The following is a 114,281-nucleotide window of genomic DNA, read 5'->3' on the forward strand; positions in this document are numbered from 1 at the left end:
CATCCCGTTGTTGTCGGGACGGGCGCTAATGTAAGGAAAAGCTGAACTGCCGTCAACTCACTTTTTCAGTAATTTAGCGCGTTTAGACAAACTTCAGGCAACATGATTCTTAAATGTGCTGAAAGCGTCTTTTTTATCAGCAACACCCTTGTGCAATAAATTTGTTATGCTGACACTCCAGTTAAAAAGCAAAATAAATCAGCGCAATAAAAGGCAGGAATCACTATGGATATACTCTTTTATCACCCTACTTTTGATACGGCTTACTGGATCAAGGCGCTCACGGCGGCGATCCCCGGCGCACGCGTTCGCGAGTGGAAGCGGGGTGATAACGAACATGCAGACTATGCGCTGGTCTGGCATCCGCCGGTAGAAATGCTTCAGGGACGTAACCTGAAGGCCGTTTTTGCCCTGGGTGCCGGGGTGGATTCCATCCTGAGCAAACTGAAGGCGCACCCTGAAATGCTGCCGGAAGCCACACCTCTGTTCCGCCTGGAAGATACCGGAATGGGCCAGCAAATGCAGGAATACGCCGTGAGCCAGGTGCTGCACTGGTTCCGCCGCTTTGATGATTATCAGGCGTTTAAACAGCAAGCCCACTGGGAGCCGCTGCCGGAGTATCAGCGCGAGGATTTCACCATCGGCATTCTCGGTGCCGGTGTGCTGGGATCCAGAGTGGCTGAAGCCCTCGCCCCGTGGGGGTTCCCGCTACGCTGCTGGAGCCGCAGCCGCAAGGATTATCCCGGCGTAGCGAGCTTTGCCGGAACCGATGAGCTCCCGGCTTTCCTGAAAGGCACACGAGTGCTCATCAATCTGCTGCCAAACACGACGGAAACGGCAGGAATCATCAATGAAGCCTTGCTCAACCAGTTAGCTGATGAGAGCTACCTGATGAACCTGGCGCGCGGAGTGCATCTGGTCGAGCCGGATCTGCTGAAGGCGCTGGACAGCGGCAAGCTAAAAGGTGCCATGCTGGATGTCTACAGCCGTGAGCCGCTGCCGACGGAGAGCCCGCTGTGGGCACATCCGCGTGTAGCGATGACCCCGCACGTGGCGGCCGTGACGCGCCCGGCTGAAGCGGTGGCCTATATATCCCATACCATCAGCGAACTGGAAAAAGGCAACGCGGTCACCGGCCAGGTCGACAGACAGCGTGGTTACTGAGAGAAACCCGGCGTTTGCCGGGTTTTTGCTAATATTCGCTGCTGATAACTGCTATCCTTTGGAAAAACCGCAGAGGAGAGAGAGATGTATCCCGTTGACCTGCATATGCACACCGTCGCCAGTACCCACGCGTATAGCAACCTCCATGATTATATCGCCCAGGCGAAGCTCAAAGGCATCACGCTTTTTGCGATCACCGATCATGGCCCGGATATGGCGGATGCGCCGCACTACTGGCATTTTGTGAATATGCGGATCTGGCCACGTCTGGTGGACGGCATCGGAATACTGCGCGGCATTGAGGCAAACATCAAAAACATCAACGGTGAAATCGACTGCACCGGCCCGATGCTGACCTCGCTTGATCTTATCCTTGCTGGTTTCCATGAACCGGTTTTTGCGCCTCAGGATAAAGAGACCAACACCGCGGCGATGATTGCCACCATTGCCAGCGGCAATGTGCATATTATCAGCCACCCGGGCAACCCGAAGTACCCGATTGATATTCAGGCTGTCGCACAGGCGGCAGCAAAACACCGCGTGGCGCTGGAAATTAACAACTCCTCCTTTGTTCACTCGCGTAAGGGCAGTGAAGCTAACTGTCGCGAAGTGGCGGCCGCCGTCCGTGATGCGGGTGGCATGGTGGCACTGGGTTCAGATTCCCATACCGCGTTCACGCTGGGTGATTTTAGCGAGTGCCTGAAAGTGCTGAATGACGTTGACTTCCCGGAAGCGCAAATCCTGAACGTCACCCCACGCCGCATGCTCGATTTCCTCGAGTCGCGCGGAATGGAGCCGATTGCCGAATTTGCCGATCTTTAATTGTGTAATGGAATAAAAAAATGAATGAGTTTTCCATCCTCTGCCGCGTGCTGGGTACGCTGTATTACCGTCAGCCACAAGACCCGCTGCTGGTTCCGCTCTTTACATTGATTCGTGAAGGGAAACTGGCGCAGAACTGGCCGCTGGAACAGGATGATTTACTGGAGCGTCTGCAAAAAAGCTGCGACATGCAGCAGATTGCGACGGATTATAATGCCCTGTTCGTGGGGGATGAGTGCCGCGTTTCGCCATACCGTTCTGCCTGGCAGGAAGGGGCAACGGAAGCGGAGGTCCGTGCTTTTCTCTCCACGCGTGGGATGCCGCTGACCGATACCCCTGCGGACCATATCGGTACGCTGCTGCTGGCCGCGTCCTGGATCGAGGACAACGCGGGGGATGATGAGAACGAAGCCATCGAAACCTTGTTCGAAACGTACCTGTTGCCGTGGGTCGGGACTTTCCTGGGTAAAGTCGAAGCGCATGCAACCTCGCCATTCTGGAGAGCGCTGGCACCGCTGACCCGCGATGCCATCGCGGCAATGTGGGATGAGCTGGAAGAAGAGAACGAAGAGTGATGCTCGTCACATAAATTCTGCAACTCTACATTTCAATTTGCACGTAATGTGCGGATGATCTCATTTCCATGGTGCGCTTCTGCTAAGATGCGCGCCATGAACATATTACTTTGTATCGCATTAACGACAGGCATTCTCTCCGGGCTGTGGGGGTGGGTGGCCGTGTCTCTCGGATTGCTCAGCTGGGCCGGGTTCCTCGGCTGTACGGCCTATTTCGCCTGCCCGCAGGGGGGCATAAAAGGGCTCTTTATCTCAGGTTGCACGCTGATGAGCGGTGTTATCTGGGCGTTGGTGATCATGAAAGGCAGCGCGCTGGCACCGCATCTGGAGCTGCTGGGGTATATCATGACGGGTGTTGTCGCCTTCCTGATGTGCATCCAGGCTAAGCATCTGCTGCTTTCGTTCGTGCCGGGCACCTTTATGGGAGCGTGCGCGACGTTTGCAGGGCAGGGCGACTGGAAGCTGGTGGTCCCTTCGCTGCTGCTGGGGTTGCTGTTTGGCTATGCCATGAAAAACAGCGGACTTTGGCTGGCATCGAGGCGGGAAAAAGCGCAAAACGTCGCGACGGTGAGTGAATAAAAAAAGGCGAGATAATCATCTCGCCTTTTTTATTCGCTTCCTGTCAGGATTCCGGAGGCACTGACATATCGCGGTATTTCACCAGTATCGGGTTCTGGACGTCCGCTATATTTTGCAGATCCCACAATCCGCGATCGATACCGTCGTTGATTAAGAAGATTACGCCGGTTTCAATAGCTGACATCAGGCACATCATGACCGGTTCGTTAGAGGTGTAACCAATTTCACCTTCCAGCAAACGCTGGTAATCGATGAAGCGGAATACCCCTGCCTGCACTTCATAGGACAGGATGGTTTTGCTGGTATTCACCGAAGAGAGCACTTCACCCGTACTGACGTTGACCACACGCAGGTTAACGGCGATTTGGTCGAGCTGATACTGGGTATCCGCGCCGATACCGAAGTAACGCGCACCCGCACCACCCGATTTAACGTTACTTTCGTAACCAATAATCGATCCTTCAATCATGACGTTTGCCGCCGCCAGCGATTGCAGAGGCATACGGTTATTGTCCGCGACGGTGCCATTTTCCTGTGCGGCACGGATAATTTTGCGTTCATTTAACAGGTTCTGTAGCCCCTGGCGTTCCAGAGGAATAAACCAGTGTGAATCCTTGAGCGCGGTTACCAGCATCGCGGTGGCGCTTTGCGGCACAGCCGTGGAGAAGTTACTTGCCGGGTAAGGCTTGAACTGTCCGGTTTCATCCTGAATATTATATACGGAGACAAATATTTTCCCCGTCGGAGAAGGTAAATGCGTTAAATCACGATAACTCTGGGCCCGAGGCATTAAAGTGGGTTTTGCAGCTTCTTTAGGGGGAGCAGTTAAACAACCGCTCAATAAGCACACTGCAACAAATATCAGGAAGCGCTGCATGATCGTTGTCCTTATTTAGCTGTTGTTTAGAAGTCAGTTGAATTAGTTTGTAGACCGGAAACCTGAATGGTTGAGGTTTTACCGGTTTTACGATCGGTCACGTTCAACTGGAGCTGTCCATCCCTGTTCGCGATGTCGACAATAAAGTCGTTGGTCACCATTCGGCCGGGTTTGCCGGTATTGATGTTGGTCAGCAACCCGCCCAAAATCTGCGACTGGATAGCCTGCGTGAAGTTGTCCAGTGCGGACGGGGTATCCACGCCAAGATCCTTAAAGCTGGGATCTTTATAAGAGTTTTGCGCCTGAGCTTCATTCAACATGAACGCGCCGTTGTTAGGGTTACCCCCAAAGTTAGGGTTCCGGAACTGGAATGTCATGTTCCCGGCCCAGCTTAAGGGTGTTATTAGCATTATCGAAACAACTGCATATGCAATACGCATGACAGCCTCCGCATATCGGTTCGCTAGAACTCGTCTTTTGCTAAATCGCGGGTGCTTAATAGGGCTTTATCTATTTGCAGGCGATTAATAGCGTCTTCTGATTGGGCCAGCGCTAAGGCGACGTTTTTATCGAAGTCTATTTTCGTGGGGAATAAAAACGTTTGATAGATAACGGTCTGGTTCGCCGTTATTGTTATCCAACTTCCCCATCGTGCACTGGGCCGCTCGTTGATTGTTATATTTCCGGTGTAGGTACTGTCCCATTTATCACTGAAGGCGCGATAAAAATTGTGCCCGACAGAGGAAACAGTGTGGTCTGTTAACAATCCGGGAACTTCGACCTCGACGGCCTGAAGGTTCCCTGCAGCGAGGAGAAAGCCCGCTGCGGCAATCCAACTCACGGTGCGTTTCATGTTATTAACGCCTGAGGTTATCGTTTGCCCACGAAACAGCCTGAGTTCGGTTTTTAACAGCTATCTTCTTGAAAAGATTATAAAGGTGCGTCTTTACTGTATTTTCGCTGATAAATAACGAACGGGCGATTTCAATATTTGAAGCACCAATGCGTAATTTGTTCAGGATCTCTTTCTCACGGTGTGTGAGCAGTGCGGACTCTGAGCTGTTATAGCGATAATTGCCGGAATGCGTGATGAGATAGCTGGCAAGTTTTTGCGAAAAATAACATTCTCCGCGCAAAATACCCTGCAAGCCCTCTACCACCCGATCTTCTTCTTCAGTGACGTAGAACACGCCATTGATATGCGGCCAGCTTTCTATATCTCTGAAAGGATATTCATCAGGCGTATTCAACAATAGCACGCGGATATTGTTGTTTTTCCTGCTTAAAACATCCTGCCAGTAATGGATGAGCTTTTTATCAGCTTCCATCATATCAAACAGAATAATGCTGCCAGGGGCAATATCATCAAAAGAACGTTGAATATTATGCAATTTCCCGTTCAGTGATAACGATTGCTTTAAATGTTGTAATAACGCTGTCGCTTGCAAAGAAGGTTTTGTGATCAACAGTAATGTATGACCATGTAAACTATGGACTTCATTAAACATGATGAAACCCCGCTTTTTTTTGGCACCTGGCAGCTGTCCTCCTGATTAAAAGAGGACTCCAGAAGTACTGACAGATGTTGCACTGCTGTGTGTAGAATCAAACCATAACCTCCACAGGGAGGTAAATATAAAACCAATTTCGTACATCTAATTTCAATCTAGCTTTTACGAAGTTTAAAGCAAGTGTTAAACGTGTAACAGAATGTAAAAATCAATATTAATTTGTTAAATTGGAGTGTGTGGAATGATGCGATTTGATACAAAAGTTGTACATGTGAATATGGCTGCACAGATTTTAAAAATCATACAAATATTTTTATCTCATTGAATTTAGTCGTTATCTTTTATTTTTTAAATGCTGAGTCCAGGTATGAGTGACGGGATGTTTCTAATCCTTTAAATGAATGACTTTCCGACTTAAGAAAACACGTGTCGTGTCACGCACTATGACAAAATGTTCTTTTGCCGTTGCGTTTAATCAATGCGGGGGGCAGTGTGGAGAGCCTTCCTGCCGTTGTTCAATCGCCTCTATAAAGGGAGTGAATAAAAAAATAAGCTGGCCTGTTTAAAGTGTTTTTTGCCGGAAATTACAACTTTGTGGTGATCTGATAAATAAAAATAAGCCGCGCGGGTGAGATATTTAAAATGTTTCAGCGGACATACTCTTCACCGTAACGACGCGTTAACACAAAACGAGTCGCTTTAACAAATATCCATGTTACATGGTTATGAAATGATTTAATAACCAGGTCCAGGGTGACAACATGAAAAACACATCGTTATTTATGATGTTTACATTACTGGGTGCGCCTGGATTTGTAACCGCAGCAAATTCAGATTTAGCCAGGGCTGAATATAACTTTGCGGTTAATGAATTAAGCCTTTCATCATTAAATCAGGCAGCCATTATTGGTCAGCGGGGCGTATCAAATGACGCTCAGGTTCGCCAGGACGGTTCAAAATTACTGTCCATTGTTTCCCAGGAAGGGGGAGGTAACAGGGCGCGGGTTGATCAATCAGGGACTTATAATTTTGCGTATATCGCTCAGAGCGGCTTCGCGAATGATGCTGATATTACGCAAGACGGATATGGTAATAGTGCGAAAATTATCCAGAAAGGGTCGGGTAATAGAGCAAGCATCACGCAGTACGGTACACAGAAAACCGCAGTTGTAGTGCAAAAACAGTCGCAAATGGCCATTCGCGTTATTCAACGTTAGTTATTCGCGGCGACTTAAATCAATCCGATGGGGGTTTTACCATGAAATTTATCAAAGTGGCAGCTCTTGCAGCAATCGTAGTTTCTGGTAGTGCTATGGCTGGTCTTATTGATCAAGGTGGCTGGGGTCACGGACACGGTCATGGTCACGGCGGTTATGGCCCAAATTCAACCCTGAATATTTACCAGAGCGGTGGCGGTAACTCAGCGGTCGCCTTGCAGACTAATGCCAGAAATTCAACTCTGTCTATTAGCCAGAGTGGTGGCGGTAATGGCGCGGATGTTGGACAAGGCTCTGACGATAGCACCATTTCCCTGACCCAGAATGGTTTTGCCAACAGCGCAACGCTTGATCAGTGGAACAGTCACGACTCAACAATGAATGTTAGCCAGTACGGTGGATTTAACGGCGCGCTTGTTGATCAGACTGCCTCTAATTCTACCGTCAATGTTACCCAGATTGGTTTAGGTAACCACGCATCAGCTTATCAGTATTAATACTGAAATCTGTGCTACAAAAAAACAGGGCGTGCGCCCTGTTTTTTTTCGGGAGTTCATCATGAATACCTTAATTCTTCTTGCCGCGCTTTCCAGCCAGATAACCTTTAAAACGTCTTTGCAGGACAATATGACCACCATTATTCCGCAGGTGATGCTGACGGAGTCGTGTGATTGTCAGGTTCAGGTTATCGCCGTGCGGGAAGGGCAGGGGGGCCAGAGTACTTCCCGGCAGCAAAATACACTTTTTATACCCGCTAATCAGACGATTGATTTAACGCGGTTGAGTTTAAATATTAACGCAGGAGACACGGTCAACATTATGGTCACCGTTTCTGATGGTAAATCGATTCATCTATCGCAGCAGTGGTCTCCCGCGGGGAGCGCGCTTTAATTATTTATAAAATCAATGCGTTGTGAATGTGGCGGGGCTGTGCCGTTGAGCTATGCTGATATCAGGAACCTGGCCGTTATGTTCCGTAACGTGAAACTTCGTTTGCCCTAACGAAGCGCGTTTGCCCCTCAAGGACGATTTTCATTGAGGAGTATATATAATGCACAACGCTTTCGCTCAACTCGCGACAGGTCTGGGCCTGATCGTCTCTGCTTTTAGTCTTCCGGCTTATTCGACCACTATTGTTGATGGCGGTGTCATTCATTTTCGCGGGGCCATCGTGGCAGACCCCTGTGAAGTTACAGCGCAGCAGCGTCAATTTGCCATGTCATGTCCGGATAATAACCGGATGCAAACCCGGATGGTCAGCTATGAAGAGGCGCTTAATGGCAAGGTGGCCGATTCGAATCTGGCGACACTCCATATGAAATACCTTAACCCTGAAAAAACGCTCGCCGTTGTTGAAATCCAGTATCGCTAATGCCTGCTATTTCGCCTTACCGCGAAAGAGGATTTTTTCTGATAGTTTTTTCTCCCGGACGCCTCTGCGATACACTTAAGAAAAAGGCGGGTTGCAGAGGGGCTTTATGAAACCGCAAATAGACGTTATTCATGGCGATATCACGACAATGCATGTCGATGTCATCGTCAATGCGGCCAATCCCTCCCTGATGGGGGGAGGCGGTGTGGACGGGGCTATCCACCGGGCTGCCGGACCGCAGTTACTGGAAGCCTGTAAAATCGTGCGGCAGCAGCAGGGCGAATGTCCTCCCGGCCATGCGGTCATCACCCTCGCGGGCAATCTGCCTGCCAGAGCGGTGATTCACGCGGTTGGGCCTGTCTGGCACGGTGGTGACCAGCACGAAGCGAGTATTCTGGAAGAGGCTTACCGAAACTGCCTGCGGCTGGCCGCCGACAATGGCTATAAAACCATGGCGTTCCCGGCCATCAGTACCGGTGTGTATGGCTATCCGAAAGCTGCCGCTGCGACTATCGCCGTCGAAACCGTTTATCGTTATCTGTCGCTTAAGCCGATGCCTGAGAAAGTTTTCTTTGTCTGTTTCGATGAAGAAACCACGCACCTGTATCAACGGTTGCTGACCCAGCGCGGGCAGGAACTGGACACCTGAAACACACGCGGCGCACTCAGTGCGCCGCGTGTGTTTATGCCGCTTTCGTCTGCGGTTTTCCGGAAAAGAGGAAACGCAGGAGCGGGATCCGCAGGTGGATTTCGTAGAGCACAATCGCAATCCCCACCACAAAGACCAGCCCGGTAAAGAAGCCCAGCGTGTTGGACGCGATATGCGGTGTGATATAAGCCCCGAAGAACAGCGTTAAGGGGTGATGCACCAGATAGATAAACAGTGACGCGTTGACAAAGTAGGTTACGCGGCTGGACTTGAAGTTCAGCAAACGGTGTCCCAGCGCGAAGACCACGTTTACCATCCACAGGCCCAGCAGCATAGTGATGACGCTCTCCGTCTCATACATCCAGGCGTCGCCGCTACCGTAGCGCTGGTTCAGCAGATAGGCCACGAACGCCAGGGCGGACCCCAGCGCACACCACGGTGATGGGGTGGTAAACAGCAATTTAAGTTTCGGATGAATAAAGGCAAGTGCGCCGATTAAAAAGAACGGTATGTAGAACAGCGATTGCATCACCACAAAATTAAATAACCCGTCACTCAGAATTGGCGGATAGACGATAAACAGGGTACGTCTTACCGCGGCATAGGCGATCCCCAACAGCAAAAAGAGCACGGACAGTTTGCCCATGGTCAGGTTGGCGAAAAAGGTCTCGGCTTTATGACTCAAATGATGGCGCAGGCGGCTGAAAATCACCAGACTGACCGTTGTGAGTACCACCAGGACCAGCAGGAACCACAGGTGAGAGACCAGCTCCCAGACCAGCGTATTGTACTTCTCATAAAGTGACAGATTCGGCCAGTTCTCCGCCTTGCCTTTGACGTATTGCAACATGATGAACTGCGGCAGCGTCAGCAGCGGGATGGCGGTCAGCATGGGTATCCCCACGCGCTCCACGCGCACTTTCCACCAGCGCTTGAGCGGATATCGCAGAAACAGCATGTAAGAGAAATAGCCGGAAATGACAAAAAACACCTGCATACGGAAGGCGTGAATAAAGTCATTAAACAGCGTCAGCCACCATGAGGGCATCGTGCTATTAACATGCCAGGTGTGGCTGGAGTAAATCAGTGAAATGTGAAAAGGGATCCCCAATAGCATCAGCCATGCCCGGATCGAGTCGAGGAAATATTCACGTTCTGTAGGTGTTGTGCTCATATAACGTTGTGCATTCTCAGACTTTTCGTCTTATCCCTAAGACTCATAATGGTTACATTCGAAGCCAACCCTACACCAAGACCGACACCCTGTCTCCAGGATAAGCACGCAAAGTGAATAGAGGGTTCTTTCATTGCTTAATCCATGAGCCAGCAGCTGAACAAAGCAGTGATAATGTTGTCGGATTGCCTGAGTTTCCATTAAAATGGATCGGATCGATATAAGCACACAAAGGGGGAAGTGCTTACTTATTATGAAACATAAACCACAGATGATGAAAATGCGTTGGTTAGGTGCTGCAGTAGTGTTATCACTGTATACCTCATCGGCACTGGCCTTTAACATCGACGATGTCGCAAAACAGGCAAAATCGATGGCAGGCAAGAGCTACGAAGCGCCGAAAAGTAACTTGCCCTCCGTTTTCCGCGACATGAAGTATGCGGACTATCAGCAGATCCAGTTCAATCACGACAAAGCGTACTGGAGCAATATTAAAACCCCGTTCAAGCTTGAATTTTATCATCAGGGTATGTACTTCGACACGCCTGTTGCCATCAATGAAGTGACGGCGACAGCGGTACGTAAGATCAAATACAGCCCGGATTACTTCAATTTTGGCAATGTGCAACACGACAAAGATACGGTGAAAGACCTGGGCTTCGCAGGCTTCAAGGTGCTTTACCCGATCAACAGCAAAGATAAAAACGACGAAATCGTCAGCATGCTTGGCGCCAGCTATTTCCGCGTGATTGGCGCGGGGCAGGTGTACGGGCTTTCTGCGCGTGGCCTGGCCATTGATACCGCGCTGCCATCAGGTGAAGAATTCCCGCGTTTCCGTGAGTTCTGGATTGAACGTCCAAAACCAACGGACAAACGTCTGACCATCTATGCGCTGCTGGATTCCCCACGTGCAACCGGGGCTTATCGCTTTGTGATTATGCCGGGCCGTGACACGGTGGTTGACGTTCAGTCTAAAGTTTACCTGCGCGATAAAGTGGGCAAACTGGGCGTTGCGCCGCTGACCAGTATGTTCCTGTTTGGGCCGAACCAGCCGTCGCCGGCAACCAACTTCCGCCCGGAACTGCACGACTCCAACGGTCTGTCTATTCATGCCGGTAACGGTGAGTGGATTTGGCGTCCGCTGAACAACCCGAAACATCTGGCCGTGAGCAGCTACGCGATGGAAAATCCGCAAGGTTTTGGCCTGCTGCAGCGTGGTCGTCAGTTCTCCCGCTTTGAAGATTTGGACGATCGCTACGATCAGCGTCCAAGCGCCTGGGTCACGCCAAACGGTGACTGGGGTAAAGGTAAGGTTGAGCTGGTTGAGATTCCAACCAACGACGAAACCAACGATAACATCGTGGCTTACTGGACGCCGGATCAACTGCCGGAAGCCGGTAAAGAGATGAACTTCAAGTACACCATCACCTTCAGCCGCGACGAAGATAAGCTGCATGCGCCGGATAACGCGTATGTGATGCAGACTCGCCGTTCAACGGGTGATGTGAAGCAGTCTAATCTTATCCGCCAACCTGACGGTACCGTGGCCTTCGTCGTGGACTTCACAGGCCAGGATATGAAGAAACTGTCGCCGGATACCGCCGTTGCCGCTCAGGCCAGTATCGGTGATAACGGTGAAATCGTTGAGAATACCGTGCGTTACAACCCGGTAACGAAAGGCTGGCGTCTGACCCTGCGCGTGAAAGTGAAAGATCCGAAACAGACCACTGAAATGCGTGCTGCGCTGGTCAGTAACGATCAGCCGCTGAGTGAAACCTGGAGCTATCAGCTACCTGCCAATGAATAATACATCTGAATATATTGATGCCATGCCGCTGACGGATATTGAGAAAGCGGCACTGCCTGAGAGCAACATTCGCGCGGTTCACGCCGCGCTGGATGGTGAACATCGTCAGTTTTCCCGTGATGATGATACGCCGCTGGGGTCAGTAAAGGCGCGTCTGGAGCAGGCATGGCCAGACTCGCTGGCAGAAGGGCAGTTGATTAAAGACGACGAAGGACGCGATCAGCTTCAGGCAATGCCGAAGGCGACCCGTTCCTCGATGTTCCCTGATCCCTGGCGCACCAACCCGGTTGGCCGCTTCTGGGATCGCCTGCGCGGGCGTGATGTCACGCCGCGCTATCTGTCACGCCTGACGAAAGAAGAGCAGGCGTCCGAACAGAAATGGCGTACCGTGGGGACTATCCGTCGCTATATCCTGCTGCTGCTGACGCTGGCACAGACGGTCGTCGCGACCTGGTATATGAAAACCATCCTGCCTTACCAGGGCTGGGCGTTTATCAACCCGACGGACATGATGGGCCAGGATCTCTGGGTCTCCTTCATGCAGCTGCTGCCGTACATCCTGCAGAGCGGCATCCTCCTGCTGTTCGCCGTCCTCTTCTGCTGGGTATCGGCCGGTTTCTGGACCGCGCTGATGGGGTTCCTGCAGCTGCTGATGGGGCGTGACAAATACAGCATTTCGGCGTCAACGGTCGGGGATGAACCCCTCAATCCTGAGCACCGTACTGCGCTGATTATGCCTATCTGTAACGAAGACGTTGACCGCGTGTTTGCGGGCCTGCGTGCTACCTGGGAGTCCGTAAAGGCGACCGGCAACGCGGAGCATTTCGACGTTTACATCCTGAGCGACAGCTACAACCCGGATATCTGCGTGGCAGAACAAAAAGCGTGGATGGAGCTGATTGCGGAAGTGCAGGGCGAAGGTCAAATCTTCTACCGTCGTCGCCGTCGTCGTGTGAAGCGTAAAAGCGGCAACATCGATGACTTCTGCCGTCGCTGGGGTAACCAGTACAGCTACATGGTGGTGCTGGATGCGGACTCCGTCATGAGCGGTGACTGCCTGAGCGGGCTGGTGCGTCTGATGGAAGCCAACCCGAACGCGGGTATCATTCAGTCTTCGCCAAAAGCGTCCGGTATGGACACGCTGTATGCGCGCTGTCAGCAGTTTGCGACGCGTGTTTACGGGCCGTTGTTCACGGCAGGTCTGCACTTCTGGCAGCTGGGTGAATCCCACTACTGGGGCCACAACGCCATTATCCGCGTGAAGCCGTTCATCGAACACTGTGCGCTGGCGCCGCTGCCGGGTGAGGGATCGTTTGCCGGCTCTATCCTGTCGCACGACTTCGTGGAAGCGGCGCTGATGCGTCGTGCTGGCTGGGGCGTCTGGATTGCCTACGACCTGCCGGGATCCTACGAAGAGCTGCCGCCGAACCTGCTGGACGAGCTCAAGCGTGACCGCCGCTGGTGTCATGGTAACCTGATGAACTTCCGTCTGTTCCTGGTTAAAGGGATGCACCCGGTTCACCGTGCGGTGTTCCTGACGGGCGTGATGTCTTATCTCTCGGCACCGCTGTGGTTCATGTTCCTTGCGCTGTCGACTGCGCTGCAGGTCGTTCATGCCCTGACGGAGCCGCAATACTTCCTGCAACCGCGCCAGCTGTTCCCGGTGTGGCCGCAGTGGCGTCCGGAGCTGGCGATTGCGCTGTTTGCCTCCACCATGGTGCTGCTATTCCTGCCTAAGCTGCTCAGTATCATTCTGATCTGGTGCAAAGGCTCGAAAGAGTACGGCGGTTTCTTCCGCGTGACCCTTTCACTGCTGCTGGAAGTGCTGTTCTCCGTGCTGCTGGCACCGGTGCGTATGCTGTTCCACACCGTATTTGTGGTCAGCGCGTTCCTGGGCTGGGAAGTGGTCTGGAATTCACCGCAGCGTGATGACGACTCCACGCCGTGGAGTGAAGCCTTTATGCGTCACGGTTCTCAGTTGCTGCTGGGGCTGGTATGGGCGGCCGGGATGGCCTGGCTGGATCTGCGCTTCCTGTTCTGGCTGGCGCCGATCGTCTTCTCGCTGATCCTGTCGCCGTTTGTGTCCGTCATCTCCAGCCGTGCAACGGTGGGGCTGCGTACTAAACGCTGGAAACTGTTCCTGATCCCGGAAGAGTATTCCCCGCCGCAGGTGCTGGTGGATACCGACACCTATCTGGAGCAGAACCGCAACCGCTCGCTGGATGACGGCTTCATGCACGCTGTGTTTAACCCGTCATTCAACGCCCTGGCCACGGCAATGGCGACCGCGCGTCACCGCGCCAGCAAGGTGCTGGAGATTGCCCGCGATCGTCACGTTGAGCAAGCGCTGAACGAGACCCCGGAAAAACTCAACCGCGACCGTCGTCTGGTGCTGTTGAGCGACCCGGTCACGATGGCGCGTCTTCACTATCGGGTGTGGTCTGCTCCGGAGAGATACTCTTCGTGGGTAAACTACTATAAAGAACTGAAACTGAACCCGCTGGCGTTGAAGGCGAAGTAAGTTGTTAACCAGGGCGGGTAAGCGAAGCGTCGCCCGCCAGATAAAATACCGGCTTAATCGCCGGTATTTTTTTAGAGGTAATCCATGAGAATCATCATCGTCGTCATGATGGCATGCCTGCTTAGTGGCTGCGGCAGTATCATCAGCCGCACCATTCCAGGGCAAGGTCACGGCAATCAGTATTACCCAGGCGTTAAATGGGATCTTCGTGATTCCGCATGGCGCTACCTCACCGTGCTCGATCTGCCGTTTTCGCTGATTTTCGACACGCTGTTGCTGCCCATCGATGCCAGCCACGGCCCTTATGAGTAGCGTAAATTAACGCTCGTCCCATTCGTCAGCCGCGGTTTGTCCTTCTTCCGTATCCAGCGGCGGTTCGAGCTGAAATTCGCCCTCATCCCATTCATGCAGGGTGTTTTCTTCCAGCCATTCCTGCCGTAACTCGATTTCATCGTAGTCGCCATCAAAGACGGCCTGCGCACCTTCACCGCTCAGGACCGGCAAACATTCCCCTTCTTCACCTTCATCGGCAAAAAATTCGGCCTGCCACATAATATCCCCATCCTGCAGAACGTATTTTTGGATATTAAGTTGTTGCACGTCAGCATCTTCTTCCTCAACGCCGGGATTGTCGGCGAGGAACTCTTCGCGAGCGGCATCAATAGCTTCTTCCAGTGTGGCGTACATGGTCATTGGTGTCTCCCTGTTTTCCTGAAGGTTTAAGGGAAAGAATAGCTGAATATCAGATTCTGCAAGTATGAATGCAAAAATAAGCTGTCAGGCGTTCGTCTTATTCTGTTGCGGGCCGTAACGCACGGGATAAACTGAACCATGAATAGATCGCATTAAACAGCACCACGCCTGCCGTGACGATAAAGACGGCGCGAAAACCGAAGCTGGCGGAGATCCCTGCCCCGAGCAGCGGTCCGGTGACGTTACCGATGTCGCGGAAGGACTGGTTATAGCTGAATATCCGCCCGGCAATCTGGTTTGTGGAGTTGTAGACCAGCAGGGTCTGGACGGCAGGCAGCAACGCCCCGTCGGCGGCACCCAGCAAAAAGCGCAGCACGCCCAGCTGCCAGGGGGATTGCACCATCGACATGGGGATAAGCAGCAGCACGGAAATCACCAGCGCACAGATCAGGATTTTCTCCGGACCGACGAGGTCCCCGAGTTTCCCTAACCGCGGGGCGCTAAGCAGCGCTGCCACGCCGGGCACGGAGGCAATCAGTCCACTGATAAAGGCGATGTTACTGACGTTACCCGCGAGATCGCGGACGTACAGCGTCAGAATCGGGGCGATTGAACCGGTTGCCACCTGAATAATCAGGGTCGTCACGAACAGGCTCAGCACCAGTCTGGGGTTTTTAAGCGAGGCCAGCACGTCTCTGGCGTGAAGCATCTCTTTTTTGGCGACGGGTGTGAAATTTTCACGGATACAGAGCAGGGTGACAACAAAGCACAGGAACAGCACGCTGGCGGTGATAAAGAACACCGGTCGCAGGCCGTAGCTATCGGCCAGTAACCCACCGGCCAGAGGCCCCAGCAGGGCACCACTCACGCCGCCGGTTGAGAGCGTTCCCAGCGCCCAGCCGCTCTTATGGCGAGGAATTTGCGTGGCGATGAGAGCATTCGCGTTAGGAATAAATCCGCCCAGCAAACCCAGCAATGCGCGCAGGATCAGGAACTGCCAGACGTTTTGCGCCACGCCCATCAGCGCCATGATCATCGCCATCCCCAGCGCTGAACGGAGCAGCATAATTTTACGTCCCTTGCGGTCGGCAAGGCCGCCCCAGAAGGGCGAGGCAATCGCGGAAAAGAGAAACGTGATGCTGAACACCAGGCCAGACCACATATTCAGCGCACTGTGACCCGTCACGCCCAGCTGTTCGACGTAGAGCGGGAGGAAAGGCATGACCAGGCTAAACGCCGCGCCAGTGAGAAAACAGCCAAGCCACGCAACCGCGAGGTTACGTTTCCAGTTTATGGGGGCATCTGAGGGTGACATAACAATCCGCATAGTGAGGTGCAGAGCACCTGAGGCATAAAGTAATAAGCCTGCTAATTATGCGCCTGAGTTATGATAGCCGCAATGAAGGTGAGCTTTTAAAGCTAAAACAGCAGGCGGCCCTGAGAGCCGCATGATGAATTAATAGCGGGACGGTGTCCCTTTTGGCCGCGTTTTAAAGCGGCGGTGCAGCCACATATACTGCTCTGGCGCGAGCAGGATGCACTTCTCGACAATGCCGTTCATCCAGCGGGCGGTTGTCTCGGCGTCATCCAGCGGCGGCGCAAGTTCCGGCTCCAGCATAATCAGCTCGTAGCCTGAACCATCCGGCTTACGGCGGGGAACAAAGGGCACGATGGCGGCTTTGGACATGCGCGCCAGCATCCACGTACCGGTCGTTGTAGCGGCCTCTTCAACGGCGAAGAAGGGAACAAATACGCTGGATTGCGGACCATAGTCGTGGTCGGGGGCATACCAGACCACTTCACCGGATTTCAGCGCGCGGATCATGCCCTTCAGATCCTTACGGTCGATCATGCTTTTATTGGAGCGCATGCGCCCGTTGGTCTGGATTAAATCGATGACCGGGTTATCATTAGGACGATAAACGCCAATGCCGGGTGCCTGCATGCCAAACATCCGCGCGCCGATCTCCAGCGTCAAAAAATGTACGCCAATCAGCAGAACGCCCGTCTGGCTGGACTGAAGCGTATGCACAGGCTCCATGCCGGTTCCCGTCACTTCGCTCCAGCGAGCCATGCGTTTATCCGGCCAGAACCACGCCATACCGGTTTCCATCAGCCCCATCCCGACGGATTCGAAATTCTTCGTGACCAGCTGGTGACGCTCTGCTTCACTCATCTGCGGGAAGCACAGCTCAAGGTTGCGGTACGCAATCCTGGCGCGGCGCTTCATCACCTTTTGTGCGAGACGGCCCAGAGCGTTACCCAACCGGAAAATAACAGGGTAGGGAAGCTGTACCAGTAGCCATAAAAAGCCGATGCCAAGCCAGGTCAACCAATAGCGGGGATGCAAAAGGGCGGCAGTAAATTTTGGTAACTGGGTCATGTCTTTCCTGTGTTTAAACGTCCTGTTCCGCTAGTGTCTCACTTTTTGAGACGTAGCCAAAATATCTGCTTTCGAAACGTGCACGAATTCAGCAATTGTTAACCCTGATTAATCAGGGAGTGTGAAATGTAGCGTAAATTGTGTGGATGTAAATTGGTTTTGTTTGCTATATGATGCCGACCGATTTTTTCATTCTCTCTGACGAACCCAGGACTGTACACCATGCCAGTGTTACACAACCGCGTATCGAATGAGATGTTAAAAGCGCGTATGTTGGCTGAAACCGAACCGCGCACGACCATCTCCTTCTACAAATACTTCACGATCAACGATCCGCAGGCGACCCGCGATGCGCTTTATCAGGCATTCACGGCGCTGAACGTCTTCGGACGCGTCTATCTTGCCCGCGAAGGTATCAACGCGCAGATTAGCGTACCGGAAAGCAAAGTGAGCGCTTTCCGCGAGTGTCTTTATCAGTTTGATCCGGCCCTTGACGGCTTACGTCTGAATATTGCGCTGGACGATGACGGGAAATCCTTCTGGGTGCTGCGCATGAAAGTGCGCGAACGCATCGTGGCGGATGGCATTGACGATCCTGAGTTTAACCCGGCCGATGTCGGTGAATATCTGAAGGCTGCAGAAGTGAATGCCATGCTGGACGATCCGGATGCCGTATTCATTGATATGCGTAACCACTATGAGTATGAGGTGGGGCATTTCGAGAACGCCATGGAAATCCCCGCCGATACCTTCCGCGAGCAACTGCCCAAAGCGGTTGAGATGATGCAGGAACATAAAGATAAAAAGATCGTGATGTACTGCACCGGCGGTATCCGCTGCGAGAAAGCCAGCGCGTGGATGAAGCACAATGGCTTCAATAAGGTCTGGCACATTGAAGGCGGCATTATCGAGTACGCCCGTCGCGCCCGTGAGCAGGGTTTACCGGTACGTTTTATCGGCAAAAACTTTGTCTTTGACGAACGTATGGGGGAACGTATTTCTGAGGACGTGATTGCCCATTGCCATCAGTGCGGCGCACCGTGCGATACCCATACCAACTGCAAAAACGACGGATGTCATCTGCTGTTCATCCAGTGCCCGGCCTGCGCCGAGAAGTTTAACGGCTGCTGTAGCGAACTGTGCAGTGAAGAGAGCATGCTGCCGGAAGAAGAGCAGCGCCGTCGTCGAGCAGGTCGTGAAAACGGCAATAAGATTTTCAATAAATCCCGTGGCCGTCTGAATACCAAACTGGGGATCCCAGACCCGGAATAATGATAACGCCCGGCAGCGTAAAAACCTGCCGGGCGTATTTATCACGATTTCTGCTGAACCCCTTCAACGGAAATAATCAGCTCCACGTCCTGAGAGGCCGGGCCCAAATCCGTTGTGATATTAAAATCTTTCAGGTGGATTTTCCCCGCCGCTTCAAAGCCCGCGCGTTTACCGCCCCACGGATCGTCTCCCTGACCCAGTAATTTTGCTTCAAGGGTGACAGGTTTCGTGACGCCATTGAGCGTCAGGTTGCCGGTAATATCCAGCTTATCGCCCGCTTTCTTTACTTCCGTCGACGTAAAGGTTGCCTGCGGGAATTTCGAGACATTCAGGAATTCAGCACTACGCAAATGTTTATCGCGCTCTGCATGATTCGTGTCGACGCTGTTGGTATTAATCGTCACATTGACTTTATCGGCGGCAGGGTTTTTATCGTCAAACGTGAACGTGCCGTCAAAATCTTTAAAGGTTCCGTACAGCCAGCTATATCCCAGATGCTGAATACGGAAATTGACGAAAGCATGCTGGCCCTCTTTATCAATTTTATAATCAGCCGCCACGGCGGAACCGGCGGTCAATAACAGAGAACCCAGTGCGATACCCAGCAGGTGTTTTTTCATTTTATGCTCCAGAGTCAATGGACGAGCGTCCAAGCATGCGCTTGAGCGTATCGTCTTTATCAATAAAGTGGTGTTTGAGGGCGGCAAGCCCGTGCAGTACAGACAGGATCACCACGCTCCAGGCAAGCCAGAGATGAATGACCCCAGCTGTGTCTGCCTGAGATCCGGCATCGCTGATCGTTGCCGGAACATCAAAAAGACCAAAGACGCTAATCGGCTTACCGTCCGCTGTCGAGATCAGGTAGCCGCTAATCAGGATGGCGAAGAGCAGCGCGTAGAGCGCAATATGTGCCGCGACGGCACTTACGCGGGTCATTTTACCGTGGCTTTTCGGCGCCGAGGGCGGCGGGGAAATATGTCGCCAGACCACGCGAAAGACCAGCCCCAGCATCAGCAGAACGCCAATGCTTTTATGTAACTCCGGCGCCTGGTGATACCAGCCATCGTAATAGCTGAGCGTGACCATCCAGAGGCCAAGACCAAACATACCGTAGACGGCAAGAGCAAATATCCAGTGCAAAGCTATGGATATTATTCCGTAGCGTCGGGAGGAGTTACGCAATTGCATCAGAATGTCCATTTTCAAATTAACCGAAGAGTAAAAATGAACGGGGTGGCATAATATTGCAACTGAAAAAATGGTATATTGATTTTTATTTTTCTTATTTCAGCGATTTTGACAAGAAACACTAAAGTTAATTCAATTGCTTCGTGCAAGTAGAAATAATGATTTTCAAAAAAGATAAATTAATGTCAATTACTGTCAGTGCGGGCTTTCAATAAAATACAATGTACACGAAATCGATAATAGCCAGCAGCGCCCACAATAAGAGGTAGAGCATAAAATGCTCGCGAATATTATTGATGAGGAAGTTAACAATCCTGCGCATATCGCTCCGCAATACAGTGTGAATTAAACGGGCCCCGGGAAGTCCGAAGCCCGCGAGGGATTATCCGTTAAAACGCGAGAGTGAGAAGGGCGTCAGATCAAACTGCGGCGTGATACCCTGGGCAAACTGCGCGGCAATTTCCCCCAACACGGAGGCAAACTTAAATCCGTGACCGCTCAGCCCGGTGATAAGCAGGGTGTTGTCATGGCCTGGCAACGTATCAATGATAAAGTCTTCATCCGGCGTGTTGTCATAGGTACAGGCTGCGCCATACAGCAAGCCGCCGACACCGGGAAGGATGTTACGCAGGAACGAGAAGGCTTCTGAACCATCCTGCGGGAAGGCGCCGAAGGGTTTGCGCTCTTCAGGGGAGGCGATCGGCTGGCCTCCGTTGTGTTTACCGATTTTCAGCGCGTCTTTCTCGGAAGGGAAACCGTAGAACTGGTCGCCATTCGGCAGTTCACCGGTAAAGGCCGGGAATTTATTCTGTGCGCTGAAACGACCATCTGACTGGAACCAGGAGAAGACCTTACGCACCGGCTGAATGGGCAGGTCTGGCATCAGACGGGTGACCCAGGTTCCCGCGCTGACCAGCAGGCGGGACGCGGAATATTCGCCGTCGAGGGTCTTCACGGTGACGCCGTCAGCGTCATGGGTGATGGCGTCCACCGGGCAGTTAAACAGCTGCCCACAACCCGCTTTCGCGGCAAGATCGATCCAGGTTTTGATCGCGGTTTCGCAATGCAATACCCCGGAATTGGCTTCAAAGAGACCAATATAATCGTCCGGGACGGTAATTTCAGGCCAGCGCGCGGTAACGGCCGCCGCGTCCAGCTTCTCAACGTCAAGATTAAAGGCTTTCGCGCTGCGTTCGACATTAGCGAGAAATTCCGAACGGGCCGGACCAAGGTTGATAACCCCGGTACGCTCGAAAATGCGATCTTCGGTCTGTTTCGCCAGTTCATCCCACAGCGTCTGGGCGCGAAGCACCAGAGGAACATAGCGTTCGCCTTCCCCGTAGGCATGGCGCATGAGGCGGGTGTCTCCATGATGGCTACCCTCCGCATGAGGCGGAAGATGGGCATCAATCATCAGAACGTTCAGACCCGCCTGCGTCGCGTAATAACCGGCGGCCGAACCTACGGAGCCGCTACCAATAATGATTAGGTCGTATCTCATATCTTTCTCGTAAACTGATGTTTTGTTAGCAGAGTAATTAACAACGCGGGGTTAGACAAGGGAGAAATAAATAAGGCACCGCGAGGGTGCCTGTTGAGTGAAAAGTGGGCATACGGTTAGTGCCGTTTATACTCATTTTCCTGATAGTCGCCAGATTCTATTTTGGCAATACCTGCCTCCAGAATAGAAATAAACTGACGAGCGACGTCTGTTGTTAGCCACAGCGTCTGTCCAACTTCCGCTTCTTCACGGTTGAGTTGATTCGGGGTCTGGTAGTGCAAACGCAGCATCAGCGCATCGTAGCTATCTACGGTACTGATATCCCAGCCAACAAGTGGGTGGGTCTGGATGACTTCACTATTCTTTTCCATTATAACCCCCTTAATGCGTGTTAGAAGACAACGGCTCTGAGGTTCAATGCATGTTTTTCTGAAAGCATCTTCAGTATACCAAGTAATAAGGGTTCCAACGGGAAAAATAAACAGGTGGCAACACATTTTTCTGCTTTTTAGGATTGTTCGAACAATAAAACACCATCTCGTTCACGATTTTTAAAGAAGATGCCGAATTAATTTGAACTTCCAGAATGTTCAGACGAAAAAAAGCCGGGGCGACCCGGCAAAAAACACAATGAGGGAGCAGTGTTAATCTGTGATGAACCAGTCGTCGGCGCTTTCCCACGTTTCCTGCAGGATTTCGCTGATGCGATCTTTATCTTCTTTCGCGCCGCCAATGACGGAGAGATTGTTCGCTGAGGCGTAACGCACCGTTACGGCACCCGCGTTGTCGGGAAAGGTATTATTAATACGACGGGACAATTCGCCTGCCAGTGCATCAAGCGCGCCGGCAGGCAGAACAGTCGTTTTGGCTATGGTGACTTCAATACGCATAAAGGCCCCCTGTGTAATATACTGTTTATTTATACAGGTATATTCTCGGTTTGACAACAAGGGGCATTGATTTTTTAACGTTTTACCGTCCAGTTTACGGTTTCACCCGCCAGGAATGGAATCAGCGTGTCATCCGTCAGCGCGATGGACTCCTCAACGTGGCGCGTTTTACGCTCCAGTTCGATGAAGGTCTCGTTCACCGGCAGGCCATAGAAACGCGGGCCGTTGAGAGAGCAGAACGCTTCGAAATGCTCCAGCGCGTTCATCTCTTCAAACACGGTCGCGTAGCTGGCAAGCGCAGTTGGCGCGTTGAAACAGCCTGCGCAACCGCAGCTTGCCTCTTTACGATGGCGGGCGTGAGGGGCGGAATCGGTGCCCAGGAACGCACGAGAGAACCCGCTGGCTACCAGCTCGCGCAGCGCCTGCTGGTGGATGTTGCGCTTAAGAATAGGCAGGCAGTACAGGTGAGGGCGCACCCCGCCGACCAGCATGTGGTTGCGGTTAAACATCAGGTGCTGTGGCGTAATGGTCGCAGCGATAAGTTCGTTGCCGTCACGCACGTACTCTGCTGCGTCTTTGGTGGTGATATGCTCGAAGACCACTTTCAGCGCCGGCAGGCGCTGGCGCAGAGGCTCCATGACGGTCTCAATAAAACGGGCTTCACGGTCGAAGATGTCAATCTCGGCATGCGTCACTTCCCCATGAACCAGCAGCGGCATGCCCAGTTTCTGCATGCGTTCCAGCACCGGCATGATGGCATCAATACTGGTGACCCCGTGGCTGGAGTTGGTGGTGGCATTCGCCGGGTAGAGTTTCGCCGCCGTAAATACGCCTTCGTTGAACCCGCGCTCCACTTCGTTCGGATCCAGGGAATCGGTCAGATAGCAGGTCATCAGCGGGGTAAAATCATGTCCCGCGGGAACGGCATCAAGGATGCGCTGGCGGTAGGCCATCGCCGCATCGACGGTGGTGACTGGTGGCACCAGGTTAGGCATGACAATCGCGCGGCCATAAATTTCGCTGGTATAAGGCACGACGGTTTTCAGCATATCGCCATCACGCAGATGGATATGCCAGTCGTCAGGGCGGCGGATTTTAAGAACCTGGGGTTGTGCAGTCATGGAAGCTCCGGCTTGTCAGGGATCAGTCATAAGGATGGCTGTTTTTGCCGGACACAAATCATAAGCGGAAACGTTTTCCTTTGCACACTTTTCCGTAAAAAAAAGGGCGCCGCGGCGCCCCTTCAGGTTAATCGGTGAAAGGAATAATAATTTCTCCTGGTTTCACCTCTATGCCTTTAGCATATTTTTTCGCCAGGGCTTCCCCTTTGCTTTTGTCTTCACTTAAGACGTACGCGGGCTGCTGGTTAAAGTAATTACGCAGTGACTGATTCAGATAAGGCATCAGGGTTTGCAGAACCGGCGCCATCTTGTCCGGGGAAACCTTCGCATCGACGACTTCCATCTCCTGCAGGAAAATCGCCCCTTTCTCCTTGTTGAAAACGGGCAGTGCCTTCAGCTTGAGCTTGATGTTGGCTTTCTGATTGCCAAAAAGGGATGACATATCGAGGTCTGCATCCCCTGACAGGGTGACTTTGTTTGGCTCTTCACGTCCGATCTGACTGGTCAGATTCGAGAGCACGATATGCGCGTCCGCAAGCCCCGGCACACCAATGTCTTTAGAAAAATTATTATGTTTTTCCAGCGCCTGATTAATTTCCTGTTCACTGACGGTATATTGCGTGAGCTGGTTACAGCCAACCAGCAGACCGCTGACAATGAATGCAGCAGCAAAGACAATCTTCTTCATAGTGTTCCTCAACGAAAAATCGGCGCTTCTGTCCTGTTACGCCAGTATGTCAGTGTGAAATGGCAGAAACCAGCAGAAAAAACTGAGAAATGGGGCGGGAAGGACTCCCGCCCGAGGGAAAGGCTACGCGCCGGGTTCGAGCATGCCGCTCGCGCTGCGTTTCTGGCTGAACTGCCACCACAGGGCAAGGAGCGTCATAAAGCCCACCACGCCGAGCATCATCCAGGGAAGTTCAGGTTGCTGTAACGCTTTGCCGGCATCAAACAGCCAGCCGCCGCCGGTGTATCCCAACGCGCCGCCAAGGGCCAGTCCCAGGCGGCTGAACCCCATATAGCTGCCGCGTGCGCGCGCATCCGCGAGCGAGGCGCTCAGCGTTTCACGGGCAGGTTCGGCGATGATGGAGCCGATATAGAACGTGCAAATCAGCGTAAACAACTGCTGAAGCGAGTTCACCAGGCCAATAGGCATCATGCTCAGCGTCATCAGGAAAAGCCCGGCCATCAGGCGATGTTCCAGACGAAAACGCCGTTCGCTCCAGCGGGCAATGGGATAGAGCAGCGTCAGAGAAAGCGCGGCTTCAATGGCGTACATCCATTTAACGGCAGCAGGGGTGCCCGCAATGTCGTTCACCATGATCGGCAGCATCAGCATCACCTGCACGGCAAGCATGTAATACCCCGTCAGGGTCAACACATAGGTGACAAAGCGTTTGTCATGCAGGACGCGCCCCAGCCCTTCCCGGACCGGCGCTTTGACCGTCGACAGCTTCCACGCTGGCAGGAACAGGCCATTAAACAGCGCGCACAGAACAAAGAGCACCGCACCCGCCGCGCAGACCAGACGGAAGTCATACTGCAGAAGCCAGCTTCCCAGCAGTGCGCCGACAACCGCTCCGGCACTGTCCTGCATCATCAGAATTGAGAAAAAACGACCGCGGTGCTGCGGACGAATGAGCTTCACCACCAACGCGGTGCGCGGCGGATCGAACAGGGTCCCCCCGATACCGGAGAGGAAGCAGGAGAACCAGAGCAGCCAGGGCTCGTGGGCGATGGCCATCGTGGCAAAGCCTGCCGCGCGGAGCAGCATGCCTGTCACGATCATTGGTTTAGCGCCAAAACGGTCAGCGATGGCACCGCCAAATACGCCGAGACCTTGCTGCACAAACTGGCGTAACCCCAGCGCGATGCCGACCATCAGCGCTGCCCAGCCCATTTGATCGACGAAGCGAATCGAGATGAGGGGGAATACGACAAAAAAGCCGAGCACGACGAGCATGTTATCGACCAGCAGGAAATATTTACCCAGGCTCCTGGCCTGTGATACGCGGGACATTTTCCCTCCAGGGAAAATAAGATGGTGAGCACGCTAACATTCTGCGGTGTCGCTGCGTTTTTGCCCACCCCTGGGCGTGACAATATTTTTTTATCAAAAGCGCGCTTTGATAGAGAGTTCTCATCGAAAAAGAGGAAAAGGAGGCAAAATGGTATGTCACTGTTTTCACAGACGGCAGCGGCGCAGGTATAGTAAAGCTAATGGGTAAGCAGAAGTGACGGGAAGGAGTGGTATCGATGTTTGGCTATCGCAGTAATGTGCCAAAAGTGCGTCTGACAACGGACAGGCTGGTCGTTCGTCTGGTGCATGAGCGTGATGCCTGGCGTCTGGCGGATTATTACGCCGAGAATCGCCAGTTTTTAAAACCCTGGGAACCCGTTCGGGATGAGAGTCATTGTTACCCTTCCGGCTGGCAGGCGCGCCTCAGCATGATCACCGAATTTCACAAGCAGGGCAGCGCGTTTTATTTCGCCCTGCTGGATCCTGAAGAGAAAGAGATTATCGGGATCGCCAATTTTTCAAACGTGGTGCGGGGATCGTTCCACGCCTGTTACCTTGGCTACTCCATTGGCCAGAAATGGCAGGGGCAGGGGCTGATGTACGAGGCGCTGACGGTGGCTATCCGCTATATGCAACGCACGCAACATATCCATCGCATTATGGCGAACTACATGCCGCATAATCAGCGCAGCGGGAATTTGCTGGCGCGGTTAGGGTTCGAGAAAGAAGGCTATGCCAAAGACTATCTGTTGATAGACGGAGAGTGGCGCGACCACGTTCTGACGGCATTAACCACCCGGGACTGGACTGCAGGTCGTTAAGGAGAAAAGATGAAGTATCAGCTAAACGCTACAGAAGCGCGCGTGATTGGGTGCTTGCTCGAAAAACAGGTCACCACCCCGGAGCAGTATCCGCTCTCCGTCAACGCCGTAACCATGGCTTGCAACCAGAAGACGAACCGCGAGCCGGTCATGAACCTCAGCGAGCATGAGGTTCAGGACGTGCTGGATGCGCTGGTAAAACGCCATTATCTGCGCACCGTCAGCGGTTTTGGTAATCGCGTGACCAAATACGAACAGCGCTTTTGTAACTCTGAATTTGGCGACCTGAAGCTGAGCAGTGCGGAAGTGGCGGTCATCACCACGCTGCTGCTGCGCGGGGCGCAAACGCCGGGTGAACTGCGCACGCGTGCCTCCCGTATGCATGAGTTCGCGGATATGCAGGAAGTTGAACAGGTCCTGGAAGGGCTGGCCTCACGTGAAGATGGCCCTTACGTGGTGCGTCTGGCACGCGAGCCGGGTAAACGTGAAAGCCGCTATATGCACCTCTTCAGTGGTGAAATTGATATTTCAGATAAATCGATTACCCCCGATATCACTGTGGGTGACGACGATTTGGTGGCCCGCGTGGCGGCGCTGGAAGACGAGGTCGCAGGACTGAAACAGCGTCTGGATGCACTACTGGCACATCTGGGAGATTAACGGTGAAAAAATTACGTATAGGCGTGGTGGGGTTGGGCGGTATCGCGCAAAAGGCCTGGCTTCCGGTATTAGGCGCGGGGACGGACTGGACTCTGCAAGGGGCGTGGTCACCCAGCCGGGAAAAGGCAGAACGTATCTGCGAAACCTGGCGCATGCCGTATGCAAACTCTCTTTTGGATCTGGCCCGCGAGTGCGATGCGGTCTTTGTTCACACCTCAACGGCAACCCATTATCAGGTCGTGAGTGAGCTCCTTAATGCAGGCGTCCATGTCTGCGTGGATAAACCGCTCGCTGAAAATGTGCAGGACGCCGAACGGCTGATTGAGCTGGCAGCGCGTAAAAACCTGACGCTGATGGTCGGTTTCAACCGCCGTTTCGCCCCGCTTTACCAGCAATTAAAGGCGCAGTCCGGCAGCTTCGCTTCGCTGCGCATGGATAAACACCGCACCGACAGCATTGGGCCAAACGATTTGCGCTTTACGCTGCTGGATGACTATCTGCACGTGGTGGACACGGCGCTGTGGCTCGCCGGTAGCCAGGCGCAACTGCAAAGTGGGACGCTCCTGACGAATGAACAGGGTGAGATGGTCTATGCCGAGCATCATTTCGCGATTGAGCATCTACAGATAACGACCAGCATGCACCGTCGTGCGGGCAGCCAGCGCGAGAGCGTTCAGGCCGTCACCGACGGCGCACTGTACGACGTTACCGACATGCGTGAATGGCGGGAAGAGAAGGGCCGCGGCGTGGTGATGCAGCCGGTACCGGGCTGGCAGAGTACCCTTGAACAGCGCGGTTTCGCCGGTTGTGCCCGCCACTTTATCACCTGCGTGCAAAATCAGACGGTTCCTGAAACCGCCGGCGAACAGGCCATTATGGCGCAGCGCATTGTGGAACGGCTGTGGCGCGAAGCCATGAGTGAATAACTCGCGGTAACATCTGCGGATAGTAATTCGTTGAAATCCGGTTAGACTAAGCGCCGCTTGTTGGCTTTGCCGGGTGGCGCTTACGCTTACCTGGCCTACACATCCGTATGGTTCTGGAAATTCACGTTAATGAACTTATTAAAATCGCTGGCAGCCGTCAGCTCGATGACCATGTTCTCACGCGTACTCGGTTTTGCACGTGATGCGATTGTAGCAAGGGTCTTTGGTGCAGGGATGGCAACGGACGCCTTTTTCGTCGCGTTTAAATTGCCGAACCTGCTGCGTCGTATTTTTGCTGAAGGCGCATTTTCCCAGGCGTTCGTTCCCATCCTGGCGGAATATAAAAGCAAACAGGGTGAAGACGCGACGCGCGTATTTGTGTCGTATGTCTCCGGACTGCTGACGCTGGCCCTCGCCGTGGTGACCGTGCTCGGGATGCTGGCCGCGCCCTGGGTAATAATGGTGACCGCGCCCGGTTTTGCCGACACGGCCGATAAATTTGCCCTGACCACGCAGCTTCTGCGTATTACCTTCCCCTATATTTTATTGATCTCGCTGGCCTCGCTGGTGGGGGCGATCCTGAACACCTGGAACCGCTTCTCCGTTCCGGCGTTTGCGCCGACGTTTCTAAACGTCAGCATGATCGGTTTTGCCCTGTTCGCCGCGCCGCATTTCAACCCGCCGGTGCTGGCGCTGGCGTGGGCGGTTACCGTGGGTGGCGTGCTGCAGCTGGCGTATCAGCTGCCGCATCTGAAAAAAATTGGCATGCTGGTGCTGCCGCGCATCAATCTTAAAGATGCCGGGGCGATGCGCGTCATTAAGCAGATGGGGCCCGCCATTCTTGGCGTCTCCGTCAGCCAGATCTCGCTTATCATCAACACCATTTTTGCCTCTTTCCTGGTCTCCGGCTCGGTTTCCTGGATGTACTACGCGGACCGGCTGATGGAGTTTCCGTCCGGAGTGCTGGGCGTGGCGCTGGGGACAATTCTTCTGCCGTCGCTGTCGAAGAGTTTTGCCAGCGGTAATCATGATGAATACTGCCGCCTGATGGACTGGGGGTTACGTCTCTGTTTCCTGCTGGCCCTGCCAAGCGCAGTGGCGCTGGGTATTCTGGCCAAACCGCTCACGGTGTCGCTCTTCCAGTACGGGAAATTCAGCGCGTTTGACGCCGCCATGACCCAGCGGGCACTGATTGCCTATTCGGTCGGATTGATGGGGCTTATCGTCGTCAAGGTACTGGCGCCGGGCTTCTATTCGCGTCAGGACATCAAAACGCCGGTGAAAATTGCCATCGTGACGCTGATCATGACGCAGCTGATGAACCTGGCGTTTATTGGTCCCCTGAAGCATGCAGGTCTGTCATTATCGATTGGTCTGGCAGCCTGTCTGAATGCCGGGTTGTTGTACTGGCAGCTGCGCAAGCAGGATATTTTCACGCCGCAGCCGGGCTGGGCGAGTTTCCTTGTGCGTCTGATCGTTGCGGTACTGGTGATGTCTGCTGCGTTACTGGGCATGATGTCCATCATGCCGGAGTGGTCCCTGGGCACCATGCCTTACCGTCTGATGCGGCTGATGGCCGTGGTTGGCGTTGGGGTGGTGGCTTACTTTGCCACGCTCGCCGTGTTGGGTTTCAAAGTGAAAGAGTTTGCCCGCCGTACGGCATAAACGCCAAAAGGGGAGTTCACCTTAGGGTGCTCCCCATTGCATGATTTGTCGCTTATGCTTCAAATCGAAATCTTTTTAACACCCGCAATACGCGCCGTCGCCGTCTGGCCATCCGCACCGTACAATCCGGTCTCTTTATGCGGTTTCAGCACCTCAAGCGCCTGCTGGTTACGCTCAATCTGACCTTCCAGCAGCCAGCCGTTATGCTGATTAAGATCGCGCAGATGCTGGGTTTTTTCTGTAATGGTCTGCCAGCGCTCAACAATATCGTCATTGGCGCTGCGCTTAGGATCTTGCTCAGCGCGGCGTTGTTGCTCCAGATAATCCAGCGTCGCCAGAAGCGAACTTTTATCTTCAGTAATACGCTGCAACGCGCTGCCGTTGATGTGACCGGAAGAGAGATGCTGTTGCTCAGCGTCCATTACCGTTTTCAGGTCGTTCAGGACAACCGTCATTTGATCCAGTATTTCTGACAGTCGACTCATACGGTTAGTTACTCTGTAAGAAACTCTGTGCTTCCTGAATCAGGGCATCAGCGATTTTGCTGGTATCCATTTTCAGTTCACCGTTACGAATAGCCGTTTTCAGCGCTTCAACACGTTCCATATTGATGTCGTTGCTGCCTGGCTGCATCAGTTTTGCCTGTGCATCGCTCAGGGTTACGCTGGTGCTGTTGGAGGTCGACGGTTTTTCCAGACGCGTTTTCTGAGGGGACGCGTCATTCGTTTCGCGAGGTTGTACAGCGCTTACCGGCTTCAGGGCTGATGTACGATCAATGCTCATAGTGTTGTCCTCATCGAGGGTTCGCGGCGTTTGCGCCTGACATCATCATTAGTTGAATATTTATCGGCACGCGCAGCGAAATCTTTAAAAAGATTATAGGTTAATCAGAATATTCCCATCAGAATCGACGGTTCCGCTAACCACCTGGCCTGAGGACATTCTGACGCGGGCGTTTTGCGCTACCGCGGCATTGTTCAACGCTTTGCCTTCGCTGTTGATACGAAAGCCATCTCCGTTGGCCACGACCATGACCTGTTGACCGGCTTTGACCCGCCATGCCTGACGCAGCATCGAGATCTGTATCGGCTGACCCGGGGCGACGTCGCGCAGGCTGACGGCGTCCTGTGCCTGGTTAATATCCAGCATGGTTCGTGGCGGCAGTTGATCCAGACGGCCACGTTTCAGCGTCACGCTGTTTGTTTGCAGTACGCTGCCGCGCGCAATGGGCACGGCGGCAACAACATAATTGCCCGTCGCCTGAACTGCAACCTGTAAATAGCGTTTTTCGTTGGCGCAACGTGCCAGTACGTTCACATTTCCCCACAGCTTTGTGAACCCCACCACGCTGAATGACGGCTGGTCACACGTCGGGTACAGATTCGGTGGCGTGCGCACGCTGACGGTGACGTCATCACTAAAGCCTGCCAGTTTTTCCGCAAAAAAAGCCGTGAGCCGATCCTGCAGACCGTCAGCTTGCACCAGGGGGCTTAAGAGCAAGAGAGTCGCCACCAGACCACGTTTTAACGTTTGCATCGTCAGTTCCACCGTTTCCAGAGTTGAACAAATTCTACCTGCAGTGGTTTTGCATCAACGGAATAAATAGCGACGCATTTTGCGCTTATTCCGTCGATAGGGGAGACCGGGTGAGATTTAAGCTGTGAACTGAAATTTTGCCATCAGCGGAGGAGACATGCTCGATAAACTCGACGCCGCGTTACGTTTTCAGCAGGAAGCGCTCAATTTACGCGCCCAGCGGCAGGAGATTTTAGCCGCCAACATCGCTAACGCCGATACCCCAGGGTATCAGGCGCGCGATATTGATTTTTCCAGTGAACTCAAAAAGGTGATGGAGCGTGGACGTGCCGAAGGAACGGGTGTTGCACTCGCCATGACTTCCTCTCGCCATATTCCTGCTCAGGCGATGACCGCGCCAACGACCGATTTACTTTATCGCATCCCCGATCAGCCTTCACTCGACGGTAACACCGTGGATATGGACCGGGAGCGCACGCAGTTTGCCGATAACAGCCTGAAATACCAGACGGGCCTGACCGTACTCGGCGGACAAATCAAAGGCATGATGAACGTCCTGCAGGGGGGTAACTGATAGATGGCGTTGCTGAATATTTTTGATATCGCCGGTTCGGCATTAACCGCTCAGTCCAAACGTCTGAACGTGGCCGCCAGTAACCTGGCGAATGCGGACAGCGTAACCGGACCTGACGGACAGCCTTATCGTGCCAAACAGGTTGTCTTTCAGGTCGATGCTGCGCCAGGCGCGGCGACGGGCGGCGTGAAGGTTGCTGATGTGGTCGAGAGCCAGGCCCCGGACAGGCTGGTATATGAGCCAGGTAACCCGCTCGCGGATGCCAACGGATACGTGAAAATGCCCAACGTGGATGTGGTGGGTGAGATGGTGAACTCCATGTCAGCTTCCCGTAGCTACCAGGCCAACGTCGAAGTGCTTAATACCGTGAAGAGCATGATGCTCAAAACACTCACTCTCGGCCAGTAAAGGAGACATGCATGTCCATCGCCGTAAATGTGAATGATCCTACGAACTCGGGTGTCAGTAACACCAAAAGTTCGACAGGTTCTAACTCCCTGACGGGGAGTAACGCCGCCGATCTTCAGGGCAGCTTTCTGACGCTGCTGGTGGCTCAGCTGAAGAACCAGGATCCCACTAACCCAATGCAGAACAACGAACTGACCACGCAGCTTGCGCAGATCAGTACCGTGAGCGGCATTGAGAAACTCAACACCACCCTTGGTTCCGTCTCCGGACAGATTAACAGCGCCCAGTCTCTGCAGGCGGCAAGCCTGATTGGTCATGGGGTGATGATCCCGGGAACCACGATCCTGGCGGGCACCAGCACCACCGATGGCAACGCCACAACGACGACCACGCCGTTTGGCGTTGAGCTGCAGCAGCCGGCTGACAAGGTGACCGCGACGATCACCGACGCAACCGGTGCCGTGGTTCGCACCATCGACATTGGTGAACTGAAGGCGGGCGTTCACACCTTTACCTGGGATGGCACCCTCACCGACGGCACCAAAGCGCCAAACGGTTCCTACAAAGTGGCAATCAGCGCCAGCAAAGGGACAACCCAGCTGGTGGCGCAGCCGCTGCAGTTCGCGCTGGTCCAGGGCGTGATTAAGGGAAGCGACGGCAACAAACTGGATTTGGGTACCTCTGGTACCACCACACTCGACGAAGTTCGGCAGATTATCTAAGCCTTAACACTTATCAGGAGTAAGTCATGGCCTTTTCTCAAGCGGTCAGCGGCCTGAATGCTGCGGCCACCAACCTGGATGTCATTGGCAACAACATCGCCAACTCCGCGACCTATGGTTTTAAATCCGGTTCTGCTTCCTTTGCAGATATGTTTGCCGGTTCTAAAGTAGGCCTGGGCGTTAAAGTGGCGGGCATCACTCAGGACTTTACCGACGGTACTACCACCAACACCGGTCGTGGTCTGGACGTTGCTATCAGCCAAAACGGTTTCTTCCGTATGGTTGATTCCAACGGTTCGGTGTTCTACAGCCGTAACGGTCAGTTCAAGCTGGACGAAAACCGTACGCTGGTCAACATGCAGGGCATGCAGGTGACAGGCTACCCGGCAGCGGGTACCCCACCGACGATTCAGACAGGTGCGAACCCTCAGGCTATCACCATTCCGAATACGCTGATGTCGGCGAAAGCCACCACCACCGCCTCACAGCAGATCAACCTCAACTCCACCGATCCTGTGCAAACTGCCCCGTTCGATGCGACCAACCCGGATACCTATAACAAAAAAGGGACCGTGACCGTCTTCGACAGCCAGGGTAACGCCCATAACATGTATGTCTACTACGTGAAGACAGCCAACAATAAATGGGATCTTTACACGCAGGACGGCAGCGTAGCGGGTTCTACCGCGACGAAAGCGGCGCAGATGAACTTCGATGCCAACGGTAACCTGGCGGGCGTTTACAACTACAACGCTGCGGGTGTACTGAGCGCAACGCCAAACACCACGCCGGCCATTAACATCACCACCGGCTCTGTCGGCGGGGCGACGGCGGCGAGCTTCTCCCTGAGTTTCCAGAACTCCATGCAGCAGAACACCGGCGCCAACAGCGTGGTGGCAACCAATCAGAACGGCTACAAGCCGGGTGACCTGGTGAGCTATCAGATCAACGACGATGGCACCGTGGTCGGTAACTACTCCAACGAACAGACTCAGGTTCTGGGTCAGATCGTGCTGGCTAACTTCGCCAACAACGAAGGTCTGAAATCTGAAGGCGATAACGTCTGGTCGGCTACCCAGTCCTCCGGCGTGGCGCTGCTGGGTACGGCAGGCACCGGTAACTTCGGCAAGCTGACCAACGGCGCGCTGGAAGCATCCAACGTGGATATGAGTAAAGAACTGGTGAACATGATTGTCGCGCAGCGTAACTATCAGTCGAACGCGCAGACCATCAAAACCCAGGATCAGATCCTCAACACGCTGGTTAACCTGCGTTAAGCGGCTAACAGGAAAGCGCAATGGATCACGCAATATATACCGCGATGGGCGCGGCAAGTCAGACGCTCAATCAGCAGGCTGTTACCGCCAGCAACCTGGCAAACGCCTCTACGCCGGGCTTTCGCGCGCAGCTCAATGCGCTGCGCGCGGTGCCGGTGGAAGGATTGTCTCTGCCGACCCGTACGCTGGTCACGGCCTCTACTCCTGGCGCCGATATGACGCCAGGGCAGATGGACTACACCTCGCGTCCGCTGGACGTTGCCCTGCAGCAGGACGGCTGGCTGGCGGTGCAAACGGCGGACGGCGGCGAAGGCTATACCCGTAACGGGAATATCCAGGTGAGCGCGACGGGGCAGTTAACGATTCAGGGGCATCCGGTGATGGGGGAAGCGGGTCCGCTGACCGTGCCGGAAGGTTCTGAGCTGACCATCGCCGCGGACGGCACCATTTCGGCGCTGAACCCGGGCGATCCGGCCAATACCGTTGCACCTGTCGGACGTCTGAAACTGGTTAAAGCGGAAGGCAAAGAGGTGCAGCGTGGCGACGACGGCATGTTCCGTCTGACCCAGGCGGCGCAGGCGACGCGTGGTGCCACGTTACAGGCCGACCCGAGCATCCGCGTGATGTCCGGCGTTCTGGAAGGCAGTAACGTCAAGCCGGTTGAGGCCATGACCGACATGATCGCCAGCGCCCGTCGTTTTGAAATGCAGATGAAAATCATCAGCAGCGTGGATGAAAACGCGGGCAAGGCTAACCAACTTCTGGCTATGAGTTAACAGGACTCCTTATGATCAGTTCTTTATGGATCGCGAAAACTGGCCTCGACGCCCAGCAAACCAATATGGACGTGATTGCCAACAACCTGGCAAACGTGAGCACCAATGGTTTCAAGCGTCAGCGCGCCGTTTTCGAAGATTTGCTTTATCAAACCATCCGCCAGCCGGGTGCGCAGTCTTCTGAACAGACGACGCTGCCATCGGGTCTGCAGATCGGTACCGGTGTTCGTCCAGTGGCCACCGAGCGTCTGCACAGCCAGGGCAACCTGTCTCAGACCAACAACAGTAAAGATGTGGCGATCAAAGGCCAGGGCTTCTTCCAGGTACAGCTGCCTGACGGGACCTCTGCCTATACACGCGACGGCTCGTTCCAGGTCGATCAGAACGGTCAGCTGGTCACGGCGGGCGGTTTCCAGGTTCAGCCTGCGATTACCATCCCGGCAAACGCCCTGAGCATCACCATCGGCCGTGACGGCGTGGTCAGCGTGACCCAGCAGGGACAGGCCGCGCCTGTTCAGGTGGGACAACTCAACCTGACCACCTTCATGAATGATACCGGCCTGGAAAGCATTGGTGAGAACCTCTACACCGAAACGCAATCCTCCGGTACGCCGAATGAGAGCACCCCGGGTCTGAACGGCGCGGGCCTGCTCTACCAGGGCTATGTAGAAACGTCCAACGTGAACGTGGCGGAAGAGCTGGTGAATATGATCCAGGTCCAGCGCGCGTATGAAATTAACAGTAAAGCAGTGTCGACGACCGACCAGATGCTGCAGAAACTGACGCAACTCTAAGGTGTAGCCCGGTGCGGTAAACGCCGCACCGGCTCCCTGTTTTCGAAGATGAAGGCAATGCAAAAAAACGCGGCGTTTCGTTATCCGATTCTGACTGTTCTGGCCGTCTCCCTTAGCGGATGTGCCTGGATCCCGTCTAAACCATTGGTCCAGGGTGCGACGACTGCCCAACCCGTTCCTGGCCCCGCGCCAGTTGTCAACGTCTCTATTTTCCAGACCGCGCAGCCGATTAATTACGGTTATCAGCCGCTGTTTGAAGATCGCCGCCCGCGTAACGTCGGCGATACCCTGACCATTGTGCTGCAGGAAAACGTCAGCGCGAGCAAGAGCTCGTCGGCGAATGCCAGCCGCGATGGCAAAACGAATTTTGGCTTCGATACTGTCCCGCGCTACCTGCAGGGACTGTTCGGCAACGCGCGAGCAGATGTCGATGCCTCTGGCGGCAATACCTTTAACGGTAAAGGTGGCGCGAACGCCAGCAACACCTTCAGCGGCACGCTGACGGTCACGGTTGACCAGGTGCTGGTTAACGGCAACTTACACGTTGTGGGTGAAAAACAGATCGCCATTAACCAGGGCACTGAATTCATTCGTTTCTCAGGCGTGGTTAACCCTCGCACGATCAGCGGCAGCAACACCGTTCCGTCCACCCAGGTGGCCGATGCGCGTATTGAATACGTCGGTAACGGCTATATCAATGAAGCGCAAAATATGGGTTGGCTGCAGCGCTTCTTCCTTAACTTATCGCCAATGTAAGCGAGGTGACCCATGTTTAAATCGATCTTCGCCGTGGCGCTGGCGCTGGTGGCTACGTTTGCCCAGGCTGACCGTATTCGCGATCTCACCAGTGTCCAGGGCGTGCGCGAAAACTCGCTGATTGGCTATGGCCTGGTGGTCGGTCTGGATGGTACCGGTGACCAGACAACCCAGACGCCATTCACCACCCAAAGCCTGAACAACATGCTTTCCCAGCTCGGCATTACCGTGCCGGCGGGAACCAACATGCAGCTGAAAAACGTGGCTGCGGTAATGGTTACCGCCTCCTACCCGGCGTTTGCGCGTCAGGGGCAGACCATTGACGTGGTCGTCTCCTCCATGGGTAACGCCAAAAGCCTGCGCGGCGGTACGCTGCTGATGACCCCGCTGAAGGGTGTTGACAGCCAGGTCTATGCGCTCGCGCAGGGCAATATTCTCGTCGGCGGTGCAGGGGCATCTGCAGGGGGAAGCAGCGTGCAGGTGAACCAGCTGAACGGTGGGCGTATCACCAACGGTGCGATCATTGAGCGTGAATTGCCTACCCAGTTCGGCTCGGGCAACACCATCAACCTGCAGCTTAATAATGAAGACTTCACGATGGCACAGCAAATTGCCGATACCATTAACCGCAACCGCGGTTACGGCAATGCAACGGCTCTCGATGCGCGTACCGTGCAGATCCGTACCTCTACGGGCAACAGCAACCAGGTGCGCATGCTGGCCGATATCCAGAATATGGAAGTCAACGTTCCGGTACAGGATGCGAAGGTGATCATCAACTCCCGTACGGGCTCGGTGGTGATGAACCGGGAAGTGTCGCTGGACAGTTGCGCCGTTGCCCAGGGTAACCTCTCTGTGACGGTCAACCGCTCGGCAAACGTCAGCCAGCCTGATACGCCATTTGGCGGTGGTCAGACGGTGGTAACACCGCAAACGCAGATTGATATGCGTCAGAGCGGTGGATCGCTGCAGAGCGTTCGCTCCAGCGCCAACCTGAACAGCGTGGTCCGCGCCCTGAACGCCCTGGGGGCAACGCCGATGGATCTGATGTCCATCCTGCAATCCATGCAAAGCGCGGGCTGTCTGCGCGCCAAACTGGAAATCATCTGATGCTGACCGATAGCAAACTGTTGACCAGTGCCGCCTGGGATGCCCAGTCGCTTAACGAACTGAAAACCAAAGCAGGGAAAGACCCGGCGGCGAATATCCGCCCGGTCGCCCGCCAGGTGGAAGGGATGTTTGTCCAGATGATGCTGAAAAGCATGCGTGAAACCCTGCCGAAAGACGGGATGTTCAGCAGTGATTCAACGCGTCTGTACACCAGCATGTATGACCAGCAGATTGCGCAGCAGATGACCGCCGGTAAAGGCCTCGGTCTGGCTGACATGATTGTGAAACAGACCGAAGCCGCGCAGGGCATTCAGCCTGAGCAGCAGCCGCAGCAGGTGCCGATGAAGTTCGACCTGCAAACGGTGACCAGCTATCAGAACCAGGCCCTGACGCAAATGGTGCGCAAGGCCATACCCAAAGCCACGAGCAGTAATGATGAGCCGCTCTCCGGTGACAGCAAAGACTTCCTGGCGCAGCTTTCGCTGCCTGCGCGTCTTGCCAGTGAACAGAGCGGCGTGCCGCATCACCTGATTCTGGCTCAGGCCGCGCTGGAGTCGGGCTGGGGGCAGCGCCAGATCCGCAAGGAAAACGGCGACCCAAGCTTCAACATCTTTGGTGTCAAAGCCACCGCCAGCTGGAAGGGGCCGACAACGGAGATCACGACTACCGAATACGAGAACGGCGCCGCGGTGAAGGTCAAAGCAAAATTCCGCGTCTACAGCTCGTATCTGGAAGCCTTGTCCGATTACGTGGGGCTGCTGAGCCGAAATCCGCGCTATACCGCTGTGACGCAGGCGGCGACGGCGGAGCAGGGGGCGCAGGCCTTGCAAAACGCTGGCTACGCGACCGATCCGAACTATGCCCGTAAGCTCACCAGCATGATCCAGCAGCTGAAATCCATGGGCGAGAAGGTCAGCAAAGCCTATAGCACAGATATTGAAAATCTGTTCTGAAAGTTCTCAAGTCCCGGTGGAGGTTGCCGATAACCTTCATCAGGACTTGTGTCTGAACGTATAAAAGGAACCCCCATGTCCAGTTTGATTAACAGCGCCATGAGTGGCCTCAGTGCTGCACAGGCGGCACTCAATACCGTCAGTAATAATATTTCAAGCTATAACGTGGCTGGCTATACCCGCCAGACCACGGTGCTGGGCGCATCTAACAGCACGCTGACCGGCGGTGGCTGGGTGGGTAACGGGGTTTATGTCTCCGGTGTCCAGCGTGAGTATGACGCTTTCATTACCAACCAGCTGCGCGCCGCACAGACGCAAAGCAGCGGTCTGACGACGCGCTATCAGCAGATGTCAAAAATCGACGATGTGCTCTCCGATACGACCAACTCGCTCTCCACCACGTTGCAGGACTTCTTCAAGAGCCTGCAAACGCTGGTGAGCAACGCGGAAGACCCGGCGGCACGTCAGACGGTGCTGGGTAAAGCGGGTGGTCTGGTGAATCAGTTCAAAACCAACGATCAGTATCTTCGCGACCAGGATGCGCAGGTAAATACCGCCATCTCGAGCAGTGTTTCACAGATCAATAACTACGCGGCACAGATTGCCAATCTGAACGATCAGATTTCTCGTCTCACTGGCGTAGGCGCGGGCGCGTCCCCTAACGACCTGCTTGACCAGCGCGACCAGCTCGTGACTGAGCTCAACAAAATCGTGGGCGTGGAAGTCTCGGTACAGGATAGTGGTACGTTTAATATCTCTCTCGGCAACGGGTACACCCTGGTGCAGGGGAGCAAAGCGAGCCAGCTGGCGGCCGTGAAGTCCAGCGCCGATCCGGCGCGTACCACCATCGCCTATGTCGATGACGTGGCCGGGAATATTGAGATCCCGGAAAAGTTTATCACCAACGGCTCTTTAGGCGGTTTGCTGACCTTCCGCGCGGAAGATCTGGATAAAGCCCGTAACAGTCTGAACCAGATGGCGCTGGCCTTTGCCGATGCGATGAACACCCAGCATGAAGCGGGTTTTGATGCTAACGGTGATGCTGGCGGCAAGCTGTTCGACTTCGGTTCTCCGGCGGTGCTGTCCAACAGCAAAAACGGCGGTTCCGCCGTTGTCACGGCGTCTGTGACGGACAGTAAACAAGTCCAGGCGACTGATTATACCCTGCAGTTTAATGGCACTGACTGGACGGTCACCCGTACATCAGACAAAACCAGCTTTACGATGAGCCCGGACGCCAGCGGTAATCTGGCGTTTGATGGACTTAAGGTCAATGTGAGCGGCACGGCAAACACCAAAGACAGCTTTACCGTGAAGCCTGTTGCCAACGTCATTATGAACATGGATCTGGCCATCAGCGACGAGTCCAAACTGGCCATGGCTGCGGTGCAGAATGGCGGTGAGAGCGACAACCGTAATGGCCAAAAAATGCTTGATCTGCAAAACGGCAAAGTGGTCGGTGGCAACAAAACCTTCAACGATGCGTATGCCTCTCTCGTCAGTACCGTAGGGAGCACGACGGCGTCACTGAAGGTGAGCAGCCAGACGAAAGCCAATGTGGAAACTCAGTTAATCAAGCAGCAGCAGACCATCTCTGGGGTAAACCTCGACGAAGAGTATGGCAATTTGCAGCGTTATCAGCAGTATTACCTGGCCAATGCGCAGGTGTTACAGACTGCCAGTACGCTCTTTGATGCAATTATCAACATTCGTTAAGGTTGAGGTGAAAAATGCGTATTAGCACCCAGATGATGTACGAGCAGAACATGCGTGGGATCACCGATTCCCAGAGCAGATGGCTGAGCTACGGTGAGCAGATGTCCACCGGAAAGCGTGTTAATCGTCCGTCGGACGATCCCATCGCGGCGTCGCAGGCTATCGTTTTGTCTCAGTCTCAATCCCAGAACAGCCAGTTTGCCTTAGCGCGTACCTTTGCAACACAAAAGGTGTCGCTGGAAGATAGCGTATTAACGCAGGTGAACACCGCGATCTCCAGCGTGCGCGAGAAGCTGGTTTACGCGTCGAACGGGACGTTAAGCGATGACGATCGTCTTTCTCTGGCGACCGATATTCAGGGGATCCGCGATCAGCTTATGAACCTGGCCAACACGACGGATGGTAACGGTCGCTTTATCTTCGCGGGATACAAAACCGAGAGCGCGCCGTTTGATGCGGCAACCGGCGATTACAACGGTGGCACTGAGGCGATTACCCAGCAGGTTGATACGGCGCGAACGATGGCCATCAGCCATACCGGACAGCAGATTTTTAACAGCATCACCAGCAATGCTGAAGAGCTGCCGGGCGGTGGGTATGGCGAAACAAACATGTTCAAAATCCTTGATTCTGCTATTGCATCGCTGAAGACACCGATTGAGAACGATCCGGCAGCCGCCGCGGCGCAAAGCCAGGTGATTGTCAACACGCAGATCGGCATTAAAAACGCCCAGAACAACATCCTGACGGTCGTGGCGGATGTGGGTACCAAGATGAACGAGCTGGAAAAACTCGATACGCTGGGTGATGACCGCGCGCTGGGTCAGACAAAGCAGATGAGTGATCTGGTTGACGTTGACTGGAACGAAGCGATCTCCTCCTACACCATGCAGCAGGCAGCCCTGCAGGCATCGTATAAAGCGTTTAGCGATATGCAGGGCATGTCTCTGTTCCAGCTGAACAAATAACATCTTGACCTCTTGAAACATGTCTTGAAACTGGGCATGTTTTACTGCCCAATCCGTCTGGATTGGGCATTTTTTTTATGCTGCTTCTGCCGCAGCGGAGGCGATACGTGCGCTTTCCATCAGGCGAATTACCAGCGCAATGATGCCGCAGATGGTCGCCAGAGCGACTACCCCCGTCCAGCCAGCCAGCGAATAAATGTTACTGCCTAACGCCGAACCCAACGCCATTCCGATAAACACCATCGTGAAGAGCAGCGCATTAAGACGACCGCGTGCCTGCGGTTCAAGGCTGTAGACCAGGTTCTGGTGGGCGACCAGACTGGACTGCAGACCCAGATCGAAACCGACGGCAGAGAGGGCGATAAGCATCAACTGCCCATGAACACCCAGTACGGGCATCAGGAACATCAGGGCGAAGGAGACCGTCACCAGAACAGCACCAAGCTGCGTGACTTTTCCTGCGCCCAGCTTGTCCGCCAGACCCCCTGCCAGCGGGGCCGCTAACGCACCGGCGGCACCGGCAATACCAAAACCGCCCGCGACGGCACTGCCCAGGTGATAACGTTCCAGCAGCATGACAGCCAGCGTAGACCAGAAGGCGCTAAAGGCAATCGACAGAAAACCCTGAGCCAGCGCGGCGCGGCGCAGCGCCGGATAGCGACGCCACAGGTGCTCCATTGAACGCATCAGCGCGGGGTAGCTCAGCGTGGAGTGAATGGCAAAACGGGGAAGTACAAACCACATCATTACCCCGATGAACGCAATGCTCGCAGCCGCCAGCTGGTACATGACGCGCCAGCCGAACGCTTCGCCCACCACGCCGCTCACGGTCCTTGATAATAAGATACCCAGCAGCAGCCCGGTCATTACCGTTCCTACTGTTTTACCCTGTTTGCCTTCCGGGGCGAGGATCGCCGCGGCGGGGACAATATCCTGTGCCATGGTGGCGGCCATACCGATAAGCAGGCTTGCTACCAGCAGAGAGTGGAGCTGTCCGGTCAGGCTACAGCCGAGGAGAAACAGGGCCAGTGCCGCGCTTTTGATCAGGATTAACGTCCGGCGGTCATGACGATCGCCAAGCGGAAGCAGGAACAGGATACCTAGCGCGTAGCCAGCCTGCGTCAATGTGGGAACCAGCCCCATACCTTCAATCGTGAGATGAAGATCGGCACCCATCAGCGGCAGAAGGGGCTGGGCGTAGTAGATCGATGCCACGCTGAAGCCAGCCCCGAGAGCCAGCATGAAAATCACCCAGCGGCTTGCAGCATGGGGCGTTGTAGTTGTGTTCATAGGTTGTTCCTCATTCGTCGTGTGAAGCTATTTTTTATCAGCAGGCGTTGCGTGGGTAGCCAGCCCGGTGGTAAAACGCTTATACGTTGAGCGTATAAGCGAAAAGGCGATGAAAAGAATTGAGCGTATAGACAGGGTGGAGTTGATGCGGACGTTTGTCCGCATTGTTGAGGCGGGTTCACTCTCTGCGGCGGCACGGCAGCTGGCAACAACCCAGGCCACGGTGAGCCGACGGTTACAGTCGCTTGAGACAATGCTGGGCGTGCGCCTGCTGCTGCGCACCACCCACACGACGCGGCTGACGGATGACGGTGAACGCTGCTATCAACACGCCCGTCGGGTGATTGACAGCTGGCTGGCGCTGGAAGATGAGGTGGGGCAGTCGGAAGATGAACCGGTAGGCGTGCTGCGGGTGCGGGCACCGCACGCCTTTGGGCAGGATCAGCTTCTGAAACCGGTAACCGAATTTTTGCAACGTTATCCGCAGCTTTCTATCGAGTGGATGCTTAACGATCGGTCAGCTGATTTTCTCGGCGACAACCTTGACTGTGCGATTCGGGTGGGCGTGGAAGTCGATCCGGCGACCGTCTCCGTGCTGCTGGCTGAAGTGCCGCGCTCGGTGGTGGCTTCTCCGGCACTGCTGGCCCGTTTCCCGACGGTTAACACCCCGGAGGATTTGCAACAGCTCCCCTGGATAGCCATCAGCTCGTTCTACCAGCGTCATGTGGAGCTTTTTCACGAGGCATCACCCGCCACCGCGCGAGTGGCGATTACACCCCGCCTCAGCACTGACAGTCTGTATGTCGCGCGCAATACGGCCCTCACCGGGCTTGGCGTCGCGGTCGTATCCAGCTGGACGGTACAGGATGATATTCGGGAGGGGCGGCTGGTGCATTTACTGCCAGAGTGGCAGCCGGCGGCATTACCGGTGCATCTGGTATACCCCTGGTCCCGTTATTATCCAGCGCGCTTGCGGCGCTTTCTGGAGCTGATGCGGCAGGTCATGCCGGAGGTCACCGGGATGAGAAAGCCCGTACAGCAGCCATAAAAAAAGCCGACCCGGAGGTCGGCTTTTTACGTTCAGCGTCGTTATTCGACAGACTGTGGACGCGTTGCCGGGGCGGTCGCCTGGTGCGTTGCACTGTGGCCACCTGCAGCGCCTTTACCGTCGAAGTTGAACGCCGGGCGTACCCAGTCACTGTGACGCGGGGCTTCAGGCACGTATTCCGGCGCTGGCGCGCGCGTCATCGGTGCTGTCGCCACGTGGGCAGCGGCTGGCGCAGAAACAACCGGCTCTGGTTTCACCTCAGGTGCTTTCGCTTCTTCGGCTTCACGAACAGGTTCCACGGCAATCTCTACGTCCTGAACCACTTCTTCAGTGACGGTTTCGACCACAACCTCTGCGGCTTCTTCAACCGCGGCGGCAGGCTGTGCTTCTTCCACAACGCTTTCAGCCACGGCGGTGTCTTCTTCAGCAATCAGCTGTGGTGCGGCATCAACCGGCGCGGCAATCACTTCAGGATGCGTGGTTTCCACTTCTACCGCCTGCGGAGCTTCAGCTGCAACAGCCTGCGGTTCCACCACGGTAGCGGCTTCAGCCACCACTTCTTCAGCGACAGCGACAGGTGCAATCACCTCTTCGGCTACCGGCTGTTCTTCAACAACCTGCTCCGGACGAGCAACCGGGTAGCGGATCCAGACCTTACCGGAGGCCATTTCTGGCGATGCGCAGGCAATGGTCAGCGGCATTGGCGACTGGGTCGGGTAACGTTCGTCACGATAGCGACGACGGCGCTGACCGCTGACGCGCAGATGACGTGGGGAACGACGCGAACGACGTGGCATGCCGGCGTTATCACGGTTTTCACCGTTTTCATCCTGCTCTACGTTGTTGTCCACGACCGCTGGCAGGTCAACTTTTGCCAGCTGCGTACCGGCTGCGCTCTCGTTTGTTTCCGCAGCGATTGCTGGCGCTTCGGTGGCTTCGGAAGCGAAACGCACCTTCTGGGTAAGCTGGCGCTGCTTACGACGCGGCATTACCTGAGTGCGTTCTTCCTGCTCGCCGTCCTGCTGTTCAACAGGCTCTTCGCGGTTCAGGTTTTTGACTTCCTGCTGCGCCTGACGCTTCTCGTCGTTACGACGACGGTTACGTTCACGGCGTGGCTGTTGGTCGTCACGCTGTTTGCTCTTCTCAGACTCGTCGCCCGCCTGCTGGCGAATTTCACGATCGTCAACGTTCTGCTGTTGTTTCTCGCGACGGTTACGACGGTTGTCTTCGCGTTGCTCACGGCCTTCGTTATTCTCAGCGCGGTTGTCACGACGTTCGCTACGGTCGTTACGGTCGTTACGGTCGCTGCGGTCATTGCGATCGCGGCGGTTGTTCTGACGCTTGCGGCGGTCCTGCTGACGCTCAGGTTTAGCGGCTTTCGGCTCTTCTTTGGGCTGCTCTGGCTGAACTTCCTCGCCGGCAAACATTTTCTTCAGCGCGCCGAAGAAGCGGCTCAGCAGGCCAGGCTGCGCAGGCTGGGCTTTCGCCGCTGCGGCTTCTGGTTTCTGCGTTGCGGCTTTCGCTGCCGGTTTTTCCAGCGCCGTTTCTGGCGGAGCTTCAGGCATGATAAAGGTGGCTAACGCAGGCTGCTCTGGCAGTTTGCGTTCGGCCGGCTCTTCATCAGAAGGCAGAGCCATCTCTTCTTCATGCAGCTTCGGCAGCAGGTAGCTGAGGGTCGTTGTCTCTTCGCCTTTACGGACGCGCAGCACATGATAGTGCGGGGTTTCCATCTGATCGTTTGGCACGATGATGCAGCGGACGCCACCCTGACGCGCTTCAATGGCACTGACCGCGGCACGTTTTTCGTTCAGCAGGTAGGAGGCGATTGGCACAGGAACAATGGCGTGAACCTCTTTGGTATTCTCTTTCAGCGCTTCTTCTTCAATCAGACGCAGGATAGAGAGGGACAGAGATTCGTTATCACGCACGGTACCGGTGCCGGAGCAGCGCGGACAAACGTGATGGCTGGACTCACCCAGCGACGGGCTCAGGCGCTGACGGGACATCTCCAGCAGGCCGAAGCGAGAAATATGGCTAATCTGGATACGCGCACGATCCTGACGAACCGCTTCGCGCAGACGGTTTTCTACCGCGCGCTGGTGGCGAACAGGGGTCATGTCGATGAAGTCGATGACAATCAGACCACCCAGGTCGCGCAGGCGGAGCTGGCGGGCGATTTCATCAGCGGCTTCAAGGTTAGTGTTGAAGGCTGTCTCTTCGATGTCGCCACCACGCGTCGCACGCGCGGAGTTAATGTCGATAGCGGTCAGCGCTTCAGTGGTATCGATAACGATAGAACCGCCGGATGGCAGACGCACTTCACGCTGGAAGGCGGACTCAATCTGGGATTCGATCTGATAGTGGCTGAACAGCGGGATTTCACCGGTGTACAGTTTGATTTTGCTGGTGAAATCCGGACGGCCCAGTGCGGCGATGTGCTGGCGAGCCAGTTCAAGGACTTTCGGGTTATCGATCAGAATCTCACCGATATCCTGACGCAGGTAATCGCGGAAGGCACGCACGATGACGTTGCTTTCCTGGTGGATCAGGAACGGAGCAGGGCGGCTTTCCGCTGCTTTCTGGATAGCTTCCCAGTGCTTCAGACGGAAGCTCAGGTCCCACTGCAGCGCTTCGGCAGATTTACCTACGCCTGCGGTACGCACGATAAGCCCCATGCCATCAGGCAGTTCCAGGCTTGCCAGCGCTTCTTTCAGCTCGGTACGGTCATCACCTTCGATACGGCGAGAGATGCCACCCGCACGCGGGTTGTTAGGCATCAGAACCAGATAGCTCCCTGCCAGACTGATAAAGGTGGTCAGTGCGGCACCTTTGTTGCCACGCTCTTCTTTATCAATCTGAACGATAACTTCCTGACCTTCACGCAGAACATCTTTGATGTTTGGGCGGCCATGGGCGTTGTAGTTTGCAGGGAAATATTCGCGGGCGATTTCTTTCAGAGGGAGGAAACCATGACGCTCAGCACCGTAATCGACAAATGCAGCTTCAAGGCTTGGTTCAATGCGGGTGATTTTACCTTTGTAAATGTTCGCTTTTTTCTGTTCGTGTCCAGGACTTTCGATATCCAGATCGTACAGGCGCTGCCCATCCACAAGGGCGACACGCAACTCTTCTTGCTGAGTTGCGTTGATTAACATTCTTTTCATCGTAACTTACTCGTTATTCTTACATTGACGACAAAGCTGCGGGCAAGGTGACGCTTTCCGGGGTATGAACCGATGGCCTCGTGTCTATTCACGTCGCCAACCTCACGGTTGTCGCTCGCTTAAGAGGCGCAGAGTGTCGGTTGCCTGTGTTTCATACGGAAACACAGCGCAATTATCAGGGGAATTGCCTGGGTAGAACTCTCCAGAGAACAATCCTTATACCGGGAAGTACTGCAACCCGCAGCCCGCTAACTGCCTGAAAGATCAATACGTCTTACGCCATTGCTGCGTGGATGATCGGTCAGACAAAATTGGTCATTCCGTCGAGATCCTTACAAAACCCGGATTTAACGCGGAAAACGGCTTCATTATTCCACTGCTAGCCGGGTTATAGCAAGATGACTTTTACCAATTATCACCCGGTTACTCACAGTTTCTTCACTTCAAGGTGGTGATTGGTTTAATAACCACCAAACCGATTGCGCGAAACAGGGGGCAGGCCGGATAAAAGTAAATATAAGCATAGAAAAATGAGTGGCGCTAATGGCTGACGATATTTAGAATCGCCCACCATGAAAACAGAGACTCCAGCCGTAAAAATGGTTGCCATCGCCGAAGACGAAGCGGGGCAACGTATCGATAACTTTTTGCGCACTCAGCTGAAAGGCGTGCCAAAGAGTATGATTTACCGCATCCTGCGCAAGGGCGAGGTGCGGGTTAACAAAAAACGCGTCAAGCCTGAGTACAAGCTCGAAGCCGGTGACGAAGTGCGCATTCCACCGGTGCGCGTTGCTGAACGCGAAGAAGAGGTTGTGTCGCCGAAGCTGCAGAAAGTGGCGGCCCTGAGTGATGTGATCCTCTACGAAGATGACCACATTCTGGTGCTCAATAAGCCGTCCGGAACGGCGGTGCATGGCGGGAGCGGTTTGAGCTTCGGCGTGATTGAAGGGCTGCGTGCCCTGCGTCCGGAAGCGCGTTTCCTTGAACTGGTCCACCGACTTGACCGTGACACTTCCGGCGTACTGCTGGTGGCGAAGAAGCGGTCAGCTCTGCGCGCGTTGCATGAGCAGCTGCGTGAAAAGGGCATGCAGAAAGACTATCTGGCGCTGGTGCGCGGTCAGTGGCAGTCCCATGTGAAAGTGGTGCAGGCGCCGCTGCTGAAGAACATTCTGCAAAGCGGCGAACGTATTGTCCGCGTGAGCCAGGAAGGCAAACCTTCTGAGACGCGTTTTAAGGTGGAAGAGCGCTATGAGTTTGCCACGCTGGTGCGCTGCAGCCCGGTGACCGGACGTACCCACCAGATCCGCGTGCATACGCAGTTTGCAGGCCATCCGATTGCGTTTGATGACCGCTATGGCGATCGCGAATTTGATAAGCAGCTGGCGGGCACGGGGCTGTCGCGTCTGTTCCTGCATGCGGCAGCGCTGAAGTTTACCCATCCTCATACGGGTGAAATCATCCGTATTGAAGCGCCGCTGGATGAGCAGTTAAAACGCTGTCTGAAAGTGCTGCGCGGCTGATTTTGCCCGGCGGCGCTACGCTTGCACGGGCCTACGGTTTTGTAGGGCGGGTAAGCGTAGCGCCACCCGGCGAAGATCACATTGTCAGTGGATTACACGCTTCTCGCCTCAACATCTGACACAAGGCAATCAGCGGCAATCCCACCAGCGTGTTGGGATCCCGGCCTTCCAGCTTGTCAAACAGCGCAATCCCCAACCCTTCACTTTTAAAGCTACCCGCACAGTTGAGCGGGCGCTCCCGTCGCACATAATCCTCAATTTCTTGCTCACTGAGGTGGCGGAAGTGAACGTCGAAGGGCTCGCATTCTGTTTGCAGTTGACCAGAGGCGGAGTTATAGAGCGCCAGGCCCGTATAAAAAGTGACGATATTGCCGCGCGCCTGCAGTAATTGCTGACAGGCTTTCTCCTCGGTGTGCGGCTTGCCGGTAATTGCGCCGTCCAGTACACAAACCTGATCGGAGCCTATAATCAAATGCGAAGGGTAACGTGCGGCCAGCGATTGCGCTTTCTCTTTCGCCAGACGCGTCACCAGATGACGCGGTGACTCGCCCGGTTGTGGCGTCTCATCAACCTCTGGCGCGGCACATTCAAACGGGATCCCGAGCTTTTCCAGCAACATTCGGCGGTAGGGAGAGGTGGACGCGAGAACGAGATTTGGCATATTTTTATCACCAGATATAGCGTATCGATGCCAGCCATTTTAAACTACAGGCCGCAATGTGTGCGAATAATTGGCAAAAGGCAGCCCAGGTTGCCTTTTTCTTTGACTCTATGACGTTACAAAGTTAATATGCGCGCCCTATGCAAAAGGTAAAATTACCCCTGACTCTTGATCCGGTTCGTACGGCTCAAAAACGCCTCGATTACGAAGGTATTTATACTTCCGATCAGGCTGAGCGTATTGCCGAATCCGTAGTCAGTGTGGACAGTGATGTAGAATGCTCCATGTCGTTCGCTATCGACAACCAGCGTCTCGCCGTTTTAACCGGTGATGCAAAGGTGACGGTAACGCTCGAGTGCCAGCGTTGCGGGAAACCGTTTGTACAGCATGTTCACACAACGTATTGTTTCAGTCCGGTTCGTTCTGACGAACAGGCTGAAGCACTCCCGGAAGCGTATGAGCCGATTGAGGTTAACGAATTCGGTGAAATCGATCTTCTGGCTCTGGTTGAAGATGAAATCATCCTCTCCTTGCCAGTGGTTCCGGTGCATGATTCTGAACACTGTGAAGTGTCCGAGGCGGACATGGTCTTTGGGGAACTGCCTGATGAAGCGCAAAAACCAAACCCATTTGCCGTATTAGCCAGCTTAAAGCGTAAGTAATTAAGGAGTAAGGTCCATGGCCGTACAACAGAATAAACCAACCCGTTCCAAACGTGGCATGCGTCGTTCCCATGACGCGCTGACTGCAGTTACCAGCCTGTCTGTTGACAAGACTTCTGGTGAGAAACACCTGCGTCACCACATCACCGCTGACGGTTTCTACCGCGGCCGCAAGGTTATCACTAAGTAATCACGCGTCAGCGTGATTAGGCTTAGTGAGGAGCTCCCCGTGCAAACGGGGAACTTACCGAACCAGGCTGCGACGATACCTTGACACGTCTAACCCTGGCGTTAGATGTCATGGGGGGAGATTTCGGCCCTTCCGTGACAGTGCCTGCAGCATTGCAGGCACTGAATTCTAATTCGCAACTCACTCTTCTTTTAGTCGGTAATCCCGACACAATCACGCCATTACTTGCAAAAGCTGACTTTGAACAACGTTCGCGTCTGCAGATTATTCCTGCGCAGTCAGTTATTGCCAGTGATGCCCGGCCCTCTCAGGCTATTCGTAATAGCCGTGGCAGTTCTATGCGCATCGCGCTGGAGCTGGTGAAAGAAGGGCGCGCTCAGGCCTGCGTCAGTGCGGGAAATACCGGCGCGCTGATGGGGCTGTCGAAATTATTGCTCAAGCCTATTGAGGGCATTGAGCGCCCGGCGCTGGTGACGGTGTTACCGCATCAACAGAAGGGTAAGACGGTGGTGCTCGACCTGGGCGCTAACGTCGACTGTGATAGTACAATGCTGGCTCAGTTTGCCGTGATGGGTTCGGTGCTGGCAGAAGAAGTGGTCGGGATTAATACTCCCCGTGTTGCGTTACTGAACATTGGTGAAGAAGAGACCAAAGGCCTGGACAGCATTCGCGATGCGGCTGAATTGCTCAAACAGGTTCCTTCCATCAACTATATTGGTTATCTCGAAGCCAATGAGTTGTTGACGGGTAAAACGGATGTTCTGGTGTGCGATGGTTTCACCGGAAACGTCACGTTGAAGACCATGGAAGGGGTGGTGCGTATGTTTCTTTCTCTGCTGAAATCGCAGGGAGAAGGCAAAAAAAGCGCCTGGTGGTTGATTTTATTAAAGCGTTGGTTACAAAAAAGCCTGACGCGGCGATTCAGTCACCTCAACCCCGACCAGTATAATGGCGCCTGTCTGTTAGGATTGCGCGGCATCGTGATTAAGAGTCATGGCGCCGCCAATCAGCGAGCATTTGCTGTCGCGATTGAACAGGCAGTGCAGGCGGTGCAGCGACAAGTCCCTCAGCGGATTGCCGCTCGCCTGGAATCTGTATTAGCTAAAAGTGACTGAGCGTACATGTATACGAAGATTTTAGGTACCGGCAGCTACCTGCCAAAACAAGTGCGTACCAACGCCGATCTGGAAAAAATGGTAGATACGTCTGACGAGTGGATTGTCACGCGCACAGGTATCCGTGAACGTCGTATTGCCGCGCCAGACGAAACCGTGTCGACCATGGGTTACGAAGCCGCACAGCGTGCTATCGAGATGGCGGGCATTGATAAAGAACAGATTGGTTTGATCGTGGTCGCCACGACGTCTGCCACACACGCTTTCCCAAGCGCGGCGTGCCAGGTGCAAAATATGCTCGGCATTAAGGGCTGTCCGGCGTTTGACGTCGCTGCCGCGTGTGCAGGTTTCACCTATGCACTGAGCGTTGCCGATCAGTATGTTAAGTCCGGTGCCGTCAAATATGCGCTGGTGATCGGTGCTGACGTGCTGGCGCGTACCTGCGATCCGACCGATCGCGGAACGATCATTATTTTTGGTGATGGTGCAGGTGCGGTGCTGCTGGGCCAGTCCGAAGAGCCGGGCATTATCTCCACGCATCTGCATGCCGACGGAAGCTACGGTGAGCTGCTGACACTGCCTAACGCCGATCGCGTTAATCCAGACAATGCCATTTACCTGACCATGGCAGGTAATGAGGTGTTCAAGGTGGCGGTGACTGAGCTTGCGCACATTGTTGATGAGACGCTGGAAGCCAATAACCTGGAACGCACTGCACTCGACTGGCTGGTGCCGCACCAGGCGAACCTGCGTATCATCAGCGCGACCGCGAAAAAGCTGGGCATGTCGATGGATAACGTCGTGGTGACGCTGGATCGCCACGGCAACACCTCTGCGGCGTCAGTACCGTGCGCATTTGACGAAGCGGTACGCGACGGGCGAATCAAACGGGGCCAGCTGGTCTTGCTTGAAGCCTTCGGTGGCGGGTTCACCTGGGGTTCCGCGCTGGTTCGTTTCTAGGATAAGGAATAAAAAATGACGCAATTTGCTTTTGTGTTCCCGGGGCAGGGCTCTCAAACCGTTGGGATGTTGTCTGAAATGGCAGCAAACTATCCGGTAATTGAAGAGACTTTCCGTGAAGCTTCCGATGCACTGGGTTATGATTTGTGGGCGCTGACCCAGCAGGGGCCGGCCGAAGAACTGAACAAAACCTGGCAGACCCAGCCAGCACTGCTGACCGCGTCCGTTGCGTTGTGGCGTGTCTGGCAGCAGCAGGGTGGTAAAGCGCCAGCGCTGCTCGCGGGCCATAGCCTGGGTGAATACTCTGCGCTGGTCTGTGCCGGTGTGATCGCGTTTGCTGACGCGGTACGTCTGGTGGAACTGCGCGGAAAATTCATGCAGGAAGCGGTGCCAGAAGGCACGGGCGGTATGTCTGCCATCATCGGTCTGGATGATGCCGCGATTGCAAAAGCGTGCGAAGAATCCGCTGAAGGCCAGGTGGTTTCTCCGGTTAACTTCAACTCGCCGGGCCAGGTCGTTATCGCCGGTCATAAAGAAGCGGTTGAACGTGCTGGTGCGGCCTGTAAAGCGGCGGGTGCCAAACGTGCGCTGCCGCTGCCTGTTAGCGTGCCGTCACACTGTGCGCTGATGAAACCTGCTGCCGAAAAACTGGCGGTCGAGCTGGAAAAAATTACGTTTAACGCACCGACGATTTCCGTTGTGAACAACGTCGACGTGAAATGCGAAACTTCGCCGGAAGCTATCCGTGACGCGCTGGTTCGCCAGCTCTACAGCCCGGTACAGTGGACCAAAACCGTTGAGTTTATGGCAGCGGAGGGCGTTGAGCATCTGTATGAAGTTGGCCCAGGGAAAGTCCTCACCGGTCTGACTAAACGTATTGTTGACACCCTGACTGCCTCGGCGATTAACGAGCCGGAAGCGATGTCAGCGGCACTCTCGCAATAAAAGAGGAATACCATGAGTTTTGAAGGAAAAATCGCCCTGGTGACTGGGGCTAGCCGCGGTATCGGGCGTGCGATTGCTGAAACACTGGTTGCGCGCGGCGCGAAGGTGATTGGTACAGCAACCAGCGAGAATGGTGCGAAGAGTATCAGCGAATATCTGGGTGCGAACGGTAAAGGTCTGGTACTGAATGTGACCGAGCCTGCATCTATCGAATCTGTTCTGGAAAATATTCGCGCAGAGTTTGGCGAAGTGGATATTCTGGTAAACAATGCCGGGATCACCCGTGATAACCTGTTAATGCGAATGAAAGACGACGAGTGGAACGATATCATCGAAACCAACCTGTCATCTGTATTCCGTCTGTCAAAAGCGGTAATGCGCGCTATGATGAAAAAGCGTCATGGTCGTATTATCACTGTCGGTTCTGTGGTTGGTACCATGGGAAATGCTGGTCAGGCTAACTACGCTGCGGCGAAAGCAGGTCTGATTGGTTTCAGTAAGTCGCTGGCGCGTGAAGTCGCGTCCCGCGGTATTACTGTAAACGTTGTTGCTCCGGGCTTTATTGAAACGGACATGACGCGTGCGCTGACTGATGAGCAGCGTGCGGGTACGCTGGCAGCTGTTCCTGCGGGCCGCTTAGGCGACCCGAAAGAAATTGCCAGTGCGGTTGCATTTTTAGCCTCTGACGAAGCGGGTTACATCACTGGTGAGACCCTCCACGTCAACGGCGGGATGTATATGGTTTAACCACGATAAAAAAATTTGCGTTATTTGGGTAAAAGGCCTCAAAATAACGTAAAATCGTGGTACGAACTGCCGGGATTTAGTTGCAAATTTTTCAACATTTTATACACTACGAAAACCATCGCGAAAGCGAGTTTTGATAGGAAATTTAAGAGTATGAGCACTATCGAAGAACGCGTTAAGAAAATTATCGGCGAACAGCTGGGCGTTAAGCAGGAAGAAGTTGTGAACTCCGCTTCCTTCGTTGAAGACCTGGGCGCAGATTCTCTTGACACCGTTGAGCTGGTAATGGCTCTGGAAGAAGAGTTTGATACTGAGATTCCGGACGAAGAAGCTGAGAAGATCACCACCGTTCAGGCTGCCATTGATTACATCAACGGTCACCAGGCGTAAGTGAACATCTCCAGGCGGTCATTCGACCGCCTGAGTTTTATCTTTTTTAGTCCCACGAATCTCTTTTTTTATCCCTCCCTGGAGGACAAACGTGTCTAAGCGTCGTGTAGTTGTGACCGGACTTGGCATGTTGTCTCCTGTCGGCAATACCGTAGAGTCCACCTGGAAAGCTCTCCTTGCCGGTCAGAGCGGCATCAGCCTAATCGACCATTTCGATACTAGCGCCTATGCAACGAAATTTGCTGGCTTAGTAAAGGATTTTAACTGTGAAGAGATCATCTCGCGCAAAGAACAGCGCAAGATGGATGCCTTCATTCAATATGGAATTGTCGCTGGCGTTCAGGCCATGCAGGATTCTGGCCTTGAGATTACGGAAGAGAACGCAACCCGTATCGGCGCCGCTATCGGCTCCGGGATTGGCGGTCTTGGCCTGATTGAGGAAAACCATACATCTCTGATGAATGGCGGACCGCGTAAAATCAGCCCGTTCTTCGTTCCGTCCACGATTGTTAATATGGTGGCGGGTCACCTGACCATCATGTTCGGCCTGCGTGGGCCAAGCATCTCTATTGCGACCGCATGTACGTCTGGCGTGCATAACATCGGCCAGGCCGCGCGCATTATTGCGTACGGCGATGCAGATGCTATGGTGGCGGGCGGCGCTGAAAAAGCCAGTACCCCGCTCGGCGTGGGTGGCTTTGGTGCCGCGCGTGCGCTGTCTACCCGCAACGATAATCCTCAGGCGGCAAGCCGTCCGTGGGATAAAGACCGTGACGGTTTCGTGCTGGGCGACGGTGCAGGTATGCTCGTGCTGGAAGAGTACGAACACGCGAAAAAACGTGGTGCGAAAATTTATGCTGAAGTCGTTGGCTTTGGTATGAGTAGCGACGCTTACCATATGACGTCTCCTCCGGAGAACGGCGCGGGTGCTGCGCTGGCGATGGAAAACGCAATCCGTGATGCGGGTATTACTCCAGCTCAGATTGGCTACGTTAACGCGCACGGGACGTCAACACCAGCAGGTGATAAAGCAGAAGCGCAGGCGGTTAAGTCTATCTTCGGCGAGTCTGCCAGCCGCGTACTGGTGAGTTCTACCAAATCCATGACCGGTCACCTGTTGGGTGCGGCGGGTGCAGTAGAATCTATCTACTCTATCCTTGCGCTGCGCGATCAGGCTGTTCCGCCAACCATCAACCTGGATAACCCGGATGAAGGTTGCGACCTGGACTTCGTTCCTCATGAAGCGCGCCAGGTTAGTGGTATGGAGTACACCCTGTGTAACTCCTTTGGCTTCGGCGGTACGAATGGTTCTCTGATCTTCAAAAAGATTTGATTCAGACTCTCGATAGCCCTAAAAAAGGTCCGCTTGCCGGACCTTTTTTATTAAGGCTAATCTTCTTGTCGGCTGCATAACATCCTGCCAGACTAAACGCCCACGCATAAGGAGCCACCATGTTTTTAATCAATGGCCTTGAGCAGGACACGCTGCCTGCCAGCGACAGGGCGACGCAGTTTGGTGATGGTTGCTTTACCACGGCGCGCATTGCCGATGGTGACGTATGCCTGCTTGATGCCCACCTTCGTCGTCTGCAAACGGCCTGCGAAGCGTTACTGATCCCCTTTACACAGTGGGACACATTGCGTCAGGAAATGTGCCAGCTGGCATCCGGGAAGCAGAGCGGCGTACTTAAAGTTATCATCAGCCGTGGCAGTGGTGGCCGGGGGTACAGTGCCGCGTCGTGCCTTAACCCAACGCGTATCCTCTCCACGTCTGCTTATCCCGTGCATTACGCTCGCTGGCGAGAAGAGGGCGTCACCCTGACGTTGAGTCCCCTGCGGCTGGGACGAAACGCCATGCTCGCCGGCATTAAGCATCTCAATCGCCTGGAGCAGGTGTTGATTCGTACTCATCTTGAGCAGACGGACGCCGATGAGGCGCTGGTTCTTGACAGCGAAGGCGTCATTACGGAATGCTGTGCGGCTAATTTATTCTGGCGGCAGGGGAATGATGTTTTCACGCCGTCACTGGAACAGGCGGGTGTGAACGGCATTATGCGTCAGTTTTGTTTGCAGCAGCTGGCACACTCCGGCTTTCGCGTTGTCGAAGTGAGTGCAGGTGAAGCGGCGCTACAAACCGCAGATGAAGTCATCATGTGTAATGCGCTGATGCCTGTTGTACCGGTCCGTGCGTATGGTCAACACCGCTGGACTTCGCGAGAGCTGTTTCAGTTTTTAGCCCCGATATGTGAGCAAACCAGATAGTCATGAAAAAAATGTTGCGCTTTGTCCTTCTCCTGATCGTTGCGCTGGGTGTCGCTGGCGGAGCAGGCGTGTGGAAAGTTCGCCAGCTGGCGAACAGTAAAATCCTGATTAAAGACGAAACAATCTTCACCCTGAAAGCGGGGACGGGCCGCCAGGCGCTTGGGGAACAGCTCTATGGCGACAAGATTATCAATCGTCCGCGCGTTTTCCAGTGGCTATTGCGCGTGGAGCCTGACCTGTCTCATTTCAAAGCCGGTACCTATCGCTTCACGCCGGGAATGACCGTCAGGGAGATGATGCAGTTGCTGGAAAGCGGTAAAGAAGCGCAGTTCCCCCTGCGGTTTGTGGAGGGGATGCGCCTGAGCGATTACCTCAAACAACTGCGCGACGCGCCGTATATCAAACACACGTTAAAAGACGATCGCTATCAGACGGTGGCCGAGGCGCTGAAATTAGAGCATCCGGAATGGGTGGAAGGCTGGTTCTGGCCAGACACCTGGATGTATACCGCCGGTACAACCGACGTGGCGATTCTGAAGCGGGCGCATAAAAAAATGGTCGCAGCGGTCGATGCCGCCTGGGAAGGGCGAATGGAAGGGCTGCCTTACAACGATCGGAACCAGTTTGTGACGATGGCGTCAATCATTGAAAAGGAGACGGCCGTCGCCGCTGAGCGGGATCGGGTGGCGTCTGTCTTTATCAACCGTCTGCGTATCGGCATGCGTCTGCAAACCGACCCTACCGTTATCTACGGCATGGGTGAGAGTTATACCGGCAAAATTTCCAGAAAAGATCTCGAAACACCCACGGCGTATAATACGTATGTGATTAGTGGTTTACCGCCTGGCCCGATTGCCACGCCGAGCGAGGCGTCGCTCAGGGCAGCCGCGCACCCGGCTAAAACACCGTATCTCTATTTTGTGGCGGATGGAAAAGGGGGGCACACCTTTAACACCAACCTTGCCAGCCATAATCGTTCCGTCCAGGACTATCTGAAGGCACTTAAGGAAAAAAATGCGCAGTAAATACATTGTCATTGAGGGACTCGAAGGGGCAGGTAAAACCACTGCCCGCAACGTGGTGGTGGATACGCTCAAGGCGCTTGGCGTGACGGACATGGTATTTACCCGTGAGCCGGGTGGTACGCTGCTGGCCGAGAAGCTGCGCAGCCTGGTACTGGACATTAAATCCGTTGGCGACGAAGTTATCACTGACAAAGCGGAAGTGCTGATGTTCTACGCGGCGCGCGTACAGCTGGTTGAGACGGTGATTAAGCCCGCGCTGGCCGAGGGTAAGTGGGTTATTGGCGATCGTCACGATCTGTCTACTCAGGCGTATCAGGGCGGGGGACGCGGTATTGACCAGACAATGCTGGCAACGCTGCGTAATGCCGTATTGGGGGATTTTCGCCCCGACCTGACCCTCTATCTGGACGTTACGCCGGAAGTGGGGCTCAAACGCGCGCGCGCGCGCGGCGAGCTGGACCGCATTGAACAAGAGTCCTTTGATTTCTTTAACCGCACCCGTGCACGCTATCTTGAGCTGGCGGCACAGGACAGCGCTATTCGTACCATCGATGCGACGCAGTCGCTGGATGACGTCACGCGCGATATTCAGCAGACCGTTACACAGTGGGTACAGGAGCAGCAGGCATGAAATGGTATCCATGGTTGCGTCCGCACTTTGAACAGCTGATCGGCAGCTATCAGGCGGGGCGGGGGCATCATGCGTTACTGATTCAGGCATTGCCAGGGATGGGGGATGAGGCGCTAATTTATGCCATCACCCGTTTTCTGATGTGTCAGCAGCCGGAAGGGCACAAAAGCTGCGGCAAGTGCCGTGGATGTCAGCTGATGCAGGCGGGCACACATCCTGACTACTACACGCTTGAGCCTGAGAAGGGCAAGAGCGCACTGGGTATTGATGCCGTGCGTGAAGTCAGTGAAAAATTGTACGAACACGCGCGTCTGGGCGGGGCTAAAGTCGTCTGGCTTAAAGACGCCACCCAGCTGACCGAGGCGGCGGCTAATGCGCTGCTTAAGACCCTTGAAGAGCCGCCGGAAAAAACATGGTTTTTCCTCTCGTGCCGCGATCCGGGACGATTGCTGGCGACGTTGCGCAGCCGCTGCCGTCTTCATCACCTCGCGGTGCCTCAGGAATCATGGGCGCTGAGCTGGCTGGAGCGAGAGGTGACAACGTCACCTGAAAGTGCGCTGTCCGCCTTGCGCCTGAGCAGCGGAGCTCCGGCGGCGGCACTGGCCATACTGCAGCCGGACGTCTGGTCACAGCGCGAAGCGCTCTGCCGGGCCGTCGAGTCTTCGCTTCACAGCGGTGACTGGCTAAGCGTATTGCCGGTGCTCAACAGCGACCAGGCCGCCGAGCGTCTGCACTGGCTGGCCGCCTTACTGCTGGATGCGCTAAAAATCCAGCAAGGGGCAACGCTGCTGACCAATCCGGATGCATGGACACTGGTGAATACGCTGGCGAACCGCCTCTCAGGTGCGGTTCTTCACGCGATGCTTCATGACATTTGTCAGAGTCGTGAAGAGCTTTTAACCGTTACTGGTCTTAATCGCGAGCTTTTACTGACCGACCAGTTACTGCGCATTGAACATTACCTGCAACCCGGCGTCACACCGCCTGTTTCCCATCTCTGAGAGAGACATTATGTTTTTAGTCGACTCACACTGCCATCTTGATGGCCTGGATTATCAATCCCTGCATAAAAACGTGGATGACGTGCTGGCGAAAGCCGCGGCCCGCGATGTGAAATTTTGCCTTGCGGTGGCGACGACGCTGCCGGGTTATCGCACGATGCGCGAGCTGGTAGGCGTTCGCGATAACGTGGTGTTTTCCTGCGGCGTTCATCCGTTGAATCAGGATGAGGTGTATGACGTCGAGGATCTGCGCCGACTGGCCGCAGAAGAGGGCGTGGTGGCGATGGGTGAAACCGGGCTGGACTATTTTTACACGCCGGAAACGAAACCGCGCCAGCAGGAGTCTTTCCGCCATCATATCCGCATCGGCCGCGAGCTTAACAAGCCGGTTATTGTGCATACCCGCGATGCGCGTGCCGATACGCTGGCGATCCTGCGGGAAGAAAACGTGACGGATTGCGGGGGCGTACTACACTGTTTCACAGAAGACAGAGAAACGGCGGGTAAACTGCTTGATTTGGGGTTTTATATTTCGTTTTCCGGGATCGTCACGTTCCGTAACGCTGAGCAACTTCGTGATGCTGCGCGTTATGTTCCGCTCGATCGCATTCTGGTGGAAACAGACTCTCCTTATCTGGCACCGGTACCGCATCGCGGTAAAGAGAACCAACCGGCGATGACGAGAGATGTTGCGGAGTACATGGCCGTGCTTAAAGGTGTCAGTATTGAAGAGCTGGCTCGCGTCACCACGGAAAACTTCTCTACGCTGTTCCATATCGACCCCGCCCGCCTGCAATCTGTCTGATACACCTGTTTTTTTTAGGCTCGTAATTAATAAATAAAACGAGTAAAGTTCACCGCCTCATTTGGGGCGGTGAGGGTGTTTTTAGACACATCCGGACATGCTTTTTGTAAATAACTGAAAGTTTTTCGACCGCCTTAAGCTGAAACGTGATAGCCGTCAAACAAACTCAGAGGGAATTATTTTACTCTGTGTAATAAATAAAGGGCGCTTAGATGTCCTGTCCACGGCACGGTACTCCCCCCGGGCCAATGCGTGAAAGCGTAAAAAAAGCACAAATACTCAGGAGCACTCTCAATTATGTTTAAGAATGCATTTGCTAACCTGCAAAAGGTCGGTAAATCGCTGATGCTGCCAGTATCCGTACTGCCTATCGCAGGTATCCTGCTGGGTGTCGGTTCTGCTAACTTCAGCTGGCTGCCAGCCGTAGTTTCCCACGTGATGGCCGAAGCAGGCGGTTCTGTCTTTGCTAACATGCCACTGATCTTCGCGATCGGTGTGGCTCTGGGCTTCACCAACAACGACGGCGTATCTGCGCTGGCTGCAGTGGTGGCTTACGGCATCATGGTGAAAACCATGGCTGTGGTTGCGCCGCTGGTTCTGCATTTACCGGCAGAAGAGATTGCCGCGAAACACCTGGCGGACACCGGTGTTCTGGGCGGTATCATCTCCGGTGCGATTGCAGCGTATATGTTTAACCGCTTCTATCGCATCAAGCTGCCTGAGTATCTGGGCTTCTTCGCGGGCAAGCGTTTCGTTCCGATCATTTCTGGTCTGGCAGCGATTTTCACTGGCGTGATCCTGTCCTTCATCTGGCCACCCATCGGTTCCGCTATCCAGACCTTCTCTCAGTGGGCTGCTTACCAGAACCCGGTTGTGGCGTTTGGTATCTACGGCTTCATCGAGCGTTGCCTGGTGCCATTCGGTCTGCACCACATCTGGAACGTTCCATTCCAGATGCAGATTGGTGAATTCACCAATGCCGCAGGCCAGGTGTTCCACGGCGATATTCCACGTTACATGGCGGGCGACCCAACTGCAGGTAAACTGTCTGGTGGCTTCCTGTTCAAAATGTACGGCCTGCCAGCAGCGGCAATCGCTATCTGGCACTCTGCTAAACCAGAGAACCGTGCAAAAGTGGGCGGTATCATGATCTCCGCAGCGCTGACCTCGTTCCTGACCGGTATCACCGAGCCGATCGAGTTCTCCTTCATGTTCGTTGCGCCGATCCTGTACGTGATTCACGCGATTCTGGCAGGTCTGGCATTCCCAATCTGTATCCTGCTGGGTATGCGTGACGGTACGTCCTTCTCTCACGGTCTGATCGACTTCATCGTTCTGTCCGGTAACAGCAGCAAACTGTGGCTGTTCCCAATCGTGGGTGCGTGCTACGCCGTTGTGTACTACACCATCTTCCGTGTGCTGATCAAAGCACTGGACCTGAAAACCCCAGGCCGTGAAGATGCGACAGAAGACAGCAAAGCGGGTGCAACCAGCGAAATGGCACCAGCACTGGTTGCCGCGTTCGGCGGTAAAGAGAATATCACTAACCTGGACGCGTGCATCACTCGTCTGCGTGTGAGCGTGGCCGACGTCGCGAAAGTAGACCAGCCGGGTCTGAAAAAACTGGGCGCAGCCGGTGTGGTTGTTGCAGGTTCCGGTGTACAGGCAATCTTCGGTACCAAATCCGATAACCTGAAAACCGAAATGGATGAGTACATCCGCAACAGCTAAGTTGTGACCTGGGGAGACTAAGGCAGCCGAATGGCTGCCTTTTTTATTTCTGTCTTAAAAAAACGCACCCGCGCGCTTTACCGGTCACTCTTCGTTCAGCTGATGAACATTCAGGAAAGAAATCGGGGGAGGAGGTTGAAAGGACAGGAGAAACTCGCTCATACTCTTGAATTGTGTCACGCACTCAATCAGAGCGTGTGTTAACAGCGATTGCTCGCGCCAGATTAAACAAAAAAGGAAAAGGTCATGGCTGAAGAAACGATTTTCAGTAAAATTATCCGTCGCGAAATTCCGTCGGATATCGTCTATCAGGATGAACTGGTGACGGCTTTCCGGGACATTTCCCCTCAGGCACCGACGCACATCCTTATCATTCCTAATATTCTGATTCCGACCGTAAACGACGTAAAAACCGAGCACGAAGTGGCGTTAGGTCGTATGCTGACGGTGGCCGCGAAAATCGCTGAACAGGAAGGCATTGCTGAAGACGGTTATCGTCTGATCATGAACTGCAACCGTCATGGCGGCCAGGAAGTTTATCATATTCATATGCATCTGCTGGGTGGACGTCCTCTGGGGCCGATGCTGGCACACAAAGGTCTTTGACATGTTTAAAGGGCGTATTGCAGCGCTGATAATGACGATGACGATTGTGGGGTGCAGTTCACGCCCGGCGATCCCCGTGAATGATGAGCAGACGCTGGTGATGGAATCCTCTGTGCTTGCTGCGGGCATTACCGCGCAACAACCCGCGCTGACCATCAGTGAAATCAACTCGTCTGCCTCCTCTACGCTCTTTAATGAAAGACATGAACCAGTAACGGTTCACTACCGTTTTTTCTGGTATGACGCAAGAGGTCTTGAAATGCACCCGCTGGAGGCGGCGCGCAGCGTTACCCTTCCGGCAAGGTCGTCGGTAACGCTCTATGGCAGCGCCAACTATCTGGGTGCGCATAAAGTGAGACTTTATCTTTATCTCTGAGGGGTGAACCTTGATTAAAAATGTGAGCCGTTATGCGCTCGTGACCGCTTTTGCCCTGTTCCTGGCAGGGTGTGTGACCCGTACTGAACAACCGGCGCCTGTGGAAGAGGCTAAACCGGGCACGGAACAGCCAACGCAGCCAACGCAGCCGCAGCCAACCGTGCCGTCTGTACCGTCTATTCCGGCGCAGCCAGGGCCAATTGAACATCCGGACCAGACGTCGCAGCCCACGCCGCGCGTGCGCCATTACGACTGGAACGGGGCAATGCAGCCGATGGTGGGCAAAATGCTGCAGGCACAGGGTGTGACCGCAGGTAGCGTGTTGTTGGTTGATAGCGTGAACAACCGTACCAACGGTTCTCTGAACGCGGGCGAAGCGACAGAAACCCTGCGCAATGCGCTGGCAAACAACGGTAAGTTTACGCTGGTCTCCGCCCAGCAGCTCGCGGTAGCCAAACAGCAGCTTGGCCTGTCGCCACAGGACAGCCTCGGCACACGTAGCAAGGCAATCGGTATTGCCCGTAACGTGGGCGCACAGTATGTGCTGTACTCTAACGCCACCGGCAACGTGAACACGCCAGCCCTGCAGATGCAGCTGATGCTGGTTCAGACAGGCGAAATTATCTGGTCAGGTAAAGGTGCGGTTACGCAACAATGACAGCACGCGTGACGAGATCCTGACACGCTATTTTCCGCAGTATCGCCTTATCGCGCCGCAGGCCCACTCCGGGCTTGGCGGCGCGAGTTGCATTATTGCGCAGGGTGATCAACGCCTGGTCCTGCGGCAAAATCACGATCCTTTCGCGCCTGCCTCCCATTTTCGTCGTCAGTTTCGTGCCCTGAGACGTTTTCCGTCAGATCTGGTGCCCGCGCCCCGTTTTTTCAGACAGGGATGGATGGCCGTTGAGTATCTGGAAGGCGAGGTTAAAAGCGCGCTGCCGGACACGCCGCAGCTTGCGGCGATGCTGTATCATTTGCACCAGCAACCCCGTCTGGGATGGCGAATCACGTTATTTCCCTTGCTCGAACATTACTGGCAGCAAGCCCTGCCGGAGAGACGCAGCCCGGCGTGGCTGGCACAGCTCAAACGGCTGCGTAAAACGGGCGAGCCACAGCCGATTCGGCTCTCGCCGTTGCACATGGATGTTCATCCCGGAAATATTGTGCATACACCGGCGGGGATACGGCTGATCGACTGGGAATATGCCGGAGATGGCGATGTGGCGCTGGAGCTGGCGGCGGTCTGGACGGAAAGCGACGCCGCGCGGCAGGCGCTCATCAGGGACTACGCCAGGCTGGCACAGATTGACGTCGACGCGCTGAAGCGTCAGGTCAGACGCTGGCGACCCTGGGTCGTCATATTAATGGCCGGCTGGTTTGAAATGCGCTACCAGCAGTCCAGAGACAAACATTTTATTGCGCTGGCAGACGATGCCTGGCGTCAGTTACAAACTAAAGGATAAGAGAGGTGGATGTGGGTCCAGTCATGTTGGATGTAGAAGGGTTTGAGCTGGATGCGGAGGAGCGTGAAATTCTGGCGCATCCGCTGGTGGGGGGCCTGATCCTGTTTACCCGCAACTATCACGATCCGGCTCAGTTGCGTGAGCTGGTGCGTCAGATCCGCGCCGCATCGCGCAACCATCTGGTGGTGGCCGTGGATCAGGAAGGCGGACGCGTGCAGCGTTTTCGCGAAGGGTTTACCCGTCTGCCGGCGGCTCAGTCTTTTGCCGCACTGCTCGGTACGGAAGAGGGCGGGAGACTGGCGCAGGAGGCCGGCTGGCTGATGGCCAGCGAGATGATTGCCATGGATATCGACATCAGTTTTGCCCCGGTACTGGACGTGGGGCATATCAGCGCCGCCATTGGCGAGCGTTCATACCATGAAGATCCGCGTGTTGCGCTGGCAATGGCAACCCGCTTCATCGACGGCATGCACGCTGCAGGGATGAAAACCACCGGGAAACACTTCCCGGGCCACGGGGCGGTAACGGCGGATTCCCACAAAGAGACCCCGCGCGATCCGCGCCCGGAAGCGGAAATTCGCGCCAAAGACATGTCGGTGTTCCGTTCGCTTATCACCGATAACAAGCTGGACGCCATCATGCCGGCGCACGTGATTTACAGTGACGTTGATCCGCGTCCTGCCAGCGGCTCTCCGCACTGGCTGAAAACCGTTTTGCGCCAGGAGCTGGGCTTCAATGGCGTGATCTTCTCTGACGATTTATCGATGGAAGGGGCGGCGATCATGGGCAGCTATGCTGAACGCGGTCAGGCCTCGCTGGATGCAGGTTGCGATATGATCCTGGTCTGCAATAATCGTAAAGGTGCGGTTAGCGTGCTGGATAACCTGTCGCCGATCAATGCAGAGCGTGTTACACAATTGTATCATAAAGGTTCATTTAGCCGTCAGGAGCTGATGGATTCGGCGCGCTGGAAGACGGTCAACGCCCGGCTTGAAGACCTGAATGAGCGCTGGCAGGCACATAAAGCCAGCCTGTAAACCCTCCCGGAAGGCGTAGCATGGTGAGAAGACGATGATCATCTATTTACACGGTTTTGACTCAAACAGTCCTGGTAATCATGAGAAGGTGCTGCAGCTGCAGTTTATCGATCCGGATGTACGGTTGATCAGCTACAGCACGCGCCATCCGAAGCATGATATGCAGCATCTGCTTAAAGAAGTGGACAAGATGCTGCAGCTTAACGTCGACGATCGTCCGTTGATCTGTGGCGTAGGGCTGGGCGGCTACTGGGCAGAGCGGATTGGCTTCCTGTGCGACATCCGCCAGGTGGTATTTAATCCTAACCTTTTCCCGAACGAGAACATGGAAGGCAAGATTGACCGCCCGGAAGAGTATGTCGATATTGCGACCAAATGCGTCAGCAATTTTCGGGAGAAAAACCGTGACCGCTGCCTGGTGATCCTGTCGCGTAACGATGAGGCACTCAACAGCCACCGGGCTGCAGAACTGCTGCATCATTACTATGAGATCGTCTGGGACGAAGAACAGACCCACAAGTTTAAGAACATCTCGCCACACCTGCAGCGTATCAAAGCGTTTAAAACGCTGGGTTAAGCCCCGTCAGCAGATCCAGAAGCCCGGACGCGAAAGCGTACCGGGCTTTCTTTTTGACCAGAATTGTCTAATTTTAAGCCATCAAAACTTGATGCATATCAATTTTGGTATGACCAATGCGCCTGACGTGTTATTCTCAATTCACCTGAATGGTTTCAGTGCTGTAACCTGTTGTTAATTAAGGGTTATTTTTATAACTTTTAATTAACAATTGGTTAATAATTTGAGGGGGTCACGTTGACTACGCCATTGAAAAAGATAGTGATTGTAGGCGGTGGTGCTGGCGGGCTGGAGCTGGCGACACAGCTGGGCAAGAAGCTGGGTCGCGGTAAAAAAGCCAAAATTACGCTGGTGGATCGTAACCACAGTCACCTGTGGAAACCGTTGCTGCACGAAGTGGCGACCGGCTCTCTGGATGAGGGTGTGGACGCACTGAGCTATCTGGCACACGCGCGCAACCATCACTTCCAGTTCCAGCTGGGATCGGTGGTGGACATCAACCGTGAAAGCAAAACCATTACTCTGGCAGAGCTGCGTGATGAAAAAGGGGAGCTGCTGGTCCCGGAGCGCAAGCTGGCGTATGACACGCTGGTTATGGCGCTGGGCAGTACCTCTAACGATTTCAACACGCCTGGCGTGAAAGAGCACTGTATCTTCCTTGATAACCCGCACCAGGCGCGTCGTTTCCATCAGGAAATGCTGAACCTGTTCCTGAAGTACACCAGTAATCTGGGAGCGAACGGCAAGGTGAATATCGCCATTGTCGGCGGCGGTGCGACGGGCGTTGAGCTGTCTGCTGAGCTGCACAATGCGGTGAAGCAGCTGCACAGCTACGGCTATAAAGGGTTAACCAACGAAGCGCTGAACGTGACGCTGGTTGAAGCGGGTGAACGCATTCTGCCTGCGCTGCCACCGCGTATTTCCGGCGCGGCGCACAATGAACTGACCAAACTGGGCGTGCGGGTGCTGACACAGACCATGGTGACCAGCGCTGACGAAGGCGGTCTGCACACCAAAGACGGCGAGTACATCAAAGCGGATCTGATGGTCTGGGCGGCAGGTATCAAAGCTCCTGACTTCATGAAAGATATTGGTGGCCTGGAAACGAACCGCATTAACCAGCTGGTGACGGAGCCGACGCTGCAAACCACCCGCGACCCTGACATCTTTGCTATTGGTGACTGCGCTTCCTGCGCGCGTCCTGAAGGTGGCTTCGTGCCGCCGCGTGCTCAGGCCGCTCACCAGATGGCAAGCCTCGTGCTGCACAACATCCTGGCGCAGACCAAAGGTAAGCCAATGAAAGCGTATGTCTATAAAGACCACGGTTCGCTGGTATCGCTGTCCAACTTCTCAACCGTCGGCAGCCTGATGGGTAACCTGATGCGTGGCTCGATGATGGTAGAAGGGCGCATTGCCCGCTTCGTGTATATCTCCCTGTACCGTATGCACCAGATTGCGCTGCATGGCTACTTCAAAACCGGACTGATGATGCTGGTGGGCCGCATCAACCGCGTGATCCGTCCGCGTCTCAAGCTGCACTAATCTTTCACTCCCTCCGGGCTCTCCGGAGGGAGTTTTTAGCATTTCATGCTGCAGATCACAGTTTGAGTGCTTAAGAGTTCTCCTAAATCGACGCTCCCCCCTCGTAGTGCCGCTTTTTTGATCCTTTATCTGATTGGCGAGGTCGTGCCTCCATTGCAAAATTGTTACCAATAGCAACAAAGGAGGAAGTCCCGTGAATAAATCAATGTTGGCGGGTATAGGGATTGGTGTTGCGGCTGCGTTAGGTGTGGCTGCCGTTGCCAGTCTCAACGTATTAGATCGCGGCCCGCAGTATGCTCAGGTGGTTTCTGCTACGCCGATTAAAGAAACCGTAAAAACTCCTCGTCAGGAGTGCCGTAACGTCTCGGTAACTCACCGTCGTCCGGTACAGGATGAAAACCGTATTGCCGGTTCTGTTCTGGGAGCGGTAGCGGGTGGCGTGATTGGTCACCAGTTTGGCGGTGGTCGGGGCAGGGATGTGGCGACCGTGGTCGGCGCGCTGGGTGGTGGCTATGCCGGTAACCAGGTGCAGGGCGCGATGCAGGATAACGATACCTACACCACCACTCAGCAGCGCTGCAAAACCGTCTATGACAAGTCGGAGAAAATGCTGGGTTATGACGTGACGTATAAAATTGGCGATCAGCAGGGCAAAATCCGCATGGATAAAGATCCCGGCACGCAAATCCCACTGGATGGAAATGGCCAGCTGGTTCTGAATAACAAAGTGTAAAAAATAGATGTTCTCTGAATTTAGCTCCTCATGCGCTAAGGCTGAGGAGCTTTTTTTTTGCATCAGAGTTTGAGGAGCTCAGGCCACAGTCGCAGCGTGGTGTCGCTGATAGTCTGAAGTTTTTCCAGCGAGGCCCCTTCACGGGCGCTGATCGACATCCCCTGCAAAATACAGCTCAGGTATTGCGCCAGCACCTGAGGGTTACAGTGCGCCGGGATTTCACCGCGCTGCTGACGCTGAGCCAGAAACGCGCTGAGCGTCTCCTCCTGCATGGCGTGACGCGATTTCACCGTATTGGCGATCTCTTTTGACGACGCCGCAAGGGTGGCAGAGGTGTTAATCATAAAGCAGCCCGCAGGCGTGTCTTTACTGGTAAAACAGGTTGCGACGGCGGTGAAGTAATCCCGCAGAGCCTGTTCAACGCTTTTTTCTTCACAAAAAAGCTGGGCTTCGTGCTTCGCCGCAAAGCGCGAAATGTACCTGTCCAGCACTGCCCTGAACAGCCCCTCTTTATTGGTAAATTCAGCATACAGCGTCGGCGCTTTGGCTCCGGTGGCTTCCACCAGATCGGAAAGCGAGGTCGCTTCATACCCATGTTGCCAGAAGAGAGTCATGGCCTTATCAAGCGCTGCATCCCTGTCAAACACTTTTGGTCGGCCACGGCTTTTCTTCGCACAACTCGTGACATCGGTTGTCATGTGCCGTTGGTCCTCTGTTGGTTTGTTGAATAACCATTATAAAAATAAACGCAAGCCACCACCAGCGCTGAATGCTTAAAAATAAATTAATCATATGCGTATGAAAATTAACGACTTTAAAAATAACTTAACGCTCATTATAAAATTATGTTGACGCGTGAGCTGGATCACATTTATGATTTACCTATCGATCGTTAACTAAATGGCTAACGACCTCCAAATTCATCTGCAAAAGGTAAAGATCATGAAAAACGTAAAAACTCTCATCGCTGCCGCTGTTCTGAGCTCACTCTCTTTCGCCAGCTTTGCTGCTGTTGAAGTGCAATCCACCCCTGCCGATCAGCATAAAGTCGGGACTATCTCAGCATCTGCCGGGACTAACCTGGGTTCTCTGGAAGATCAGCTGGCGCAAAAAGCGGAAGAAATGGGTGCGAAATCTTTCCGTATCACCTCTGTGACCGGTCCTAACACTCTGCACGGCACAGCTGTTATCTACAAATAAGCTGGGCATAAACCCTCATTTATGCCACTGCAATAAAAAACGCCCTGCACATGTGCAGTAATGCCGATCGTTTAAGAACACTTCAACGATCCTGCCAGTAGGAGACAATCCGGGTTCAGCCCCTCTGAACCCGGATTTTTTTTCGTCTGAACACGATATGGACTTCGTTGCGGATGCTTTCCCGTCCGAACTGAATACCTTTTCCCGCTCTCTGCCTTCTCCTGCGAACCCGGAATACCGGGACGGATTTTATCCTCACAGACTGGTGGCAGGTAAAATCCCGCTTACGGAAACTGCCATATATTATTATCAGGCGGCGAACCGGTTTACTATTTATTGCTGTTCGCCAGGGAAGACCGGTTTATATCAGGAAAAAGGGCCGAATAACCCTTCAGCGGCGGTTCCTGAATATCTGATGATGCTTTCACAGGTAAAACGCATCGTCCATATAGTTGTTACCGTCTGAATTGTTATATACGGGGCGGGTATTATTCCTGGTCTTTTTTTATTTATGGTGTGAATATTTTTGTTTTATTTATCTTTAAACTGAATGATGTTTATTTTGTAACATTCTGTGATGTGTTACGGAATGGCATTTTATTCAATGGCCTGTGGGCGTATTGTTTTTTAATAAACAGTCATTCTTGAACAGGGATATTTGACGATGACAGGACTGTCAGGCATTGTTCAGCAACAGGATACGTTAAACCGTTATTTACTGTATTTTCCACGAGGCAAATCTGTTTTACCGGATGTTCACTCTTTTACCGGGGAAGAAGAACTCAGTAAGCCCTATCGTTACACCATCCGCTTTACCAGCCCGGCATCAAACATTGCAGTCAATGATGTCCTCAATCAGAGGGCGGAATTTATTCTGCGTGCCCCGAATCCGAAAGCTGGCTGGCACAATCAGGAGCCCTGGCTGCCGGTGCGCCAGATTAACGGGGTGATCACGTCGTTTGCCCGTCTGAAGTCATCTGCCGATGAAGCCCTTTATGAGTGTGTGCTGGAGCATGATCTGGCGCTGCTGGACCGGAATTACCGCTCGGCCGTGTACATGGATGTAACCGTACCCGAGCTCGTCACTCAGCTGATGAAGGAGAGCAGGCAGTTTGAAGGCTACAACATTGATTTTGACCAGCTGAGTCGCAGCTATCCCCGAAGGGAAATGGTCATTCAGTGGAAGGAAACCGATCTCCAGTTTATCCGCCGTCTGCTGGCTGAGATCGGGATCTGGTTTCGCTTTGAAAACCACGACAAGGTACAGGGCGAAACGGTGGTCATCTTTGGTGACGGTGGCCGCCGCTATGTCTTCAGCGATAAGAAGCTGCCGTACGTTCGCCATTCCGGCATGACCAGCCATGAAGAATACATTACAGAGCTCGAAGAACAATACGAACTCATTCCCGAAAACGTGCTGGTGCGTACGTATAACTACCGCAATCCATCTTCGCCACAGGCGGATAAAACCATTTTCGATAATGATATTCCCGACGGGATAACCCGCGGCAAACAGTATCACTATGCCGATCATTATCTGGAGGACGGCGATTTTTACGGTGAAGAGGCGGAAACAGCGACGTTCTGCGCACGCCTGCGCTATGAGCGCCTGCTGAACAAACAGAGTGTGCTGGGAGGGACAACCAGTGACCCCGCACTGTTGCCGGGTGTGATGTTCCACCCGACAGGGGATATTCCTGACGGGTTTAAACACGGTTTTCTTGTCACCACAATGACGCTTTCCGGCAGTCGTGCACAGCACTACCGCGCCATCCTGAAGGGGATCCCTTATCTGAACAGCTACAGCTATCGTCCGGAATATCTGCCGCGACCGGTGATTGCCGGTACGGTACCCGGTCGCGTGGCGGCCATCAAACGGGATCACACTTATGCCGGAGTCGATGCCCGGGGCCGATACCGCGTGAAGTTTGATTTTGACCTCGACGAGAAACGTGACGGTTTTGAAAGTGCGCTGATGCGTCTGGGCAGACCGTACGGCGGGGATGTGTTTGGTTTTCATTTCCCGCTGCTGGACGGCACAGAAGTGGCTGTAGCCTTTGAAGGCGGCGATCCGGACCGGCCGTTTATTGCGCATGTCATGCATGACGGCAAACACCCTGATCTGGTTACAAACCGCAACGACACCCGCAACGTGATCCGCACTGCTGCTTCAAACAAAATCCGCCTGGAGGACCGCCGCGGTCAGGAGCATATCAAGATTTCCACGGAGTACGGCAAAAGTCAGGTCAGTGCCGGACACCTCGTTGACGCAGAGGGAAAGCAGCGCGGTGAAGGTGTTGAAGCGCGTACTGACAATCACATGGCGCTCCGTGCCGCGAAAGGGGTAATGATCACCACGGAGGCGCAACCGCGTGCTGCGGGTAAGCAACTGGATATGACAGCCGCCATTGCGCAGCTGGAAAAAGCATTGTCGCTGGCGATGACGCTGCAACAAAGCGCACTGACAGCCGGGGGCAGTAATGTGGAAACCGATCAGCAAAGTCAACTGAGCCAGACACTGACTAACCTTACCGGCGCAGGCCTGCTGACCTATGCCGACAAAGGTCAGGCGCACGTCACGCCGGACAGTCTGCAACTGTCTGCCGGGAAAGATGTGATTGTTACGGCGGGTCAGGATACCAGCGTAAACGTGGTGAAAAAGTTCTCGCTGGCCGTGGGGGAAAAACTCTCGATGTTTGTCCGCAAGCTCGGTATTCAGATGGTTGCCGGGGCCGGGGATATCACGACGCAGGCCCAGCGCGGTGCCCTGCATATGCTCTCGCAGAAGGATTTCACGATGGCGAGTACCGACGGGCAGCTGAACGGCAGCGCCAGACAGGGCATACAGCTGGTCTGTGGCGGTGGCGGAATACGCGTCAGTCCGGACGGGCTGGTTACCATCTTCTCGCCGACGGGAATCGAACTGAAAGGACCCAGTCTGAAGTATGACGGCCCGGAAAGCGCACAGGTCACGGTCCCGCCGTTCAATCAGGGCGCATTTAAACTCCGCTACCAGCTGCACGCCGGAGACGACCCGGAGCAAATTCTCGCGAACCAAAAATTCCGGCTGACCAGTTCGGCCGGGAAAGTGCTTGAAGGCGTGACGGACAGCAACGGCCATTCAGCGTTACTCGATGCCGATGATCTGGACACCTGCAAAATGGAGTTACTGTAATGACGGAAGCCAGACAAAGCCCGTATGCCCCACGGGTCATATCAGAAGGGGATATCCCGGTACACAAAGATTTGGGGGAAGTGGCTCAGACCCGTCGCGTTGGCGTGCCGCGTCCGATGCCGGGGATCGTGATTCTGGTCCACGGGGTGAATGACGTGGGTGAGGCGTACCAGAATCAGGAGAAAGGCATTCTTGCGGGACTGAGTAAGCGTCTTAATCGTCAGGATTTTTACGCGCATGAGTGGGGGGAGTACAGAATTGCGCACCCCGGTCGTTCGCCCGTTATCCCGTTTTACTGGGGGTACAAGCCGGTCACTCATGCTGATTACGTTGCAGACCAGAAGCGGTACCGGGAAGAGGTTTACAAGCAGGGAGACAATGCGCACCTGCCGTTTGATGCTTATCAGGAGGATAACGAGAAGAACAAAGCGGCACTGGGTAACGACGGCAAAGGTGCATTTAAGTACCAGAACGATAATTTCAAAAACGCCCTCGATACGAATTTTGCCAAAGGTGGAGGGACGTTTGCTAATGCGACAACCAACATTCCCGATATGCTGGGGCCAGGAGCCGGAGGTATTGGCGTGGCAGCGGCGGGATTTGCATCACTGTATATGAACGACGGGGATTACACTCACCCCATTTATGAAAACCCGCACCGAATCTATCAGTTTTTTGCCGCGCAACGACTGGCGGATCTGATTCTGCAAATAAGAACGGAACCACAGACCACGAAGGATGTTATTAACGTGGTAGCGCACAGCCAGGGCACCATTATCACTATGCTGGCAAATATGCTGGTGAAGCAGGCGGGATATGACCCGGTTAACTGCGTGATACTGAACCATTCCCCTTATTCACTGGAGTCCCGCGTGGCTGAAAATATTCAGCCCGGATACCAACAGACGGATGCTGCCAGGCAGAAGACATTCAAAAATTTCTGTAGCCTGATGCATACGCAGTGGAAAGGGGGAGGAATATTAGACGAGGATGAATTACTCGCCCTTGAAGCCTCCTGTACGCTGCGCAAACCTTCTGATAATCCGTTGCGGGCTGATGATCGCTATGGACGTAACAATAACGGTAAAGTGTATAACTACTTCTGTCCAAATGATGGCGTTGTATCGCTGGAAAATGTACAGGGATTTGGCTGGCGTGGGATCCCTCAGAAAATTGCAGATGCCATTCCTAACCTGTTCCAGCGGGTTTTTTATCAGCACGGCGAAGTAGGAAAAGCACCTGACACTAAACCCTTTGAGTTGCCACAACGAAAAGAGGGGGATGCAAAATATGCGTTTCTCCCGAATGCCAGTTACCGCGCCCATGACGTAGTGGTAAACGGTGAAGAATTGCCGGAGCCCTTTATTTTTAAACTACAGGGTCAGGAAAACCATCCGGATAATGACCCTAAAACGAGTGACAAACCGTATACGTATTATATCGACCCGGATAGCCCGGATGCCTGCATATCCTATTCAGCTAAAGCCAGTGCCATTAAGCGCACGGATTCTGCGATGTATATGCTTAACAGTTATCAGCGTATTAGCTGGAAGCCAGGACATGTTTTAACACCAGATGAGCTGAATATGGAAAGCCTTGACCGGGGGCATACCGTTATTCACGGGGAAGTTACGGGTTCTAAAGATTATCCTGTGTTGTCCATTACCTGGATGAAAACCCGTGAAGAACTTGAAAAAGAATGGAAAAAATCTGACCCGGTAAGCTACAGCCAGCATTCGTCAATTGTTATGAGCGAGTTCGCGCCGTCGCACGCGATGGCGTTCGACCTGGCAATTGGTCAGTGTAAGTCGTTTGACTACAAAGCCGGTAAATTCTGGGAAAGCCTGTTACATCGTGCCGACTGGCGTGATCCGCAGAATGGCTTCCCGGCCGCAAAAAGATATTACCAATCAGGCCAGTTACCAATATCACCAACAAAAGATTTTATGAATAAACCGGAGGATGTGCTGCCGAAGGGCGATTTTGGTGTGGAAAATGATTATGCCGGTGTTCGGCCTCGCTCGCGTAATCTGATGGATATTGAGACGGGAACTGTCAGGCCTGGAGATTTCCAGGAAATAAAGCTGCTGCAATGGGAAATGCCGAAGCCTAAAAGCGACAGCCAGTTGGCTAAAGGATAAGACATGAAAGGACTATGTGTAGGAGTTATTACTATTTTCGTTTTATTTGCGGCAGCTTGTAAGGCTTCAGAACCGCCTACGCAAGTAGTTTATCGTTTTGATGATCACCGCTATCTGGAACTGAAAGGCTGGGATTGCGAAGGAGAGCTTTGGTACACCGATACGCAAAGGGCTATCCATTCTCAAGTTTATTTACAGTTTTATAGGATCTTCACCCGTAAATTTATTCATCCCTCAGAAAAATATATGTCTATCCCTATTTGGGGGGCTGATGGCTTTAGGGTATCAAAGGATTATGGTCGAACATGGAAACTTGCACAATTTGCACCAGGGGAAAATGAACCTAACGGCGATGATTACGCGCCTTATGAGGACGTTCTTTCTTTCACCGTCGTCAACGATCAGGGGTTTTTACAGACCAAACACAGGCTGTATATGTCATCCAAACCATTTGAAGATCATCGTGTATTAGCTGGTGGTCCGGGGATTCCCTATAAGCTGGATGATGGAACAGAGCAAGTATTGGAGGCTCGCTCACCTGGTTGGGCTTGGGGGATGGTCTACATGACTAAACAGCTATTGGAACATAGTACGCAGCAGTATAAGACAAACTGGCAGGGCTTACCCAACAAGGTTCCGGACGTGAGGGGTTATACTGGCTGGGACCATATGCGCTGTAATATGGATGCGGGGCGAAAGTGATGAATTTTTTAAGAAATGTTTTGATCGTTTTTTCTGTTTTTAATTTAACAGGCTGCCTTACAATTAGTTTATCAAATACTATTAAAGATAGTAAATATTACACTGAGGAATCACTATTCGATACTGTAACTGATGTTTATGTTAGCAAAGACTCATCATATAGTATTCAGTTGAGTGGAATGAATAGTTCTTTTTTGGTACTTGATGGTTCCGCTGGATTAAAAACACTTCTTTCCTCATCATTGATGAATGTCAATGATTTATCATTAAAACAGAATGGTAAGTTCAGTCTGTATAAAGATAGCGATTATACAAAGATTTATGCGAAAATTAATGTTCTTTATTCATTCTCAAATACAGATGAGGGTGGGGATAATGAGTTGCTTTCTAAAGTGAAATGTCAACCAAATGCGTTAAAAGAATGTGTTTTTGAAATTAGTGATTTAATGGGTGATTATAATCAAAAACCAGTTAAAGTTGAAGGGAAAAATGTCATTCATTTACAAATCCCGCTAGTGTTAAACATGAAAAAATACACTGAGCATACGCCTCTCAGCTCTTATGCTTTAATGCTTCTTTATCCTGTCACTGTTATAGTTGATGTGGTGACTATTCCTGTTCAAATTTTTTTTATTCCATTCGGAATCGGTGGTGGTAAATAAGGATATAACTATGAAAAGCGTAATTAGACTGAATGACCCGCTGGTGAGCGGTGGAAAAGTGATTAAAGCGTCCGGCGCGGACTTTATGGGAAAACCTGTGGCCCTTAAAGACGATCTGGTGACGTGCCCTGAGCATAAAGGAACGTTCCCTATCAACGAATGCCATCTGACATGGACGATGAACGGCCGTGGCGTGGTCGTGGATGGCTGTAAAGCGGCGTGCGGCTGTGCCATTCGCTCCACACTCCCCACTGCGGGGGCTGTGTGATGAACTGGTGGCTTTACCCTAAGCAGAACGAATTTAAACATGACTTTCCCGCTATGGGTGTGTGTGTTGTCTATGTGCTCGTGGTGATTGTTTGTATTGGTATCCGGGCTGTCACCTGGCCGGGTAATAATCATGTTGATTTAAGTTTCTTTATTGATGCCGTGGTAATACCTGTCGCTGCAGTAACCTTTTTAGTACAGGCGTTCTGTATGGCGTATAACGCGAACAGACACTACATAGAAACGCGCTTATTGATTGCGGCACGGCAGGAATACAAGGTTGTCAGCTATGCCAGGAGTAACATCATCCTGGCTGGCTGGTCGATACTGACCCCGCCAAAGGCAACAAAGGAACTGGCACTGAACATGCTGAAACTGGAGGGGGAGTTTCCGCTGGCCGCCAAAATGCCGTTGAAAATTGAACTGGATAAATCATTCGATTTCACCCGGGCCGGGCAGGCTATTATCCACGTCCTGGAGCCGATGGTGGAAAAACTCTCTCGGTACAGGCAGATAGAAGCGCTTGTATGGGTGCGGGGTGGGGACGAATCCTGTAGCGATGAACTCCGGCGTGTGCTTGAACGTTCTGGGATCTCGACCAAAAAAATCACATTTTTACCTGAATGCCCGGACTATACGTTAGTCACAGAGTGGATAAAACAGACGAACGGCTACGTCGTTGAACGCCTGCTTATCTGTGTAGATTTGCATTCTGAAGAAGGGGAATGCAAGTGGATGGAGAATGCTACCGCGCTTCTCCTGACGAATTACTACGTTAAAACGGCAGGAGAAAAACCTGTTTATCTTTATCAACCCATGACGGGGGTTACTGACGTAGAAAGAGCGGTACCTGTTTATCTGCGTGCGGAGGCTGTCAGCAAACCCAAACAGATCTGGTATACCGGTTTATCGCGCACAGAGAAGTATCCGCTGCTGGAAGTGCTGGACGAAAAAAAAGTCGTACCGGATCGACTGGAACTTGAAATGTCGCTCGGTGAGCATTCTGCAGGGTATTTGTGGCTGGCGCTGGCGCTGGCATCAGATGCCGTGACGTATGCACAGGGCGACCAGTTTGTGGCGGCATCACAACAGAAAAAGTTTTCTATAACGGCGGTATCATCCAGATTAACCCATCAGCCCGATTATCCGGAGGAAAAAATGTACACGCCACCGTGGTCTTCCGCCGGAATATCAGGAATGATGTTATTTTTCGCTGTGATATTAACTATGTGTAGCTTCAGCGATAACGAGGGTAAAGATATTTCTGGCTGGTTCCTGGTTATTCTGTTCGTAATATGTACTGGATTGTTTACGGCTGCAGGGGTATTTATCACCTGGCTACAGGGTGATAAGGCTTACCAGCACATGGGGATGTAATAATGGATGAACTAATTGCTCTCATTTTACCTTATAAAGCTGTATTTTACAGAAATCGACCATTTATATATTTCGATACGTATCCCTTCCCGACGAAAATACTATATTAATGTGTCGCGCTGAAAAATTTCACAGATTAAGTTTAAGCAGCAGCTCGTTGCCACCTCCTGCGACCCCGGGATATCCTGCCAGAAAAAAGAAAGCACCGACGATACAATCGTTCGGTGCTTTATGTACCGCCTGAATATCCGTTCAGCTTTACGTCACGCTAGCCTTAAATGAACGGACACGTGCAGGGCGTTTTTCTTTCTGCATTACAGCGGCTGCTGGACGACATCGTGATGCCGGGTGACATCGGTCGGCATTCCTGAGCGGGCCTCCATGGCGCGCTCCATGACGGTCCCATCAGTGTTCGCATTGGTTTTAAAGTTCACCATAGCAGCATTCAGGTTGATGGGCAGCGTCTGCGGATCGTCGCCAATGTTTTTCGACAGCGGCTGGTGAATTTCAACCAGCCGCACGCCGCCTGGCTCCTCAGAAACTTTGATCGGCGTGTTGATGATATTCACTTTGGTTCCCGGCGTAACGACGTTAAACAGCGTTTTGATGTCGTCATCGCGCAGACGAATACAGCCGGAGCTGACGCGCATGCCGATGCCAAAGTCCGCATTGGTGCCATGCAGCAGATAGACGCCACCGTAGGCCGCCAGGCGGATGGCATGGTGCCCCATCGGGTTATCCGGGCCTGCCGGCACCACGGCGGGAAGATCGATACCCTGTGCTTTATAGCGGGCACGAATGTTGGCCGTCGGGGTCCAGGTGGGGTTCGCACGTTTATCCGAGACGGTGGTGACCATCGTCGGCGTCAGGGTGTCGCCGCCCAGCTGGCCAATCCCGATAGGGTAGACGGTCACTTCCTTTTTGCCCGGTGGATAATAATAGAGACGTAACTCCGCCAGGTTTATCACGATCCCCTCCCGCGGGGCATCCGGCAGCAGAGTTTGTAACGGGATGGTCAGTACGCTGCCCGCGCGCGGGACGTAAGGGTCAACGCCCGGATTGGCCTGCAGCAGCGCCAGAAAACCAACGTTATATTTTTTGGCAATCGCTTCCAGGGAACCACCGTTGTTTTCAACCACATGAAAGCGATTTTCCCCGACCACCTTGCTGCCAGGAGGGGGAAGGGGCCAGGTGTTTGCCCGGGCGGGAAGGGCCACCGCGACGGTGGCTGCCAGCGCAAACAAGGTTATCCAGCGAGTCATACGCATAGAGATCATTACCATAGTCCATATAAATGATAAGGTTATTGTTTTATAACGGGTTAACGATAATTATGGCGAATGGGTGTGTCGGGAAGATCGGGTGAAGTGCAAAGAGTTTGTAAATTGTCCCCCCGTAACAGGACGTTAACGGGGGGAAGGGGCGTCAGGCGATCGCGTTCTCTTCCAGCTGGCGCATAAAATTACGCACCCAGTCCATCCGGGTTTTGCGCTCCGTCAGCTCCTGGGTAAATCTCAGACGTGTCGGGCCATCCAGGCGGAAATGCTGCGGCTGTTTTTGCAGCAGACCGATCAGCCACATCGGGTTAACGTGGTTCTTCTCGGCGAATTCAATCACGCCGCCTTTTTCGTTGCCTTCAAGCTTCCGAATGCCCAGCTTCTGTGCCTGTTGACGCAGGCGCGCGATATCCAGCAGATTTCTCGCCGCATCGGGCAGCAGGCCAAAGCGGTCAATCAGCTCCACCTTAATCTCTTCCAGCTCGTTTTCCGTCTTCGCACTGGCGATGCGCTTATAGAACGACAGACGGGTATTCACATCCGGAATGAAATCGTCCGGCAGCAGGGAAGGCATACGCAACTCGACCTCGGTCTGCTGGCTGGTGAGATCCTCCAGCGACGGCTCGCGTCCGGCCTTCAGGGCATCAACCGCGTTCTCCAGCAGCTCCATATAGAGCGAGAAGCCGATGGTCTCCATGGAGCCACTCTGGTCTTCCCCCAGCAGTTCACCGGCACCGCGGATCTCCAGATCGTGCGTGGCCAGCGCAAAGCCTGCCCCAAGATCTTCCAGCGAGGCGATGGCTTCCAGGCGCTTTTGCGCGTCGGTGGTCATCGCTTTCGGGTGCGGGGTCAGCAGCCAGGCGTAAGCCTGGTGGTGCGAACGTCCGACGCGGCCGCGCAGCTGGTGGAGCTGCGCCAGACCGAAGTGATCCGCGCGCTCGATAATAATCGTGTTTGCTGTCGGAATGTCGATCCCGGTTTCAATGATGGTGGTACACACCAGCACGTTAAAGCGCTGGTGGTGGAAGTCGTTCATCACCCGCTCCAGCTCGCGCTCGCGCATCTGCCCGTGACCGATGGCAATGCGCGCTTCCGGTACCAGCTCCGCCAGCCGGTCTGCCGCTTTCTGGATATTTTCCACGTCGTTGTAGAGGTAGTAGACCTGTCCCCCGCGAAGCACTTCACGCAGAATGGCCTCACGCACCACCAGATTATCGTACTCACGGACAAAGGTTTTTACCGCCAGACGGCGCGCAGGCGGCGTGGCGATAATCGACAGATCGCGCATGCCGCTCATCGCCATATTGAGCGTACGTGGAATAGGCGTCGCGGTCAGGGTCAGGATATCGACGTCGGCGCGCATCGCCTTGATCCGCTCTTTATGACGCACCCCGAAGCGGTGCTCTTCGTCGACGATCAGCAGCCCCAGATCTTTCCACTTCACGTCGCTTTGCAGCAGCTTGTGGGTGCCAATCAGAATGTCGATCTTACCCTCGCTTGCCTGTTCCAGAATCTGCGTCTGCTCTTTGGTACTGCGAAAACGCGACAGCATCTCGATGCGTACCGGCCAGTTGGCGAAGCGGTCGCGGAAGTTGTCAAAGTGCTGCTGGGCGAGCAGGGTGGTTGGCACCAGTACCGCCACCTGCTTGTTATTTTCGACCGCAAGGAAGGCGGCACGCATTGCCACTTCGGTTTTGCCGAAGCCGACGTCGCCGCACACCAGCCGATCCATTGCCAGCGGCTGGCACATATCGCTCAGCACGGCGTTAATGGCCTGTGCCTGATCCGGCGTGGTTTCAAACGGGAAACTGTCGCAGAACAGCTGATACTGCTCTTTATCATGCTTAAAGGCGAAGCCCTCTTTGGCCGCGCGTTGCGCGTAGATGTCCAGCAACTCGGCTGCCACATCGCGTACTTTTTCCGCCGCTTTCTGGCGCGCGCGCGCCCAGGCGTCACCGCCCAGCTTATGCAGCGGCGCATTCTCCTCGGCCCCCCCCGCATAGCGGCTGATCAGATGCAGGGAAGAGACCGGGACATAGAGTTTGGCGTCGTTAGCGTAGGTCAGCATCAGGTATTCACCTTTGATACCGCCCGCTTCCAGCGTCGTCATTCCCTGGTAACGACCCACGCCGTGTTCAAGGTGAACAATCGGCTGGCCCGGATGCAGCTCGGCCAGGTTGCGGATCAGCGTGTCCGGATTGATGGTCCGACGGCTGTCCTGGCGGCGACGCGCGACGCGTTCGCCCAGCAGGTCGCTTTCGCAAATCAGTGCCAGGTTGTTGAGCGTATCAATAAATCCATGCTCGGCGGCGCCGATCATCAGGTAACGACCGTTTCCGGTCGCCTCGCTCAGACGCAGGATGCGCTTTGGCGCCACTTTAATGCGCCCCAGCAGCTCACCGAGCGCTTCACGGCGGCCCTCACTCTCTACGGAAAACACCACCGGGCCGGTAAAGGATTCCAGGAACTTGCGCAGATTTTCCAGCGGAGATTTCTGCTGTGCCTGAACGGCCAGATCCGGCAGCGCCTGGAAGGCGAGGTTGGTGTTGGCGGCCTTATCGGCAAGCGAGTCGGTCTTTAGCTGCACTCGCGGCCAGCGCTTCAGCTCGGCGTTGAGCTCATCAGTACGCAGCCACAGCGCTTCCGGCGGCAGAAGCGGGCGCATCGGGTCAACGCCGCGGTTTTCAAAGCGGGCGCGGGTTTCGCTTTCAAAGCGGCTCGCGCTGGCGTCGATATCGCCGGTGTTCACAATCAGCGTATTCGCCGGGAAGTAGCTGAACAGGGACGGCAGCGGCTCGTTAAAGAACAGCGGCTGCCAGTATTCGATGCCGGCAGGCAACGTGCCTTTGCTGACCTGCTGGTAAATGTGTTCGGCGTCTCGCTTCACCTCGAATTTATCGCGCCACTGGCTACGGAACAGTTCGATGGCGGTTTTGTCCGTTGGGAACTCATGTGCGGGCAATAAATTAATGGACTCGACCTCCTCCAGCGTGCGCTGGGTGTCGGCGTCGAATACCCGCAGACTGTCGATTTCATCATCGAAGAAGTCGAGACGATACGGCTGGTCGCTGCCCATCGGATAGAGGTCAAGCAACGCGCCGCGGGTCGCGTATTCCCCGTGCTCCATCACCTGATCGACATGGCGATAACCGGCGCCGTCAAGCTGCGCGCGCAGGGCATCACGGGACAGGCGCTGGCCTTTTTTCATCACCAGCGCATGACCATGCAGATAGCTGTGCGGACAGACGCGCTGCATCAGGGTGTTCACCGGCACAATCAGCACACCGCGCTGCATGGTCGGCAGCTGATAGAGCGTCGACAGGCGCGAGGAGATGATCTCCTGATGCGGAGAGAAGCTGTCATACGGCAGCGTTTCCCAGTCGGCCAGGCTGAACACCAGGTTATCGGTGAACTGGCGAATTTCGTCGTGCAGGCGCAGGGCGTTTTGCATATCCGGGGCAACCAGGATCACCGGGCCAGGATGGCGCTCAGCGATTTCTGCCACCAGCGTGGCGCACGCCGCGCCCGTGAGTTCACCCAGCTGGCGCTGGTCGCCCGCTTTGACAGGTAAGGAATAACGATAGTGTTCAGGCATGGCTTTGTCAGAGTCTCTTATGGATATACCAACAGTATTGGGGCATATCACTGATACGCAATGTCTTTATTATCCTCGATCGTTTTACATAAGCAAATCGTAAGCGCAGGGTGGGGCTGTACGCCCCCGAAACGGGGGCGTGAAGGGGATTAACGGGTGGTTGGTGACAGCGTGAGCGTTGAGGGCGGGGAGAAGAAAATGTCCCCAAACAGGGCGGTAGAGAGTTTACGCACCCCAAGCCCGGCCAGGGTACAGATAAGCAGGCTGGCAAACGGGTAGACCAGAATCAGGGAAAGCTCTGCCCAGACCGGCCAGTATGCGGCATTCATTTCGCCAATCAGGACCAGGCTGAAGGCCTCAATGAGGATGCGATGGGTGGTATAAATCGCAATGGTGTTAGAGCCAATCACGTTCAGCAGGTTATTCGGTTGAACGGCATAGCGCTGCTCGAGGCTATAGAACAGCTTCATGATCAGCACAATCGACAACAAGGAGAGCAGCAACGGAACATTAGCAAACCACAGTACCACGGCGACGGCAGCGAAAGCGCCAGTTGCCAGCCAGGTGCGGCGCAGGCTTAGATTTTTCATCCATGCCATCAGCTCAGCGCCATACCACGCCCCGAGGCTGTAGTAGACCATATTGCGTACCACGCTGTTCATCCCCCACCACGGCAGCGGCAGGAAGTTGATCGCGATGCTCGCCAGCGCCAGCAGCCCCAGCACCGGCAGCTTCCAGCGGCTGAGCAGTTTACACAGCGTGAAATAGACCACCAGGGCGTACAGATACCACAGGCTGGTGCTGGCGGTGAGCATCCCCAGCACAAATCCTGAGAGCGAGTCGGCGTAGGCCGCGTTCGATGAGGTGGCAAGCTCACGCTCCGGCGCCAGCCAGGCATTCAGGTGGCTCAGCGCCTGCCACTGCAGGATGCCCCACAGGGCCAGCACCCAGATGATACTCCAGATGCGTTTGTCGAGACTGGTCCGCCAGTCCACCTCGTCAATATAACGACGAATCAGATAGCCGGAAATAAAGAAGAAGACCGGCATACGGAACGGTGCGAGATAAAGGTTAAAGTAGATCCAGCATTTGGCGAGAAGCCCGGAGAGCGGGTGTTGCAGCCCGTTCAGGTGCGGATAAAACGTGATGACCGAATGATAGATAACCACCAGGCAGATACACAGCCCTTTTATCTGGTTAATCCATAATGCTTTTTGCTTCATTGTTCGCAGCTACCTTATTGCCATAAACGAACGAGCAATTGTTCAAAAACGGAACCGGGATGTAATGGGTAACAGTCTGTATCAGGAGGTTTTTCGGAAAAGGTGGAGGTTGCGAGATGCGGTTTCAGCCATTAGTACCCTGATTTATCTGAATTTTTCGGAAAAATGATTACCAAAGCTTACGGTTTCAGTCATTTACGCTTAACGGATTCGCTTATATACTCGTGGGTCTGCTATCAGCAAACAGACGGACTTCATGTATCAACCTGTCGCACTCTTCATAGGCTTACGCTACATGCGTGGGCGCGCCGCGGACCGCTTCGGTCGCTTTGTCTCCTGGCTTTCGACTATTGGCATTACGCTTGGCGTGATGGCACTGGTGACGGTGCTTTCCGTCATGAATGGCTTTGAGCGCGAGCTGCAAAACAACATCCTGGGGCTGATGCCGCAGGCCGTTCTCTCATCCACTCACGGTTCGGTTAACCCACAACAGCTGCCGGAAAGCGCGGCGAAGTTACAGGGTGTCACGCGCGTTGCGCCACTGACGACCGGCGACGTGGTGCTGCAAAGCGCCCGCAGCGTGGCGGTCGGCGTGATGCTGGGGATTGACCCGGCGCAAAACGATCCGCTGACGCCATACCTGGTTAACGTGAAGCAGACCGATCTGCAAGCGGGAAAATACAACGTGATTCTCGGTGAACAGCTTGCTGGCCAGCTCGGCGTCAACCGCGGCGATCAGCTGCGCGTGATGGTGCCTTCGGCCAGCCAGTTTACGCCGATGGGGCGCCTGCCAAGCCAGCGCCTGTTCACCGTGGTTGGCACTTTTGCGGCCAACAGTGAAGTGGATGGTTATCAGATGCTGGTTAACATCCAGGACGCGTCACGCCTGATGCGCTACCCGGCCGGGAATATCACCGGCTGGCGTCTGTGGCTCGACGCGCCGCTGAAAGTCGATACCCTCAGCCAGCAAAAGCTGCCGGACGGCACGAAATGGCAGGACTGGCGCGAGCGTAAGGGCGAGCTGTTCCAGGCCGTGCGCATGGAAAAAAACATGATGGGGCTGCTGCTGAGCCTGATCGTGGCCGTGGCTGCCTTTAACATCATCACCTCGCTGGGGCTGATGGTGATGGAAAAGCAGGGCGAAGTCGCCATTCTGCAAACCCAGGGGCTCACGCCGCGCCAGATCATGGCGGTCTTTATGGTGCAGGGTGCCAGCGCCGGGATCATCGGCGCGCTGCTCGGTGCCGTGCTGGGTGCGCTGCTTGCCAGTCAGCTAAATAACTTAATGCCGATCATCGGTGCATTGCTCGATGGTGCGGCGCTGCCGGTGGCTATCGAGCCGCTGCAGGTGATCGGTATTGCGCTGGCCGCGATGGCCATTGCGCTGCTTTCTACGCTTTATCCTTCCTGGCGCGCTGCCGCCACTCAACCCGCTGAGGCTTTACGTTATGAATAAGATCCTGTTGCAATGCGACAACCTGTCCAAACGCTATCAGGAAGGCTCTGTGCAGACTGACGTGTTGCACAATGTGAGCTTCAGCGTGGGTGAAGGCGAGATGATGGCGATTGTCGGCAGCTCCGGCTCCGGTAAAAGTACCTTATTACATCTGCTGGGCGGGCTGGACACGCCGACCAGCGGCGACGTGATTTTCTCCGGCCAGCCGATGAGCAAGATGTCTTCCGCGGCGAAAGCGGACCTGCGTAACCGCGAGCTGGGCTTTATCTACCAGTTCCACCACCTGCTGCCGGATTTCACGGCGCTGGAAAACGTGGCGATGCCGCTGCTGATTGGTAAAAAGAAACCGGCTGAAATTAATGCCCGTGCCAGCGACATGCTGAAAGCGGTAGGGCTGGGCCATCGCGGTAACCACCGCCCGTCGGAGCTCTCCGGCGGTGAGCGTCAGCGTGTAGCCATTGCCCGTGCGCTGGTAAACAACCCGCGTCTGGTGCTGGCGGATGAGCCTACCGGTAACCTCGATGCGCGTAACGCGGACAGTATTTTCCAGCTTCTCGGCGAGCTGAACGCCTCGCAGGGCACTGCGTTTCTGGTGGTCACCCATGACCTGCAGCTGGCAAAACGCATGGGACGTCAGCTTGAGATGCGCGACGGCCATCTGAACGCGGAACTGACCCTGATGGGAGCAGAGTAATGGCGTCACCGTTATCGTTACTCATCGGTTTACGTTTTAGCCGCGGTCGCCGTCGTGGCGGCATGGTGTCGCTGATCTCCGTTATCTCGACCATCGGTATTGCGCTGGGCGTGGCAGTGCTGATTGTGGGCCTGAGCGCCATGAACGGCTTTGAGCGCGAGCTGAATAACCGCATTCTGGCGGTCGTGCCGCATGGGGAGATCGAGCCGGTTAACCAGCCGTGGACAAACTGGAACGATGCGCTTACCAAAGTCGAAAAAGTGCCAGGCATTGCCGCGGCTGCGCCCTACATTAACTTTACCGGGCTGGTGGAGAGCGGGGTAAACCTGCGCGCCATTCAGGTCAAAGGGGTCAATCCCGCTCAGGAAGCGCGTCTCAGCGCGCTGCCGAACTATGTGCAGAACGGCGCGTGGGCCAACTTCAAGGCTGGCGAGCAGCAGATCATCATGGGTAAAGGCGTTGCCGATGCCCTGAAGGTGAAGCAGGGCGACTGGGTGTCGATCATGATCCCGAACGCCAGCGCCGATCATAAATTGCAGCAGCCTAAACGCGTGCGCCTGCACGTCACCGGTATTCTTCAGCTGAGCGGTCAGCTTGACCATAGCTTTGCAATGGTGCCGATGGAGGATGCGCGCCAGTATCTCGATATGGGCGACAGCGTGACGGGCATTGCCATCAAGGTTAACGACGTCTTTAACGCCAACAAACTGGTGCGCGATGCGGGCAGCGTGACCAATAACTATGTCTACATCAAGAGCTGGATCGGCACGTACGGCTATATGTACCGTGATATCCAGATGATCCGCGCCATCATGTATCTGGCGATGGTGCTGGTGATTGGGGTGGCGTGCTTTAATATCGTCTCGACGCTGGTGATGGCGGTCAAAGACAAGAGCGGTGACATTGCCGTGCTGCGTACACTGGGGGCAAAAGACGGTCTTATTCGCGCCATTTTTGTCTGGTACGGTTTGCTGGCGGGGCTGCTCGGCAGCGTGTGCGGCGTGGTGATTGGCGTGGTGGTTTCCCTGCAGCTGACGCCAATTATCAATGGCATAGAAAAGCTGATTGGTCACCAGTTCCTGTCGGGTGATATCTATTTTATTGACTTCCTGCCGTCTGAACTGCACTGGCTGGACGTTTTTTATGTGCTGGTTACAGCACTTTTACTGAGTCTGCTGGCAAGCTGGTACCCGGCGCGTCGCGCAAGCCGAATTGATCCGGCGAGGGTATTAAGTGGCCAGTAATTTCGTCATGATCTAGCGGCTTTCAGGCCGCCAGGTTGAAAGAGGAATGCGTTATGTATTACGGATTTGATATTGGCGGCACCAAGATTGCGCTCGGCGTATTTGATAAAGACCTCAAACTGCAGTGGGAAACCCGCGTTCCCACGCCGCGCGACAGCTACGACGAATTTTTAACCGCCATTGCCGCGCTGGTGGCCCAGGCCGATGAACGCTTTGGCGTGAAAGGCAGCGTTGGCATTGGTATTCCGGGGATGCCCGAAACCGACGACGGCACGCTGTATGCCGCCAATGTGCCTGCCGCCAGCGGCAAACCGCTGCGCGCCGATCTCTCCGCTCTCCTTGAACGCGACGTGCGTTTAGACAACGATGCCAACTGCTTTGCGCTCTCTGAAGCCTGGGATGATGAATTCCGTCGCTATCCGCTGGTGATGGGGCTGATCCTCGGTACCGGCGTGGGCGGGGGGATTGTCATCAATGGGAAGCCCATCACTGGCCGCAGTTACATCACCGGCGAGTTTGGTCATATCCGCCTGCCGGTGGACGCGCTGGAGGTGGTGGGCCGTGATTTTCCGCTAACCCGCTGCGGCTGCGGCCAGCACGGCTGTATTGAGAACTACCTGTCAGGTCGCGGGTTTGCATGGCTTTACGAACACTTCTATCATCAGAAACTTGAAGCCCCTCAAATCATTAGCCTGTGGGAGCAAGGGGATGCGCAGGCGCGTGAGCACGTCGAGCGCTATCTGGATCTGCTGGCGGTATGTCTGGGAAATATTCTCACCATCGTCGACCCGGATCTGCTGGTGATTGGGGGAGGGCTTTCAAACTTTACCGCGATTACGGAACGGTTGTCCGGGCGTTTGCCCCGACATTTATTGCCGGTTGCCCGCGTGCCGCGTATCGAACGTGCGCGACACGGGGACGCAGGAGGCATGCGCGGAGCCGCATTCCTTCATCTCACCGATTAGTTTACGAGGTTTCTATGCTGTCGCGTCGCCAGGGTCGACTCAGCCGTTTTCGCAAAAACAAACGCCGCTTACGTGAGCGCTTGCGCCAGCGGATCTTTTTCAGAGACAGAATAATGCCAGAAGCGATGGATAAACCCAGAGTGGTGGTGCTGACCGGAGCGGGGATCTCCGCGGAGTCAGGAATTCGAACCTTCCGTGCGGCGGATGGGTTGTGGGAAGAGCACCGCGTGGAGGATGTGGCCACGCCGGAAGGTTTTGCCCGCGATCCGGATCTCGTGCAGGCGTTTTACAACGCCCGCCGTCGCCAGCTTCTCCAGCCAGAGATTGCCCCGAATGCGGCGCATCTGGCGCTGGCAAAGCTGGAGGAGGCGCTGGGCGATCGTTTTCTGCTGGTGACGCAGAATATCGATAACCTGCATGAGCGGGCCGGTAACAGGAACATCATCCATATGCACGGTGAGCTGCTCAAAGTTCGCTGCGCATGGAGCGGTCAGGTGCTGGACTGGAAAGAGGACGTGCTGCCAGAGGATAAATGCCACTGCTGCCAGTTCCCGTCACGCCTGCGTCCGCACGTCGTCTGGTTTGGCGAGATGCCGCTGGGCATGGATGAGATCTACAGCGCGCTGGCGATGGCCGACGTATTTATCGCCATCGGCACATCCGGTCATGTTTATCCGGCGGCAGGATTCGTTCACGAAGCGCGACTGCACGGTGCGCATACGGTGGAACTCAACCTAGAGCCAAGCCAGGTGGGCAGCGAGTTTGAAGAGAAGCACTACGGCCTGGCCAGTGCCGTCGTCCCGGCGTTTGTCGACAAGCTGTTGAAAGGGCTGTAACGGCAATCGCGTGAAAAGGCACCCGTCCTGCGGGTGCCTTATTTTTTTATGAATGAAAGAACGCCAGCGTCTTCTCCAGCGATTTAGCCTGCTCATCCAGCGACAGCGCCGCCGCAGAGATCTGCTGAACCAGAGAGGCGTTCTGCTGGGTTGTGCTGTCCATCTGGTTTACGGCGGTGCTGACCTGGCTAATCCCCCGATTCTGTTCGTCCAGCGCCTGAACAATATCGTTGATGACCAGATGCACGTGCGATACCGCCTCAATCACCTGTTTCATCATCGCACCGGTTTCATTGACCAGCGCGACGCCTTTGCTGACGCGACCAGAGGACTCGGCAATCAGCTGAGAGATCTCTTTTGCCGCGTTAGCGCTTCGCTGAGCCAGATTGCGGACTTCACCTGCCACCACTGCAAAACCGCGTCCCTGTTCGCCAGCCCGTGCTGCTTCAACGGCCGCATTCAGCGCCAGGATATTAGTCTGGAAGGCGATACCATCCACGATGCTGTTAATCTCACCGATCTTACGTGCACTCTCATCAATCTCCCCGATCACAACGACCACGTCGTTCACCAGCGTTTCGCCATGTCCGGCGAGCGTCGCGGCGCGATCGGTCAGCGTGGTCGCCTTGTGCGCATTGTCGGCATTATTCTTCACCGTGACCGAAATCTCTTCCATACTGGCAGCCGTTTCAACAATTGCGGCTGCCTGCTCTTCGGTACGCGAGGCGAGGTCAAGATTGCCCGCCGAAATTTCGCTGGTGCCACCGTGTACGGAGTGGCTGGCTTCGCTGATATTGTCGACGATGCGCTTGAGCTGCATCTGCATGGTATGCAGGGCGTAAAAAATACTTTCGGTATCCCCGGAACGCACCGGGATAGTGTTATTCAGATCCCCGCGGGCGACAGCCAGGGCGATCCCGGCCGCCTCCGAAGGTTCACCCCCCACCGGGCGGTCAACTTTACGGGTAAAGATTTGGGCCATCACCAGGCTAACCGCAACGATGCTTAACATCATCAGGACGATAGCTTTCAGTAAAAATGCGCGCGCTTCGGCCATCACTTCGCTGACCGGCGTGACAATGGCGAGTTTCCATGGCGTCTGGCTGTTACCGACGGCGATCGCCTGCCAGGTGATAAACACCTCCTCTTTCAGCAGCGGATCGTTTATCCGGATAACCTCATGACCGGCAATTTTGCCCGCGTAAGGCTTGCCTGCAGCACGTTTGTCCGGGCTGGACACCACGTTGTTACCTGCTGAAAGGAGCAGGGCGTAGCCGGTGCCATTCCACGGTTTAATCGCCCCAATCATGGCTTGCAGGGTGGCAAGGGAGAAGTCAGAGGTAACCGAACCCAGGAAATGACCGTCACGCATGATGGGCGCGGCAATTGAGGTGAGCATCACGTCTACGCCGTTGTAGGGGTAAATATAGGGCTCGATGATCACGTCTTTATGCCGTTGCTTCGGCAGCAGATAGTAATCCCCGCTGCCGGGCGTTTCGAAATCCGTCAGCAGGTGCAATGCCGGTTTGCCGGTGGCGTCGCGGTCGACATAGCGGGCGTAGCGCCCGGCAGGATCTTCACCGCTTTGACCGGCAAATGTCGTGTCTTTATCGTCGAACGCGTTGGGCTCAAAGGCCATCGACATAGAAAGAAACTGGGGATGAGCTGAGAGGTAATGGATAAGCAACTGGTTGAGACTCTGGCGATCGGCTATCCCCACATCGTGCAGTGCCAGGGCGCTGTTGCCCATGTCCCGGGCGGCAGCCAGGGCGGCGTCCAGCTGTTTACCAACCTGTAAAGACTGTACTTCGGCAATTTGACGGATATGTTTTTTGGCCAGAATTTCCTGCTGTGCCATCCACTGCCACATCATAAACCCGATCGTTGCCGTAAAGCCCACCGTCACGGTAAGGAAAATGGACAATAGCATCAATGTCTTGACGCTTATTTTTTGTTTTCGGACCATGGCGTTTTTCATTCTCATCTCCCGTAATGTTGTGCATGTCGGGCAGGCACATATGACTTATCGGATATTTTCTCCTTTTTCTGTAGAGCACCGGGTATATTTAATTTAAATTGCCGGATATTAAATCCGGTTAATTAGTGTGGATGCTTTTATTTTGTGCATTAAATCAAAATAGCACTCGATAATGCTCGTTATAGTCGTGTAGAAAGAGGATGCTAATAAATATTAAGTTGTAGAGGAGGATGGGATATGTACGGATTTATTGCGCGACAACCCATTTTTAACCCAGAGATGAAAACGGTGGCCTATGAGCTGCTCTTCAGAGACGGGATGACAAACCGTTTTCCGGATGTGTCGGCGGAGTATGCCACCTCCAGAATGATTTCCGACCAGTTCTTATGTGTGCCTTCTCAGCGCATCGCTGGGACACATACGTCGTTTATCAACTTCCCTTCACGCATGGTCATTGACCGCAGTGGTGAAGCGCTCGATAAAGAGCATGTGGTTATTGAGATCCTGGAGGATGCTGTGCCGGGGGATGAACTCTTGCAGGCCGTTAAGGAGATGAACGCGCAAGGTTATCAGTTTGCGCTTGATGATTTCACCCTTGCACCTGAATGGGATGCTTTTTTACCTTATATTTCCATCCTGAAATTCGATGTCAGAAATTACACCTTAGCGCAAATTAAAACGTATCTGAAAGAGCGTAAACATCTGACCGGACATATTAAATATCTCGCTGAAAAAATTGAGACTAAAGAGGAATTCAAACAATACAGGGAAGAGGGCTTTTCCCTGTTTCAGGGGTATTTTTTCTGCCGTCCGGAGGTCATTAAATATAAACGGTTGTCGCAAAATCAGCTGGCGATTTTCCGTCTGCAAATGGAAGTGGGTCGCAATAAACCTGATTTTCGCATCATCGAGTCGTTGATTAAAACCGACCTGACGCTCTCCTGGAAAATCATGCGCTACATGAAACACACCGCATTTAAACATATCGGTGCCTGTAATTTCAGTAAGTTGACGCTGAGTGAGGTGCTGAGATACCTCGGAGAAAACCAGCTAAGACGGTTTGTTGCCGTCGTGGTCCTGGCGAGTGCAGGGAATGACACTGTCAGCGAGCTCTACCCCTTGAGTATGATGCGCGGGAAGTTCTGCGAACTGATCGCACAGACGATGAACGAGCCGACGCTGGCTGAAAATGCGTTTATGTGTGGTCTGTTTTCACTGCTCGATACCCTCCTTGAGCTGCCGATGGCAGAGTTGATGAAGCAAATTGCGGTGCCGCAGAATGTGAGCAATGCGTTGTGCCATCAGGAGGGACAGTTAGCCGATATGGTCACGCTTTGCCGTTACTACGAACAGCAACAATGGGAGGAGGCGGCCACGGTCCGTGAGGTGCTGGGTTTGTCGGATGAGGCGGTAGTTGAGGCGATGAGAAAAGCGACCCTCTGGGCAGGGGAGAATGCGGTCAGTTAATCCTTCCTCACGCCGTGCAGGCGGCGCGAGGAAGAACGCGATACCGTTTATCGGCCCGCTTTTAATTTCTGATAATACTCTTCGTAGAGGCGGCTGGCGTCGCCGACATCATTCTGCCACTCCCCTTTGCTGATGGTCTGGGCATCCGGATAAAGCGATTTATCATTCGCCACCTCTGGCTTCAGCAGCTTGCGCGCAGCCAGGTTGGGCGTTGGGTAGCCAATCGTCTCAGCAACCTGTTTCGCCACGTCCGGACGCAGCAGGAAGTTAATCAGCTTTAGCGCACCGTCCACGTTTTTGGCATTGGCCGGGATAGCGAGGCTATCCATCCAGAAGATCCCGCCTTCCTTCGGCCAGACCACCTCAAGCGGCGTGCCTGCCTGACGGGCGACAAAGGCAGAGCCGTTCCAGACCATCCCCAGATTCACTTCGCCTTCCATATACGGGTTTGCCGGGTTATCAGAGTTGAATGCCGCCACGTTAGGCATCAGCTTTTTCAGCTCGTTATACGCCGCTTCGATCTCTTTCGGATCCGTCGTGTTGCCTGAATAACCCAGCTTGCGCAGCGCCACCTGGAACACTTCGCGCGCATCATCGGTTAACAACAGGCTGCCTTTGTATTCTGGTTTCCACAGATCGGCCCAGCTTGTCACTGTTTTCGGATCGACGGCATCGCTGTTCACGCCAATCGCGGTCGCACCCCAGATATACGGAATGGAGTAGTCGTTATTGGGATCAAACGGTTTGTTAAGCATCTCCGGATCGAGATTTGAAAAATTGCTTAGCTTTGTTTTATCGATCTTCTGAATCATGCCCTCTTTGCGCATTTTGTCGACAAAGTAGGTGGAAGGCACGACCAGATCGTACGCGCCGTCCTTGTAGGTTTTCAGCTTGGCGTACATGGTTTCATTCGACTCATAGGTCGAGTAGATAACCTTGATGCCCGTCTCCTTCGTAAACTGCTCCAGCAGTCCCGGCGGCACATACTCGGTCCAGTTATAGAAGTAGAGCGTTTTGCTGTCATCAGCGTGCGCGGCACCCATGCCAAGCACCAGCGCCGCAGCGGCGAGCATTTTTTTCATTTCATTGTCCCCTGAGATTTTGTTTTATCACGAGCAATAACCTGGCTTGTGATCACCAGAACCAGCGAAAACACCAGCAGAATGGTCGCCAGCGCGTTCACCTCAGGTGAAACGCCGACTTTCACCATCGAATAAATTTTCAACGGCAGAATTTCATAGCTCGGCCCGGTCACGAAGGAGGAGACCACCACGTCATCCATCGACAGGGTAAAGCTAAGCAGCCATCCCGCGGCAACAGCAGGCATCGCCAGCGGCAGGATGATTTTGCGCAGGATAGTCATCTCGCTGGCGCCCAGATCCTTCGCCGCCTCCAGCATACGCACGTCGAATCCTTTCAGGCGTGCAAAGACCGTCACCACCACAAACGGCAGGCAGAAGGTGATATGTGAAAACAGCAGTGACCAGAAGCCAAGCTGAACGCCCAAAAGCATAAACAGCACCAGCAGCGAAATCGCCATCACGATGTCCGGGGACATCATCACCACAAACAGCATACCGCTGACGAACGGTTTTCCGCGGAATCGGTAGCGATACAACGCCACGGCGGTGAGCGAACCAATCAGCGTGGCGAAGGTGGCGGAGAAGATCGCCATCGTCAGCGAGTGCTGCGCGGCCTGCAGCAGGCTGTCGTTATTCATCAGCAGGCTGTACCAGTCGGTGGTGAAGCCCTGCCAGTTGATCCCAAAACGCGAGCTGTTAAATGAGTTCACGATCAAAATGATAATCGGGATATACAGGTATGCATAAATGGCGGTCATAAAACCGCCGCGAAGCAGTCGACCGATCATTCGAGTTCCACCTTCTTGTTCAGCAGTCGTGAAGCGCGCCAGTAGACCAGCAGCATCAGACCCATCACCACTGTTAGCGTTATGCTGGTGGCAGAGCCGAACGGCCAGTCGCGAATGTTCAGGAACTGGCTCTTGATGACATTACCAATCAGCAGGTTTTTCGCGCCGCCCATCAGGTCAGACACGTAGAACAAACCCATCGCCGGAAGCATCACCAGCAGACAACCCGCGATAATACCAGGCATCGTCAGCGGGATGATAATGCGGATAAAAGTCTGCAGCTTATTCGCCCCCAGATCTTTTGCCGCTTCCAGCAGCGGTTTATCCAGCTTCTCAATACTGGAGTAGAGCGGCATCACCATAAACGGCAGCAGGATATAGACCAGACCGATAATGACCGCGCCAGGCGTAAACATGATGCGGATCGGGGTATCGATTACCCCCAGCCACAGCAGAAACGCGTTGAGATAGCCTTTGGTACTGAGGAAAATTTTCAGCCCGTAGATGCGAATGAGTGAGTTGGTCCAGAACGGCACAATCAGCAAAAACAGGAGCAGTGGGCGCACCTTTTGCGGCAGGCCCGCGAGGAACCAGGCGAAAGGATAACCCAGCACCAGGCAGGCAATCGTGGCGATCAGCGCCATATTGAGCGAGTGCAGCAGCACGTCAAAATAGAGCGGATCGAGCAGGCGCGCGTAGTTGTCCAGCGTAAAGACCAGCGAAACGAAGCTAGCGTCATCGCGGGTCAGGAAGCTGGTGGCGATGATCATCAGGTTGGGTAAAAAGACAAACAACACAAGCCAACCGACGATCGTGGCAATCACCACATTCTGGAACTTACTTGTGTTCTTCATCAGCCAGCACAACCTCCCAGCTTTCTACCCAGTTGATAACCATTTTCTGGTCGAGAGAGTGGTCGAAGTCCGGGTCGTCCTCGTTAAAGAACTCACTGACCATCACCATTTTGCCGTTCTCCAGTTCAACGACGGATTCCAGCGTCATCCCTTTGTAGTTGCGCTCGCGAATATAGCCGATGAGCCCTTCGGCCTCAGTGTTGCCGTGAATTTCGTCAACGCGCAGATCTTCCGGGCGCAGCAGAACGTTGAGCTTTTGCCCCTTCTCGACGGGGAAATTTACGGTGATGTTGCACTCGCGACCTTCAACGCTGGCCCGCACGCGCTGGTCATCCAGACGTTCAATCACCGTGGCGTTAAAGATATTGATCTCACCAATGAAGCTTGCGACAAACAGGTTCTTCGGCTCTTCGTAGATTTCACGCGGCGTGCCGTCCTGCTCGATTTTGCCGTCACGCATCACCACGATACGGTCGGACATAGTCAGGGCCTCTTCCTGGTCGTGAGTGACGAAGACAAAGGTAATGCCGAGCTTACGCTGCAGGGCCTTAAGTTCGTTCTGCATCTGCTTGCGCAGTTTGTAATCCAGCGCCGAGAGGGACTCATCCAGCAGAAGCAGGCGAGGTTTATTGACCACGGCGCGGGCGATGGCCACACGCTGCTGCTGACCACCGGAAAGCTGATGCGGTTTACGCTTAGCAAACGTCTCAAGCTGCACCATGCGCAGGGCGTCGGTGACGCGCGGTTCTATCTCGTTCGCCGGGGTTTTTTGCATCCGCAGGCCAAACGCCACGTTCTCAAACACCGTCATGTGCGGGAACAGGGCATAGCTTTGAAAGACCGTGTTGACGTGACGATCTTCGGCGGGAACCCGCGTAATGTCCTGGTTTTCAAGAAGGATTTGACCGTTATCGACGCTTTCCAGCCCGGCGATAAGGCGCAGTACGGTGGTTTTGCCGCAGCCAGAGGGGCCAAGCAGCGTAAGAAACTCACCGTCATTGATGGTGAGATTGAGGTCGGAAATAACGTCTTTACCATCAAAACTTTTACGAATTCGTTCCAGTTGCACCAGCGGCGCACGTGAACGGGATTGTGTATTCAATTTTTGCGCTGTCCCATATAGACGCCTCAGGCAGCAGACTGAAGCGGGGTTTGTGTGTAACCACCTTGGTGACTCGTAATGAGGGCGGACATTCTACGGCAATCCCCCGCAATCGCCAATCCTTGTCACTGATTCATAAGCTACATTTACTGACGTGTAACGATATAAACGGAAAATATTCTCGTTTGCGGGATAAAAGTGACCTGACGCAATATTTGCGTTTTGATGCTTATTGATAATGTTGTCACAAAAAGTGAGGGTGACTGCATGGATAAATTACTTGAGCGTTTTTTACAGTACGTTTCGCTGGATACCCAATCTAAACCGGGTGTCCGCCAGGTGCCGAGCACCGAAGGCCAGTGGAAGCTATTAAACCTGCTTAAAGAGCAGCTTGACGCCATGGGGCTGGTCAACGTCACGTTAAGCGAAAAAGGCACTGTGATGGCAACGCTGCCGGCAAATGTCCCGGGTGACATTCCCGCGATTGGCTTTATCTCCCATGTCGACACCTCTCCGGACTTTAGCGGTAAACATGTGAACCCGCAGATTGTTGAAAACTACCGTGGCGGCGACATTGCGCTGGGGATCGGTGACGAGGTACTTTCCCCGGTGATGTTCCCGGTGCTGCACCAGCTGCTGGGTCAGACGCTGATCACCACCGACGGGAAAACGCTGTTGGGGGCGGATGACAAGGCCGGTATCGCGGAAATCATGACGGCGCTGGCGGTACTGAAGGAAAAAAACATCCCCCACGGGGATATCCGGGTGGCTTTTACGCCGGACGAAGAGGTCGGTAAAGGCGCAAAACATTTCGACGTGGAAGCCTTCAACGCGCAGTGGGCGTATACCGTCGATGGCGGCGGTGTTGGTGAACTGGAGTATGAAAACTTCAACGCCGCGTCCGTGACGATCAAAATTGTCGGCAACAATGTTCACCCCGGTTCGGCGAAAGGCGTCATGGTGAACGCGCTGTCGCTGGCCTCCAGAATTCATGCGGAAGTCCCGGCGGATGAGAGCCCTGAACAGACGGAAGGGTATGAAGGGTTCTATCACCTGACCAGCATCAAAGGCACCGTGGACAGCGCCCAGATGCATTACATCATCCGCGATTTTGATCGCAAAGCCTTTGAGGCGCGCAAGCGCAAGATGATGGAGATCGCCAAAAAGGTCGGGAAGGGCTTACACCCTGATTGCTATATCGAGCTCATCATCGAAGACAGTTATTACAATATGCGTGAGAAGGTGATGGCCCATCCGCATATTCTTGATATTGCCCAGCAGGCCATGCGTGACTGCGATATTGAACCGGTATTAAAACCGATTCGTGGCGGTACCGACGGTTCTCAGTTGTCGTTTATGGGACTGCCGTGCCCGAACCTGTTTACCGGTGGCTACAACTATCACGGTAAACATGAGTTCGTCACCCTGGAAGGGATGGAAAAAGCGGTGAAGGTGATTGTGCGGATCGCGGAGTTAACCGCGAAGCGGTAGTCGCGTTTTGCTGAAAGTATGCCGGGTAAGGCGAAGCCGCTACCCGGCAAATGCTTACGACTCAGTCCTCAAAGAACCAGTACCCGCTGTTGACCAGCGCAGCCAGCATCGCGAGGAAGGACGGGTCCTCCAGGGCGTCGCCAAAGGTCTCGGCGGTCAACACCAGATGGCTGGCAATGGCATCCAGCGCCGGACGGTGCGGGGAGTCCAGCTTCTCACCGTTGACGAAGACATCCTCACCAATGCGCAGCACGCGCAATCCGCCCAGACGTACCAGCTTGTCGCCCTGCTGAAGGGCATCATAAATCTCGTCGGCCTGATACGGCGGCTCTGGCGGCGCAACGTCCAGCTCATGACGGGACTGGCTGATAAACTCACCAAACCACTGTCTGAAATGTTCCGGCTCGTTGATCAGATCCAGCATCATGCCGCGCAGCTTATCGAGCTCCGCAGGCAGGATGTCTGCCGGATGCTCGCGCGCAGGCACATCCGGATCGCTATAACGATAGCTGCCCAGCTCGCGTTGCAGAACATAATCGGCAAACCCGCTGATCATCTCGCGGCCGCTGGGTGCGCGGAACCCGACGGAGTAGTTAAGTGAGTTTTCCAGGGAATAACCTTCATGAGGGAATCCTGGCGGAATGTAGAGAATATCACCCGGCTCCAGCTCTTCGTCGATAATCCCTTCAAACGGATCAACCTGAAGCAGGTCCGGATGCGGGCAGTGCTGCTTCATGGGCACTTTTTCGCCCACGCGCCAGCGGCGGCGGCCCGTCCCCTGAATGATAAACACGTCGTACTGATCCAGATGCGGACCCACGCCGCCGCCAGGCACCGAGAAGGAGATCATTAGATCGTCCATGCGCCAGTCGGGCAGGGCACGGAACGGACGCATTAATGCGGCCGTCGGCTCGTGCCAGTGGTTGACCGCCTGCACCAGCAGCGACCAGTTGTTTTCACCGAGGTGATCGTAGCTTTCGAAAGGACCGTGGCTGACCTGCCATTTCCCGTCCTGGTGGCTGACCAGACGGCTGTCGACTTCGTTTTCCATAGCCAGACCGGCCAGCTCATCAGGGGAGATAGGGTCGACAAAATTGCTGAACCCGCGTTTAAGAACCACCGGGCGTTTTTGCCAGTAGCGTTCAATAAACTCGGGCCAGTTAAGTGTTAAGTGATAATCCATATTTTTTTATTCCGCAGGCTCTTACTGACTCGGATTATAACGGAAGCTCAGCCCCCCGGCTGCGAGATCCTCGCATTTTTCACATAACGGGTTAACTATCGTTCGATGCAGGCTGTTGACGACCAAAAATGACCTCCATTCTGGCGCCGCCCAGCAAACTTTCGCCGGTTTCGATCTTTCCGTCGTACTGATCAACAATCTCCCGGGCCACGGCGAGTCCCACCCCCTGGCCGGGACGCAACGTATCAGCGCGTTGACCGCGATCGAACACCACATCGCGTTTATTGCGCGGGATCCCCGGGCCATCATCCTCAACGATAATATGCAGTTCGTTATCGGTCTGACGCGCAGACACTTCCACGAACTCCAGACAGTATTTACAGGCGTTATCCAGCAGGTTGCCCATCACTTCCATAAAATCATTTTTCTCACCGACAAAACTTATCTCAGGCGAGATATCGAGGCTGATGTTCACCCCTTTACGCTGATATACCTTGTTGAGGGCGGAAGTGAGGTTATCCAGAAGCGGAGCCACGGGATGCAATTCGCGGCTCAGCAGCGCGCTTCCGGAACGCATACTGGCACGATGCAGATAATAGCCAATTTGCTGGGAGATACGGCTGATCTGTTCCAGCATGACCGGCTCGGCATCATCCACGCTCAGCGTGGAGCTGCGCATGGAACGCAGAGTACTTTGCATGACCGCCAGCGGCGTTTTCAGGCTGTGGGTCAGGTCGGTCAGGGTGGTACGGTACTTATCATAGCGTTCGCGTTCACTTTTCAGCAGGCGGTTGAGGTTACGTACCAGGCTGGTGAGCTCACGGGTGGTTTCCGGATTAAGCTTCTCGCGATGATGTTCCTCCAGCTCGCGAACCTCTTTCGCCAGTGACTCAATGGGCCGCAGGCTCCACCACGCCGCGACCCACAGCAGCGGGATCACCAGCAGCAGATTCGCCGCAAGCACATAGACGAACCAGCTCCAGACCATATAGGAACGCTTAAGCTCGACCGGAATGGTGTCGATCACCACGATGGTCAGCTGCGGCATGTTCAGTGTCGCCGGATAGAGATTAATCGCAACGGAGTGCGTCATCTCGGTTTCGGCATCATCGGCGCGGATCTCGTTCAGCTTTTGCTGCAGGGAACGATCTTCCCGGATCAGCGAGCTGGTGGTATTGAGATCGGCTTCAATTTCATGAAATCCGTTGGTTTTGAGCCACTCCGGCCGAATGCTTTTGACCAGCCAGGGGATATCACGCTGCGCCCAGAGTAGCTTGCCCTTTTCGTTATAAATCAGGGCCAGCGTGGGGCTCTGCTGGTTGAGATTTTCTGGCATCTCGACGGTGATTTTGTTGTTTTCCCACTTCGCCAGGGTATAAAACAAATTACTTTCGCCACGCAACAGGCGAAAGGTGGTTTTATCGAAGCTGACGCTGTAACCCACCAGCGCGACCATGCCGTAGGAGAGCGACAGCACCAGCACGACGGCAGCCGTTGCCAGTAAAAAACGTACCCGCAGCGACAGGGGCAAAATATGGCGCAAGATCCGTCTCATTTAGCGTAATTCGAACAGATAGCCCTGGCCACGGACGGTAGTAATGACGTCCTGCGGATACTGTGCCTGGATTTTCTTACGTAAACGTCCCATCAGCACATCAATGGTATGGCTCTCGCGCAGTTCGGCATCAGGATAGAGCTGAAGCATTAAGGAATCTTTACTCACTACCTTGCCGCTGTTACGGATCAGCGTTTCCATAATGGTGTATTCGAAGGCGGTTAGCTTGATCACTTCATCGTTGATCGCTAATTCCCGACGGGAGAGGTCAACCTGGAAAGGCGGGATAGAGATAACCTGTGAAGCCAGTCCGCTGTTACGGCGTAGCAGGGCCTGCATGCGGGCCGCCACCTCTTCAATGTGAAACGGCTTGGTAACGTAATCATCTGCTCCCGCGCTGAGCACCTCGACCTTATCCTGCCAGCCTTCACGGGCGGTCAGAACCAGAACCGGCAGGGAAACATCATGGCTGCGCCAGCGACGTATCAACGAGAGACCGTCTTCATCGGGCAGCCCTAAATCGACAATGGCGATATCCGGCAGGTGTTCATTGAGATAATAATCGGCTTCTTTTGCATCTTCAGCATCGTCCACCTGATGTCCCATCTCCTGAAGCTGAACCTTCAGGTGATGACGTAGCAATGCGTTATCCTCAACAACCAGTACGCGCATCATCTTTTCTCCCAGAATGAATAGTATGAATAGTTTAACGCTGATTATGTTGTTTGAAACCAGCGCTATGAAATTAAATGACTTTTTTCATGCTCCCTATGCCTTGGGGGCGTCCTGGGGGCTTCGCTGTAGGCATCTGATTGTTCAGCATGTTGACCTGGTCCTGGTTCATATCGCCAATCCACTTCGAGTAAACCTCATACACCATACGCGCATCCTCATGCCCCATCTGGCTGGCAATAAAGGAGGGGTTAGCACCGGCCATAAGTGTCCAGCATGCGTATGTGTGTCGAGACTGATAAGGGTTTCTCGCACGAATACCGGAAAGTTTAGTGCCCCGTTTCCATCCGTACGAAATAGAATTTTTGGAAAAAAAACTCTCGTTCACTGACGATTTTTTTTCATGAGAAAAGACAAAGCGCAGATTTTGCGGCTCGGTTTTGCCGATTTCACGATGATGAAAAATAATCTGCTGCCGTGGATTATTGCCGGTGATTTCGAACTGCTCAAGCAGCGCATCATGCGCGGGCTTAAGCAACGTGATCGTTCTGATCCCCGCATCTGTTTTCGGCGGCACAAACACCCGTTTGTTTGTCAGACTCCTGGTCACGTGAATCTCACCTTTTTTCAGATCAATGTCATCCCACGCAAGCGCACAAATTTCGCCGGGTCTCATTCCCGTATGCACGGCTACGATGATGATCAAAGCCAGTTTGCGGGGAAGGGCGGCAATCAATGCCTGGTACTCATGAAGTAGAAGCGGATCAGGGTCTGTCTTAGATAGCTTGAGCCTGGACACGCTTTCATAAGGAGCGTGTAATATAAACTGACTTCGATTCGCAAGCTTCAGCATTTCTGATAAAACCGCCATCTGTTTATTGACTGTTGAGGGCGCGGGGCCCTTTTTAACCAGGTTGGGTATTAAAAGGTTTGACACGTTTCCTGTCAGGGGTTCTTTGCGGTAAACCTCGCATGACTCGCCGCGATAAATGGAAACAGCGCCCGCCGATCATGCCAACAGGCTGAAGTCACTGATTGACACCGGCACAGAAGAAACCGTCATCAAATACCGGGAGATTATCCGGTGTGAAAAAAACTGTGATCTGCCTGTTCCTGCTGCCATTGCTGGTGGGCTGCTTCAATACGCGCACCGTTTACGTGCCAGCTCAATGACATACTGCCAGGCGGTTTTACGCATTAAGTCACTGCTGGCCGTCATCGAGAATGGCAACATGAACTGGCTGATAAAGCGCTGGCAAGGGTCAACCTGCAACTCAAAACTGCAGCGCAAAAAGATATACTTATCTTGAAGACTGACGCGATAGCTCATCGCTTTTTGACTACCGGTTGGATAAGTCTCGGTGGATACTGCACGGATAATCTGATTGCGGGTGCTGACGCGAAAAATCGCTGCGGAAAGCTTTTACGGCGAGCAGAGTGAGCCTACCTACGGAAATGCTGCGGTGATCAATTTCGGTTATGATTCAGGCTCTCAGGTTCATATTATCGCAGGTCAAGGGGGGGAAGGTTCCATTTCTTAGCGTGCGTAGCTCAGCCCCCTCAAGGTGCGTTCGGCAACTGGGGAAAAATATATACTGAATTTCAAAAACCACGGCCAGGGATGGAGGTGCATTGCCAATTAGTGGCGTAGTGGTTTCCGTATTTACGAGGATAGCACTGAAAGTAATGTGAATCTTTCTTATGCTGGAGCTAGTAGAGAACTTAAAACTGTAGGCCAGTTCGCTCCAGTCGTCTTTTCGAACTTTGATGTTCGCTACCTCTTAAGAGACGGTGTAACTTTTGCCCAATTCCATTCACGCCTAAATGTACTTCTGTTAAAACTAATACATACAACGCTTCAGGGGCTGGTGTGGTAATGAACCAATCTATAAACAACACCGGATTTACATTTGTAGTTTCCCGTAGGGAAATGAGATGTGGAGTTTATATAGTACTGATTTAGATCTATTCTATCCTATTGATATTCGAAGAATATTATGGTGCTACATGGTCTAAAACAGAGAGGTTTGAAAAGGAATCGTTTAGCAAGAGTTCGTAGAGAATATACTGCAGGAAGGTAAAGCTAGAATTGCAGGGTCAGATGGAATGCCTGTATGGGCAGACATCCCAGAATCAAAATGAAAATAATACTATTGGTGGCGATGCTTACTATCGCTACTTAGTTACTTTTCACGCATTACTATTTGATTGGCCGAATAAACTACACAGTTATCAGGGATGCTTTTGTTAATAAGAGACATAGCCCCGATAGTAACGTTCGAGCCGATATTAATATTTCCAATAATGCAAGAGTTTGCACCAATTTCAACATTGTCACCGATGTAACTTAACCCAATATCATTATCATGTCTGTCGCCGATAGTTACGTTCTGACGAATTACAACATTCTTCCCAATATTGCAGTTTCCTCTAATGACTATCCCCGTGAAATGTACAATTTTAAGCCCTGGCCCAATAGTTGAGCGAGGGTTAATATCGATGTTGTATTCACGATTAAGATTGATAGCCTTTCTTTTGGCCAGAGAATACAGCTTAAATTTGTTAGTCGCGTAAAAATAACGCCAAATTCTGAACCAGAAATAAAAACGACGGTCTCTACACTTGATAGCTCTGTGTATAGTTTTACGCCAGGAAAAAGACTCTTGTCCTTTCTGTACTTCTTCTTTTAAACATTCTGTCAAATGTTTGTATGCAAAATCATACTCAACATTAAGAAAATCACGATCAATGTTTAAATTCTTCATTGGAAGTCCCTGAAATTAGCCCCAATTTGTTTCATTTTTGTTAAAACCTTATCCATTTCTGATTCGCTTAGGGCTAATTGCGCTGCAGTGAAGAACAGAATGTGAGAGGATATTGGACGCGGGGATTCGCCACAGGTATATTTACGCCACTGACTGTTACTGGAAACACCTGCAAGTTCAGCCATTTGAGTTCCAGTATAACCAAGCTCTGCTTTCAATTTGGCTAAATCAGACGCTTTTGGTGGAATATAGTCAGTTAACAAAATCATATTTGCTCTATGAGTTAATTATTACACAGCAACACCAAATTTCTAATGAAGACGTATTGTAGTCCCAACGGTGCTAGCTATTCAATGACAAATTTCACAAAAAGCACAAAAACACACTTTTAATGGCATCTTTCAACATCTTTTTTTCCTAAAAATGCTACAGCCAACCCTTGGACTTAGTGTTACGTTACAACGTTATGGGCCTTACTGGCAATGAGGGCTGATACCACGTATTACTTCTATTCAACCCGAACGGGGCTATCGTGAGCATTCCTCCACCATGCTCTGACCCCATTGTGAAGCCTACCCCACTGACTTAATTACTTATTTCAAATTTGAGCTCTTGGTTTGGCTATGGATCATAAAAAAGATGCGCACCAAACTTTATGCTTTTCAAGCGGGAGCATAATGATGTGTTTAAATATGTCGGTAAAGTAGGAAGTTTAAAAACAGGAAGAATCTACGCAAAGTGTATTTTTTTGGAGGCAAAATCTCGCTGGGGCGTGTTTTAGGGCATTAAATTGTCTTTTATTGTCCGATAATGTCCGTATTACGTCTTTAGTAAGATACTGAAATGTAAATAAGATATTGTTATTGCGTCCGTTGTCATTTTCGCTGCGCAATTTAACGCTGATTATGTTGCTGTGGGGATAAACATTGAGTAAACCGGGGAAAAGCAACCCCCTTTCCGGGCGGAAAGGGGGGAGGGGATATTACTTCAGCTCGTCGACCATGGTGATGGCGCGGCCAATGTAGTTCGCCGGGGTCATCGCTTTCAGACGCGTTTTCTCTTCTTCTGGCAGGGCCAGACCGTCGATAAACTGCTTCATGCCTTCGGCGTCAACGCGTTTGCCGCGGGTCAGCTCTTTCAGTTTCTCGTACGGTTTTTCGATACCGTAACGACGCATGACGGTCTGAATCGGCTCTGCCAGCACTTCCCAGTTGTGATCCAGCTCGTCCAGCAGACGATCGCGGTTCACTTCCAGTTTGCTCACGCCTTTCAGGGTGGACTGGTAAGCGATCAGCGCATAGCCAATGCCCACGCCCAGGTTACGCAGTACGGTGGAGTCGGTCAGGTCGCGCTGCCAGCGGGATACCGGCAGTTTACTGGCCATATGCTGCAGCACGGCATTCGCCAGACCCAGATTGCCTTCGGAGTTTTCGAAGTCGATAGGGTTCACTTTGTGCGGCATGGTTGACGAGCCGATTTCACCGGCGATGGTTTTCTGTTTGAAGTGGTTCAGCGCGATGTAGCCCCACACGTCACGATCGAAGTCGATCAGAATGGTGTTGAAGCGTGCGATGCAGTCAAACAGCTCCGCAATATAGTCATGCGGCTCAATCTGGGTGGTGTACGGGTTCCACTGAATGCCCAGCGAGGTCACGAACTCTTCGCTGAACTGGTGCCAGTCCACTTCCGGGTACGCGGCGATGTGGGCGTTATAGTTACCGACAGCACCGTTGATTTTGCCGAGGATCTCAACCTGCTCCAGCTGACGATACTGGCGCTCCATACGGTACGCTACGTTCGCCATCTCTTTACCCATTGTGGAGGGGGTAGCTGGCTGACCGTGGGTACGGGAAAGCAGCGGGATGTCGCGGTATTCCACGGACAGCGCTTTCACCGCGTCGATGATTTTACGCCAGTATGGCAGCACCACCTCTTTACGTGCGGTGGAGAGCATCAGGGCGTGGGACAGGTTGTTGATGTCTTCTGAGGTACAGGCGAAGTGAATGAACTCAGACACGGCGTGCAGCGCAGGAACACTTTCCACTTTCTCTTTCAGGAAATACTCAACCGCTTTTACGTCGTGGTTGGTGGTGCGCTCAATGGTTTTAATGCGCGCAGCATCTTCTTCGTTGAACTCAGCCACGATTTTATCAAGGTAATCGTTTGCCTGGGCGTCAAAAGCAGGAACTTCCTTGATTGCTGCCTGGGCGGCCAGCTTTTGCAGCCAGCGTACTTCAACCTGAACACGGAACTTCAGCAAACCATATTCGCTGAAGATCCCGCGCAGCGCGCTGACTTTATCGCCGTAGCGTCCATCGACAGGGGATACGGCGGTCAGTGAGGATAATTCCATAATTCGCAACTCCGGGAGGTTAACAATGAGCAAGAATTTGTTTTGCCTGAGTGGTCAGGCGATTACGAGAAAACATTAACTGCAGGCGGCCACCGCCAACCTGGTGCCACAGCACGGCGGCACGGATCCCTGCCAGCAGGGAGGCACGTACTTTTGCCTGTACCTGTGGGCTTTGCAGCACAGCAGGGGAGCCGGTGACCTGAATACGCGGGCCGAGCGGGCTGATGACGTCGACATAAATGCCGGCCATGGCGCTCAGCAGCGTGTCGGACTGCAGGTCAAAATGGTCGAGCTGACGCTGTAACCCGGCAATCCGATCGCCCAGGGTATTGAGCGCGCCTTTTGCCGCGCTCAGTTTACGCTCCAGCACCATCAGGCTTAACGTGTAGCGGGTCAGCTCTGCGTTTAACCCCTGACGGCTACTGGCGTTGAGCACGCCAAGCAGGGTTTCAAGACCGAGACGAAGATTGGTTTCACTGCCGCCGAACACACCCAGGGTAGAGCCAGGGTTGAGGTCGATAACGCTGTTAAGTGAAACGTGCAGGGCATCAGCGTCGCAATGACCCTGATGTGCCAGCTGTTGCACCAGACGGGCTGACTGGCAAATTCCCGCCAGTGCCAGGGTGATGTCATAGTAATTCTTCGCCACACGGTCTCCTTTATGTGTGCAATCGTGTTAAACAGCGGGCAGCGGCAGGCGCTGTTCAATAATCCCGCCGCCCAGGCAGATTTCGCCGCTGTAGAAGACAGCAGACTGACCCGGGGTGACGGCGGCAACCGGCTCGTCGAAACGCACATCAATGCGATCGTCATCAAGCGCAGTCACGGTGCAGGGAATATCGGTCTGACGGTAACGTGTTTTCACCGTGCAGCGCAGTGTGCCTTTTAACGGCTCACGATCGACCCAGTGCAGCTGTTGCGCGATAAGGCCAACGGACATCAGACGCGGATGGTCGTGTCCCTGGGCCACAACCAGAATATTGTTTTCGACATCTTTGTCGACAACGTACCACGGATCTTCGCTACCCTCTTTGGTCCCGCCGATACCCAGGCCTTTACGCTGGCCGAGCGTGTGGTACATCAGCCCCTGGTGTTGGCCAATTTCGTCGCCATCGACGGTGACAATTTTGCCCGGCTGTGCCGGCAGGTAACGACCGAGGAAATCACGGAACTTGCGCTCGCCGATGAAGCAGATGCCGGTAGAATCTTTTTTCTTCGCGGTGATCAGATCCAGCTCTTCCGCGATTTTACGCACCTGCGGCTTTTCCAGCTCGCCAACCGGGAACAGGCTCTGGGCGATTTGCTCGTGGCTCAGCGTATAGAGGAAGTAGCTCTGATCTTTGTTGCCGTCCAGACCGCGCAGCAGCTGGCTTTTGCCATTCACATCTGCGCGACGCACGTAGTGACCGGTCGCAATGTAGTCTGCCCCCAGATCTTCCGCGGCGAATTCCAGGAAGGCTTTAAATTTGATCTCTTTGTTGCACAGAATATCCGGGTTTGGCGTACGTCCGGCTTTGTACTCTTCGAGGAACAATTCAAAAACGTTGTCCCAGTATTCTGCGGCAAAGTTAACGGTGTGCAGTTCAATGCCGAGCTTATCGCACACGGCCTGCGCATCGGCGAGATCCGCTGCGGCAGTGCAGTATTCCTCGCCATCATCTTCCTCCCAGTTCTTCATGAACAGGCCCTCCACCTTATAGCCCTGTTGCTGTAACAGGTAGGCGGAAACGGAGGAATCGACACCGCCGGACATGCCGACGATTACTTTTTTCTGGCTGTTATCTGACATGGAATACTCACGACATTGAACTTCAAGGCGGCGTATTCTATCACGCCCCCCCACCATTGACACCCTCTGTAAACGGCCAGTTAAATGCGCCGATGACATCCAGCGGTAAGCGACCGGCAGATTGCCAGCAGCGAATGCTTTCCGCAACCAGCGGCGAGCGCAGGTTTGGCGCGTTCAGGATCTCGTCGGCGGTGACCCACAGGCAGCGGTCGATATCGTCATCCTGCGGTTCCGTGGCGCACGTTTCGCTAAGCTCAACGGCAAACAAAAAACGCAGGAACGGGGTGCTGTCGGGAGCAATCCACTGGTGCATACGGATGAAATGCTGGGGCTCAGCGTGAATACCGGTCTCTTCCCACAGCTCGCGTTTCGCCGCCTGCAGCAGGGTCTCATTGGCTTCAAGGTGTCCGGCAGGCTGATTCCACAGCGCTTTGCCGTTAATGCTCTCTTCCACCACAAGGAATTTCCCCTGGGCGTGGACCACACAGGCAACCGTGACATGAGGTTTAAACATAGTGACTCCTTAAGAGGTAACGTCCCGCCATTCACCGTTGGCGAGCGTTTCCAGCGTGTAGTTGCCCATGGCGTAGCGGATCAGGCGCAGGGTCGGAAAGCCAACGTGTGCGGTCATGCGCCGAACCTGACGGTTGCGGCCTTCATAAAGGGTGATTTTGAGCCAGCTGGTCGGAATCGATTTGCGTTCGCGGATAGGCGGGTTGCGCGGCCACAGCCACGCCGGTTCATTCACGCGCTCAATACCTGCGGGCAGGGTGGGGCCATCGTTCAGCGTGACGCCTTTGCGTAATGTTTCCAGCGTCTCGTCATCCGGCTCGCCTTCCACCTGGACGAAGTAAATTTTTCCGGTGCGTTTCCCGGGCTGGGTGAGCTTCGCCTGCAGCGCGCCGTCGTTGGTTAAGACCAGCAGGCCTTCGCTGTCACGGTCCAGACGACCGGCCGCATAGACCCCCTGAACAGGAATGTAGTCCTTCAACGTGCTGCGTCCGGCTTCGTCGGTAAACTGCGGCAAAACATCGTAGGGTTTATTGAACAAAATCACCCGCTTCGGCTGGGTTTGTTGCGGTCTTCTGGCGGCTTGTCGCGAGCTGAATCGCTCAACCCGGTGTTTTGTAAAAGAAGTTTTCTTCATGGTATTTTCAGGCGTTATCAATTGCCGCATTATAGCCTAATAACGAAGACCTTTCATGGCGTCGGACAATCAGGTACTATCGAAGGGCTCATTACAATTTATTAACATAAGATCAGTAACAACCAGAAGCGCTCGAAGGAGAGGTTAATGGAAAGCAAAGTAGTTGTTCCGGCGGAAGGTAAAAAGATCACCCTGCAAAACGGCAAGATTAACGTTCCTCACAATCCGATTATCCCGTTCATCGAAGGTGACGGTATCGGTGTAGACGTTACCCCGGCAATGCTGAAGGTGGTTGATGCCGCTGTTGAGAAAGCCTACAAAGGCGAGCGTAAAATTTCCTGGATGGAAATTTACACCGGTGAGAAATCGACTCAAGTTTATGGCCAGGACGTCTGGCTGCCAGCTGAAACGCTGGACCTGATCCGCGAATACCGCGTTGCGATCAAAGGCCCACTGACGACGCCAGTCGGCGGCGGTATCCGTTCTCTGAACGTGGCACTGCGTCAGGAGCTGGACCTGTACGTCTGTCTGCGTCCGGTTCGTTACTATCAGGGCACCCCAAGCCCGGTTAAGCACCCAGAACTGACCGATATGGTTATCTTCCGCGAAAACTCAGAAGACATCTACGCCGGTATCGAATGGAAAGCTGACTCTGCAGACGCAGAAAAAGTGATTAAATTCCTGCGCGAAGAGATGGGTGTGAAGAAAATTCGCTTCCCTGAGCATTGCGGTATCGGCATCAAGCCATGCTCCGAAGAAGGGACCAAGCGTCTGGTGCGTGCGGCCATTGAATACGCGATCACCAACGACCGTGACTCTGTGACCCTGGTTCACAAAGGCAACATCATGAAGTTCACCGAAGGCGCGTTCAAAGACTGGGGCTACCAGTTGGCGAAAGAAGAGTTCGGCGGCGAGCTGATCGACGGCGGCCCATGGCAGAAAATCAAGAACCCGAACACCGGCAAAGAGATCATCATTAAAGATGTGATCGCCGATGCGTTCCTGCAGCAGATCCTCCTGCGTCCAGCGGAATACGACGTGATCGCCTGTATGAACCTGAACGGTGACTACATCTCTGACGCCCTGGCCGCTCAGGTTGGCGGTATCGGTATCGCCCCTGGCGCGAACATCGGTGACGAGTGCGCCCTGTTCGAAGCGACCCACGGTACTGCGCCAAAATACGCAGGCCAGGACAAAGTGAACCCAGGCTCGATCATCCTGTCCGCAGAGATGATGCTGCGTCATATGGAATGGTTCGAAGCCGCAGACCTGATCGTTAAAGGGATGGAAGGCGCGATCAACGCGAAAACCGTAACGTACGATTTCGAACGTCTGATGGAAGGCGCTAAGCTCCTGAAATGCTCAGAGTTTGGCGACGCGATTATCGCGAACATGTAATCCAGATTCTGGGTTAACCTGTAACGGGAGCCTGAGGGTTCCCGTTTTTTTTGCCTCTGCCTGCGGGAGACAACACGATGTTAGCCACCGTCCTTATCACGGTTGTTGCGTTAATTCATCTCTATATTCTGGTGCTGGAGATGTTTCTTTGGAATACCAAAACCGGTCATAAGGCCTTTAATCTGCGTCCCGACTTTGCGCGCGACACCCGCGTGCTGGCCGCAAATCAGGGGCTGTATAACGGTTTTCTGGCGGCGGGTTTGCTCTGGAGCCTCTGGCTTGGCGAAAAAGGTATTCCGGTGGCGATCTTCTTCCTGGCCTGCGTGTTGATTGCCGGACTATTCGGCGCAGTCACCGCCAGCCGAAAAATTCTTTATGTGCAGGCCATGCCCGCGCTCGCAGCGCTGCTTGCGTTACTCCTCTGAAGCAAGGCTTTGGTTGCGGGAAGGTGTCCGATATACTGGTGCCTTTACCCTTACTGGTTAGCGACGAGACTATTATGAACAACACTATCCCACTGAAATATTATGACATTGCCGAGGAATACGCGTCGGAAGCGGCAGAGCAGGTCGCAGAGTCTGAGCATGATGCGCTGGCACATTATTTCCAGCTGCTGCTCACCCGTTTAGCAAAGAATGAGGAGATAAGCGAGGACGCTCAGCAAGAGATGGCCGCAGAGGCCGGGATCCGCGCTACCCGTATTGATGATATTGCGAATTTCCTCAATCAGTGGGGAAATGAATAACCTGCCTCAAACACCCTTATGCTGATGCTTTGCCTGACCGCTCGGCATCACGCTATCGGACCACAGTCATTTATTCCGCAGAATAGGCGACGCCGGTGAGTCGCTTTGCCAGCTCACTGCGGGTGAGTGATTTAGAAAAGTACCATCCCTGGATTAGCGCATCGGGATATCTGTCAGCAATGAAGCGATACTGTATTTCATTTTCCACCCCTTCAAATACCAGGGTTTTATTCAGTTTTGCCAGCGCGTCGCTAAAGATCACAAAGATATTTTGCTTATAATGCTCGCTGATGCCATCAACCAGCGACTTATCGATTTTGATTTCATCATATTCGAGCAGCGACAGTCTGGCGAGGTTGGAGTTTTGTACGCCAAAATCATCGATTGATATTTTAACGCCGAGCGCTTTAAGCTCCTGACAAAATCCCTCGAGAATATCGGCGCTGGAAACGGCTTTTTCAGAGAGCTCAACCTTTACCAGGGAGAGGGGAAGGTGATTGGCCAAACAGACTCGCTGCAAAACGTGAATAAACTGGCCATCTTCAATTTCCTTGCGTCCAACATTCAGTGAGACCATCAGCTGATGTTTAATCGCCAGCGGAGCGATTTCAGAGAGCGATTTTTCGATAATGTTACAATAATATTTTTTATAGAGACCGATCTTCTTAATTAATGGAATGAAAAGCTCCGGGGAAACATCCCCCTGTTTTTGATCGCGCCATCTCGACAGCACTTCTACGCCCACTATTTTTTGATCGTGAATGCGAATAATCGGCTGATAGTTAACGCTGATGGTGTTCGTTAACACGGCTTTAATCAGCGTGCGTTCCAGCGAAAAACGATCTTCATAAAGACGGAAGATAAATAGCGTTATCGCGACCCAGATAAAATATAAAATGACAGCCAGAAGCGCAAAGATAAACGGGGGTAACGAGGCCAGCCCTGCGTCGTGATGCGTCACAATAACACACAGGTCCCAGAAGGCGCTGCACCGGGTAAGGGTCAGGGTAAACAACGTCGAATGCAGCCAGCTCTGCTGGGTTAACTCAGGGGCGGTGGTAAAAAACGTTCTGCCGAGGTCTTTGGTGGTGGCGCTCAGCGAATAGCTTGCTGTAACCGGGGTGAATTTATCGTAAGCATAGCGGGAGGTGAAAATAATAATATTGTTATAAATTGCCGCATTGCCCGTGAAAAAATCTTTTCTGGAAAACTGCGCCAGCAGAAAGCCTCTCGGCGTTTTATGCAGTTCTGCAGGAAGCGCAACGGGCGTGGCAAGTTTTCCCCAAAACGCGGTACAGACTATTTTTCCATTTTCAATAAAACCGATATCACCGAAATAGAGGCTATCCAGCTTTATTTGTCTGTAGCTATCGAGACTGGATTTATCGCACCCTTGTGTCGTAATACTTTTCAGAGCCAGCGCTACGCTTTGGGAGAGATCTTCTGAATAACGTAAGAGGGTATGGGATATTTCACGCTGTTTGCTCTTCTGTTGACCCACGATAACAGCATTGACCGCATAAAGAGAGAGGAGGACCAGAAGCGTTGAAACGATAGCAACGGCAATCATTTTTTTCATTTTCCAGCGATCCTGTCCACTCCCTGATTGCTCAAATATTAACACAGCCAGGGCAAGGCACAAGCCCGACAGTCGCAGCCTGTGAGCGCTATCAGGCGGATGAACTCATACGAAAGCATCAGTTTTTTAAGATAAATCTCAGCTAAGCTTTTTTCATTGCTATTAAGGTTCGCCGGGTTAGCCACAGACTTGTCTTCAAACATCCATGCTTGTTTTTTCTATTAAGGAAAACATCGTGCGCAACGTAACGATCGCTATTGTCAGTACTCTTTTTCTCTTTCTGAGCGGTATTGTGATCGTTAACGGGCAGTTGGCGAAACAGAATAATATTCATACCGCGACAGCCGTCAGTGCGGCTCAGGTCTGTACCCGTAGCGGACAACGGGTGTCAGGAACAGAGGCCGCGTTAAAACCGCATCAGCGCGTCGTCATGATCCTGCAACAGGGATGGCGTCTGATATTGCTCATTCTCGCGCTTTCCGTGACGGTGGGCATTTTAATCCACCGCTACAAGGGAAAAAGCACCTCCATTGAAGACGATCTGCGTAAGGCCATTTTGCAGGGGGAGATTGTTCCCTATTATCAGCCCATCGTGAAGGGTGATACCGGCGGATTGTACGGTGTGGAAGTCCTGGCCCGATGGAAACATCCGAAATCAGGCTTTATCCCGCCGGATGTCTTTATCCCGATTGCTGAACGTAGCGGTTTGATTATCCCGCTGACCAAAGGGTTAATGGCGAAAGTGGTTACTCAGCTTAAGCCGCTGTTGTCGAAACTGCCGGATGGCTTTCATATTGGGGTAAACATTAGCGCCAGGCACATCGATGCTCCTTCTTTCATCGGCGATTGCCGCGTGTTCGGCAAAGGGTTTCAGGGGAAAGAAGTCAAACTGGTGCTCGAGGTAACCGAGCGTGAGCCGCTGGTCGATAATCCTCACCTGGTGGAAAACCTCAATCTGCTGCATAAGGCCGGTTTTGTCATTGCCCTGGATGATTTTGGTACGGGCTATTCCGGGCTATCGTGCCTTAATGCGCTTGCCATTGATTACATTAAAATTGATAAGAGTTTTGTGAACCGGGTGTCAGAGGAGAAGGACTCCACGATCCTGCTGGACTGTGTTATTGATCTCGCGAAAAAACTCTCATTGCGTATTGTGGCGGAAGGTGTAGAAACGAAGGAGCAACTGGAGTATCTCAACCGTAATGAGATTACCCTGTTACAGGGATATTATTTTGGTAAACCCGTCTCCTATATAGACTTTATTAAAGTCATTTTATCTAAGCCCAGGGAGGCCGTAAGTCTGTAAAAACCTCGCCCTTTGCAGTGCGCCTGGAATAAGGCGGTCGCCAGGCGGTGAAAAAAGAAATAAAGACGAGCTTCTGTTGTATGCTTAAGTGCAATTCATTTTCCTCTTATCCTGAGCTTTGTTACAGTGACAAGAGTTGTCAGCCAGGGACGTCAGGCGTGATAAGGTGGAATAGCTCGTGCATGTGAAAAATACTTTTTACACAACAACCATTACCGTCATCATTGTCTCCTTGATCATCTCGTTGTCGCTTGCCGTCCAAATTGCCACGTCCAGACAGCAGTCAATCCAGCAAATTAATACCAGCGTCGCCAACCTGAGCCATACCCTTGATGTCTACACCGAGGGGATCATGCGCCAGAGTGAAATGTTAATTACTACCGTTTCCGACATGATCGAAATTTATGGCATGACCGCGCAACAGGCGATCAATATTCAGCGGATGATAAACGATCAGGATAATCTTCTTACCCAGATTAATAATGTGGTTGTTTACAATGCACAGGGCGATATCTTTACCGCATTGCACGAAAGTTTTACCGGGCCGCGTAAAGGCTCGGACAGAAAATTTTTTATCTACCATAAGGAAAATAAAAATCAGCAGATTTTTATTGGTGAGCCGGTGGTAAGCAGAACCAATGGTAAATGGGTGATCACCATCAGTCGGCGCCTTGAAACCCCCTCCGGGGCTTTTAACGGTGTCGTGGTGGTCACGCTGGGTATCGAGAATTTTC

At 53.7% G+C, this 114,281-nt stretch carries 117 protein-coding genes (1 of these 117 running past the window's edge); 73 read left to right on the forward strand and 44 right to left on the reverse strand.

The annotated features are described in order from the left end of the window. Positions 1-225: 225 nt before the first annotated feature. The 4 genes from ghrA (at position 226) to EKN83_RS10280 (ending at position 3,140) form a co-directional block, all read left to right on the forward strand. Positions 226-1,164, forward strand: coding sequence for a glyoxylate/hydroxypyruvate reductase GhrA (gene ghrA / locus EKN83_RS10265; RefSeq protein ID WP_126800878.1), 939 nt, complete (start codon positions 226-228; stop codon positions 1,162-1,164). 84 nt (positions 1,165-1,248) lie between these two features. After that, complete coding sequence (locus EKN83_RS10270; RefSeq protein WP_126800879.1) at positions 1,249-1,986, forward strand: phosphatase; 738 nt, start codon at positions 1,249-1,251, stop codon at positions 1,984-1,986. 20 nt (positions 1,987-2,006) lie between these two features. After that, entirely contained in the window at positions 2,007-2,561 is a 555-nt protein-coding gene (locus tag EKN83_RS10275; RefSeq protein ID WP_025755860.1) for a molecular chaperone, read from the forward strand. 96 nt (positions 2,562-2,657) lie between these two features. Then, positions 2,658-3,140 (forward strand): DUF1097 domain-containing protein, encoded by a 483-nt coding sequence (locus EKN83_RS10280; protein WP_123072409.1) that lies wholly within the window; start codon positions 2,658-2,660, stop codon positions 3,138-3,140. A 43-nt stretch (positions 3,141-3,183) separates the two neighbouring features. On the opposite strand, the gene csgG is transcribed toward EKN83_RS10280, so the two are convergent. The 4 genes from csgG to csgD are packed head-to-tail and all read right to left on the reverse strand — an operon-like array spanning position 3,184 to position 5,525. Then, positions 3,184-4,017: a curli production assembly/transport protein CsgG gene (gene csgG / locus EKN83_RS10285; protein ID WP_126800880.1), complete on the reverse strand. Its 834-nt coding sequence runs from the start codon at positions 4,015-4,017 to the stop codon at positions 3,184-3,186. Between the two features lie 26 nt (positions 4,018-4,043). Next, complete coding sequence (gene csgF, locus EKN83_RS10290; protein WP_025755857.1) at positions 4,044-4,457, reverse strand: curli production assembly/transport protein CsgF; 414 nt, start codon at positions 4,455-4,457, stop codon at positions 4,044-4,046. 23 nt (positions 4,458-4,480) lie between these two features. Further along, positions 4,481-4,870: a curli production assembly/transport protein CsgE gene (gene csgE, locus EKN83_RS10295; RefSeq protein ID WP_025755856.1), complete on the reverse strand. Its 390-nt coding sequence runs from the start codon at positions 4,868-4,870 to the stop codon at positions 4,481-4,483. A gap of 4 nt (positions 4,871-4,874) precedes the next feature. Next, positions 4,875-5,525 carry a biofilm master transcriptional regulator CsgD gene (gene csgD, locus EKN83_RS10300; RefSeq protein ID WP_045284619.1) on the reverse strand — a complete coding sequence of 217 codons (651 nt, stop codon included), beginning with the start codon at positions 5,523-5,525 and terminating at the stop codon, positions 4,875-4,877. 764 nt (positions 5,526-6,289) lie between these two features. On the opposite strand from csgD, the gene csgB reads away from it, so the two are divergent. The 5 genes from csgB to ymdB all read left to right on the forward strand — a co-directional run bounded on the left by csgB (position 6,290) and on the right by ymdB (position 8,766). Continuing rightward, on the forward strand, positions 6,290-6,745 hold the full coding sequence (gene csgB, locus EKN83_RS10305; protein ID WP_025755854.1) for a curli minor subunit CsgB: 456 nt from the start codon (positions 6,290-6,292) through the stop codon (positions 6,743-6,745). Between the two features lie 41 nt (positions 6,746-6,786). Next, positions 6,787-7,242, forward strand: coding sequence for a curli major subunit CsgA (gene csgA, locus EKN83_RS10310; RefSeq protein ID WP_025755853.1), 456 nt, complete (start codon positions 6,787-6,789; stop codon positions 7,240-7,242). A gap of 61 nt (positions 7,243-7,303) precedes the next feature. Further along, positions 7,304-7,636 (forward strand): curli assembly chaperone CsgC, encoded by a 333-nt coding sequence (gene csgC / locus EKN83_RS10315; protein WP_025755852.1) that lies wholly within the window; start codon positions 7,304-7,306, stop codon positions 7,634-7,636. A gap of 160 nt (positions 7,637-7,796) precedes the next feature. Further along, positions 7,797-8,117, forward strand: coding sequence for a type 1 fimbrial protein (locus tag EKN83_RS10320; protein ID WP_025755851.1), 321 nt, complete (start codon positions 7,797-7,799; stop codon positions 8,115-8,117). Between the two features lie 106 nt (positions 8,118-8,223). Further along, positions 8,224-8,766, forward strand: coding sequence for an O-acetyl-ADP-ribose deacetylase (ymdB, locus tag EKN83_RS10325; RefSeq protein WP_025755850.1), 543 nt, complete (start codon positions 8,224-8,226; stop codon positions 8,764-8,766). A gap of 34 nt (positions 8,767-8,800) precedes the next feature. On the opposite strand, the gene mdoC is transcribed toward ymdB, so the two are convergent. Then, positions 8,801-9,940 (reverse strand): glucans biosynthesis protein MdoC, encoded by a 1,140-nt coding sequence (gene mdoC / locus EKN83_RS10330; RefSeq protein WP_126800881.1) that lies wholly within the window; start codon positions 9,938-9,940, stop codon positions 8,801-8,803. Between the two features lie 253 nt (positions 9,941-10,193). On the opposite strand from mdoC, the gene mdoG reads away from it, so the two are divergent. The 3 genes from mdoG (at position 10,194) to EKN83_RS10350 (ending at position 14,580) form a co-directional block, all read left to right on the forward strand. Next, positions 10,194-11,747: a glucans biosynthesis protein MdoG gene (gene mdoG, locus EKN83_RS10340; RefSeq protein ID WP_032672403.1), complete on the forward strand. Its 1,554-nt coding sequence runs from the start codon at positions 10,194-10,196 to the stop codon at positions 11,745-11,747. Continuing rightward, a complete protein-coding gene (gene mdoH, locus EKN83_RS10345; protein ID WP_045285015.1) occupies positions 11,740-14,268 on the forward strand; it encodes a glucans biosynthesis glucosyltransferase MdoH in 2,529 nt (842 codons plus the stop codon). Before mdoG ends, mdoH begins: the two co-directional genes overlap by 8 nt. 84 nt (positions 14,269-14,352) lie before the next feature. Next, on the forward strand, positions 14,353-14,580 hold the full coding sequence (locus EKN83_RS10350) for a YceK/YidQ family lipoprotein (RefSeq protein ID WP_024908995.1): 228 nt from the start codon (positions 14,353-14,355) through the stop codon (positions 14,578-14,580). A gap of 6 nt (positions 14,581-14,586) precedes the next feature. Here the strand turns inward: EKN83_RS10350 and EKN83_RS10355 are convergent, their stop codons facing one another. The 3 genes from EKN83_RS10355 to EKN83_RS10365 form a co-directional block, all read right to left on the reverse strand. Beyond that, positions 14,587-14,961 (reverse strand): MysB family protein, encoded by a 375-nt coding sequence (locus EKN83_RS10355; protein WP_008500834.1) that lies wholly within the window; start codon positions 14,959-14,961, stop codon positions 14,587-14,589. Positions 14,962-15,058: 97 nt separating this feature from the next. Further along, positions 15,059-16,276 (reverse strand): multidrug efflux MFS transporter MdtG, encoded by a 1,218-nt coding sequence (mdtG, locus tag EKN83_RS10360; RefSeq protein WP_126800882.1) that lies wholly within the window; start codon positions 16,274-16,276, stop codon positions 15,059-15,061. Between the two features lie 141 nt (positions 16,277-16,417). Then, entirely contained in the window at positions 16,418-17,344 is a 927-nt protein-coding gene (locus EKN83_RS10365; RefSeq protein ID WP_104556318.1) for a Kdo(2)-lipid IV(A) acyltransferase, read from the reverse strand. Between the two features lie 222 nt (positions 17,345-17,566). Here EKN83_RS10365 and EKN83_RS10370 point away from each other — a divergent pair, with 222 nt between their 5' ends. Beyond that, positions 17,567-18,616, forward strand: a complete 1,050-nt coding sequence (locus EKN83_RS10370) for a rhodanese-related sulfurtransferase (protein WP_045285013.1) — start codon at positions 17,567-17,569, stop codon at positions 18,614-18,616. Positions 18,617-18,657: 41 nt separating this feature from the next. Here EKN83_RS10370 and EKN83_RS10375 read toward each other — a convergent pair whose 3' ends face one another. From EKN83_RS10375 to mdtH, 9 genes are all read right to left on the reverse strand, one after another. Beyond that, positions 18,658-19,236 (reverse strand): YceI family protein, encoded by a 579-nt coding sequence (locus EKN83_RS10375; RefSeq protein ID WP_045285012.1) that lies wholly within the window; start codon positions 19,234-19,236, stop codon positions 18,658-18,660. A gap of 1 nt (position 19,237) precedes the next feature. Then, a complete protein-coding gene (locus EKN83_RS10380; protein ID WP_095449562.1) occupies positions 19,238-19,804 on the reverse strand; it encodes a cytochrome b in 567 nt (188 codons plus the stop codon). A gap of 208 nt (positions 19,805-20,012) precedes the next feature. Further along, positions 20,013-20,126 carry a DUF2770 family protein gene (locus EKN83_RS10385; protein ID WP_032672401.1) on the reverse strand — a complete coding sequence of 38 codons (114 nt, stop codon included), beginning with the start codon at positions 20,124-20,126 and terminating at the stop codon, positions 20,013-20,015. A 60-nt stretch (positions 20,127-20,186) separates the two neighbouring features. Next, the gene (solA, locus tag EKN83_RS10390; RefSeq protein ID WP_126800883.1) at positions 20,187-21,305 is read right to left on the reverse strand and encodes an N-methyl-L-tryptophan oxidase; all 1,119 of its coding nucleotides are present in this window, start codon (positions 21,303-21,305) and stop codon (positions 20,187-20,189) included. Between the two features lie 116 nt (positions 21,306-21,421). Beyond that, positions 21,422-21,676, reverse strand: coding sequence for a biofilm formation regulator BssS (bssS, locus tag EKN83_RS10395; protein ID WP_008500827.1), 255 nt, complete (start codon positions 21,674-21,676; stop codon positions 21,422-21,424). Positions 21,677-21,949: 273 nt separating this feature from the next. Further along, complete coding sequence (gene dinI / locus EKN83_RS10400) at positions 21,950-22,195, reverse strand: DNA damage-inducible protein I (RefSeq protein ID WP_025755841.1); 246 nt, start codon at positions 22,193-22,195, stop codon at positions 21,950-21,952. A 74-nt stretch (positions 22,196-22,269) separates the two neighbouring features. Then, complete coding sequence (pyrC, locus tag EKN83_RS10405) at positions 22,270-23,316, reverse strand: dihydroorotase (RefSeq protein WP_025755840.1); 1,047 nt, start codon at positions 23,314-23,316, stop codon at positions 22,270-22,272. Between the two features lie 127 nt (positions 23,317-23,443). Then, positions 23,444-24,004, reverse strand: a complete 561-nt coding sequence (locus EKN83_RS10415; RefSeq protein WP_025755839.1) for a lipoprotein — start codon at positions 24,002-24,004, stop codon at positions 23,444-23,446. A 123-nt stretch (positions 24,005-24,127) separates the two neighbouring features. Next, a complete protein-coding gene (mdtH, locus tag EKN83_RS10420) occupies positions 24,128-25,336 on the reverse strand; it encodes a multidrug efflux MFS transporter MdtH (RefSeq protein ID WP_025755838.1) in 1,209 nt (402 codons plus the stop codon). Positions 25,337-25,572: 236 nt separating this feature from the next. On the opposite strand from mdtH, the gene rimJ reads away from it, so the two are divergent. From rimJ to murJ, 4 genes are all read left to right on the forward strand, one after another. After that, complete coding sequence (gene rimJ / locus EKN83_RS10425) at positions 25,573-26,157, forward strand: ribosomal protein S5-alanine N-acetyltransferase (RefSeq protein ID WP_008500822.1); 585 nt, start codon at positions 25,573-25,575, stop codon at positions 26,155-26,157. Positions 26,158-26,166: 9 nt separating this feature from the next. Further along, positions 26,167-26,817: a YceH family protein gene (locus tag EKN83_RS10430; protein WP_047958264.1), complete on the forward strand. Its 651-nt coding sequence runs from the start codon at positions 26,167-26,169 to the stop codon at positions 26,815-26,817. A 2-nt stretch (positions 26,818-26,819) separates the two neighbouring features. After that, positions 26,820-27,743 (forward strand): Gfo/Idh/MocA family protein, encoded by a 924-nt coding sequence (locus EKN83_RS10435; RefSeq protein ID WP_126800884.1) that lies wholly within the window; start codon positions 26,820-26,822, stop codon positions 27,741-27,743. Positions 27,744-27,872: 129 nt separating this feature from the next. Further along, on the forward strand, positions 27,873-29,408 hold the full coding sequence (gene murJ, locus EKN83_RS10440; RefSeq protein ID WP_025755835.1) for a murein biosynthesis integral membrane protein MurJ: 1,536 nt from the start codon (positions 27,873-27,875) through the stop codon (positions 29,406-29,408). A gap of 59 nt (positions 29,409-29,467) precedes the next feature. On the opposite strand, the gene flgN is transcribed toward murJ, so the two are convergent. The 3 genes from flgN to flgA form a co-directional block, all read right to left on the reverse strand. After that, complete coding sequence (gene flgN / locus EKN83_RS10445; protein ID WP_025755834.1) at positions 29,468-29,893, reverse strand: flagella biosynthesis chaperone FlgN; 426 nt, start codon at positions 29,891-29,893, stop codon at positions 29,468-29,470. Positions 29,894-29,897: 4 nt separating this feature from the next. Next, positions 29,898-30,191: a flagellar biosynthesis anti-sigma factor FlgM gene (gene flgM / locus EKN83_RS10450; protein ID WP_045285005.1), complete on the reverse strand. Its 294-nt coding sequence runs from the start codon at positions 30,189-30,191 to the stop codon at positions 29,898-29,900. A gap of 93 nt (positions 30,192-30,284) precedes the next feature. Then, on the reverse strand, positions 30,285-30,944 hold the full coding sequence (flgA, locus tag EKN83_RS10455; protein WP_059385705.1) for a flagellar basal body P-ring formation chaperone FlgA: 660 nt from the start codon (positions 30,942-30,944) through the stop codon (positions 30,285-30,287). Positions 30,945-31,101: 157 nt separating this feature from the next. Between flgA and flgB the strand changes: the two genes are divergently transcribed. From flgB to flgL, 11 genes are all read left to right on the forward strand, one after another. Continuing rightward, the gene (gene flgB, locus EKN83_RS10460) at positions 31,102-31,518 is read left to right on the forward strand and encodes a flagellar basal body rod protein FlgB (protein WP_025755831.1); all 417 of its coding nucleotides are present in this window, start codon (positions 31,102-31,104) and stop codon (positions 31,516-31,518) included. 3 nt (positions 31,519-31,521) lie between these two features. Next, a complete protein-coding gene (gene flgC / locus EKN83_RS10465; RefSeq protein WP_025755830.1) occupies positions 31,522-31,926 on the forward strand; it encodes a flagellar basal body rod protein FlgC in 405 nt (134 codons plus the stop codon). An 11-nt stretch (positions 31,927-31,937) separates the two neighbouring features. Continuing rightward, entirely contained in the window at positions 31,938-32,648 is a 711-nt protein-coding gene (gene flgD / locus EKN83_RS10470; RefSeq protein ID WP_025755829.1) for a flagellar hook assembly protein FlgD, read from the forward strand. Between the two features lie 26 nt (positions 32,649-32,674). Continuing rightward, on the forward strand, positions 32,675-33,925 hold the full coding sequence (gene flgE, locus EKN83_RS10475; protein ID WP_025755828.1) for a flagellar hook protein FlgE: 1,251 nt from the start codon (positions 32,675-32,677) through the stop codon (positions 33,923-33,925). 20 nt (positions 33,926-33,945) lie between these two features. Next, positions 33,946-34,701 carry a flagellar basal body rod protein FlgF gene (locus EKN83_RS10480; RefSeq protein ID WP_025755827.1) on the forward strand — a complete coding sequence of 252 codons (756 nt, stop codon included), beginning with the start codon at positions 33,946-33,948 and terminating at the stop codon, positions 34,699-34,701. A gap of 11 nt (positions 34,702-34,712) precedes the next feature. Then, positions 34,713-35,495: a flagellar basal-body rod protein FlgG gene (gene flgG / locus EKN83_RS10485; protein WP_008500810.1), complete on the forward strand. Its 783-nt coding sequence runs from the start codon at positions 34,713-34,715 to the stop codon at positions 35,493-35,495. Between the two features lie 57 nt (positions 35,496-35,552). Continuing rightward, the gene (flgH, locus tag EKN83_RS10490; protein WP_126800885.1) at positions 35,553-36,251 is read left to right on the forward strand and encodes a flagellar basal body L-ring protein FlgH; all 699 of its coding nucleotides are present in this window, start codon (positions 35,553-35,555) and stop codon (positions 36,249-36,251) included. Between the two features lie 12 nt (positions 36,252-36,263). Beyond that, positions 36,264-37,361 (forward strand): flagellar basal body P-ring protein FlgI, encoded by a 1,098-nt coding sequence (locus EKN83_RS10495; RefSeq protein WP_025755825.1) that lies wholly within the window; start codon positions 36,264-36,266, stop codon positions 37,359-37,361. Then, complete coding sequence (gene flgJ / locus EKN83_RS10500) at positions 37,361-38,314, forward strand: flagellar assembly peptidoglycan hydrolase FlgJ (protein WP_025755824.1); 954 nt, start codon at positions 37,361-37,363, stop codon at positions 38,312-38,314. The genes EKN83_RS10495 and flgJ overlap by 1 nt, the downstream gene beginning before the upstream one ends. Positions 38,315-38,389: 75 nt before the next feature. Further along, on the forward strand, positions 38,390-40,030 hold the full coding sequence (gene flgK, locus EKN83_RS10505) for a flagellar hook-associated protein FlgK (protein ID WP_025755823.1): 1,641 nt from the start codon (positions 38,390-38,392) through the stop codon (positions 40,028-40,030). 14 nt (positions 40,031-40,044) lie between these two features. After that, a complete protein-coding gene (flgL, locus tag EKN83_RS10510; protein ID WP_126800886.1) occupies positions 40,045-40,998 on the forward strand; it encodes a flagellar hook-associated protein FlgL in 954 nt (317 codons plus the stop codon). A 75-nt stretch (positions 40,999-41,073) separates the two neighbouring features. Here flgL and EKN83_RS10515 read toward each other — a convergent pair whose 3' ends face one another. Next, complete coding sequence (locus tag EKN83_RS10515; protein ID WP_095451718.1) at positions 41,074-42,288, reverse strand: MFS transporter; 1,215 nt, start codon at positions 42,286-42,288, stop codon at positions 41,074-41,076. A 109-nt stretch (positions 42,289-42,397) separates the two neighbouring features. Here EKN83_RS10515 and EKN83_RS10520 point away from each other — a divergent pair, with 109 nt between their 5' ends. Then, on the forward strand, positions 42,398-43,336 hold the full coding sequence (locus EKN83_RS10520) for a LysR family transcriptional regulator (protein WP_185857669.1): 939 nt from the start codon (positions 42,398-42,400) through the stop codon (positions 43,334-43,336). 41 nt (positions 43,337-43,377) lie between these two features. Here the strand turns inward: EKN83_RS10520 and rne are convergent, their stop codons facing one another. Further along, a complete protein-coding gene (gene rne / locus EKN83_RS10525; RefSeq protein ID WP_126800888.1) occupies positions 43,378-46,500 on the reverse strand; it encodes a ribonuclease E in 3,123 nt (1,040 codons plus the stop codon). A gap of 572 nt (positions 46,501-47,072) precedes the next feature. Here rne and rluC point away from each other — a divergent pair. Further along, positions 47,073-48,020, forward strand: a complete 948-nt coding sequence (rluC, locus tag EKN83_RS10535; protein ID WP_045284997.1) for a 23S rRNA pseudouridine(955/2504/2580) synthase RluC — start codon at positions 47,073-47,075, stop codon at positions 48,018-48,020. Between the two features lie 76 nt (positions 48,021-48,096). Here rluC and EKN83_RS10540 read toward each other — a convergent pair whose 3' ends face one another. After that, a complete protein-coding gene (locus tag EKN83_RS10540) occupies positions 48,097-48,681 on the reverse strand; it encodes a Maf family protein (protein ID WP_126800889.1) in 585 nt (194 codons plus the stop codon). 140 nt (positions 48,682-48,821) lie between these two features. Here EKN83_RS10540 and yceD point away from each other — a divergent pair, with 140 nt between their 5' ends. The 22 genes from yceD to EKN83_RS10650 all read left to right on the forward strand — a co-directional run bounded on the left by yceD (position 48,822) and on the right by EKN83_RS10650 (position 67,479). Next, positions 48,822-49,343, forward strand: coding sequence for a 23S rRNA accumulation protein YceD (yceD, locus tag EKN83_RS10545; protein ID WP_021240759.1), 522 nt, complete (start codon positions 48,822-48,824; stop codon positions 49,341-49,343). A 16-nt stretch (positions 49,344-49,359) separates the two neighbouring features. Continuing rightward, positions 49,360-49,533, forward strand: a complete 174-nt coding sequence (gene rpmF / locus EKN83_RS10550) for a 50S ribosomal protein L32 (RefSeq protein WP_003857964.1) — start codon at positions 49,360-49,362, stop codon at positions 49,531-49,533. Between the two features lie 80 nt (positions 49,534-49,613). Beyond that, positions 49,614-50,648 carry a phosphate acyltransferase PlsX gene (gene plsX / locus EKN83_RS10555; RefSeq protein ID WP_025758132.1) on the forward strand — a complete coding sequence of 345 codons (1,035 nt, stop codon included), beginning with the start codon at positions 49,614-49,616 and terminating at the stop codon, positions 50,646-50,648. A gap of 6 nt (positions 50,649-50,654) precedes the next feature. Further along, positions 50,655-51,608 (forward strand): beta-ketoacyl-ACP synthase III, encoded by a 954-nt coding sequence (locus EKN83_RS10560; RefSeq protein WP_025758133.1) that lies wholly within the window; start codon positions 50,655-50,657, stop codon positions 51,606-51,608. Between the two features lie 15 nt (positions 51,609-51,623). Continuing rightward, the gene (fabD, locus tag EKN83_RS10565; RefSeq protein ID WP_025758134.1) at positions 51,624-52,553 is read left to right on the forward strand and encodes an ACP S-malonyltransferase; all 930 of its coding nucleotides are present in this window, start codon (positions 51,624-51,626) and stop codon (positions 52,551-52,553) included. Positions 52,554-52,565: 12 nt separating this feature from the next. After that, on the forward strand, positions 52,566-53,300 hold the full coding sequence (gene fabG / locus EKN83_RS10570; protein WP_025758135.1) for a 3-oxoacyl-ACP reductase FabG: 735 nt from the start codon (positions 52,566-52,568) through the stop codon (positions 53,298-53,300). A gap of 153 nt (positions 53,301-53,453) precedes the next feature. Then, positions 53,454-53,690 (forward strand): acyl carrier protein, encoded by a 237-nt coding sequence (gene acpP / locus EKN83_RS10575; RefSeq protein WP_003857954.1) that lies wholly within the window; start codon positions 53,454-53,456, stop codon positions 53,688-53,690. A 91-nt stretch (positions 53,691-53,781) separates the two neighbouring features. Then, entirely contained in the window at positions 53,782-55,023 is a 1,242-nt protein-coding gene (fabF, locus tag EKN83_RS10580) for a beta-ketoacyl-ACP synthase II (protein WP_052685737.1), read from the forward strand. Positions 55,024-55,142: 119 nt separating this feature from the next. Continuing rightward, positions 55,143-55,952, forward strand: coding sequence for an aminodeoxychorismate lyase (gene pabC, locus EKN83_RS10585; protein WP_025758137.1), 810 nt, complete (start codon positions 55,143-55,145; stop codon positions 55,950-55,952). A gap of 2 nt (positions 55,953-55,954) precedes the next feature. After that, the gene (gene yceG / locus EKN83_RS10590) at positions 55,955-56,977 is read left to right on the forward strand and encodes a cell division protein YceG (RefSeq protein WP_025758138.1); all 1,023 of its coding nucleotides are present in this window, start codon (positions 55,955-55,957) and stop codon (positions 56,975-56,977) included. After that, complete coding sequence (gene tmk, locus EKN83_RS10595) at positions 56,967-57,608, forward strand: dTMP kinase (protein WP_045284992.1); 642 nt, start codon at positions 56,967-56,969, stop codon at positions 57,606-57,608. The genes yceG and tmk overlap by 11 nt, the downstream gene beginning before the upstream one ends. Beyond that, a complete protein-coding gene (gene holB / locus EKN83_RS10600; protein ID WP_126800890.1) occupies positions 57,605-58,609 on the forward strand; it encodes a DNA polymerase III subunit delta' in 1,005 nt (334 codons plus the stop codon). The genes tmk and holB overlap by 4 nt, the downstream gene beginning before the upstream one ends. 10 nt (positions 58,610-58,619) lie before the next feature. After that, a complete protein-coding gene (locus EKN83_RS10605; RefSeq protein ID WP_126800891.1) occupies positions 58,620-59,414 on the forward strand; it encodes a metal-dependent hydrolase in 795 nt (264 codons plus the stop codon). A 297-nt stretch (positions 59,415-59,711) separates the two neighbouring features. Further along, a complete protein-coding gene (gene ptsG / locus EKN83_RS10610) occupies positions 59,712-61,145 on the forward strand; it encodes a PTS glucose transporter subunit IIBC (RefSeq protein WP_014831454.1) in 1,434 nt (477 codons plus the stop codon). Between the two features lie 246 nt (positions 61,146-61,391). After that, positions 61,392-61,751 (forward strand): purine nucleoside phosphoramidase, encoded by a 360-nt coding sequence (gene hinT, locus EKN83_RS10615; protein ID WP_006809243.1) that lies wholly within the window; start codon positions 61,392-61,394, stop codon positions 61,749-61,751. Position 61,752: 1 nt separating this feature from the next. Then, a complete protein-coding gene (locus tag EKN83_RS10620; protein WP_025758145.1) occupies positions 61,753-62,127 on the forward strand; it encodes a YcfL family protein in 375 nt (124 codons plus the stop codon). 10 nt (positions 62,128-62,137) lie between these two features. Further along, the gene (gene lpoB, locus EKN83_RS10625; protein ID WP_025758146.1) at positions 62,138-62,785 is read left to right on the forward strand and encodes a penicillin-binding protein activator LpoB; all 648 of its coding nucleotides are present in this window, start codon (positions 62,138-62,140) and stop codon (positions 62,783-62,785) included. After that, a complete protein-coding gene (thiK, locus tag EKN83_RS10630; RefSeq protein ID WP_126800892.1) occupies positions 62,766-63,590 on the forward strand; it encodes a thiamine kinase in 825 nt (274 codons plus the stop codon). The genes lpoB and thiK overlap by 20 nt, the downstream gene beginning before the upstream one ends. A gap of 11 nt (positions 63,591-63,601) precedes the next feature. Then, a complete protein-coding gene (gene nagZ / locus EKN83_RS10635) occupies positions 63,602-64,627 on the forward strand; it encodes a beta-N-acetylhexosaminidase (RefSeq protein WP_047959790.1) in 1,026 nt (341 codons plus the stop codon). A 34-nt stretch (positions 64,628-64,661) separates the two neighbouring features. After that, positions 64,662-65,204: an alpha/beta hydrolase YcfP gene (gene ycfP / locus EKN83_RS10640; protein ID WP_008500781.1), complete on the forward strand. Its 543-nt coding sequence runs from the start codon at positions 64,662-64,664 to the stop codon at positions 65,202-65,204. Between the two features lie 237 nt (positions 65,205-65,441). Continuing rightward, on the forward strand, positions 65,442-66,746 hold the full coding sequence (locus EKN83_RS10645; RefSeq protein WP_025758149.1) for an NAD(P)/FAD-dependent oxidoreductase: 1,305 nt from the start codon (positions 65,442-65,444) through the stop codon (positions 66,744-66,746). 193 nt (positions 66,747-66,939) lie between these two features. Beyond that, positions 66,940-67,479, forward strand: coding sequence for a glycine zipper 2TM domain-containing protein (locus EKN83_RS10650; RefSeq protein WP_025758150.1), 540 nt, complete (start codon positions 66,940-66,942; stop codon positions 67,477-67,479). Positions 67,480-67,541: 62 nt separating this feature from the next. On the opposite strand, the gene comR is transcribed toward EKN83_RS10650, so the two are convergent. Then, complete coding sequence (gene comR, locus EKN83_RS10655; RefSeq protein WP_025758151.1) at positions 67,542-68,177, reverse strand: TetR family copper-responsive transcriptional repressor ComR; 636 nt, start codon at positions 68,175-68,177, stop codon at positions 67,542-67,544. A gap of 244 nt (positions 68,178-68,421) precedes the next feature. Here comR and bhsA point away from each other — a divergent pair, with 244 nt between their 5' ends. The 8 genes from bhsA to EKN83_RS10700 all read left to right on the forward strand — a co-directional run bounded on the left by bhsA (position 68,422) and on the right by EKN83_RS10700 (position 77,003). Beyond that, positions 68,422-68,679 (forward strand): multiple stress resistance protein BhsA, encoded by a 258-nt coding sequence (gene bhsA / locus EKN83_RS10665; protein ID WP_025758152.1) that lies wholly within the window; start codon positions 68,422-68,424, stop codon positions 68,677-68,679. A gap of 157 nt (positions 68,680-68,836) precedes the next feature. Further along, the gene (locus EKN83_RS10670) at positions 68,837-69,145 is read left to right on the forward strand and encodes a hypothetical protein (protein WP_126800893.1); all 309 of its coding nucleotides are present in this window, start codon (positions 68,837-68,839) and stop codon (positions 69,143-69,145) included. A 198-nt stretch (positions 69,146-69,343) separates the two neighbouring features. Beyond that, entirely contained in the window at positions 69,344-71,854 is a 2,511-nt protein-coding gene (locus tag EKN83_RS10675; RefSeq protein ID WP_126800894.1) for a type VI secretion system Vgr family protein, read from the forward strand. Further along, positions 71,854-73,995, forward strand: coding sequence for a DUF3274 domain-containing protein (locus EKN83_RS10680; RefSeq protein ID WP_126800895.1), 2,142 nt, complete (start codon positions 71,854-71,856; stop codon positions 73,993-73,995). Before EKN83_RS10675 ends, EKN83_RS10680 begins: the two co-directional genes overlap by 1 nt. Before the next feature lie 3 nt (positions 73,996-73,998). Beyond that, positions 73,999-74,697 (forward strand): hypothetical protein, encoded by a 699-nt coding sequence (locus EKN83_RS10685; protein ID WP_126800896.1) that lies wholly within the window; start codon positions 73,999-74,001, stop codon positions 74,695-74,697. Further along, on the forward strand, positions 74,694-75,359 hold the full coding sequence (locus EKN83_RS10690; protein WP_126800897.1) for a hypothetical protein: 666 nt from the start codon (positions 74,694-74,696) through the stop codon (positions 75,357-75,359). Before EKN83_RS10685 ends, EKN83_RS10690 begins: the two co-directional genes overlap by 4 nt. A gap of 10 nt (positions 75,360-75,369) precedes the next feature. Then, positions 75,370-75,627, forward strand: a complete 258-nt coding sequence (locus tag EKN83_RS10695) for a PAAR domain-containing protein (protein WP_126800898.1) — start codon at positions 75,370-75,372, stop codon at positions 75,625-75,627. Continuing rightward, positions 75,627-77,003 carry a hypothetical protein gene (locus tag EKN83_RS10700; RefSeq protein ID WP_126800899.1) on the forward strand — a complete coding sequence of 459 codons (1,377 nt, stop codon included), beginning with the start codon at positions 75,627-75,629 and terminating at the stop codon, positions 77,001-77,003. The genes EKN83_RS10695 and EKN83_RS10700 overlap by 1 nt, the downstream gene beginning before the upstream one ends. A gap of 314 nt (positions 77,004-77,317) precedes the next feature. Here the strand turns inward: EKN83_RS10700 and EKN83_RS10705 are convergent, their stop codons facing one another. The 3 genes from EKN83_RS10705 to EKN83_RS10715 form a co-directional block, all read right to left on the reverse strand. Further along, positions 77,318-78,286, reverse strand: coding sequence for a L,D-transpeptidase family protein (locus EKN83_RS10705; RefSeq protein WP_148110457.1), 969 nt, complete (start codon positions 78,284-78,286; stop codon positions 77,318-77,320). A 142-nt stretch (positions 78,287-78,428) separates the two neighbouring features. Next, positions 78,429-81,875: a transcription-repair coupling factor gene (gene mfd, locus EKN83_RS10710; RefSeq protein WP_095449538.1), complete on the reverse strand. Its 3,447-nt coding sequence runs from the start codon at positions 81,873-81,875 to the stop codon at positions 78,429-78,431. 149 nt (positions 81,876-82,024) lie between these two features. After that, a complete protein-coding gene (locus tag EKN83_RS10715; protein WP_126800901.1) occupies positions 82,025-83,098 on the reverse strand; it encodes an acyltransferase family protein in 1,074 nt (357 codons plus the stop codon). A 256-nt stretch (positions 83,099-83,354) separates the two neighbouring features. On the opposite strand from EKN83_RS10715, the gene lolC reads away from it, so the two are divergent. Genes lolC through cobB form a run of 5 tightly spaced genes read left to right on the forward strand, consistent with a single transcriptional unit; the run spans position 83,355 to position 88,293 of the window. Further along, positions 83,355-84,554, forward strand: a complete 1,200-nt coding sequence (lolC, locus tag EKN83_RS10720) for a lipoprotein-releasing ABC transporter permease subunit LolC (protein WP_025758165.1) — start codon at positions 83,355-83,357, stop codon at positions 84,552-84,554. Then, positions 84,547-85,248 (forward strand): lipoprotein-releasing ABC transporter ATP-binding protein LolD, encoded by a 702-nt coding sequence (lolD, locus tag EKN83_RS10725; protein ID WP_045284984.1) that lies wholly within the window; start codon positions 84,547-84,549, stop codon positions 85,246-85,248. Before lolC ends, lolD begins: the two co-directional genes overlap by 8 nt. Then, on the forward strand, positions 85,248-86,492 hold the full coding sequence (lolE, locus tag EKN83_RS10730; RefSeq protein ID WP_045284983.1) for a lipoprotein-releasing ABC transporter permease subunit LolE: 1,245 nt from the start codon (positions 85,248-85,250) through the stop codon (positions 86,490-86,492). Before lolD ends, lolE begins: the two co-directional genes overlap by 1 nt. A gap of 53 nt (positions 86,493-86,545) precedes the next feature. Further along, complete coding sequence (gene nagK / locus EKN83_RS10735; RefSeq protein ID WP_095449542.1) at positions 86,546-87,457, forward strand: N-acetylglucosamine kinase; 912 nt, start codon at positions 86,546-86,548, stop codon at positions 87,455-87,457. A gap of 14 nt (positions 87,458-87,471) precedes the next feature. Further along, entirely contained in the window at positions 87,472-88,293 is an 822-nt protein-coding gene (gene cobB, locus EKN83_RS10740; protein WP_047958285.1) for a Sir2 family NAD+-dependent deacetylase, read from the forward strand. Between the two features lie 46 nt (positions 88,294-88,339). Here cobB and EKN83_RS10745 read toward each other — a convergent pair whose 3' ends face one another. Further along, positions 88,340-90,271 carry a methyl-accepting chemotaxis protein gene (locus EKN83_RS10745; protein WP_126800902.1) on the reverse strand — a complete coding sequence of 644 codons (1,932 nt, stop codon included), beginning with the start codon at positions 90,269-90,271 and terminating at the stop codon, positions 88,340-88,342. Positions 90,272-90,508: 237 nt separating this feature from the next. Here EKN83_RS10745 and EKN83_RS10750 point away from each other — a divergent pair, with 237 nt between their 5' ends. Continuing rightward, positions 90,509-91,738, forward strand: coding sequence for an EAL and HDOD domain-containing protein (locus EKN83_RS10750; RefSeq protein ID WP_126800903.1), 1,230 nt, complete (start codon positions 90,509-90,511; stop codon positions 91,736-91,738). A 47-nt stretch (positions 91,739-91,785) separates the two neighbouring features. Here the strand turns inward: EKN83_RS10750 and potD are convergent, their stop codons facing one another. The 4 genes from potD to potA are packed head-to-tail and all read right to left on the reverse strand — an operon-like array spanning position 91,786 to position 95,594. Further along, entirely contained in the window at positions 91,786-92,820 is a 1,035-nt protein-coding gene (potD, locus tag EKN83_RS10755; RefSeq protein ID WP_025758171.1) for a spermidine/putrescine ABC transporter substrate-binding protein PotD, read from the reverse strand. Beyond that, the gene (potC, locus tag EKN83_RS10760) at positions 92,817-93,608 is read right to left on the reverse strand and encodes a spermidine/putrescine ABC transporter permease PotC (protein WP_047958289.1); all 792 of its coding nucleotides are present in this window, start codon (positions 93,606-93,608) and stop codon (positions 92,817-92,819) included. Before potC ends, potD begins: the two co-directional genes overlap by 4 nt. Further along, a complete protein-coding gene (gene potB, locus EKN83_RS10765) occupies positions 93,605-94,462 on the reverse strand; it encodes a spermidine/putrescine ABC transporter permease PotB (protein WP_045284977.1) in 858 nt (285 codons plus the stop codon). Before potB ends, potC begins: the two co-directional genes overlap by 4 nt. After that, positions 94,446-95,594 carry a spermidine/putrescine ABC transporter ATP-binding protein PotA gene (potA, locus tag EKN83_RS10770; protein WP_176472173.1) on the reverse strand — a complete coding sequence of 383 codons (1,149 nt, stop codon included), beginning with the start codon at positions 95,592-95,594 and terminating at the stop codon, positions 94,446-94,448. The genes potB and potA overlap by 17 nt, the downstream gene beginning before the upstream one ends. A gap of 237 nt (positions 95,595-95,831) precedes the next feature. On the opposite strand from potA, the gene pepT reads away from it, so the two are divergent. Then, on the forward strand, positions 95,832-97,055 hold the full coding sequence (gene pepT / locus EKN83_RS10775) for a peptidase T (RefSeq protein WP_045284975.1): 1,224 nt from the start codon (positions 95,832-95,834) through the stop codon (positions 97,053-97,055). 61 nt (positions 97,056-97,116) lie between these two features. Here the strand turns inward: pepT and EKN83_RS10780 are convergent, their stop codons facing one another. From EKN83_RS10780 to EKN83_RS10795, 4 genes are all read right to left on the reverse strand, one after another. After that, the gene (locus EKN83_RS10780; protein WP_025758177.1) at positions 97,117-98,238 is read right to left on the reverse strand and encodes a cupin domain-containing protein; all 1,122 of its coding nucleotides are present in this window, start codon (positions 98,236-98,238) and stop codon (positions 97,117-97,119) included. Positions 98,239-98,329: 91 nt separating this feature from the next. Then, the gene (gene phoQ, locus EKN83_RS10785; protein ID WP_025758178.1) at positions 98,330-99,793 is read right to left on the reverse strand and encodes a two-component system sensor histidine kinase PhoQ; all 1,464 of its coding nucleotides are present in this window, start codon (positions 99,791-99,793) and stop codon (positions 98,330-98,332) included. Beyond that, positions 99,794-100,465 (reverse strand): two-component system response regulator PhoP, encoded by a 672-nt coding sequence (gene phoP, locus EKN83_RS10790; RefSeq protein WP_045285019.1) that lies wholly within the window; start codon positions 100,463-100,465, stop codon positions 99,794-99,796. A 73-nt stretch (positions 100,466-100,538) separates the two neighbouring features. Then, positions 100,539-101,402 (reverse strand): site-specific integrase, encoded by an 864-nt coding sequence (locus tag EKN83_RS10795; RefSeq protein WP_260591206.1) that lies wholly within the window; start codon positions 101,400-101,402, stop codon positions 100,539-100,541. Positions 101,403-101,454: 52 nt separating this feature from the next. On the opposite strand from EKN83_RS10795, the gene EKN83_RS10800 reads away from it, so the two are divergent. Further along, on the forward strand, positions 101,455-101,775 hold the full coding sequence (locus EKN83_RS10800; RefSeq protein WP_260591207.1) for a hypothetical protein: 321 nt from the start codon (positions 101,455-101,457) through the stop codon (positions 101,773-101,775). Positions 101,776-102,648: 873 nt separating this feature from the next. Here the strand turns inward: EKN83_RS10800 and EKN83_RS10805 are convergent. The 7 genes from EKN83_RS10805 to rluE form a co-directional block, all read right to left on the reverse strand. Then, complete coding sequence (locus EKN83_RS10805) at positions 102,649-103,230, reverse strand: serine acetyltransferase (RefSeq protein ID WP_059385731.1); 582 nt, start codon at positions 103,228-103,230, stop codon at positions 102,649-102,651. Then, entirely contained in the window at positions 103,227-103,499 is a 273-nt protein-coding gene (locus EKN83_RS10810) for a hypothetical protein (RefSeq protein WP_059385732.1), read from the reverse strand. The genes EKN83_RS10805 and EKN83_RS10810 overlap by 4 nt, the downstream gene beginning before the upstream one ends. A gap of 713 nt (positions 103,500-104,212) precedes the next feature. Continuing rightward, positions 104,213-105,583 carry an adenylosuccinate lyase gene (gene purB, locus EKN83_RS10815; RefSeq protein ID WP_047958292.1) on the reverse strand — a complete coding sequence of 457 codons (1,371 nt, stop codon included), beginning with the start codon at positions 105,581-105,583 and terminating at the stop codon, positions 104,213-104,215. 19 nt (positions 105,584-105,602) lie between these two features. Continuing rightward, on the reverse strand, positions 105,603-106,232 hold the full coding sequence (hflD, locus tag EKN83_RS10820) for a high frequency lysogenization protein HflD (RefSeq protein WP_008500756.1): 630 nt from the start codon (positions 106,230-106,232) through the stop codon (positions 105,603-105,605). Between the two features lie 27 nt (positions 106,233-106,259). Continuing rightward, on the reverse strand, positions 106,260-107,372 hold the full coding sequence (gene mnmA, locus EKN83_RS10825) for a tRNA 2-thiouridine(34) synthase MnmA (protein ID WP_045284972.1): 1,113 nt from the start codon (positions 107,370-107,372) through the stop codon (positions 106,260-106,262). Between the two features lie 40 nt (positions 107,373-107,412). After that, the gene (locus EKN83_RS10830) at positions 107,413-107,886 is read right to left on the reverse strand and encodes an NUDIX hydrolase (RefSeq protein WP_059385735.1); all 474 of its coding nucleotides are present in this window, start codon (positions 107,884-107,886) and stop codon (positions 107,413-107,415) included. Between the two features lie 9 nt (positions 107,887-107,895). Then, positions 107,896-108,549 carry a 23S rRNA pseudouridine(2457) synthase RluE gene (gene rluE, locus EKN83_RS10835; RefSeq protein ID WP_045284970.1) on the reverse strand — a complete coding sequence of 218 codons (654 nt, stop codon included), beginning with the start codon at positions 108,547-108,549 and terminating at the stop codon, positions 107,896-107,898. A 117-nt stretch (positions 108,550-108,666) separates the two neighbouring features. Here rluE and icd point away from each other — a divergent pair, with 117 nt between their 5' ends. The 3 genes from icd (at position 108,667) to EKN83_RS10850 (ending at position 110,662) form a co-directional block, all read left to right on the forward strand. Then, positions 108,667-109,917, forward strand: coding sequence for an NADP-dependent isocitrate dehydrogenase (icd, locus tag EKN83_RS10840; protein ID WP_025758185.1), 1,251 nt, complete (start codon positions 108,667-108,669; stop codon positions 109,915-109,917). Between the two features lie 77 nt (positions 109,918-109,994). Continuing rightward, positions 109,995-110,342: a DUF1304 domain-containing protein gene (locus tag EKN83_RS10845; RefSeq protein WP_045284969.1), complete on the forward strand. Its 348-nt coding sequence runs from the start codon at positions 109,995-109,997 to the stop codon at positions 110,340-110,342. 74 nt (positions 110,343-110,416) lie between these two features. Then, positions 110,417-110,662, forward strand: a complete 246-nt coding sequence (locus EKN83_RS10850; RefSeq protein ID WP_095449548.1) for a DUF2543 family protein — start codon at positions 110,417-110,419, stop codon at positions 110,660-110,662. A 70-nt stretch (positions 110,663-110,732) separates the two neighbouring features. On the opposite strand, the gene EKN83_RS10855 is transcribed toward EKN83_RS10850, so the two are convergent. Continuing rightward, positions 110,733-112,241, reverse strand: coding sequence for a cyclic diguanylate phosphodiesterase (locus tag EKN83_RS10855; RefSeq protein ID WP_126800922.1), 1,509 nt, complete (start codon positions 112,239-112,241; stop codon positions 110,733-110,735). 235 nt (positions 112,242-112,476) lie between these two features. Here EKN83_RS10855 and EKN83_RS10860 point away from each other — a divergent pair, with 235 nt between their 5' ends. Both EKN83_RS10860 and EKN83_RS10865 read left to right on the forward strand, forming a co-directional pair. Beyond that, complete coding sequence (locus tag EKN83_RS10860; protein ID WP_032672531.1) at positions 112,477-113,547, forward strand: cyclic diguanylate phosphodiesterase; 1,071 nt, start codon at positions 112,477-112,479, stop codon at positions 113,545-113,547. A gap of 178 nt (positions 113,548-113,725) precedes the next feature. Then, positions 113,726-114,281: the beginning of a sensor domain-containing diguanylate cyclase gene (locus tag EKN83_RS10865; RefSeq protein WP_126800904.1), read on the forward strand. 917 nt of this gene lie beyond the right edge of the window; only the first 556 of its 1,473 coding nucleotides appear in the window; it begins with the start codon at positions 113,726-113,728; the stop codon falls past the right edge of the window.

The organism is Enterobacter sp. WCHEn090032, assembly GCF_003986875.1.
Taxonomy (GTDB): domain Bacteria; phylum Pseudomonadota; class Gammaproteobacteria; order Enterobacterales; family Enterobacteriaceae; genus Enterobacter; species Enterobacter sichuanensis.

Coding starts and splice junctions, on each gene's coding strand:
- flgL (WP_126800886.1), top strand. CDS start 40,045: ATGCGTATTAGCACCCAGATGATGTACGAGCAGAACATGCGTGGGATC.
- EKN83_RS10675 (WP_126800894.1), top strand. CDS start 69,344: ATGACAGGACTGTCAGGCATTGTTCAGCAACAGGATACGTTAAACCGT.
- EKN83_RS10810 (WP_059385732.1), bottom strand. CDS start 103,499: ATGATTTTGTTAACTGACTATATTCCACCAAAAGCGTCTGATTTAGCC.
- flgD (WP_025755829.1), top strand. CDS start 31,938: ATGTCCATCGCCGTAAATGTGAATGATCCTACGAACTCGGGTGTCAGT.
- EKN83_RS10560 (WP_025758133.1), top strand. CDS start 50,655: ATGTATACGAAGATTTTAGGTACCGGCAGCTACCTGCCAAAACAAGTG.
- EKN83_RS10355 (WP_008500834.1), bottom strand. CDS start 14,961: ATGACCATGTACGCCACACTGGAAGAAGCTATTGATGCCGCTCGCGAA.
- lolC (WP_025758165.1), top strand. CDS start 83,355: ATGTATCAACCTGTCGCACTCTTCATAGGCTTACGCTACATGCGTGGG.
- csgD (WP_045284619.1), bottom strand. CDS start 5,525: ATGTTTAATGAAGTCCATAGTTTACATGGTCATACATTACTGTTGATC.
- nagK (WP_095449542.1), top strand. CDS start 86,546: ATGTATTACGGATTTGATATTGGCGGCACCAAGATTGCGCTCGGCGTA.
- dinI (WP_025755841.1), bottom strand. CDS start 22,195: ATGCGTATTGAAGTCACCATAGCCAAAACGACTGTTCTGCCTGCCGGC.
- solA (WP_126800883.1), bottom strand. CDS start 21,305: ATGAGATACGACCTAATCATTATTGGTAGCGGCTCCGTAGGTTCGGCC.
- EKN83_RS10845 (WP_045284969.1), top strand. CDS start 109,995: ATGTTAGCCACCGTCCTTATCACGGTTGTTGCGTTAATTCATCTCTAT.
- EKN83_RS10685 (WP_126800896.1), top strand. CDS start 73,999: ATGAAAGGACTATGTGTAGGAGTTATTACTATTTTCGTTTTATTTGCG.
- EKN83_RS10385 (WP_032672401.1), bottom strand. CDS start 20,126: ATGCGCAGGATTGTTAACTTCCTCATCAATAATATTCGCGAGCATTTT.
- flgJ (WP_025755824.1), top strand. CDS start 37,361: ATGCTGACCGATAGCAAACTGTTGACCAGTGCCGCCTGGGATGCCCAG.
- lolE (WP_045284983.1), top strand. CDS start 85,248: ATGGCGTCACCGTTATCGTTACTCATCGGTTTACGTTTTAGCCGCGGT.
- EKN83_RS10430 (WP_047958264.1), top strand. CDS start 26,167: ATGAAGTATCAGCTAAACGCTACAGAAGCGCGCGTGATTGGGTGCTTG.
- EKN83_RS10605 (WP_126800891.1), top strand. CDS start 58,620: ATGTTTTTAGTCGACTCACACTGCCATCTTGATGGCCTGGATTATCAA.
- EKN83_RS10800 (WP_260591207.1), top strand. CDS start 101,455: ATGGAAACAGCGCCCGCCGATCATGCCAACAGGCTGAAGTCACTGATT.
- EKN83_RS10380 (WP_095449562.1), bottom strand. CDS start 19,804: ATGCAATTGCGTAACTCCTCCCGACGCTACGGAATAATATCCATAGCT.
- EKN83_RS10350 (WP_024908995.1), top strand. CDS start 14,353: ATGAGAATCATCATCGTCGTCATGATGGCATGCCTGCTTAGTGGCTGC.
- EKN83_RS10365 (WP_104556318.1), bottom strand. CDS start 17,344: ATGACCCAGTTACCAAAATTTACTGCCGCCCTTTTGCATCCCCGCTAT.
- EKN83_RS10705 (WP_148110457.1), bottom strand. CDS start 78,286: ATGGTAATGATCTCTATGCGTATGACTCGCTGGATAACCTTGTTTGCG.
- lolD (WP_045284984.1), top strand. CDS start 84,547: ATGAATAAGATCCTGTTGCAATGCGACAACCTGTCCAAACGCTATCAG.
- EKN83_RS10700 (WP_126800899.1), top strand. CDS start 75,627: ATGAACTGGTGGCTTTACCCTAAGCAGAACGAATTTAAACATGACTTT.
- EKN83_RS10320 (WP_025755851.1), top strand. CDS start 7,797: ATGCACAACGCTTTCGCTCAACTCGCGACAGGTCTGGGCCTGATCGTC.
- EKN83_RS10670 (WP_126800893.1), top strand. CDS start 68,837: ATGGACTTCGTTGCGGATGCTTTCCCGTCCGAACTGAATACCTTTTCC.
- csgF (WP_025755857.1), bottom strand. CDS start 4,457: ATGCGTATTGCATATGCAGTTGTTTCGATAATGCTAATAACACCCTTA.
- rluE (WP_045284970.1), bottom strand. CDS start 108,549: ATGCGGCAATTGATAACGCCTGAAAATACCATGAAGAAAACTTCTTTT.
- ghrA (WP_126800878.1), top strand. CDS start 226: ATGGATATACTCTTTTATCACCCTACTTTTGATACGGCTTACTGGATC.
- EKN83_RS10375 (WP_045285012.1), bottom strand. CDS start 19,236: ATGAAAAAACACCTGCTGGGTATCGCACTGGGTTCTCTGTTATTGACC.
- csgA (WP_025755853.1), top strand. CDS start 6,787: ATGAAATTTATCAAAGTGGCAGCTCTTGCAGCAATCGTAGTTTCTGGT.
- EKN83_RS10280 (WP_123072409.1), top strand. CDS start 2,658: ATGAACATATTACTTTGTATCGCATTAACGACAGGCATTCTCTCCGGG.
- mnmA (WP_045284972.1), bottom strand. CDS start 107,372: ATGTCAGATAACAGCCAGAAAAAAGTAATCGTCGGCATGTCCGGCGGT.
- yceG (WP_025758138.1), top strand. CDS start 55,955: ATGAAAAAAATGTTGCGCTTTGTCCTTCTCCTGATCGTTGCGCTGGGT.
- mdtG (WP_126800882.1), bottom strand. CDS start 16,276: ATGTCACCCTCAGATGCCCCCATAAACTGGAAACGTAACCTCGCGGTT.
- EKN83_RS10695 (WP_126800898.1), top strand. CDS start 75,370: ATGAAAAGCGTAATTAGACTGAATGACCCGCTGGTGAGCGGTGGAAAA.
- pyrC (WP_025755840.1), bottom strand. CDS start 23,316: ATGACTGCACAACCCCAGGTTCTTAAAATCCGCCGCCCTGACGACTGG.
- pabC (WP_025758137.1), top strand. CDS start 55,143: ATGTTTTTAATCAATGGCCTTGAGCAGGACACGCTGCCTGCCAGCGAC.
- rne (WP_126800888.1), bottom strand. CDS start 46,500: ATGAAAAGAATGTTAATCAACGCAACTCAGCAAGAAGAGTTGCGTGTC.
- phoP (WP_045285019.1), bottom strand. CDS start 100,465: ATGCGCGTACTGGTTGTTGAGGATAACGCATTGCTACGTCATCACCTG.
- flgA (WP_059385705.1), bottom strand. CDS start 30,944: ATGCAAACGTTAAAACGTGGTCTGGTGGCGACTCTCTTGCTCTTAAGC.
- rluC (WP_045284997.1), top strand. CDS start 47,073: ATGAAAACAGAGACTCCAGCCGTAAAAATGGTTGCCATCGCCGAAGAC.
- holB (WP_126800890.1), top strand. CDS start 57,605: ATGAAATGGTATCCATGGTTGCGTCCGCACTTTGAACAGCTGATCGGC.
- EKN83_RS10480 (WP_025755827.1), top strand. CDS start 33,946: ATGGATCACGCAATATATACCGCGATGGGCGCGGCAAGTCAGACGCTC.
- phoQ (WP_025758178.1), bottom strand. CDS start 99,793: ATGAGACGGATCTTGCGCCATATTTTGCCCCTGTCGCTGCGGGTACGT.
- bssS (WP_008500827.1), bottom strand. CDS start 21,676: ATGGAAAAGAATAGTGAAGTCATCCAGACCCACCCACTTGTTGGCTGG.
- flgC (WP_025755830.1), top strand. CDS start 31,522: ATGGCGTTGCTGAATATTTTTGATATCGCCGGTTCGGCATTAACCGCT.
- csgG (WP_126800880.1), bottom strand. CDS start 4,017: ATGCAGCGCTTCCTGATATTTGTTGCAGTGTGCTTATTGAGCGGTTGT.
- flgM (WP_045285005.1), bottom strand. CDS start 30,191: ATGAGCATTGATCGTACATCAGCCCTGAAGCCGGTAAGCGCTGTACAA.
- EKN83_RS10830 (WP_059385735.1), bottom strand. CDS start 107,886: ATGTTTAAACCTCATGTCACGGTTGCCTGTGTGGTCCACGCCCAGGGG.
- EKN83_RS10370 (WP_045285013.1), top strand. CDS start 17,567: ATGCCAGTGTTACACAACCGCGTATCGAATGAGATGTTAAAAGCGCGT.
- ymdB (WP_025755850.1), top strand. CDS start 8,224: ATGAAACCGCAAATAGACGTTATTCATGGCGATATCACGACAATGCAT.
- EKN83_RS10805 (WP_059385731.1), bottom strand. CDS start 103,230: ATGAAGAATTTAAACATTGATCGTGATTTTCTTAATGTTGAGTATGAT.
- mdoH (WP_045285015.1), top strand. CDS start 11,740: ATGAATAATACATCTGAATATATTGATGCCATGCCGCTGACGGATATT.
- EKN83_RS10620 (WP_025758145.1), top strand. CDS start 61,753: ATGTTTAAAGGGCGTATTGCAGCGCTGATAATGACGATGACGATTGTG.
- rimJ (WP_008500822.1), top strand. CDS start 25,573: ATGTTTGGCTATCGCAGTAATGTGCCAAAAGTGCGTCTGACAACGGAC.
- EKN83_RS10855 (WP_126800922.1), bottom strand. CDS start 112,241: ATGAAAAAAATGATTGCCGTTGCTATCGTTTCAACGCTTCTGGTCCTC.
- pepT (WP_045284975.1), top strand. CDS start 95,832: ATGGATAAATTACTTGAGCGTTTTTTACAGTACGTTTCGCTGGATACC.
- EKN83_RS10495 (WP_025755825.1), top strand. CDS start 36,264: ATGTTTAAATCGATCTTCGCCGTGGCGCTGGCGCTGGTGGCTACGTTT.
- ptsG (WP_014831454.1), top strand. CDS start 59,712: ATGTTTAAGAATGCATTTGCTAACCTGCAAAAGGTCGGTAAATCGCTG.
- bhsA (WP_025758152.1), top strand. CDS start 68,422: ATGAAAAACGTAAAAACTCTCATCGCTGCCGCTGTTCTGAGCTCACTC.
- cobB (WP_047958285.1), top strand. CDS start 87,472: ATGCTGTCGCGTCGCCAGGGTCGACTCAGCCGTTTTCGCAAAAACAAA.
- EKN83_RS10275 (WP_025755860.1), top strand. CDS start 2,007: ATGAATGAGTTTTCCATCCTCTGCCGCGTGCTGGGTACGCTGTATTAC.
- fabG (WP_025758135.1), top strand. CDS start 52,566: ATGAGTTTTGAAGGAAAAATCGCCCTGGTGACTGGGGCTAGCCGCGGT.
- csgB (WP_025755854.1), top strand. CDS start 6,290: ATGAAAAACACATCGTTATTTATGATGTTTACATTACTGGGTGCGCCT.
- potB (WP_045284977.1), bottom strand. CDS start 94,462: ATGAAGAACACAAGTAAGTTCCAGAATGTGGTGATTGCCACGATCGTC.
- EKN83_RS10520 (WP_185857669.1), top strand. CDS start 42,398: ATGAAAAGAATTGAGCGTATAGACAGGGTGGAGTTGATGCGGACGTTT.
- potD (WP_025758171.1), bottom strand. CDS start 92,820: ATGAAAAAAATGCTCGCCGCTGCGGCGCTGGTGCTTGGCATGGGTGCC.
- EKN83_RS10680 (WP_126800895.1), top strand. CDS start 71,854: ATGACGGAAGCCAGACAAAGCCCGTATGCCCCACGGGTCATATCAGAA.
- EKN83_RS10415 (WP_025755839.1), bottom strand. CDS start 24,004: ATGAAGAAGATTGTCTTTGCTGCTGCATTCATTGTCAGCGGTCTGCTG.
- mdoG (WP_032672403.1), top strand. CDS start 10,194: ATGAAACATAAACCACAGATGATGAAAATGCGTTGGTTAGGTGCTGCA.
- flgG (WP_008500810.1), top strand. CDS start 34,713: ATGATCAGTTCTTTATGGATCGCGAAAACTGGCCTCGACGCCCAGCAA.
- EKN83_RS10750 (WP_126800903.1), top strand. CDS start 90,509: ATGTACGGATTTATTGCGCGACAACCCATTTTTAACCCAGAGATGAAA.
- murJ (WP_025755835.1), top strand. CDS start 27,873: ATGAACTTATTAAAATCGCTGGCAGCCGTCAGCTCGATGACCATGTTC.
- flgB (WP_025755831.1), top strand. CDS start 31,102: ATGCTCGATAAACTCGACGCCGCGTTACGTTTTCAGCAGGAAGCGCTC.
- comR (WP_025758151.1), bottom strand. CDS start 68,177: ATGACAACCGATGTCACGAGTTGTGCGAAGAAAAGCCGTGGCCGACCA.
- purB (WP_047958292.1), bottom strand. CDS start 105,583: ATGGAATTATCCTCACTGACCGCCGTATCCCCTGTCGATGGACGCTAC.
- csgE (WP_025755856.1), bottom strand. CDS start 4,870: ATGAAACGCACCGTGAGTTGGATTGCCGCAGCGGGCTTTCTCCTCGCT.
- EKN83_RS10780 (WP_025758177.1), bottom strand. CDS start 98,238: ATGGATTATCACTTAACACTTAACTGGCCCGAGTTTATTGAACGCTAC.
- csgC (WP_025755852.1), top strand. CDS start 7,304: ATGAATACCTTAATTCTTCTTGCCGCGCTTTCCAGCCAGATAACCTTT.
- flgN (WP_025755834.1), bottom strand. CDS start 29,893: ATGAGTCGACTGTCAGAAATACTGGATCAAATGACGGTTGTCCTGAAC.
- icd (WP_025758185.1), top strand. CDS start 108,667: ATGGAAAGCAAAGTAGTTGTTCCGGCGGAAGGTAAAAAGATCACCCTG.
- flgK (WP_025755823.1), top strand. CDS start 38,390: ATGTCCAGTTTGATTAACAGCGCCATGAGTGGCCTCAGTGCTGCACAG.
- acpP (WP_003857954.1), top strand. CDS start 53,454: ATGAGCACTATCGAAGAACGCGTTAAGAAAATTATCGGCGAACAGCTG.
- yceD (WP_021240759.1), top strand. CDS start 48,822: ATGCAAAAGGTAAAATTACCCCTGACTCTTGATCCGGTTCGTACGGCT.
- flgE (WP_025755828.1), top strand. CDS start 32,675: ATGGCCTTTTCTCAAGCGGTCAGCGGCCTGAATGCTGCGGCCACCAAC.
- fabD (WP_025758134.1), top strand. CDS start 51,624: ATGACGCAATTTGCTTTTGTGTTCCCGGGGCAGGGCTCTCAAACCGTT.
- flgH (WP_126800885.1), top strand. CDS start 35,553: ATGCAAAAAAACGCGGCGTTTCGTTATCCGATTCTGACTGTTCTGGCC.
- mdoC (WP_126800881.1), bottom strand. CDS start 9,940: ATGAGCACAACACCTACAGAACGTGAATATTTCCTCGACTCGATCCGG.
- potC (WP_047958289.1), bottom strand. CDS start 93,608: ATGATCGGTCGACTGCTTCGCGGCGGTTTTATGACCGCCATTTATGCA.
- EKN83_RS10715 (WP_126800901.1), bottom strand. CDS start 83,098: ATGAAGCAAAAAGCATTATGGATTAACCAGATAAAAGGGCTGTGTATC.
- EKN83_RS10850 (WP_095449548.1), top strand. CDS start 110,417: ATGAACAACACTATCCCACTGAAATATTATGACATTGCCGAGGAATAC.
- hinT (WP_006809243.1), top strand. CDS start 61,392: ATGGCTGAAGAAACGATTTTCAGTAAAATTATCCGTCGCGAAATTCCG.
- rpmF (WP_003857964.1), top strand. CDS start 49,360: ATGGCCGTACAACAGAATAAACCAACCCGTTCCAAACGTGGCATGCGT.
- mfd (WP_095449538.1), bottom strand. CDS start 81,875: ATGCCTGAACACTATCGTTATTCCTTACCTGTCAAAGCGGGCGACCAG.
- tmk (WP_045284992.1), top strand. CDS start 56,967: ATGCGCAGTAAATACATTGTCATTGAGGGACTCGAAGGGGCAGGTAAA.
- mdtH (WP_025755838.1), bottom strand. CDS start 25,336: ATGTCCCGCGTATCACAGGCCAGGAGCCTGGGTAAATATTTCCTGCTG.
- EKN83_RS10515 (WP_095451718.1), bottom strand. CDS start 42,288: ATGAACACAACTACAACGCCCCATGCTGCAAGCCGCTGGGTGATTTTC.
- EKN83_RS10745 (WP_126800902.1), bottom strand. CDS start 90,271: ATGAAAAACGCCATGGTCCGAAAACAAAAAATAAGCGTCAAGACATTG.
- EKN83_RS10540 (WP_126800889.1), bottom strand. CDS start 48,681: ATGCCAAATCTCGTTCTCGCGTCCACCTCTCCCTACCGCCGAATGTTG.
- EKN83_RS10270 (WP_126800879.1), top strand. CDS start 1,249: ATGTATCCCGTTGACCTGCATATGCACACCGTCGCCAGTACCCACGCG.
- ycfP (WP_008500781.1), top strand. CDS start 64,662: ATGATCATCTATTTACACGGTTTTGACTCAAACAGTCCTGGTAATCAT.